Source organism: Virgisporangium aliadipatigenens (genome assembly GCF_016863615.1).
GTDB classification, from domain to species: domain Bacteria; phylum Actinomycetota; class Actinomycetes; order Mycobacteriales; family Micromonosporaceae; genus Virgisporangium; species Virgisporangium aliadipatigenens.
The window spans coordinates 1-114487 of the sequence record NZ_BOPF01000008.1 but is presented as its reverse complement, the minus strand read 5'-3'; the positions used below and the strand labels follow the sequence as shown (position 1 = coordinate 114487).

Annotated in this window: 102 protein-coding genes, 2 tRNA genes, 1 pseudogene and 1 riboswitch (1 of these 106 cut by a window edge); of the genes and pseudogenes, 41 read left to right on the top strand and 64 right to left on the bottom strand. The window is 72.0% G+C overall.

Features of this window, described 5'->3' with window-relative positions; all coding sequences use genetic code 11:
• Both Val02_RS13105 and Val02_RS13100 read left to right on the top strand, forming a co-directional pair.
• Positions 1-462, top strand: the 3' end of a protein-coding gene (locus Val02_RS13105) for a tetratricopeptide repeat protein (protein WP_203899290.1). It extends 606 nt beyond the left edge of the window; the window shows 462 of its 1068 coding nt (coding positions 607-1068); its start codon lies beyond the left edge, outside the window; the stop codon is at positions 460-462.
• Positions 459-1616, top strand: a complete 1158-nt coding sequence (locus Val02_RS13100) for a tetratricopeptide repeat protein (RefSeq protein ID WP_203899289.1) — start codon at positions 459-461, stop codon at positions 1614-1616. Before Val02_RS13105 ends, Val02_RS13100 begins: the two co-directional genes overlap by 4 nt.
• Here Val02_RS13100 and Val02_RS13095 read toward each other — a convergent pair.
• The 3 genes from Val02_RS13095 to Val02_RS13085 form a co-directional block, all read right to left on the bottom strand.
• The gene (locus Val02_RS13095) at positions 1525-2523 is read right to left on the bottom strand and encodes an NAD(P)H-dependent glycerol-3-phosphate dehydrogenase (protein WP_203899288.1); all 999 of its coding nucleotides are present in this window, start codon (positions 2521-2523) and stop codon (positions 1525-1527) included. The two genes, Val02_RS13100 and Val02_RS13095, sit on opposite strands and share 92 nt — an antisense overlap.
• Positions 2520-3245 (bottom strand): lysophospholipid acyltransferase family protein, encoded by a 726-nt coding sequence (locus Val02_RS13090; protein WP_203899287.1) that lies wholly within the window; start codon positions 3243-3245, stop codon positions 2520-2522. The genes Val02_RS13095 and Val02_RS13090 overlap by 4 nt, the downstream gene beginning before the upstream one ends.
• 78 nt (positions 3246-3323) lie before the next feature.
• Complete coding sequence (locus tag Val02_RS13085) at positions 3324-3638, bottom strand: hypothetical protein (protein WP_203899286.1); 315 nt, start codon at positions 3636-3638, stop codon at positions 3324-3326.
• Here Val02_RS13085 and cofC point away from each other — a divergent pair.
• Together cofC and Val02_RS13075 are read left to right on the top strand one after the other, a co-directional pair.
• Positions 3637-4368 (top strand): 2-phospho-L-lactate guanylyltransferase, encoded by a 732-nt coding sequence (gene cofC, locus Val02_RS13080; RefSeq protein ID WP_203899285.1) that lies wholly within the window; start codon positions 3637-3639, stop codon positions 4366-4368. The genes Val02_RS13085 and cofC overlap by 2 nt on opposite strands.
• A gap of 125 nt (positions 4369-4493) precedes the next feature.
• Positions 4494-4679 carry a cold-shock protein gene (locus Val02_RS13075; protein ID WP_373317889.1) on the top strand — a complete coding sequence of 62 codons (186 nt, stop codon included), beginning with the start codon at positions 4494-4496 and terminating at the stop codon, positions 4677-4679.
• A 130-nt stretch (positions 4680-4809) separates the two neighbouring features.
• Here Val02_RS13075 and Val02_RS47305 read toward each other — a convergent pair whose 3' ends face one another.
• Positions 4810-5856 carry a hypothetical protein gene (locus Val02_RS47305; protein ID WP_239152818.1) on the bottom strand — a complete coding sequence of 349 codons (1047 nt, stop codon included), beginning with the start codon at positions 5854-5856 and terminating at the stop codon, positions 4810-4812.
• Here Val02_RS47305 and Val02_RS47300 point away from each other — a divergent pair.
• Genes Val02_RS47300 through Val02_RS13060 form a run of 3 tightly spaced genes read left to right on the top strand, consistent with a single transcriptional unit; the run spans position 5840 to position 10496 of the window.
• Complete coding sequence (locus Val02_RS47300) at positions 5840-8137, top strand: RNA degradosome polyphosphate kinase (protein ID WP_373317888.1); 2298 nt, start codon at positions 5840-5842, stop codon at positions 8135-8137. The two genes, Val02_RS47305 and Val02_RS47300, sit on opposite strands and share 17 nt — an antisense overlap.
• Positions 8137-9639 (top strand): CYTH and CHAD domain-containing protein, encoded by a 1503-nt coding sequence (locus Val02_RS13065; RefSeq protein ID WP_203899283.1) that lies wholly within the window; start codon positions 8137-8139, stop codon positions 9637-9639. Before Val02_RS47300 ends, Val02_RS13065 begins: the two co-directional genes overlap by 1 nt.
• A complete protein-coding gene (locus Val02_RS13060; RefSeq protein WP_203899282.1) occupies positions 9636-10496 on the top strand; it encodes an NUDIX domain-containing protein in 861 nt (286 codons plus the stop codon). Before Val02_RS13065 ends, Val02_RS13060 begins: the two co-directional genes overlap by 4 nt.
• Positions 10497-10563: 67 nt before the next feature.
• On the opposite strand, the gene Val02_RS13055 is transcribed toward Val02_RS13060, so the two are convergent.
• The 3 genes from Val02_RS13055 to leuC all read right to left on the bottom strand — a co-directional run bounded on the left by Val02_RS13055 (position 10564) and on the right by leuC (position 13392).
• Positions 10564-11205: an HU family DNA-binding protein gene (locus tag Val02_RS13055; RefSeq protein ID WP_203899281.1), complete on the bottom strand. Its 642-nt coding sequence runs from the start codon at positions 11203-11205 to the stop codon at positions 10564-10566.
• A 143-nt stretch (positions 11206-11348) separates the two neighbouring features.
• Positions 11349-11936, bottom strand: coding sequence for a 3-isopropylmalate dehydratase small subunit (gene leuD, locus Val02_RS13050; protein WP_203899280.1), 588 nt, complete (start codon positions 11934-11936; stop codon positions 11349-11351).
• 43 nt (positions 11937-11979) lie between these two features.
• On the bottom strand, positions 11980-13392 hold the full coding sequence (gene leuC, locus Val02_RS13045) for a 3-isopropylmalate dehydratase large subunit (protein ID WP_203899279.1): 1413 nt from the start codon (positions 13390-13392) through the stop codon (positions 11980-11982).
• A gap of 49 nt (positions 13393-13441) precedes the next feature.
• On the opposite strand from leuC, the gene Val02_RS13040 reads away from it, so the two are divergent.
• Entirely contained in the window at positions 13442-14128 is a 687-nt protein-coding gene (locus tag Val02_RS13040) for an IclR family transcriptional regulator (RefSeq protein WP_203899501.1), read from the top strand.
• 33 nt (positions 14129-14161) lie between these two features.
• Here Val02_RS13040 and Val02_RS13035 read toward each other — a convergent pair whose 3' ends face one another.
• Complete coding sequence (locus tag Val02_RS13035) at positions 14162-15064, bottom strand: formylglycine-generating enzyme family protein (protein ID WP_203899278.1); 903 nt, start codon at positions 15062-15064, stop codon at positions 14162-14164.
• Positions 15061-15885: a bleomycin resistance protein gene (locus Val02_RS13030; RefSeq protein WP_203899277.1), complete on the bottom strand. Its 825-nt coding sequence runs from the start codon at positions 15883-15885 to the stop codon at positions 15061-15063. The genes Val02_RS13035 and Val02_RS13030 overlap by 4 nt, the downstream gene beginning before the upstream one ends.
• Positions 15886-16021: 136 nt before the next feature.
• Here Val02_RS13030 and Val02_RS13025 point away from each other — a divergent pair, with 136 nt between their 5' ends.
• The gene (locus Val02_RS13025) at positions 16022-16933 is read left to right on the top strand and encodes a ribonuclease Z (RefSeq protein ID WP_203899276.1); all 912 of its coding nucleotides are present in this window, start codon (positions 16022-16024) and stop codon (positions 16931-16933) included.
• Here Val02_RS13025 and Val02_RS13020 read toward each other — a convergent pair.
• Positions 16927-18210 (bottom strand): tetratricopeptide repeat protein, encoded by a 1284-nt coding sequence (locus Val02_RS13020; RefSeq protein ID WP_203899275.1) that lies wholly within the window; start codon positions 18208-18210, stop codon positions 16927-16929. The genes Val02_RS13025 and Val02_RS13020 overlap by 7 nt on opposite strands.
• 140 nt (positions 18211-18350) lie before the next feature.
• On the opposite strand from Val02_RS13020, the gene Val02_RS13015 reads away from it, so the two are divergent.
• From Val02_RS13015 to Val02_RS12990, 6 genes are all read left to right on the top strand, one after another.
• Positions 18351-19751 carry a DUF4331 domain-containing protein gene (locus tag Val02_RS13015; protein WP_203899274.1) on the top strand — a complete coding sequence of 467 codons (1401 nt, stop codon included), beginning with the start codon at positions 18351-18353 and terminating at the stop codon, positions 19749-19751.
• Between the two features lie 87 nt (positions 19752-19838).
• Complete coding sequence (locus Val02_RS13010) at positions 19839-20237, top strand: hypothetical protein (protein ID WP_203899273.1); 399 nt, start codon at positions 19839-19841, stop codon at positions 20235-20237.
• A 13-nt stretch (positions 20238-20250) separates the two neighbouring features.
• Positions 20251-20979 carry a DUF4184 family protein gene (locus Val02_RS13005; protein ID WP_203899272.1) on the top strand — a complete coding sequence of 243 codons (729 nt, stop codon included), beginning with the start codon at positions 20251-20253 and terminating at the stop codon, positions 20977-20979.
• 10 nt (positions 20980-20989) lie between these two features.
• Positions 20990-21949 carry a threonine ammonia-lyase gene (locus Val02_RS13000; RefSeq protein WP_203899271.1) on the top strand — a complete coding sequence of 320 codons (960 nt, stop codon included), beginning with the start codon at positions 20990-20992 and terminating at the stop codon, positions 21947-21949.
• Between the two features lie 160 nt (positions 21950-22109).
• The gene (locus Val02_RS12995) at positions 22110-23225 is read left to right on the top strand and encodes a lytic polysaccharide monooxygenase auxiliary activity family 9 protein (RefSeq protein ID WP_203899270.1); all 1116 of its coding nucleotides are present in this window, start codon (positions 22110-22112) and stop codon (positions 23223-23225) included.
• A 74-nt stretch (positions 23226-23299) separates the two neighbouring features.
• Positions 23300-24337 (top strand): peptidase associated/transthyretin-like domain-containing protein, encoded by a 1038-nt coding sequence (locus tag Val02_RS12990; protein ID WP_203899269.1) that lies wholly within the window; start codon positions 23300-23302, stop codon positions 24335-24337.
• Positions 24338-24547: 210 nt separating this feature from the next.
• On the opposite strand, the gene Val02_RS12985 is transcribed toward Val02_RS12990, so the two are convergent.
• From Val02_RS12985 to Val02_RS12970, 4 genes are all read right to left on the bottom strand, one after another.
• Entirely contained in the window at positions 24548-25249 is a 702-nt protein-coding gene (locus tag Val02_RS12985) for a hypothetical protein (RefSeq protein ID WP_203899268.1), read from the bottom strand.
• A 117-nt stretch (positions 25250-25366) separates the two neighbouring features.
• Positions 25367-25439: transfer RNA gene (locus Val02_RS12980), tRNA-Glu, on the bottom strand.
• A 61-nt stretch (positions 25440-25500) separates the two neighbouring features.
• A tRNA-Gln gene (locus Val02_RS12975) sits at positions 25501-25575 on the bottom strand.
• Positions 25576-25645: 70 nt separating this feature from the next.
• On the bottom strand, positions 25646-26413 hold the full coding sequence (locus Val02_RS12970) for a fumarylacetoacetate hydrolase family protein (protein ID WP_203899267.1): 768 nt from the start codon (positions 26411-26413) through the stop codon (positions 25646-25648).
• 120 nt (positions 26414-26533) lie between these two features.
• Between Val02_RS12970 and Val02_RS12965 the strand changes: the two genes are divergently transcribed.
• The 4 genes from Val02_RS12965 to Val02_RS12950 are packed head-to-tail and all read left to right on the top strand — an operon-like array spanning position 26534 to position 28518.
• A complete protein-coding gene (locus Val02_RS12965; RefSeq protein WP_239152816.1) occupies positions 26534-26908 on the top strand; it encodes an Mth938-like domain-containing protein in 375 nt (124 codons plus the stop codon).
• 42 nt (positions 26909-26950) lie between these two features.
• Positions 26951-27319, top strand: coding sequence for a type II toxin-antitoxin system RelE/ParE family toxin (locus Val02_RS12960; RefSeq protein WP_203899266.1), 369 nt, complete (start codon positions 26951-26953; stop codon positions 27317-27319).
• Positions 27316-27648 (top strand): helix-turn-helix domain-containing protein, encoded by a 333-nt coding sequence (locus tag Val02_RS12955; protein ID WP_203899265.1) that lies wholly within the window; start codon positions 27316-27318, stop codon positions 27646-27648. The genes Val02_RS12960 and Val02_RS12955 overlap by 4 nt, the downstream gene beginning before the upstream one ends.
• A 45-nt stretch (positions 27649-27693) precedes the next feature.
• A complete protein-coding gene (locus Val02_RS12950) occupies positions 27694-28518 on the top strand; it encodes a 3-methyladenine DNA glycosylase (RefSeq protein WP_239152872.1) in 825 nt (274 codons plus the stop codon).
• A 13-nt stretch (positions 28519-28531) separates the two neighbouring features.
• Here Val02_RS12950 and Val02_RS12945 read toward each other — a convergent pair whose 3' ends face one another.
• Positions 28532-28903: a hypothetical protein gene (locus Val02_RS12945; RefSeq protein WP_203899264.1), complete on the bottom strand. Its 372-nt coding sequence runs from the start codon at positions 28901-28903 to the stop codon at positions 28532-28534.
• A gap of 135 nt (positions 28904-29038) precedes the next feature.
• On the opposite strand from Val02_RS12945, the gene Val02_RS12940 reads away from it, so the two are divergent.
• The gene (locus Val02_RS12940; RefSeq protein ID WP_203899263.1) at positions 29039-29965 is read left to right on the top strand and encodes an endonuclease/exonuclease/phosphatase family protein; all 927 of its coding nucleotides are present in this window, start codon (positions 29039-29041) and stop codon (positions 29963-29965) included.
• On the opposite strand, the gene Val02_RS12935 is transcribed toward Val02_RS12940, so the two are convergent.
• Positions 29952-31565 (bottom strand): methyl-accepting chemotaxis protein, encoded by a 1614-nt coding sequence (locus Val02_RS12935; RefSeq protein ID WP_203899262.1) that lies wholly within the window; start codon positions 31563-31565, stop codon positions 29952-29954. The two genes, Val02_RS12940 and Val02_RS12935, sit on opposite strands and share 14 nt — an antisense overlap.
• Before the next feature lie 116 nt (positions 31566-31681).
• On the opposite strand from Val02_RS12935, the gene Val02_RS12930 reads away from it, so the two are divergent.
• The 3 genes from Val02_RS12930 to Val02_RS12920 are packed head-to-tail and all read left to right on the top strand — an operon-like array spanning position 31682 to position 33602.
• Positions 31682-32305: a hypothetical protein gene (locus Val02_RS12930; protein ID WP_203899261.1), complete on the top strand. Its 624-nt coding sequence runs from the start codon at positions 31682-31684 to the stop codon at positions 32303-32305.
• Positions 32302-32988, top strand: a complete 687-nt coding sequence (locus Val02_RS12925; protein ID WP_239152815.1) for a DUF4166 domain-containing protein — start codon at positions 32302-32304, stop codon at positions 32986-32988. Before Val02_RS12930 ends, Val02_RS12925 begins: the two co-directional genes overlap by 4 nt.
• The gene (locus Val02_RS12920) at positions 32985-33602 is read left to right on the top strand and encodes a TetR/AcrR family transcriptional regulator (RefSeq protein ID WP_239152813.1); all 618 of its coding nucleotides are present in this window, start codon (positions 32985-32987) and stop codon (positions 33600-33602) included. The genes Val02_RS12925 and Val02_RS12920 overlap by 4 nt, the downstream gene beginning before the upstream one ends.
• Positions 33603-33613: 11 nt before the next feature.
• Here the strand turns inward: Val02_RS12920 and Val02_RS12915 are convergent, their stop codons facing one another.
• From Val02_RS12915 to Val02_RS12900, 4 genes are all read right to left on the bottom strand, one after another.
• Complete coding sequence (locus tag Val02_RS12915; protein WP_203899259.1) at positions 33614-34258, bottom strand: hypothetical protein; 645 nt, start codon at positions 34256-34258, stop codon at positions 33614-33616.
• 1 nt (position 34259) lies between these two features.
• Positions 34260-35825, bottom strand: coding sequence for a citramalate synthase (gene cimA / locus Val02_RS12910; RefSeq protein ID WP_203899258.1), 1566 nt, complete (start codon positions 35823-35825; stop codon positions 34260-34262).
• A gap of 191 nt (positions 35826-36016) precedes the next feature.
• Positions 36017-37114 carry a branched-chain amino acid aminotransferase gene (locus tag Val02_RS12905; protein ID WP_203899257.1) on the bottom strand — a complete coding sequence of 366 codons (1098 nt, stop codon included), beginning with the start codon at positions 37112-37114 and terminating at the stop codon, positions 36017-36019.
• An 85-nt stretch (positions 37115-37199) separates the two neighbouring features.
• Entirely contained in the window at positions 37200-38225 is a 1026-nt protein-coding gene (locus Val02_RS12900) for a 3-isopropylmalate dehydrogenase (RefSeq protein ID WP_203899256.1), read from the bottom strand.
• Between the two features lie 120 nt (positions 38226-38345).
• Here Val02_RS12900 and Val02_RS12895 point away from each other — a divergent pair, with 120 nt between their 5' ends.
• Positions 38346-38570, top strand: a complete 225-nt coding sequence (locus Val02_RS12895; RefSeq protein WP_203899255.1) for a hypothetical protein — start codon at positions 38346-38348, stop codon at positions 38568-38570.
• A gap of 60 nt (positions 38571-38630) precedes the next feature.
• On the opposite strand, the gene serA is transcribed toward Val02_RS12895, so the two are convergent.
• Together serA and Val02_RS12885 are read right to left on the bottom strand one after the other, a co-directional pair.
• The gene (gene serA / locus Val02_RS12890; RefSeq protein ID WP_203899254.1) at positions 38631-40241 is read right to left on the bottom strand and encodes a phosphoglycerate dehydrogenase; all 1611 of its coding nucleotides are present in this window, start codon (positions 40239-40241) and stop codon (positions 38631-38633) included.
• Between the two features lie 225 nt (positions 40242-40466).
• Positions 40467-41084 (bottom strand): DUF6891 domain-containing protein, encoded by a 618-nt coding sequence (locus tag Val02_RS12885; protein ID WP_203899253.1) that lies wholly within the window; start codon positions 41082-41084, stop codon positions 40467-40469.
• Between the two features lie 158 nt (positions 41085-41242).
• Here Val02_RS12885 and Val02_RS12880 point away from each other — a divergent pair, with 158 nt between their 5' ends.
• A complete protein-coding gene (locus Val02_RS12880; protein WP_203899252.1) occupies positions 41243-41653 on the top strand; it encodes a hypothetical protein in 411 nt (136 codons plus the stop codon).
• A gap of 85 nt (positions 41654-41738) precedes the next feature.
• Here the strand turns inward: Val02_RS12880 and ilvC are convergent, their stop codons facing one another.
• The 4 genes from ilvC to Val02_RS12860 form a co-directional block, all read right to left on the bottom strand.
• Positions 41739-42749 carry a ketol-acid reductoisomerase gene (gene ilvC, locus Val02_RS12875; RefSeq protein WP_203899251.1) on the bottom strand — a complete coding sequence of 337 codons (1011 nt, stop codon included), beginning with the start codon at positions 42747-42749 and terminating at the stop codon, positions 41739-41741.
• 29 nt (positions 42750-42778) lie between these two features.
• Complete coding sequence (ilvN, locus tag Val02_RS12870; RefSeq protein WP_203899250.1) at positions 42779-43297, bottom strand: acetolactate synthase small subunit; 519 nt, start codon at positions 43295-43297, stop codon at positions 42779-42781.
• A gap of 11 nt (positions 43298-43308) precedes the next feature.
• A complete protein-coding gene (locus Val02_RS12865) occupies positions 43309-45168 on the bottom strand; it encodes an acetolactate synthase large subunit (RefSeq protein ID WP_203899249.1) in 1860 nt (619 codons plus the stop codon).
• A gap of 166 nt (positions 45169-45334) precedes the next feature.
• Positions 45335-47608 (bottom strand): putative bifunctional diguanylate cyclase/phosphodiesterase, encoded by a 2274-nt coding sequence (locus Val02_RS12860; protein ID WP_203899248.1) that lies wholly within the window; start codon positions 47606-47608, stop codon positions 45335-45337.
• 92 nt (positions 47609-47700) lie between these two features.
• Here Val02_RS12860 and ilvD point away from each other — a divergent pair, with 92 nt between their 5' ends.
• Complete coding sequence (gene ilvD / locus Val02_RS12855; protein WP_203899247.1) at positions 47701-49548, top strand: dihydroxy-acid dehydratase; 1848 nt, start codon at positions 47701-47703, stop codon at positions 49546-49548.
• Between the two features lie 129 nt (positions 49549-49677).
• Positions 49678-49769, top strand: a riboswitch (ZMP/ZTP riboswitch).
• Positions 49770-49797: 28 nt separating this feature from the next.
• Positions 49798-51066: a serine hydroxymethyltransferase gene (glyA, locus tag Val02_RS12850; RefSeq protein ID WP_203899246.1), complete on the top strand. Its 1269-nt coding sequence runs from the start codon at positions 49798-49800 to the stop codon at positions 51064-51066.
• Positions 51067-51072: 6 nt separating this feature from the next.
• Here glyA and Val02_RS12845 read toward each other — a convergent pair whose 3' ends face one another.
• From Val02_RS12845 to Val02_RS12835, 3 genes are all read right to left on the bottom strand, one after another.
• The gene (locus Val02_RS12845) at positions 51073-52845 is read right to left on the bottom strand and encodes a hypothetical protein (protein ID WP_203899245.1); all 1773 of its coding nucleotides are present in this window, start codon (positions 52843-52845) and stop codon (positions 51073-51075) included.
• Positions 52846-52855: 10 nt separating this feature from the next.
• Positions 52856-53134: a ubiquitin-like small modifier protein 1 gene (locus Val02_RS12840; RefSeq protein ID WP_203899244.1), complete on the bottom strand. Its 279-nt coding sequence runs from the start codon at positions 53132-53134 to the stop codon at positions 52856-52858.
• A gap of 91 nt (positions 53135-53225) precedes the next feature.
• Positions 53226-54302: a WD40/YVTN/BNR-like repeat-containing protein gene (locus Val02_RS12835; RefSeq protein WP_203899243.1), complete on the bottom strand. Its 1077-nt coding sequence runs from the start codon at positions 54300-54302 to the stop codon at positions 53226-53228.
• A gap of 83 nt (positions 54303-54385) precedes the next feature.
• Here Val02_RS12835 and Val02_RS12830 point away from each other — a divergent pair, with 83 nt between their 5' ends.
• Positions 54386-54745, top strand: a complete 360-nt coding sequence (locus tag Val02_RS12830) for a PH domain-containing protein (protein WP_239152811.1) — start codon at positions 54386-54388, stop codon at positions 54743-54745.
• Here the strand turns inward: Val02_RS12830 and Val02_RS12825 are convergent.
• Together Val02_RS12825 and Val02_RS12820 are read right to left on the bottom strand one after the other, a co-directional pair.
• Positions 54739-55653 (bottom strand): 2-hydroxyacid dehydrogenase, encoded by a 915-nt coding sequence (locus tag Val02_RS12825; protein WP_203899242.1) that lies wholly within the window; start codon positions 55651-55653, stop codon positions 54739-54741. The two genes, Val02_RS12830 and Val02_RS12825, sit on opposite strands and share 7 nt — an antisense overlap.
• 129 nt (positions 55654-55782) lie before the next feature.
• Positions 55783-56685 carry a hypothetical protein gene (locus Val02_RS12820; protein ID WP_203899241.1) on the bottom strand — a complete coding sequence of 301 codons (903 nt, stop codon included), beginning with the start codon at positions 56683-56685 and terminating at the stop codon, positions 55783-55785.
• A 156-nt stretch (positions 56686-56841) separates the two neighbouring features.
• Between Val02_RS12820 and Val02_RS12815 the strand changes: the two genes are divergently transcribed.
• Together Val02_RS12815 and Val02_RS12810 are read left to right on the top strand one after the other, a co-directional pair.
• Positions 56842-57990 (top strand): PQQ-dependent sugar dehydrogenase, encoded by a 1149-nt coding sequence (locus tag Val02_RS12815; protein WP_203899240.1) that lies wholly within the window; start codon positions 56842-56844, stop codon positions 57988-57990.
• A complete protein-coding gene (locus Val02_RS12810; RefSeq protein ID WP_203899239.1) occupies positions 57990-59564 on the top strand; it encodes a metallophosphoesterase family protein in 1575 nt (524 codons plus the stop codon). The genes Val02_RS12815 and Val02_RS12810 overlap by 1 nt, the downstream gene beginning before the upstream one ends.
• A 91-nt stretch (positions 59565-59655) precedes the next feature.
• Here the strand turns inward: Val02_RS12810 and gatB are convergent, their stop codons facing one another.
• Positions 59656-61146: an Asp-tRNA(Asn)/Glu-tRNA(Gln) amidotransferase subunit GatB gene (gatB, locus tag Val02_RS12805; protein ID WP_203899238.1), complete on the bottom strand. Its 1491-nt coding sequence runs from the start codon at positions 61144-61146 to the stop codon at positions 59656-59658.
• 76 nt (positions 61147-61222) lie between these two features.
• Between gatB and Val02_RS12800 the strand changes: the two genes are divergently transcribed.
• Positions 61223-63202: an SPFH domain-containing protein gene (locus Val02_RS12800; protein ID WP_203899237.1), complete on the top strand. Its 1980-nt coding sequence runs from the start codon at positions 61223-61225 to the stop codon at positions 63200-63202.
• Positions 63203-63241: 39 nt separating this feature from the next.
• Positions 63242-63403: a DUF4236 domain-containing protein gene (locus Val02_RS12795; RefSeq protein WP_308439999.1), complete on the top strand. Its 162-nt coding sequence runs from the start codon at positions 63242-63244 to the stop codon at positions 63401-63403.
• 47 nt (positions 63404-63450) lie between these two features.
• On the opposite strand, the gene Val02_RS12790 is transcribed toward Val02_RS12795, so the two are convergent.
• The 10 genes from Val02_RS12790 to Val02_RS12745 all read right to left on the bottom strand — a co-directional run bounded on the left by Val02_RS12790 (position 63451) and on the right by Val02_RS12745 (position 74076).
• Positions 63451-63813, bottom strand: a complete 363-nt coding sequence (locus Val02_RS12790; protein WP_203899235.1) for a PH domain-containing protein — start codon at positions 63811-63813, stop codon at positions 63451-63453.
• 432 nt (positions 63814-64245) lie between these two features.
• Positions 64246-65721, bottom strand: coding sequence for an Asp-tRNA(Asn)/Glu-tRNA(Gln) amidotransferase subunit GatA (gene gatA, locus Val02_RS12785; protein WP_203899234.1), 1476 nt, complete (start codon positions 65719-65721; stop codon positions 64246-64248).
• A 4-nt stretch (positions 65722-65725) separates the two neighbouring features.
• Complete coding sequence (gatC, locus tag Val02_RS12780; protein ID WP_203899233.1) at positions 65726-66025, bottom strand: Asp-tRNA(Asn)/Glu-tRNA(Gln) amidotransferase subunit GatC; 300 nt, start codon at positions 66023-66025, stop codon at positions 65726-65728.
• A gap of 44 nt (positions 66026-66069) precedes the next feature.
• Positions 66070-67380, bottom strand: coding sequence for a putative bifunctional diguanylate cyclase/phosphodiesterase (locus tag Val02_RS12775; RefSeq protein ID WP_275415572.1), 1311 nt, complete (start codon positions 67378-67380; stop codon positions 66070-66072).
• A 171-nt stretch (positions 67381-67551) separates the two neighbouring features.
• Positions 67552-69612, bottom strand: a complete 2061-nt coding sequence (gene ligA / locus Val02_RS12770; RefSeq protein ID WP_239152809.1) for an NAD-dependent DNA ligase LigA — start codon at positions 69610-69612, stop codon at positions 67552-67554.
• A gap of 60 nt (positions 69613-69672) precedes the next feature.
• Positions 69673-70512 carry a slipin family protein gene (locus Val02_RS12765; protein ID WP_203899231.1) on the bottom strand — a complete coding sequence of 280 codons (840 nt, stop codon included), beginning with the start codon at positions 70510-70512 and terminating at the stop codon, positions 69673-69675.
• A 185-nt stretch (positions 70513-70697) separates the two neighbouring features.
• On the bottom strand, positions 70698-71444 hold the full coding sequence (locus tag Val02_RS12760) for an ATP-binding protein (RefSeq protein ID WP_203899230.1): 747 nt from the start codon (positions 71442-71444) through the stop codon (positions 70698-70700).
• A gap of 38 nt (positions 71445-71482) precedes the next feature.
• Positions 71483-72478, bottom strand: coding sequence for a methionine synthase (locus Val02_RS12755; protein WP_203899229.1), 996 nt, complete (start codon positions 72476-72478; stop codon positions 71483-71485).
• A gap of 302 nt (positions 72479-72780) precedes the next feature.
• A complete protein-coding gene (gene mnmA / locus Val02_RS12750) occupies positions 72781-73869 on the bottom strand; it encodes a tRNA 2-thiouridine(34) synthase MnmA (protein ID WP_203899228.1) in 1089 nt (362 codons plus the stop codon).
• 9 nt (positions 73870-73878) lie between these two features.
• Complete coding sequence (locus Val02_RS12745) at positions 73879-74076, bottom strand: hypothetical protein (RefSeq protein ID WP_203899227.1); 198 nt, start codon at positions 74074-74076, stop codon at positions 73879-73881.
• Between the two features lie 122 nt (positions 74077-74198).
• Between Val02_RS12745 and Val02_RS12740 the strand changes: the two genes are divergently transcribed.
• Positions 74199-76457 carry a septum formation family protein gene (locus Val02_RS12740; RefSeq protein WP_203899226.1) on the top strand — a complete coding sequence of 753 codons (2259 nt, stop codon included), beginning with the start codon at positions 74199-74201 and terminating at the stop codon, positions 76455-76457.
• A gap of 10 nt (positions 76458-76467) precedes the next feature.
• Here the strand turns inward: Val02_RS12740 and Val02_RS12735 are convergent, their stop codons facing one another.
• From Val02_RS12735 to Val02_RS12725, 3 genes are all read right to left on the bottom strand, one after another.
• Positions 76468-77634: a cysteine desulfurase family protein gene (locus Val02_RS12735; protein WP_203899225.1), complete on the bottom strand. Its 1167-nt coding sequence runs from the start codon at positions 77632-77634 to the stop codon at positions 76468-76470.
• A gap of 32 nt (positions 77635-77666) precedes the next feature.
• Positions 77667-78320, bottom strand: coding sequence for a class F sortase (locus tag Val02_RS12730; protein WP_239152808.1), 654 nt, complete (start codon positions 78318-78320; stop codon positions 77667-77669).
• Positions 78321-78481: 161 nt separating this feature from the next.
• On the bottom strand, positions 78482-79282 hold the full coding sequence (locus Val02_RS12725) for a DUF4397 domain-containing protein (protein WP_203899223.1): 801 nt from the start codon (positions 79280-79282) through the stop codon (positions 78482-78484).
• 151 nt (positions 79283-79433) lie between these two features.
• Here Val02_RS12725 and Val02_RS12720 point away from each other — a divergent pair, with 151 nt between their 5' ends.
• Both Val02_RS12720 and Val02_RS12715 read left to right on the top strand, forming a co-directional pair.
• Complete coding sequence (locus tag Val02_RS12720; protein WP_373317887.1) at positions 79434-80018, top strand: RNA polymerase sigma factor; 585 nt, start codon at positions 79434-79436, stop codon at positions 80016-80018.
• On the top strand, positions 79999-80688 hold the full coding sequence (locus tag Val02_RS12715; RefSeq protein WP_203899222.1) for an anti-sigma factor domain-containing protein: 690 nt from the start codon (positions 79999-80001) through the stop codon (positions 80686-80688). The genes Val02_RS12720 and Val02_RS12715 overlap by 20 nt, the downstream gene beginning before the upstream one ends.
• A gap of 41 nt (positions 80689-80729) precedes the next feature.
• On the opposite strand, the gene Val02_RS12710 is transcribed toward Val02_RS12715, so the two are convergent.
• Complete coding sequence (locus Val02_RS12710) at positions 80730-81677, bottom strand: electron transfer flavoprotein subunit alpha/FixB family protein (RefSeq protein ID WP_203899221.1); 948 nt, start codon at positions 81675-81677, stop codon at positions 80730-80732.
• Positions 81678-81687: 10 nt separating this feature from the next.
• Entirely contained in the window at positions 81688-82467 is a 780-nt protein-coding gene (locus tag Val02_RS12705; RefSeq protein WP_203899220.1) for an electron transfer flavoprotein subunit beta/FixA family protein, read from the bottom strand.
• Positions 82468-82590: 123 nt separating this feature from the next.
• On the opposite strand from Val02_RS12705, the gene Val02_RS12700 reads away from it, so the two are divergent.
• Positions 82591-82911 (top strand): PLD nuclease N-terminal domain-containing protein, encoded by a 321-nt coding sequence (locus tag Val02_RS12700; protein WP_203899219.1) that lies wholly within the window; start codon positions 82591-82593, stop codon positions 82909-82911.
• Positions 82912-83048: 137 nt separating this feature from the next.
• Here the strand turns inward: Val02_RS12700 and Val02_RS12695 are convergent, their stop codons facing one another.
• From Val02_RS12695 to Val02_RS12670, 6 genes are all read right to left on the bottom strand, one after another.
• On the bottom strand, positions 83049-83426 hold the full coding sequence (locus Val02_RS12695; RefSeq protein WP_203899218.1) for a PIN domain-containing protein: 378 nt from the start codon (positions 83424-83426) through the stop codon (positions 83049-83051).
• A 144-nt stretch (positions 83427-83570) separates the two neighbouring features.
• The gene (locus tag Val02_RS12690) at positions 83571-83837 is read right to left on the bottom strand and encodes a hypothetical protein (protein ID WP_203899217.1); all 267 of its coding nucleotides are present in this window, start codon (positions 83835-83837) and stop codon (positions 83571-83573) included.
• Between the two features lie 19 nt (positions 83838-83856).
• Positions 83857-84564 (bottom strand): phosphonatase-like hydrolase, encoded by a 708-nt coding sequence (locus Val02_RS12685; RefSeq protein ID WP_203899216.1) that lies wholly within the window; start codon positions 84562-84564, stop codon positions 83857-83859.
• 54 nt (positions 84565-84618) lie between these two features.
• Positions 84619-86229, bottom strand: a complete 1611-nt coding sequence (locus Val02_RS12680) for an acetolactate synthase (protein WP_203899215.1) — start codon at positions 86227-86229, stop codon at positions 84619-84621.
• Positions 86230-86281: 52 nt separating this feature from the next.
• Entirely contained in the window at positions 86282-88348 is a 2067-nt protein-coding gene (locus Val02_RS47295; protein WP_239152805.1) for an Hsp70 family protein, read from the bottom strand.
• 49 nt (positions 88349-88397) lie between these two features.
• Positions 88398-89171, bottom strand: a complete 774-nt coding sequence (locus tag Val02_RS12670; RefSeq protein ID WP_203899214.1) for an enoyl-CoA hydratase/isomerase family protein — start codon at positions 89169-89171, stop codon at positions 88398-88400.
• Between the two features lie 92 nt (positions 89172-89263).
• On the opposite strand from Val02_RS12670, the gene Val02_RS12665 reads away from it, so the two are divergent.
• Positions 89264-89740 (top strand): DUF6232 family protein, encoded by a 477-nt coding sequence (locus tag Val02_RS12665; RefSeq protein WP_203899213.1) that lies wholly within the window; start codon positions 89264-89266, stop codon positions 89738-89740.
• Between the two features lie 3 nt (positions 89741-89743).
• Here the strand turns inward: Val02_RS12665 and Val02_RS12660 are convergent, their stop codons facing one another.
• Positions 89744-90589, bottom strand: a complete 846-nt coding sequence (locus Val02_RS12660) for an ABC transporter ATP-binding protein (RefSeq protein ID WP_239152870.1) — start codon at positions 90587-90589, stop codon at positions 89744-89746.
• Between the two features lie 10 nt (positions 90590-90599).
• Here Val02_RS12660 and Val02_RS12655 point away from each other — a divergent pair, with 10 nt between their 5' ends.
• Positions 90600-91574, top strand: coding sequence for an ATP-binding cassette domain-containing protein (locus Val02_RS12655; RefSeq protein ID WP_203899211.1), 975 nt, complete (start codon positions 90600-90602; stop codon positions 91572-91574).
• Positions 91574-92659 (top strand): ABC transporter permease subunit, encoded by a 1086-nt coding sequence (locus Val02_RS12650; RefSeq protein ID WP_203899210.1) that lies wholly within the window; start codon positions 91574-91576, stop codon positions 92657-92659. Before Val02_RS12655 ends, Val02_RS12650 begins: the two co-directional genes overlap by 1 nt.
• Before the next feature lie 7 nt (positions 92660-92666).
• On the opposite strand, the gene Val02_RS12645 is transcribed toward Val02_RS12650, so the two are convergent.
• From Val02_RS12645 to Val02_RS12625, 5 genes are all read right to left on the bottom strand, one after another.
• Entirely contained in the window at positions 92667-93044 is a 378-nt protein-coding gene (locus tag Val02_RS12645; protein WP_203899209.1) for a response regulator, read from the bottom strand.
• Positions 93041-95590, bottom strand: a complete 2550-nt coding sequence (locus tag Val02_RS12640) for a response regulator (protein ID WP_203899208.1) — start codon at positions 95588-95590, stop codon at positions 93041-93043. The genes Val02_RS12645 and Val02_RS12640 overlap by 4 nt, the downstream gene beginning before the upstream one ends.
• A gap of 35 nt (positions 95591-95625) precedes the next feature.
• A complete protein-coding gene (locus Val02_RS12635) occupies positions 95626-98364 on the bottom strand; it encodes an ATP-binding protein (RefSeq protein ID WP_239152804.1) in 2739 nt (912 codons plus the stop codon).
• 103 nt (positions 98365-98467) lie between these two features.
• The gene (locus tag Val02_RS12630; protein ID WP_203899207.1) at positions 98468-98620 is read right to left on the bottom strand and encodes a hypothetical protein; all 153 of its coding nucleotides are present in this window, start codon (positions 98618-98620) and stop codon (positions 98468-98470) included.
• Positions 98621-98749: 129 nt separating this feature from the next.
• Positions 98750-103630: an NAD-glutamate dehydrogenase gene (locus Val02_RS12625; RefSeq protein WP_203899206.1), complete on the bottom strand. Its 4881-nt coding sequence runs from the start codon at positions 103628-103630 to the stop codon at positions 98750-98752.
• A 154-nt stretch (positions 103631-103784) separates the two neighbouring features.
• Here Val02_RS12625 and Val02_RS12620 point away from each other — a divergent pair, with 154 nt between their 5' ends.
• A complete protein-coding gene (locus tag Val02_RS12620) occupies positions 103785-105680 on the top strand; it encodes a penicillin-binding transpeptidase domain-containing protein (protein ID WP_203899205.1) in 1896 nt (631 codons plus the stop codon).
• Between the two features lie 294 nt (positions 105681-105974).
• Entirely contained in the window at positions 105975-107066 is a 1092-nt protein-coding gene (locus tag Val02_RS12615) for a hypothetical protein (protein WP_203899204.1), read from the top strand.
• Positions 107067-108885: 1819 nt separating this feature from the next.
• Here the strand turns inward: Val02_RS12615 and Val02_RS47290 are convergent.
• The 5 genes and pseudogenes from Val02_RS47290 to meaB form a co-directional block, all read right to left on the bottom strand.
• A pseudogene (locus tag Val02_RS47290) lies at positions 108886-109822 on the bottom strand (arginase family protein); the annotation flags it as partial.
• A gap of 184 nt (positions 109823-110006) precedes the next feature.
• On the bottom strand, positions 110007-110912 hold the full coding sequence (locus tag Val02_RS12605; protein WP_203899202.1) for a tetratricopeptide repeat protein: 906 nt from the start codon (positions 110910-110912) through the stop codon (positions 110007-110009).
• Between the two features lie 59 nt (positions 110913-110971).
• Complete coding sequence (icmA, locus tag Val02_RS12600) at positions 110972-112645, bottom strand: coenzyme B12-dependent isobutyryl-CoA mutase large subunit (RefSeq protein ID WP_203899201.1); 1674 nt, start codon at positions 112643-112645, stop codon at positions 110972-110974.
• A 53-nt stretch (positions 112646-112698) separates the two neighbouring features.
• Positions 112699-113367: an Asp23/Gls24 family envelope stress response protein gene (locus Val02_RS12595; protein WP_203899200.1), complete on the bottom strand. Its 669-nt coding sequence runs from the start codon at positions 113365-113367 to the stop codon at positions 112699-112701.
• Between the two features lie 71 nt (positions 113368-113438).
• Positions 113439-114359 (bottom strand): methylmalonyl Co-A mutase-associated GTPase MeaB, encoded by a 921-nt coding sequence (gene meaB / locus Val02_RS12590; protein ID WP_239152802.1) that lies wholly within the window; start codon positions 114357-114359, stop codon positions 113439-113441.
• Positions 114360-114487 lie beyond the last annotated feature (128 nt).

The following is a 114487-nucleotide window of genomic DNA, read 5'->3' as shown; positions in this document are numbered from 1 at the left end:
CCGGCCGTCGACTGGTACCGGCTGCGCTGCCGGCAGGCGATCGTCGCGGCGCAGCGCCGGTGGGGACTGGTCGGGCTGCTGGTCGCGCTGCCGTTCGTGCTGTCGTGGCAGCCGGGGCCGGGCTCGGTGGCGCGGGCGTTCCTCGCGCTCGCGGTGGTGACCGGCTGGGTGGCGCTGGTGCTGCGCGCGCATCGGGGGCTGGGCCGGGTGTGGCGGGCCGAGGCGCGGCGGGCCGGGCCGGCGTTCGGGCTGGTGCTGCCGGTGCTGATGCTCGCGGCGGCCGGGCCGTTCGCGGCGTTCGTGGGCTTCGGGGTGCTGGTCGCGCTGTGCCTGCTGGCCCTGCCCGCGTATGCGCCGGCCGCCGTTCTGGTCGGCCACGACCTGCGCGAACTGGCGTTCCGCAGCAGGCGCCGGGCCGCGTTCCGCACCGCCATCGGTGGCCCTCCGCCGGAGCCGCGTTGAGCAGCGCACAGCGGCTGCGCCTGGCGCGGGACCTGATCGACGTCGGGCAGCTGGACCGGGCACACGCCGTCGTCGCGCGCGAACTCGCCGAGGCACCCGGTTCCGCCGACGCCCTGTGCACGCTGGCGTACGAGCATCTGGCGCGCGGGGAGTTCGACCGGATGCTGGCCGCCGCCGAGGCCGCCGTGGCCGCCAACCCGCGGCTGCCGTGGGCACACCAACTGCGCGGCGCCGCCCTGCTCAATCTCGGTCGCGCCGGCGAGGCCGTCTCCGCCGTTCAAGCCTCGGTCGAACTGGCACCGCAGGCCGCTCAGGTGCATCGTCTGCTGGCGCAGACGCGGTTGCGCGCCGGTGACCGGGTGGCCGCGTACCAGGCCGCCCGCACCGCGGTCGAACTGGAGCCGCACAGCCCCGAGTCGCACGCCGTACTCGCCACCGTCTACCACGCCAGCGGCGAACGGGCGCTCGGCCGCGCCGCCGACACGGCCGCGCTGCGCCTGGCACCGGACGCCGAGTGGCCGCTGCGTTCACTGGCCCAGTCGGATCTGCACCGGTGGCGGCTGCCGGCCGCGGCGCGGGCGTACCACGCGCTGCTGCGGACCCATCCGACGAGCCGTGAACTGCCGGAGGCGTTCGCGCTGACGCTGGACTGGCTGCAGGCGGCCTGGTGCGGGCTGGCGGCCGTCCCGGCGCTCTCCGCCGTGGCGCTGTACTTCTCCGGCGCCCGCCACAGCACACGGCTCACCGCCGTGGGCGTGATGCTCGTCGCCTGGCTGGCCGGCTACGCGTACGCGCACCGCGGCCTGGGCGCCGTGTGGTGGCGGCACATCCGCAGTTCCGAGACCGAGCGGCGGGAACCCCGCGCGACCGTGCTCTCCCTGGTGACCCTGCTCGGGGTCGCCGTCGTGTTCGGGGCGACCCCGGTGCGCCTGCACGTCATGGTGTTGATCGTGGCGCTGGTGTTCGGCGCCGTGGCGCTCGTGCTGCCGGTCGGCTTCGCCGGCATCCAGGTGGCGCTGCTGGTGCGCGACGCCGCGCTGCGCCGGGCGTTCCGGCGGGACCTTACTCGGGCTTCGTCTCGCGGCTCATCAGCGCCACCAGCGCCGCCTGCGGATCCACACCCTCGTGGCAGACCCGCTCCACCTGTTCGGTGATGGGCATCTCGACCTCGTGCTTGCGGGCCAGGTCCCGGATCGACAGGCAGCTCTTGACGCCTTCGGCGGTCTGGCGGGTGGCCGCCTGCGCCTGTTCGAGGGTTTCGCCGCGGCCGAGCCGTTCGCCGAACGAGCGGTTGCGCGACAGCGGCGAGGCGCAGGTGGCGACGAGGTCCCCGAGCCCCGCCAACCCGGCGAAAGTCAGCGGGTCGGCGCCCAGGGCCACCCCGAGCCGGGCCGTCTCGGCGAGGCCGCGGGTCACCAGGGTGGCGCGCGTGTTGTCGCCGAACCCGAGCGCCGCCGCCATCCCGTAGGCGAGCGCGATGACGTTCTTGACGGCGCCGCCGAGTTCGCAGCCGATCACGTCGTCGTTGGTGTAGGGCCGCAGGTAGCGGGTCGTCATCGACTTCTGCACCAGCGTCGCGCGGCCCGGGTCCGAGCACGCCACGACCGTGGCCGCCGGCTGCTCCTGCGCGATCTCCGGCGCCAGGTTGGGGCCGCTGACCACGACGACGCGGTCCTGCTCGACGCCGGCCACCTCGCAGATGACCTCACTCATCCGCCGGGTCGTGCCGAGTTCGATCCCCTTCATGAGGCTGATCAGCGTGGCCGCGGGACCGATCAGGTCGCGCCACTCGGCCAGGTTCGACCGCAAAGTCTGTGACGGGACGGCCAGGACGACGAGATCGGCGCCGCGGATCGCGGACGCCGCGTCGGAAGTTGCGTCGACCTGATCGGGCAGCCGGGTCTGCGGCAGGTAGTCGGGGTTGACGTGGCGCTCGTTGATCGCGTCCGCCACCTCGGGTCGGCGGGACCAGATGGTGACCTGGTTGCCGGCGTCGCCGAGCACCTTCGCGAACGCCGTGCCCCACGAACCCGCCCCCAGCACGACCGCGCGCTCGGTCATCTCGTCTCCTTCTTGCTCTCGGCCCGCGTGGGCGACCACAGCGGCGGGGCGGCCTCCCCGCGGATCTCCGCGAGCATGTCGCGCAGGCGCAGCATGATCTCGTCGGTCAACTCGTTGAGCGTCGCGGCGGTCGGCGGCACGCCGGTCCAGCGCGACAGGTCCATCGGCGGTCCCGCCACGACCGTAACCGGCCGGCGCGGCCGCACGCTGAACTTGTGGGTTCGGGGATCGAAGATGTGCTGCGGACCCCACATCACCATCGGCACGACGGGCGCACCGGTCGCGAGGGCGAGCCGGGCGACGCCGGTGCGGCCGCGCATCGGCCACAGGTCCGGCTCGCGGGTCGTCGTCCCCTCCGGGTAGATGATCACGAGGTCGCCGGACTTCACGGCCGTGACCGCCGCTTCGAGCGCCTTCGCCGCGTCGGTGCTGTTGCGGTACACCGGGATCTGGCGCACCCGCTTGAGCAGCGGCCCGATCACCGGCGCCGAGAAGAGGCTGGCCTTCGCCAGGAACTGCGGCCAGCGCTCGGCCGCGCTGTATATGAAGTGCGACGCCACCAGCGGATCCGCGTGCGACAGGTGGTTGGCCACGATGATCACCGGGCCGGTGGCCGGGATGTGCTCCGCGCCCCGCCAGGTGCGCCGGGTCCACATGATCATCACCGGCCGGACGATCACCGCGGCGAACCGTTGCCAGAACCCCATCCTGCCCCTGGCCACTGCCGCCTCCCCACCCGCGCCCCTGTGGCCCGACGGACGCATCATGCCTGCCCGACACTGCCCCCGGCCAGTCAGGCACTATCGGTTGGTGAATCCTTCCGGCCCGGCTGTGTCTCTTCCGGCGGTGCCCCAGTCGGCCGGATCCTTGCCGGCGCCGCCCCTGCCGGTCCGCTCCACGGCAGCCCGGGACGCCGACACGGCGGCGGCGCCCTTGCCGACCTTGCCGATCCTGCCCCTGCCGGGCGGGTCCACGGCGGGCCGGGAGCAGGCCGGGCGCTCGACGGCACCACCCATGCCCACCTTGCCGGTCCTGCCGCCGGCAGCCGGATCCCGCGCGGCTCCGGACGCCGACGGCGCCGGCGAGCGGGCCGGGCGCTCGACGGCGCCACCCATGCCCCCCTTGCCGGCCCCACCCCTGCCGGGCAGGTCCACGGCGGGCCGGGACGCCGACGGCGCCGGGGAGCGGGCCGGTGCCGGTGCGGGCGCGACGGGCTGGACGGTGCTGGTGCCGATCAAGCCGCTGGCCGACGCGAAGACCCGGCTGCGCGGCGCGGTCGACGCCGACCTGCACGCCGACCTGGTGCTGGCGATGGCGCGCGACACCGTCGCCGCCGCGCTCGCCTGCCCGGACGTGGCGACCGTCGCCGTCGTCACCGGCGAGCCGGCCGTCGCGGCCGCCGTCGGCGCGCAGGGCGCGGTCGTGGTTCCCGAGCCCGCCGCGCCGGATGCGGCGCGCACCGCCGGCGGCCTGAACGCGGCGCTGGCCCACGGCGCCGCGGCGGTCGGCGACGGTTGGGTGGCGGCGATGCCGGCCGACCTCCCCGCGTTGCGCCCGGCCGAACTCGCTGCCGCGCTGCGGACCGCCCGCGCCGCAGGCCGTCCCGGATACGTCGCCGACGCGGACGGCACCGGCACGGTGCTCCTGACCGCCGTCCCCGGAACGTCGTTACGCCCCCGCTTCGGACCCGGATCCGCGGAGGCGCACGCACGCGGCGGGGCCGCCACGTTCGGCGGGGACTGGCCGTCGCTGCGCCGCGACGTCGACACCCCGGACGATCTGGGTGCGGCCGCCGCACTCGGTCTGGGCGAGCACACGGCTTTCCTCATGAACGCCGTCCGCTAGCCGAACGACCGGCAATACGTGATCGGCCCGGGAATGGCCTGCGTCAGCACTCGCCAAGATCGGTGCTTGTCGGAAGAATGGCCGCAACGGGCACGGGGACGGGAGGTCGCGGGATGCAGGGCACAGTGAGCGAGTTCGATCCGGCGACCGGGGCGGGTGCGGTGCTGCTCGACGACGGGAGCCGGCTTCCGTTCGCGCCGCCGGCATTCGCGGCATCGGGGCTGCGACTGCTGCGGGTCGGGCAACGTGTGCGACTCCTGCGCGACGCCGAGAGTCAGATCACCCGTGTCACGCTGGTCACTATGTCCTGACATTGTGAGACCAGTTCGTGTTCGGCCGGTCGCTAGTGGGACATGATGGCGGGGTGACGATGAGCCAGCCACCTTCCGAGCAGACAACGGTGGTCCGGGACCACCAGAGCGACGGCGGGCTGATGGCGGCTCAGCGCAACGGTTCCGGCTCGCCGTCGGGCAGCCGCGCGGACGTTCGACGGGACCGCGGTTCGGAGCCGAACGGCGCTTCCGGTCGCGACGGCGCGGCACAGGTGGAACGCCGCCCGGCCGCCGCGACCACGGGTGCCGACGGCGGGGAAACGGCTTCGCGGAAGCGCACCGCCCGCAAGGCCGCGCCCGCGAAGGCGTCATCGGCGAAGGCTTCACCGGCCAAGGCTTCGCCGACCAAGTCGTCGCCGACCAAGGCTTCACCGGCCGAGTCGTCGCCGACCAAGGCCGCACGGGCAAAAGCAGCACCCGCCGCTGCCGCCGACGGATCCACCGCCAAGGCCGCACCCGCGAAGGCGCGTCGGACCGTGGCTCCGCGAAAGGCCGCCGGGGCCGGCTCCCCGACCGCAACGGAGACCGCTGCCGCCCAGAGCACCCCCGCCGCACGCAAGCGCACCGAAGCGTCCACGACCTCCGCCCGGGCCACCGGTGCCCGCTCCGCGGCCAAGTCCACCGGCCGCACCGCCGCCAAGTCCACCGGCCGCACCGCCGCCAGGTCCACGGCGGCCGAGACCACAACGGCTGGTGTCGTGGCGGCAAAGGCCACGCCGACGACGACCACGCCGACCAGGAGCACCGCCGCCAAGAGCGCGACCGCCACGACCCCGGCGACAGGCCGCCCGGCCGCAAGCGCGCCGACCCCGAGCAAGACCACCACGAGCAGTCCGGCAACCGACGAGCCGACGGCAAGCACGCGACCGACAGCCGGCCCCACCCGTCCGGCCGGCTCCGCCACAGCTCCGTCGGAAAAAGCCGACCGGACCGCCAAGCCGCGGACACCGACGAACGCCGAGCCCGCCAATCCGCGGACACCAGCGAAGGCGGAGCCCGCCAAGGGGGCGAAGGCCGAAAAGGCGGAGCCCGCCAAGGCGGCTAGAGCCGAAAAGGCGGAGCCCGCCAAGGCGACCGCCCCCACGACCAGCGTCCCCGCGCGCAGTTCCCGGGCGACGACCGCCTCGACGGCCGCGCCGGTGCGTTCGACGCGCAAGGGCGCGCAGACCACCCCGCCCCGCAGCACCCGGGTCCGCAACGCCCGCGCCCGTACCGCGACGGCCCGCCGCGCCACGACGGAGGCGACCCGCGCGCCGACCCCGGCGCCGCCGGCGATCGCGCAGCAGCGGACCACCCCGCAGCACCAGCCGCCGGTGCCGACCCCGCAGCCCGCGGTCGGCCTTCCCCCGGACCGCTATCTCAATCGCGAACTCTCCTGGCTCGACTTCAACGCCCGGGTGCTGACCCTCGCCGAGGACCCGGAGACTCCCCTGCTCGAACGCGCCAAGTTCCTCGCGATCTTCGCGTCGAACCTCGACGAGTTCTACATGGTGCGGGTGGCCGGCCTGAAGCGGCGCATGCAGATGGGCATCCCGGTGCGCGGCACCGACGGTCTGCTCCCGCGCGAGCAACTGGAGAACATCGCCAGCCGCGCCTCGGAGATGATGGACCGGCACGCCCGCTGTTTCATCGACGAGGTGCGCCCCGCGATGGAACGGGAGAACATCTGCTTCGTCCAGTGGAGCGACCTCGACACGGCCGAGCGCACCCGCCTGCGGGTCTACTTCCAGGAGTCCGTCTTCCCGGTGCTGACGCCGCTGGCGGTCGACCCGGCACACCCGTTCCCCTATATCTCGGGTCTGTCGTTGAACCTGGCGGTGGTGGTCCGCACGCCGGACGGCGGCCCGGAGTTGTTCGCGCGCGTCAAGGTGCCCAACAACGTGCCGCGGTTCGTGGCGGTGGACCGCGAGGCGGGCAAGGCGTGGCGTTTCCTGCCCGTGGAGGAACTGATCGCCGCACACCTGTCGCTGCTCTTCTCCGGCATGGAGGTCGTCGAGCACCACGTTTTCCGGGTGACCCGCAACGCCGAGGTGGAGCTGGACGAGGACCGCGACGAGGACCTGTTGCAGGCGCTGGAGCGCGAACTGGCGCGGCGCCGGTTCGGCCCGCCGGTGCGGTTGGAGGTCGCGGCGTCCATCTCCGCGCACGTGCTGCAGGTGCTGGTCGACGAGCTCGACATGGACGAGCACGACATCATCCGGGTGCCGGGCCTGCTGGCGCTGTCGTCGCTGTGGCAGGTGTTCGAGGAGGTGGATCGGCCGGATCTGAAGGATCGCCCTTTCGTCCCGGCGACCCACCCGTCCTTCGCGGAGGGCGAGGTCCCGCGCTCGGTCTTCTCACGCCTGCGTGAGGCCGACATCCTGGTGCACCACCCGTACCACTCGTTCAACACGAGCGTGCAGCGCTTCATCGAGCAGGCGGCCGCCGACCCGTTGGTGCTGGCCATCAAGCAGACGCTGTACCGCACCAGCGGTGACTCGCCGATCGTGGACGCGTTGAGCGCGGCCGCTCAGGCGGGCAAGCAGGTGGTGGTGCTCGTGGAGCTGAAGGCCCGCTTCGACGAGCAGGCGAACATCGGCTGGGCGCGGGCGTTGGAACGCGCCGGCTGTCACGTGGTGTACGGCCTGGTGGGGCTGAAGACGCACTGCAAGACCGCGCTGGTGGTGCGCCAGGAGGGCAACCACATCCGCCGTTACTGCCACATCGGCACCGGCAACTACCACCCGAAGACGGCCCGCATGTACGAGGATTTCGGCCTCCTGACGGCGGATCCGGACGTCGGTGTGGACCTGACGGACCTGTTCAACGTGCTCACCGGGTACAGCCGGCAGACGGAGTTCCGGCGGCTGCTGGTGGCGCCGCACGGCGTCCGGCACGGCATCATCGAGCGGATCCACGGGCAGATCGCGCGGGCGGAGGCCGGTGAGCCGGCGCTGGTGCAGATCAAGGTGAACTCGCTCGTCGACGAGGACATCACCGACGCGCTGTATCTGGCCAGCCGCGCCGGTGTGCGGGTCGACCTGGTGATCCGGGGCATCTGCACCCTGCGTCCGGGCGTCCCGGGGTTGTCGGACAACATCCGGGTCCGTTCGATCCTGGGCCGGTTCCTCGAGCACTCGCGGGTCTTCCGGTTCGGCGCCGGCCCGGCCGTCTCCCGTCCCGGTGATTTTGACGGAACGTCTTCCGAGTGGTGGATCGGCTCCGCCGACCTCATGCACCGCAACCTCGACCGGCGCGTCGAGGCCCTGGTGAAGGTGACCGATCCGGCGGCCCGGCAACGCCTGGAGGACATGCTGTCGTTGTCGATGAGCGACGACATCAGCTCGTTCGAGTTGGCGGGCGACGGCACCTGGGTGCGCCGCACCGGCCCGGACGGCGAGCGGCTGCGCGACTTCCAGGACGCGATGCTGCGCCGCACGATCGACCGGAACGACTGATGCTGGAGGTCGAGCGCAAGTTCGGCGTGGGGCCGGGCTTCGTGCTGCCCGACCTGACCGGCCACGTGCCCGAGGGCGGCACGCTGCTTCCGTTGCCGGCGCAGACGTTGCGCGCGACGTACTACGACACCGCCGACCTGCGGCTGACGCGGGCCGGGGTGTCGTTGCGCCAGCGCAAGGGCGAACCTGGCAAGCCGCCGTGGACGATGAAGCTGCCGACGGACGTGGTGGGCGCCCGGGCGGAGTTCAGCCGGGGGAGGCTGGACGAGTTGCTGCCGGTGCTGACGGCGTACCACCGCGGCTGGACGGTGGTGCCGGTGGTGTCGATCCGCACGCTGCGGCGGGTCTTCGAGGTGCGCGACGCCGCCGGCGAACTTCTCGTCGAGGTCTGCGACGACACCGTGAGCGTGCTGTCCGGGCGCGAGGTCGTCGACACGTTCCGCGAGATCGAGGCCGAACGCGGCTCCTGCGACGACGCGCTCTTCGACGCGATCGGGCGGACGCTGACGGAGGCGGGTGCGGTCGAGGACGCGTTCGTGCCGAAGCATGTGCGGGCGCTGGGCGAGCGCATCCCTGCGCCGGACGCACCGGCCGGGGAGACCGCCGGGGATGCCGTGACGGCGGCGTTCCGGGCGCACGTGGCGCGCATCGTCGGCGCCGACCCGTATCTGCGCCTGGGCACCCCGCAGCCGAACGGCGACAGCCCGGTGCACCAGCTGCGGGTGGGCTGCCGGCGGCTGCGCAGCGACCTGCGGACGTTCCGGCCGTTGCTGGATCCCGAGTGGGCGCGGGCGCTCGCCGACGAGTGCCGGTGGCTCGCCGGTTCGCTCGGGGCGGCGCGGGACTCGGAGGTGCTGCGCGTGCGGTTGCGGCGCACGGCTGCCGCGGATCCGGTGGCACCGTTGGACCCCGACGCCGTGGAACGCATCGACGCCGCGCTCGCCGCACGGCTGAGCGAGGCGCTCGGCGATCCGGCCGAGGCGGTCGACTCACCCCGTTACCTCGCGCTGCTGGAGCAGTTGAACGTGGCGGCGACCGCGCCGCCGTTGCTGCGTAAGGCGAAGCGGCCGGCGGTGGACGTTCTCCCGAAACTGGTGGCGAAACCGTGGCGGCGACTGGCCGACGGACGCGAGGGCGAGGTGGCGCCGGCCGAACTGGATCCGCTCGGTCCGGACGACGAGTGGCACGAGGTCCGGATCCGCGGCAAGAAGGCGCGGTACGCCGCGCAGTCCGTCGTGCCCGCGATCGGCGAGCCGGCGCGGGCGCTGATCGCCGGGTTGAAGAAGGTGCAGAAGCTGCTGGGCGAACACCAGGACGCCGCGATGGCCGCCGACGCGTGGCGCGCGGTGGCCGACGCGGTGCCGGCGGATCACGGCGTCGCGCTGACGGCCGGCCGCCTCATCGAACGCGAACGGGCGGCCGTGCGCGCTGCCCGGGCCGCTTTCCCCGAGGCGTGGGCGATCGCGACGGAACCGGAGCGGATTGCTTGGTTGAGCACATGATTGTTCAGGCTGCCGGTGGGATCGTGTGGCGGGACGGGCCGGAGATCCTCGTGGTGCACCGCCCGCGCTACGACGACTGGAGTTTGCCGAAGGGCAAATTAGAACCGGGTGAGCATCCGCTCGCCGCGGCCGTCCGCGAGGTCGAGGAGGAGACCGGGGTGCGCGGCGTGCCGCAGGTGCGCATGCCCTCGATCCGTTACCTCACCGGCGAACCGGGCGTCGAGAAGGTCGTCGACTTCTGGACGATGCGGGTGCTGCGCGAGACGCCGCGCGAGGCGGACGACGAGATCACCGACGTCGTATGGCTTCCCGCGCAGGAGGCCCGCGAACGCCTTACCTACACGCATGATCGCGGGCTGGTGACGGCGTTCACAACCCTGCCGGTGGTGGCGTCGGTGGTGGTGCTGGTGCGGCACGCGTACGCCGGCAAACGCAAGGAGTGGCGCGGCCCCGACGACGAACGCCCGCTCCAGGGCCGGGGAATCAAGGACGCCGAACGCGTGTGGCGGCTGCTTCCGTTGTTCGCCCCCGATTCGGTGCTCAGCGCGCCGGCGAAACGCTGCCGGGACACGGTTGCCGGGATCGGACTGCCGGTGCGCGTCGACGGCCGGTTCGCCGAGGACGGCAATGTCGAGGAGGCGGCGGCGGCCCTGCGCGAGTACGCCGCCGCGAACGCCTCGACGGTGGTGTGCAGCCAGGGCGGGCTGATGCGGCCGCTGCTGCCGCGCCTGCGGGCGGAGACGGGCGTCGCACCGGGCACCCGGGTCTCCTCGCCCAAGGGTTCGGCGTGGGTGCTGAGCTACGACGCCGACCAGAAGCTCGTGGCGGCCGACCCCCTGGATCCGAGACAGCCCTAAAACCCGCTGAGAACGCCGTAGGGCGCCCCCGGAGCTCTCGGGGGCGCCCTTGTAGCTACAGGCGACTCTAGGCCTTCTTGGCGGCCCGCGTCGTCTTCGTGGCGGCGGCCCGCGAACGGGTCGTCGTCGCCTTGGCCGGAGCGGCCGCGGCGGTGGTGGCGCGCGCCGTGGTGGCGCGCTTCGCCGGAGCGGACGAAGCCGCGCGGGTCGTCTTGGCGGCGGTCTTGCGCGCCGGTGCCGTCTTGGTGGCGGCCTTGGTGGCCGTCTTGGTAGCGGCCTTCGTGGCGGTCGCCTTGGTGGCGGTCGCCTTCGTCGCGGTGCTCTTCGCCGCCGTGGACTTGGCGGCCGTGCTGCGCGCCGTGGTCTTCGCCGGTGCGGCCGCGGCGGTCTTCTTGGCGGCGGCCGTCTTCTTGGCGGCGGCGGCCTTCGGCACCTTGCCCGCGGCGACCAGCTCACGGAACCCGGCACCCGGCCGGAACGCCGGCACCGAGGTCTTCTTCACCTTGACGGCCTCACCCGTCCGCGGGTTGCGAGCGGTTCTGGCCGCACGGACACGCTTCTCGAAGACGCCGAACCCGGTGATGGCGACCCGGTCGCCCTTCGTCACCGCGTTCTGGATCTCCTGGAGAACCGCGTCGAGTGCCGCCGTGGCGGCCTTCTTGTCACCGAGGCGAGCAGTGAGCGCTTCGACGAGCTCTGCTTTGTTCACGTCTGTTCCTCCCGAACACATTGGCTGGACTCGCGCGAGTCAACCTTCGCGCAACGTATGGCCCTTGTACGCAGGATACAAACATAAAGCCGAAAACAAATCCTTGTGGCGCAAAGGATTTGCCGCCGACCCCCGCGAGAGTGCTATGCAACGGCCGGAAACCAGCCTTCGCGACGGCTCTCGTAGGCGTCAATTTCGGCCTCGTGGCGCAGTGTCAGACCGATGTCGTCGAGCCCTTCGAGCAGCCGCCAGCGGCTGAAATCGTCGAGCGGGAAACTCCAGATGTGTTGTGCCGCAACGATTTCCCGCTTTTCCACATCGATGGTCACCGGCAGCTTCGGATCGGCCTCCAAGGCGTCCCACAGGATCGTGACGGCCTCGACCGGCAGCTCCACCGGGAGCAGGCCCTCCTTCAGGGCGTTCCCCCGAAAAATATCTCCGAAGCGGGGGCTCACGACGGCCCGGAACCCCCAGTCGCGCAGCGCCCAGACGGCGTGCTGGCGCGAGGAGCCGGTCCCGAACTCCGGCCCGGCGACCAGGATCGAGGCTCCCGCGTACGCGTCGTCGTTGAGTACGAACTCCGGGTCACCACGCCAGGCGCTGAACAACCCGTCCTCGAAACCGGTGCGGGTGACCCGCTTCAGGTACTCCGCCGGGATGATCTGGTCGGTGTCCACGTTGGAACGCCGCAACGGAACAGCGGTTCCGGTGTGGACGGTGAACTTGTCCATCAGTGTGAAAACCTTTCAGTGCGACAGCGCTGAGGAAGACGACCTAGGAGAGGTCGGCCGGTGCGGCAAGGTGTCCGAGCACCGCGGTGGCGGCGGCTACGGGCGGGGAAACGAGATGCGTGCGACCGCCGCGCCCCTGGCGCCCCTCGAAGTTGCGGTTGGAGGTGGAAGCCGAACGCTGGCCCGGCTTGAGCGTGTCGGGATTCATACCGAGACACATGGAGCAGCCGGCGAACCGCCATTCCGCACCGGCGGCGGTGAACACCTCGTGCAGTCCCTCTTCTTCCGCGGCGGCGCGCACCGCGGCGGAACCGGGGACCACCATCATGCGTACCCCTTGCGCCACAGTGCGTCCGCGCAACACCTCGGCCGCGGCACGCAGATCCTCGATGCGCCCGTTGGTGCACGAGCCGAGGAAGACGACGTCCACCTCGACGTCGCGAAGCGGTGTGCCCGCGCGCAGATCCATGTACTGCAACGCCTTCTCCGCGGCCGTCCGCTCCACCGGGTCGGCGAACGAGGAGGGGTCCGGCACCGCGGCGTCCAACGGCGCACCCTGTCCCGGGTTGGTGCCCCATGTGACGAACGGGCTGACGGTAGAAGCGTCCAGGAACACCTCCGTGTCGAAGACCGCGTCGTCGTCCGTGCGCAGGCTGCGCCAGTAGGCGATCGCGGCGTCCCAGTGCTCTCCCTTCGGCGCGTGCTCGCGTCCCTTGAGATATTCGAACGTCGTCTCGTCCGGCGCGATGAGCCCGGCCTTGGCGCCCCACTCGATGCTCATGTTGGAGATGGTCATCCGGCCCTCCATGGAGAGCTTCTCGATGGCCGGCCCGCGGTACTCCACGACGTGCCCGCGACCGCCGCCGGTGCCGACCTGGGCGATGAGCGCCAGCACCAGATCCTTTGCGGTGACGCCCTCGCGCAGTTCGCCGGTGACGGTGACGGCCATCTGCTTGGGCAGCCCCTGCGGCAGCGTCTGCGTGGCGAGCACGTGCTCGACCTCACTGGTCCCGATGCCGAACGCCAGCGCCCCGAACGCGCCGTGCGTCGCGGTGTGCGAGTCGCCGCAGACGATCGTCATGCCGGGCTGGGTCAGGCCCAGCTGCGGGCCGATCACGTGCACGATGCCCTGCTGCGCATGGCCGAGCGGGTGCAGGCGGATGCCGAAGTCGGCGCAGTTCTTGCGCAGGGTCTCGATCTGCGTGCGCGAGATCGGATCGGCGATCGTCAACAGATTGTCGGTCGGGGTGTTGTGGTCCTCGGTCGCGATCGTGAGGTCCGGCCGGCGCACCGGACGGCCCGCGAGACGCAGTCCGTCGAACGCCTGCGGGCTTGTGACCTCGTGCAGTAGATGAAGGTCGATGTAAAGCAGATCGGGCTCGCTGTCGGCCCGGTGTACGACGTGGGCGTCCCACACCTTCTGTGCGAGGGTGCGCCCGGAGTGTTCTCCCGCCATCTGGACATCCTAAAGTTTGGGAGGTAAGTTTCGGCTTGTGGGACACAGTATGAGCGGCGTGGGCGTGCTCGACAAGGCGGTCACCATCCTCGCCGCCTGCGTCGACGGCGCCAGCCTCGCCGAACTGGTCGAGCGGACCAAGCTTCCCCGGGCAACGGCGCACCGGTTGGCACAGGCCCTCGAGATTCACCGGATGCTCGTTCGGGACGCGCAGGGGCGTTGGCGTCCCGGCCCGCGGCTGGGCGAGTTGGCCAACGCCGCACCGGACGTGCTGCTGACCGCCGCCGAGCCGATCCTGTCCGCGTTGCGCGACGCCACCGGCGAGAGCGCACAGCTCTATCTGCGCCGTGCCGACGAGCGGATCTGCGTGGCCGCCGCCGAGCGCGCGAGCGGGCTGCGGGACACCGTTCCGGTCGGGTCGGTGCTGCCGATGACGGCCGGGTCGGCCGCGCAGGTGCTCCTCGCGTGGGAGCCGCCGGAGGCCGTCATGCCTTTGTTGCCGCGGTGCAAGTTCACCGGGCGCACGCTCGCGGAGGTGCGCCGGCGCGGCTGGGCGCAGAGCGTCGCCGAGCGCGAGCCCGGCGTGGCAAGCGTTTCCGCGCCGATCCGCGACCGCACCGGGCGGGTGATCGCCTCGATCAGCGTGTCCGGGCCCATAGAGCGTCTCGGCCGCCGCCCCGGAGACCGCCACGCCATGGCCGTCGTCCGCGCCGGACAACGGCTTTCCGGACTCTGAGCCTCCATCTACGCACGTTCCAGGTGCTGGCCGTCAGCCCACGGCCAGCACCGGGCGGTACGCCTTCCGCCAGCCCTCTCCGGCCCGGTGCCGCGCCACCTGTGCGGCGTCCCGGAAGGCCGACGCCTCCGGAAGCAGGTGGTAGAAGAGCGGCATCCCGCCGCAGCCGGCCACGCCGCCCTCGGAGCCACGCACCTCGTCCGGATCGGCGGTCAGCTCGTCGGCCTCGGAGCCGAGATACCGCAGCCCCAGCGCCTCGCCGTCGGTGCGATCCACCACACCCCCGCCGGGCAACCGGAACACCGGGCCGCGCGATCCGGGTGCCGGGAAGCGTTCACCCCACGGGAAGAGGGTGCGGGCGCCGGCAGCACGGGCGTGCTCCCACTCGTCCGGCGTCGGCAGCCGCATGCCCCGGGCCGCGAGGGTCCGTACGACGCCCGCGTGCGTCCATCCGGGCGGGCACCGGACGGGCTCCACCGCCACCAGCAGGGTCGGCAGCACCACCCGCCGGGGCGGCGTCAGGGCGCCTTTGAGGTACGCCCACAGGTCCCGCGGCGGCCCGGGGCTCGGCGGAGCGGCTCCGGGAAAGAGCGCCAGTTGCCCGGGCAGCACCGGATCCGGCGGGTCATCGGTCGGCGACTCCAGGGACCACCCGGCGAGCGGATCCGGCGCGGAGGGATCGTCGGCGCACCGGAAGGAACCCAGTTCGGCACGCGTGGGCGTGAAAGTCGCCGGGTCGTGGCCGAGGCCCACCTCCCCGCCGGGCACCAGCGCGAACACCGCGTCACCCAGCGCGAAGGTGGCGTTCCACAGCAGGCGGGTGCCGTAGCGCCGCCGGTGCACCCGCAGCGGCGCGGCACCCGTGCGTTCGGCCACCGCGGCCACGTGCGCCCGGACGGCCGCCCCGTCGGCCGACTCCCACCCGGCGAGGTTCACCGACGCGGCGTCAGGTAGTCCCGCAGTTCCTCCACCCGCTGCACGTCGTCGGCGAGCACGACCAGGTCGTCCTCGGTGAGCGGGATCTGGTCCAGGTCGTCGATCACGCGGATCGCCAGCTCCTCGTCGCCGATCCGCACGGCCAGGTCGGCGCGGAGCGTCAACGCCCGGAAGAGCAGCCCGTCCGGCACCGGCTCGTTGCTGGTCAGCGCGCGGTCGAGCAGGGTCGCCGCCCCGGGGTGGTCGCCCTTGCCCTCGCTGAGGCGCACGGCCGTCTCGACCGCCCGTTCGAGCCGGGACATCGGCGGCGGGCGGTCCCGGCCGCCGCGGACCACCTCGAGCTTGCGGCCCCCGCGCGGCACGACGGCGGCGGATCTTCCCCGCGGAACGGCCATGTCGTTGGGCCTGCCGCGCGGAACGTCGTCGTCGTCCGACACCCCCGGCGGCTGCCCGATGCGGATGAAGTTGCCGCCCGGGTCCACCACGATGAACTGGCGCACACCGTCGGAGGTCTCCTTGATCGGGTTCATCCGCGGCACCCCGCGCAACGGCACCCGCCCGTAGGCCTCCCGCAGCCCCGCCGTGAACGCCTCGTACAGCGACTCGACGTCGGTCGTCTCCACGTAACAGGTGCTGAACGACGACTCCGGGTCGAGCCCCTTCATCACGAACAGGTGCAGCACCATCCCGCCGCGCTGCACGACCGCGTACGTGTTGGGCCGCTCCTGCCGGTAGGTGGTGTCGAAGCCCAGCGCACCGTAGAACTCCAACGTCTCGTCGATGGACGTGCACGGAAGGATCGGGATCATCGTTTCCGCCATGTGGGCGATTCTCCGTCAGAGCCCCCGCCGGTGGGAGACCACCCCCGTTAACTGACGATGCCGAATCTCACGTGCACCAGGAGTTACCAGCCAATAACTGAAAATAGGCCTGGCGGGTCTGGCATACCGTGGGGCAGTGCGTGAACTGGTCGTTCTGGGTACCTCCAGTCAGGTGCCCACCCGTGTGCGTAATCACAACGGTTACCTGCTGCGCTGGGACACCGAGGGCATCCTCTTCGACCCGGGTGAGGGCACGCAGCGGCAGATGGCGTTCGCGGGGGTGGCCGCCACCGACCTGACCCGCCTGTGCGTCACGCACTTCCACGGCGACCACTGCCTCGGCCTGCCCGGTGTGATCCAGCGGCTCTCCCTCGACCGGGTGCCCCATCCGGTGCACGCGCACTATCCGGCCTCCGGCGCGGAGTACTTCGCGCGGCTGCGGCACGCGTCGTCGTTCTACGAAGCGGCGTCCATTGTGGAGGGACCGGTGCACGACGACGGGGTCGTCGCGACGGGTGCCTTCGGCACGCTGAGCGCACGGCGGCTGGACCATCCCGTGGAGACGTTCGGGTACCGGCTGGTCGAGCCGGACGGCCGGCGCATGCTCCCCGAACGCCTTGCCGCACTGGGCATCCGCGGCCCGGAGGTCGGCCGGCTGCAGCGGGAAGGCCTGCTGCACAAGGACGATCGCACCGTGACGCTCGACGAGGTGAGCGAACCCCGTGCGGGACAACGATTCGCGTTCGTCATGGACACGCGGCTGTGCGACAACGTGTACGCGCTCGCCGACGGGGCGGACATGCTCGTCATCGAGTCGACGTACCTCGACGCGGAGGCCGCCCTGGCCGCCGCGCACAGCCACATGACCGCTACGCAGGCGGGTCGGGTGGCGGCGGAGTGCGGCGTGCGGACGCTGGTGCTGACGCACTTCTCGCAGCGGTACGAGGACCTCGCCCCGTTCGCGGAGGAGGCGGCGCGGCACTTCGACGGCGAGGTCGTGGTCGCCACCGACCTGGCGCGGGTCAAGGTGCCCAGCCGCCGTCACTGACCCAGGGACGCCAGCGCGGCGCGCGCGAGCGGCACGTGGCGGAACGAGAAGTGCGGGTTGATCCGCAGCGCCTCGGTCAGGTCGGCCGCGGCGCCCGCCTTGTCGCCCAACGCCAGCCGGATCATCCCCCGGTGGTAGAACATCGTCGCGTTCTTCGTGCCGATGCTCAACGCCTTGTCCGCCAACGGAAGCGCCTCCGCGTCCCGCCCGGCGCTGTGCAACGCCCACGCCCGCGCGTCCGCGCCGAAGACGGACGGCCGCTTCGGGTAACCGGTCTCGGTGGCCTTCACCGCCTCGTCGGGCGCGCCGTTGTCGGCGTAGAAGAGCGCGAGGTCGATGTCGAGATCCACGCCCTGCGCGGTGAAGAGCGTCGCCGTCGCGCGCACCAGGTCGTACTGTTCCTGGGCGGCGGCCCGGTCGCCGCTGGCCGCGAGGAGGTCGCCGAGTTCGGCCACGTAGCCCGGGATCGGTAGCCGGCGCACCACCGCACGGTAGTCGGCGACGGCCGCCGCCACGTCGCCGCGGGCGGCCGCGATCCGGGCCCGCGCGACCAGCAGCGGCGGGTGTTGCGGCAGCCGGTTCAGGCCATCGTCCACAAGGGACTTCGCCCGGTCCAGATCCCCGGCGTCGAACGCGAACGTCGCCAGATGTTCGAGCGCGAAAGCGGCATCCGCCGGGCCGGGTGCGGCCTCCAGCGCGGCGTCCATCAGTTCGCGGGCCGCGCCGAGGTCGCCGCGCAGTTCGTACGTGTAGGAGGCGCGCGCGTAGGAGCCCGAGTCGGGCCGCAGATCCACCATGCGCTGGATCGCTTGGTACGCCTCGTCGTAGCGGCCCAGTTCGATCAGCGCGTCGCCGACGACCCCGTACGCCGCCGCCTTGAACGGATCGATCGAGACCGCGGTCTGTCCACTGTGGAGCGCGCCGGCGAAGTCGTGCCGCGCGGCGGCGAGCGCGCCGAGTCCCGTGTGCGCGAGGGCGTTGCCGTCGGGGTGCACCGCGAGCGAACGTTCCAGCGCCTGCTGTGCCCGTGGATACCCCGTCGGGTCGCCGGTGATGCGCGCCTGCTCGATGTAGGCCGCGCCCAGCTCCGCCCAGGCGGTCCAGTTGCCCGGCAGGCGCTCCACCCGTTCGACCAGAGTCTTGATGGCGGCCGCGACCTGATCGCGCGGGGCCACGGCGACCGGCGCGGACGCCGGCCCCGGATCGGTACCCCGGGGAAGAAGAGCGACCCCGCCCACGGCCAGCAGCGCCACGGCCAGGGCAACGACAACGAGCAACCTCCGCATGGTCAGGCATTCGGCACGGCGGCACATCCGGATGGGCCTGACACCGAATGTGGCCGCCGGCAATCCGCACTCCCCCGCGAACACGAACGGCGATCGAGCGCGCACCGCCGCGCGCCGCAGAGGGAGGATCAATGTCCAGACGAATTCGGCGGGTGGGAACGGCAGCGACGGTGCTCGCCGTCGGCCTGGCGTTACTGGGCCCGGGCGCCGGCAACGCCTCGTCCCACCGGGAGGCACCCATCGTCTCCGGCGAACCGCTGCTCGACAACACCGACGTCTACGCGTTCGTCAGCCCGGACAAGCCCAACCACGTGAACCTGATCGCCAACTGGATCCCGTTCGAGGAGCCCAACGGCGGTCCGAACTTCTACGGCTGGGGCACCAACGTCCAGTACGACATCAACATCGACAACGACGGTGACGCGGAGGCCGACGTCACCTACCGCTGGGTGTTCGAGGACAGGTGGCGCAACCGCAACACGTTCCTCGCCAACACCGGCCCGGTCACCTCGCTCGACGACAAGGACCTGAACTTCCGCCAGTTCTACAAGCTGGAGAAGATCGTCAAGGGCCGCACCGTGGCGTCCTACGACAACATCCAGGCCGCGCCGTCGTACACCGGCCGCGCCTCGTTCCCCAACTACGGTGCCGTCGCCGACTCGGCGATCAAGAAGCTGCCGAACGACTCGCAGACCTTCGCCGGCCAGGCCGACGACCCGTTCTTCCTGGACCTGCGCGTCTTCGACCTGCTCTACGGCGGCGACCTGAAGTCCGTCGGCCAGGACACCGTCAAGGGCTACAACGTCAACACCCTGGCCATCCAGGTCCCGAAGGCGGAGCTGGCGCTCAGGGGCGACGCCGGCCGCAACCCGGTCGTCGGCATCTGGAGCACCACCTCGCGCCAGCGCAAGGAGGTCGTGGAGGAGAACAACCGCCGCGACTTCGACGGCGGCTTCCGCCAGGTGTCCCGGCTCGGCATGCCGCTGGTCAACGAGGTCGTCATCCCCGTGGGGAAGAAGGACGAGTTCAACGCCACGCAGCCGAAGGACGACGGCAAGTTCCTGAAGTTCGTGACCGAGCCGGAGGTGCCGAAGCTGGTGCAGCAGCTGTACTGGATCCCGGCGCCGGCGACGCCCCGCAAGGACCTGGTGCAGGTGTTCCTGACCGGGGTCGCCAAGGGTGACGACGGCCCGGTGCAGGCGGACCTCAACTCGCACAAGCTCAACAAGGACGCCGACCCGAAGAAGATCCGGCCCAGCGAGCAGCTGCGCCTCAACATGGCCGTTCCGCCGTCGAAGAACCCGAACCGGCTCGGCGTCGTCGGCGGCGACCTGGCCGGGTTCCCGAACGGGCGCCGGCTCGCCGACGACGCGCTCGACGTGACGCTGCAGGCCGCCGAGGGTGTGCTCCTGCCGGGTCACCCGAAGGCCGTCGACGGGCTCGGCGACGGCGTGGACCAGAACAACGTGCCGTTCCGGCAGGCGTTCCCGTACGTGGCGCTGCCCAACACCGAAGCCGTCAACACGTACTGACCGTTGCGGCGGGCCGTGCTCCGGCGCGGCCCGCCCCCACCCCGCGCCGTCGCACCCCGCGGCGGTCCACCCGCGAAGGAGACCCCGATGCGTGCTCTTCCCTTTGTCGCCGCCCTGGCCGTGGCCGCCGCCGCGCTCGCCGCCTGCTCCGACGACCGCCCGCCGCTGAAGCAGCCCGCCGCCGAGAAGTTCAAGGAGGGTCCCTGCCGGGAGGCCGCCGACCCGATCCTCGCGCTCGGCCGGTTCACCTACGACCGGGAGGGTGCGAAGCGGCTCAAGGACGCCGACTACCCGTTCCTCGTGGCGAACGGCGAGAAGCTCATCGTCGTCAAGGAGAAGGCCCAGCCGGAGGTCGGCGACCGGATCGGCAACGTGCTGACCAACATCGGCTACCTGCGCATCCGCCCCGGCAAGCTGTACGACCCGGCGCTGCTGAAGGGCCTGGAGAGCGCCCGCGCCGACCTCCAGAACGCTTGCGTCGGGTAGTACCGTCGCGGCGGTGCCGGCGACCGTTCCCTCACACCAGGCGGCTGTCCTCCCGTTGAAGGTGCGCTTTCCGGAGCGGTTCGACGGGGTGGCGCTCGTGCTCGGAGCGGCGGCGCCCGACCTCGGCTACGTGTCGGCCGGGATCGCGGAGCCGCCGTCGCACGCGTGGCATTCGCTGCTCTGGTTCCACCTGCCGGTGGTCGTGCTGGCGACGGTGCTCGTGCGGCGGGCGGCGCCGGCCGTCGCCGCGCACCTGCCGTGGGCGTTGCGCGACTACGGGGTGCTCGCCTCGGTGCGCCATCCGTGGCGGGTGACCGCGTGGTCGGCGGTGCTCGGTGCGCTGAGCCATCAGGTGTGGGACGCGGTCACCCATCCGTACATGCTGTTCCTCTCCCCGTCGGCGTTCCTGCCGGCGTTGCACGCGACGGCGTTCGCGGGGCTGCCGTGGTGGCGGGTGGTGCATCTGGTGTCCGAGGTGGTCGGCACCGTCGTCACCGTCGCGGCGATCGTCCACATCGGACGGACCCGTCGACTCGTCGCGTGGCACGGCCCCGCGCCGTCCGTGGTCGCCCGACCCCTGGTGTTCTGGCCGGTTCTGGCCGTCGCGTTCCTCACCCTCTCCGCCGCCCTTCTCCTCTTGCCGGGGAACGACATCGGCATCTGGATCCCGCTCGCGCGCACCGGATTCGCGTTCGCGGTGGCCGTGCTGGCCGCGGCGGAAAGCGTCCGACGCGGCGGGTAGGTTTCGGATCATGTCTGTTGAGTTGGTGACGTTCGACCGGATCACCGAGGCCGCCGACGCGATCGCGGGTCAGGTGGTGCGCACGCCGTCGGTGCACAGCCCGGGACTCACCCGACTGCTGGGGGTCGAGACCTACGCGAAGTTGGAGATCCTGCAGCACTCCGGCTGTTTCAAGCCGCGCGGCATCAGCAACCTCATCCGCCTGCTGACCGCCGAGGAGCGCGCCGCCGGCCTGGTGACCGTCACCGGCGGCAACCACGGCATCGCGCTGTCCGGCATCGCCGGCGCCCTGGGCATCGACGCGACGATCGTGATGCCGGCGAACGCGCCGGAGCGTTCCAAGGAGACGGTGCGGGCCAACGGCGCGACGCTCGTCGAGGCGCCGGACGTGACGACGGCGTTCACGATCGCGGAGGCGGAACAGGCGAAGGGGCGCACCTACGTGCACGGCTACGACGATCCGCGGATCATCGCGGGGCACGGGACGGCGGGGCTGGAGTTCCTGACCGACGTTCCGCAGCTGACCGACGTGCTCGTGAGCATCGGCGGCGGCGCGCTCATCTCCGGGGTGGCGACGGCGGTCAAGGCGCTCGACCCGGCGGTGCGGGTGTGGGGCGTGGAGACCGTCGGCGCCGACGCGATGTCGCAGGCGCTCGCTGCCGGTGAGCCGGTGCCGATCAGGGTCACCTCCATCTCCACGACCCTGGGCGCGCCGACCGTCACCGCACGCACGCTCGCCCACGTGCGTTCCCTGGTCGAGGAGGTGTTCGTGATCTCCGACGCCGAGGCCGTCGACGGGATGGTGCGCGTCGCCGAGGAGGCCAAGCTCTGGGTCGAACCGGCAGCCGGCTGCCTCGTGCCGGCGGCCCGCCGGGTGGTGGAGAAGGTGGGCCGCGACGCCGTGCTGGGGCTGGTGCTGTGCGGCGGCAACGCGACTGTCGAAAACCTTCGAAAGTGGACGTCTGCCTGAAAGAACGCATCGCTCACCAAGCCACCGCAAGTGCCGTGAGCTGCGAAAGTTTCGTCCGCCGGTGCCATAGCAATCTATGGCCCGCGGCGGCGCGTTGACGACGGACGACGAGCGCCCCGAGCATCGAGCCCCGTCATTCCAACCCGCCCTTGGGGACGAGATGTCTAGATTTGTTGTCCACTCACGGCGCACCCTCGTCGTCGCCGTGAGCGCGCTGGCCATGCTGGCCACTGCCTTCGTCGCGCCGGCCGCCGCGCACGGCTCGACGATCGACCCGATGTCCCGCAACTACGGCTGCTGGAAGCGCTGGGGCAGCGACTTCCAGAATCCCGCCATGGCGACCCAGGACCCCATGTGTTACCAGGCCTGGCAGGCCGACCCCAACGCCATGTGGAACTGGAACGGCCTCTACCGCGAGGGCGTCGCCGGCAACCACCAGGGCGCCATCCCCGACGGCCAGCTCTGCAGCGGCGGCCGCACCGGCGGCACCCGCTACGCGGCGATGGACACCATCGGCAACTGGACGGCCACGAACATCGCCAGCAGCAGCAACTTCACGGTGGTCTCCCACGACCAGGCCCGCCACGGCGGCGACTACTACCGCGTCTACGTCACCAGGCAGGGCTTCAACCCGCTCACCACGGCGCTCAAGTGGAGCGACCTGGAGCTGGTGAAGGACACCGGGAAGATCCTCCCGGGCGTCGGCGAGACGACCACCGACCCGGTGCTCAACGGCGTCTCCGTCAAGATCCCGGTGAGCGCGCCGGGGCGCACCGGCCGGCACATCGTGTACACGATCTGGCAGGCCAGCCACTCCGACCAGTCGTACTACTTCTGCGCGGACGTCAACTTCGGCGGCACCGGCGGCAGCCCGAGCCCGTCGCCGTCCGTATCGCCGTCGCGCACCGCCTCGCCGTCCCCCTCGGCGAGCCGTTCCCCGTCGGCCCCGGCTTCCCCCTCCGGGCCTTCGACGCCGGGCTCCTGCTCCGCGACCTACACGCTGACCGGCTCGTGGAACGGCGGCTTCCAGGCCGAGGTCCGCGTGGCGGCCGGTTCCACGGCGATCACCGGCTGGACGGTGACGCTGGCGTATCCCAGCGGTCAAACGGTCAACCAGGCGTGGAACGCCACGGTCACGTCGAGCGGCAGCACGGCCACCGCCAAGAACGTCAGCTACAACGGCGCGCTGGCGGCCGGGGCGAGCACGACGTTCGGCCTGCTCGGCACGTCGACCGGCACCAACACCGCACCGGTGCCCACCTGCGTCGCCTCCTAGTTCCGGCGCGGACGGGCCGGGGCACTTCGGTGTTCCGGCCCGCCCGCATGTCCGGCTTGTCCAAGATGAACCTCATGGACCATGAGGGACAGCGGGTCAGCCGGCGCTCACTCTTCGCCGGCGTCACCTCGCTCGGGTTCGGCGGCGTGCTGGCGGCCTGCGGCGACGACGACGGCAAGGCGCGGCCCCGCACCGACCTGGTCGGCCTCTTCTCCGACGCGAACGTCTGCACGCTGACGCCGACCGTCACCCAGGGCCCGTACTACTTCGACGCCGACAAGGTGCGCGGCGACATCCGCGAGGACCGGCCCGGAAAGAAGCTGCGGCTCGTCATCCGCCTGCAGGACAGCGAGGGCTGCGCGCCGATCGGCGACGCGATCGTGGAACTCTGGCACTGCGACGCGGCCGGCGTCTACTCCGGCGCCGAGGCGCAGTCGACGGGCGGCGGCGGCGAGGGCATGCCCAGCGGCGCCCCCGGGGGTGCTCCGCCCGGCTCGGGCGCCCCCGGTCCACCCCCCGCCCCGCAGAACTCCCCCGGCGACCCCGCCGCCGGCCCACCCTCCGGGCTACCCGGCCCGAACGACGTTCTCCCGCCCGGTGCCGGTGCCCCGTCGGACGTGCCGGCGCCCCCGAACCCGGCCCCCGGCGTCTCGCCGCCCGGCGGCGTCCCGGGAGGCGCACCCGGCAGCCCACCGGCCGGCCGGCCGGGCGTCCCGGGCGCGTCGGGTGCCACCCGCGCCGGCGACGGCATGGGCGACCTGACGCCCACGGACGACAAGCGCTACCTGCGCGGCGCCCAGGTCACCGACCGGAACGGCATCGTCGAGTTCACCACCGTCTGGCCGGGCTGGTACCGCGGCCGGACCGTGCACATCCACGCGATGGTGCACATCGACAGCAAGCGCGTGCTGACCACGCAGATGATGTTCGACGAGACGCTGAACGCGAAGGTCTTCACCGAGGCGCCGTACGCGTCGCGCACGGGTCGGGACACGTTCAACGAGAACGACCCGATCTTCCAGGAGGTCATGCTGCTGAAGCTGACCGAGGACGGCGACGGCTACCTGGGCGTGATCGCCTTCGCCGCCGACGCCGACTCCGACGGCCGGTAGCGCGCCTTCGTCATGGCCGTGTTCATCGGGCTCTCCGCCGCGGGCGCACTCTGGTGTGCCGGCGTGGTGATCGGCACGCTCGTCGGATTCACGCCGCCGCCGGCCGTGGCGGTCGTGCCGGCCGCCGTCTACCGCGCTCGGCGTGCTGGGCGGGCTCGGTGTGGCCGCCGCGACGATCTGCGCCGCCCTCCGTGTCGGCCCGGGCGGAACCTACCGACCCGCGGGCGACTCCTCCTGAGCACCCGCCGTCACGATCAACGCGACGGCGCCGAGCACCAGCACCCCGCCGACGCCGGCGGCCAGGTCGAACGGGCTTCCGGGCGAGGTGACCCGGACGGCGACCAGATCGCCGGAGCTGGCGTCGGGCAAGGGAATCGCGGCGACCGCCAGCACCGTGGCCCGGTAGAGCCCGTACAGTCCGAGGAACGCCACTCCCACCACCGCCGGCCGGCGAGGCACCCGGGACAGCGCCTCCGCCACCGCGACGGCCAGGGCGGCGGCGGTGAACGCCGGCACCAGCACCGCCGTCACGCCCGCGACGATCGGGATGTTCATCCCGCTCGTGAGGATCAGCAGCACCGACGGTCCGAGCACGACCACCAGGGCCCCGATCACCGCGCCCGGATAATGGGCCGGCGCACGCCGCGGGAACGCCCGCAGCGCCGCGATCGTGGTCAGCGCCAGCCCGGCGAGCGCGTACAGCCGCGGCGACAGCGCCAGCACCGCCGCGCACACCAGGACGGCGAGCATCGCCACCCACGGCCCCGAACGCCCCCGCGCCAGCAGCCACCAGGCGAGCACACCGATCGCGCCGGCCGCGCCCGCGCCGGAGACGACGTCGAGATGGTAGGAGCGTCCCGCCGCGTGAACGGCCACGCCGACGCCGAACGCCGCGGCAGGTATCCGTTCCATGCGACGAGCATCACGCCGACCGGCACACAGCGTTACGGAATCGTCAACATGACGCGGGGATGTGGGTAAGAATGGGAAAAGCAAAAGCCCGCGCTCACGAAGAACGCGGGCCAGCTGTAGTCCCGATGGGATTCGAACCCACGCTACCGCCTTGAGAGGGCGGCGTCCTAGGCCGCTAGACGACGGGACCCTGGACTTCCTGCACCGCAGATGCTGTAGATCCACCTTAGTAGATCCACGAGCAGCCACAGTGGCTGGGGTACCAGGACTCGAACCTAGACTAACTGAACCAGAATCAGTTGGGCTGCCAATTACCCCATACCCCATTGGTGCTCGCCGCACCGGAGAGAAACTTTACCCTGCGGCCCACGGCAAACCAAATCGGTATCCCCGAACTCAAACCACCTTGTTGGTGAGGGTCCCGATCCCATCGATGCTCACCGAGACGGTGTCGCCGGAGTTCAGCTGCGAGACACCGGCGGGCGTGCCGGTCAGCACCACGTCGCCGGGCAGCAGGGTCATGATGTGCGAGACGTAGGAGACCAGCGTCGCCGCGTCGAACACCATGTCCTTGGTGCGGCCCAGCTGGCGCACCTCGTCGTTGACCTCGCAGCGCACCTCGCGGTCGGAGACGTCGAGGTCGGTGGTGATCCACGGCCCGATCGGGCAGAACGAGTCGAAGCCCTTGCCCCGCGTGAACTGCACGTCGGCGCGCTGCAGGTCACGCGCCGTCACGTCGTTGGCGCAGGTGTAGCCGAAGATGGCCTTCTCGGCGGCGGCCCGGTCGGCGTTGCGCGCGCCGGTAGCGCCGATGACGACCGCCAGCTCGGCCTCGTGCTCGACCCGCTTGGACTGCACCGGCAGCCGGATCGTGTCGCCGTGGCCGATCACCGACGTGGACGGCTTGAGGAACAGCAGCGGCTCCTTCGGCACCTCGTTGCCGAGCTCGGCCGCGTGCTCCACGTAGTTGCGGCCGACGCAGACCACCTTGCTCGGCAGGATCGGCGACAGCAGCCGCACATCGGCGAGCGCCCAGCGGGGCCCCGCGAACGTGATCGGACCGAAGGGGTGCCCCTCGATCGCCGCCACGGTGAGCCCGTCGGGCTCGCCTTCCACCACACCGAATGACATTCCGCCGCCATGGGCGAATCGAGCGATACGCACCCGTGCAATCTAGCGCGGGCCAGGGCACGCATCTCGGATGCACTCCGTCGATCCGACGGGGATACTGCCGGCCGCGGTCACGATGTGCGCCGCGACGATCCGGAGGGAGTGGTGAGAGTCATGAACGACGGGCTGCGTTCGCCCCGCGTCGAGGAGATCTCCTGGGGGCGCATGGTCGTCGCCGGTGTCGGCACCGGCAAGGACTTCAAGTTGTGGCCCGGCGGCGGCCGCGCCTGGGACTGGCGCGAGACCGGCACCGAGCACAGCCCCGGCATCCAACCGGCCGACGTCGAGGAACTGCTCGAGCACGGCGCCACGACGGTCGTCCTGTCGCGCGGCATGGAGGAACGCCTCGAGGTCCAGCCGGCGACCCTGAAGTACCTGGCGGAACGCGGCGTCACGGTCGAGGTCGCCGAGACGACGGAGGCGGTGGAGTTGTACAACGAGCTGGCCGAGCACACCCCGGTCGCCGCCCTCATCCACAGCACCTGCTGACCATTGGACCGCCGACAATATAAGCCTGACTTATAATCGGAGGTGTGGCAGATCAAGATCCATCCCGAGGTCGAGACGTGGTTCCTGGACCTGTGCCGCATCGACCCACGCACCGCCGATCTCGTATCCGAGGCCATCGACCTGTTGGCAGACCAGGGGCCGGCACTCGGCCGGCCACTGGTGGATCGACTCAAGGGCAGCCGCTACCACCACATGAAGGAGCTGCGGCCTGGATCAACGGGCTCCAGTGAGGTCAGAATGATCTTTGCCTTCGATCCGCTCCGCGAAGCGATCTTCCTGGTGGCCGGTGACAAATCCGGGCAGTGGTCGGCGTGGTATCGGACAGCCATTCCGCTGGCCGACGCAAGGTTCGAAGAGCTCATCAACGAGTTGGAGGGCGGGCGGCCATGAGCGAGACGTCGAATTGGCGTGACGTGAAGGCCAAGGTACGGGAGCTCGACCCCGGCTGGGACAGCCCGGACCGCACCGAGCGACGCGCCGCGATGCGGCAGGAGATGCTGGCCGCCGTGAGCGGCGCCCAGCTCGCCGAGATTCGCAAACAGCTGGGCCTGACCCAGGCCCAGCTCGCCGAGGCCGCCGGCCTTTCCCAGGCGAGAATCAGCCAGATCGAGAGCGGTACGGCGACCAGCCTGGAGTCCCTGCGCGCCTACGTCGCCGGCCTGGGCGGCCACCTCGACATCGTGGCGCGCATCGGCAACATCCAGCTCAACGTTGCTTAGCAGGCGTCGGTGAACGTGTTGGCGGCGCAGGAGTGGGCGGGGCGGATGGCGGAGCACGCCGCCCGGGCCGACGCGTTGACCGCCGCGCACCGCGCGCGCAGGGCCCGCCGCGAACGCCACGCCATCGAGGACTTCCTCTTCGACTACTACGGCACGCGGCCGGCCGCACTGCGCCGCTGGCATCCCGGTCCCGGGGTGGCGTTGGCGCCCGGCGGGGACGGGCCGGCGCCGCACGCGGGCTGGAAGTACTACGCCACGGACACCGACGGCGTGGTGCGGCTGGACCTGGAGCGGTACCGGGCCGAACGCGGCACCACGGTCGGGTTCATCGCGGGCCTGCTCGGTGCGACGGCGTCCCGGCCCGCACACCTGGGCTGCTTCGGGCTGCACGAGTGGGCGATGGTGTACGGGGCCGACGAGCACCGGCACCCGTTGCCGCTGCGGCTCGGGCGGGCGGGCACCGACGCGGTCGTCGAGGCGCACCAGATCCGCTGCTCGCACTTTGACGCCTTCCGGTTCTTCACGCCGCAGGCGCGGGGGTTCAACCGGTTGCGGCCGACCCGGGAGAGCCAGGTCGAGCTGGAGCAGCCGGGCTGCCTGCACGCCGCGATGGACTGCTTCAAGTGGGCGACGAAGCTGGGACCGGGCGCACCGGGCGGGTTGACGCTTGACTGCTTCGCGCTGGCCGGGGAGATCCGGCTGCTGGACATGCGGGCGTCGCCGTACGACCTGTCCTCCTACGGACAGGCGCCGGTCCGGATCGAGACACCGGAGGGCAAGGCCGAGTACATGGCGCGCCAGCGCGAACTCACCGGTCGGGCGGCCGTTCTGCGGAGCCGCCTGCTCGAGGCCTGCGCCGCCCTGGTTTAAGGCGTGTCCTGCCTTAGCCGCCCATCGCGCTGAGGCCGAACATCAGCGCCATTATCCCGAGCACCACCACGACCGGGATGCCGCTCCCCCAGCCGACCAGCAGGCCCAGGCCCAGTTCGCGGCTCTCCGGCCGGCCGTGCAGCACGGTCCCGCCGGCCACCGCCGCAAGGAACAGCAGCACCTGCAGCACGGCACCGATCACCAGCCACAGGCCTTCGCCGCCGCCGGTGGCGTTCCCCATGAAGAAGAGCGGGACCACGGCGGCGAGGACGTGACCGGTGAGGGCGAGTGCGACGCCGGCCGCGATCCGTCCGGCGCGCACCGGCGGCCTCGTCCGCGGGGTGCGGGCGACCGGCGGGGCTGCGGGAACCGTCCACTGTGACATCGCGGTTCACGCTACCGGGTGAGCGCGATGGCCACGGTTGACTACCGTGCCGACGGTGACGATCGATCCCGACCCGGCGCTCAACCCGCCCGACAACACCCGTCGGCCCGCGCGGTGAGGGTCTATCCCTACGCCGTGAGCGGTCTGATCGCCGCGCCGTTCGTGGTGTGGGCGGCGGTGCGCCTGACCGGCCTGGAGCCGGGGTGGCCCTGGGTGCAGCTCGTGGCGTTCACGCCGTACGTGGCGCTCTGCGGGCTGCTCGTGGCGATCGCGCTGCTCGGCCTGCGGCGGTGGGTCGCCGGCGGGGTGGCGGCGGTCGCCGCCGTCGCGCTCGTGGCGGTCGTGGTCCCGCGCGCGGTCGCGGACGGCGGCAGCCCGCAGGGGACTGCGCTGCGCGTGCTGACCGCCAACCTGCTGGCCGGCGAGGCCGACGAACGCGCCGTGCTCGACCTGGCGAAGCGGCTGAACGTCGACCTGGTGGCGTTCCAGGAGTTCACGCCCGGGGCGGAGCGGGAACTCGACGCGGCCGGCATCGCCGACGTGCTGCCGCACCGGGCGTCGTTTCCGGTCGAGGGCGTGGAGGGGTCGGCGGTGTTCAGCCGGCACCCGTTGCGCGATCCGGCGGTGCGCACGCAGAAGGGCGGGTTCCGGCAGGCGCGGGCGACGGTAGAGCTGCCGGGCGGGACGCGGGTCGAGTTCGAGTCGGTGCATCCGATGGCGCCGCACGCGCGCGCCACGACACCGCTGTGGCGCCAGAACCTCGACGCTCAGCAGCGCGCCACCCCGGATGGCCCGATCCGGGTGCTGGCCGGCGACTTCAACGCGACCCTGGATCACGCGGCGCTGCGCCGGCTGATCGACTCCGGCTACCGCGACGCGGCGAGCGTGACCGGCGACGGGTGGAGCCACACGTGGCCGTACGACGAACGCTGGTACGTGCCGACGGTGGCGCTGGACCGCGTGCTCGTCGACCGCCGCGTCGGCGTGCGGCGGGTCGAGACGCACCGCACGCCGCGCAGCGACCACAAGGCGCTCTACGCCGAACTGGTCATCGCGTCGTGAACTCGCCGACCAGTTCCTGCAGCTCGGAGGCCATGCGGGCGAGGTCCGTGGCGGCCCGTCGGGAGTCGTTCACGCGGGCGTCGGTGGTGCGGGCGGCGTCGGCCACACCGTCGATGTTCGACGCGATGTCGCCGGCCGCCGTGAACGCCGACTCCACGTGGCGCCCCATCTCGCCGGTGGTGGCGGTCTGCTGTTCGACCGCGCTGGCGATGGTGGCGGAGTAGCCGCTGACCCGTTCGATGACGGCGGAGATCTCGCCGATTGCGGCAACGGCCGCCTCGCTGTCGGACTGGATGGCGCCGATCCGTCGCGAGATGTCGTCCGTGGCGCGCGCGGTGGCCTGCGCCAGGTCCTTGACCTCGTTGGCCACCACGGCGAACCCCTTCCCGGCCTCGCCGGCGCGGGCGGCCTCGATGGTGGCGTTCAGGGCGAGCAGGTTGGTCTGCTCGGCGATCGAGGTGATCAGCTTCACGACGCTGCCGATCTCGCCGCTGGAGCGGCCGAGCTGCCCCACGGTCTCGTTCGCGGTCTCGACGAGGCCCACGGCGCTGTGGGCGACCCGGGCCGCGTCGGTGGCGCTGCCGGCGATCTCCCGGATGGAGGCCGTCATCTCCTCCGTGCCGGCCGAGACGGTTTCGACGTTGCGGGCGACCTCGGCGGCGGCCGTCGTGACGCGTTCGGCGCGGCCGCTGGTCTGCGCGGCGCTGTCGGCGATGTGCGAACTCACCGCGCTCAGCTCGTCGGCCGCCCGGGCCAGGGTGGCGCTGCTGCCGCCGATGCGGTTGACGATGGCGCCGAGCCGGTCGTTGGCGGCGTCGAGTTCGCCGGCCATGCGGCCGATCTCGTCCCGGGAGTCGATGTCGGCGTGCCGGGCGAGGTCTCCGGCCGCGAGCCCGGCCACCACCCAGGAGACCCTTTTGACGGAACGCACGATGCCCCGCGCCACGAAAAGCCCGAAGCCCACCGAGATCAGCAGCCCGGCGGCGAGGCTGGCGATGATGATCACGCGGGAGGAGCTGTACGAGGCGGCCGCCGCGTCGGCCCGCTGCTTGCCGTCGGCGCTCTCGCGGGCGATCAGCTCCTTCACAATGGCGACGGCCTTCTCGTAGGCGGGGTCGGCCTGCTCGTCGCGGAGCCGTTCGACCAGGGCCCGGTCGCCGGCGCGGCCGGCCGGGATGACCTCGTCGCGGCAGATCCGCACGTAGGCGGACCAGGCGGAGCGCAGCGGGTCGATGAGTTCGGGGGCGGCGGTCTCCCGCACGTAGGCGTCGAGCTTGTTGTTGAACGTCGCGTGCGCCTCGTTGACGTCGCCCTCGTACTTCTGCTGCGTGACGGGATCGCTCGACAGCGCGTGGTTGAGCATCGCGACGCGGGTCGCCGCCATCACCTCGTACACCTGGGAGATGCGCTGCACCGGCACGAGGCCGCTGCGGTACAGCTCGTCGGCCTCGGCGTTCAGGGCGGCCATCCGGGTGATGGAGAGGCCGCCGATGAAGCACGAGAAGACCGCGAGGACGCCGACCACCGACAGGATCTTGACGTTCAGTGACCGGTCCCGGGTGAGCCGGGTCAGCAGTCGTCGCGGGGGTGTCGATGCCATGCCAGGCCGTCGGCGGCACCAGCGTGTGCTTGAGCACATTGAGCCTTTGCTCATCTTGAGCGGTCGCTCAAACGGCGCTACCTTCTTGAGCAGTCGCTCAAAACTCGGGAGCACCCATGATCCACGTGGAAACGACGATCCGCGCCGACCTCGACGCCCTCTGGCGGCACACCCAGGACCCCGCCGCGCACCGGCGCTGGGACCTGCGGTTCGGCCGCATCGACCCGCTCGCGGACGGCCGGTTCCGCTACGCCACCCGCGTCCTGCCGGGGGTCACCGTCGCCGGCGACGGCATCGCGTCCGGGACCCGGCACCGGGCCGACGGCACCGCCGTCTCCGCGCTGCGCTTCTCCTCCGACGACCGGCGCTCGATCATCCGTTCCGGGGCGGGGTACTGGCGGTACGAGCCGACGCCGGACGGCATCCGCTTCCACACCGGGTACGACTACCGGGTGCGCTGGGCGCGCCTCGGCCGGCTCGCCGATCGCGCGTTCCGGCCGGTGTTCGGGTGGGCGACGGCGTGGTCGTTCGACCGGTTGCGGCTGTGGCTGGAGGAGGGCGTGCCACCCGAGCGGGCGCTGCGGCACGCGCTGATCGACCTCGGCGGGCGGATCGGGATCGTGGCGGTCGTGGCCCTCGTCTCCGGGCCGGCCGAGACCCTGGTGGCCGCCGGACTCGTCGCCGTGGTGCCGCCGTGCCGCCGCACACCGGCCGCGCGCCGCTGCGAGTGGTCCGCGTGAGCGTGGTGCGCGTGTCGGACTCGATCTTCGCGCGGGCGCTCGGCGCCGATTTCGACAGACTGCATCCGCGGCTGCGTCGCCGGTTCGGGTTCGCGGCCGCCGACGGGATCGCGTGCATCGGTTCCGGCTCGATGGAACGGATCTGGCGCGGCCGGGCGTTCACCCTCCCGTTCCTCCACGTGGGGTCGGCGCGGCACATCCTCTTCCCGGAGACCGGGCACGACGTGCCGTTCACCATCGAGAACTGGGCCTACCGCGACCGCTACGGGCGCGACACCATGACCTTCGTGCGCACTTTCGAACTGGCGCGGCGGCGCCGCCGGTTCGACGCGACAATGATCTACAGCCCGCTACGCCGCGGGATCGTCGACTACCTCGGCACGCACCAACATCTGGCAGTGGATCTGAACGTCTCCGTCGACGCGCGCGGCGGCCTGCGGATCCGCAGCGGCGCCCAGCGCTTCCTGCGCACCCGGTGGCCCGAATACCTCACCGGCGTCGCCGACCTGCGGGAGTGGTACGACGACGCGAGCGAACGCTTCCGTATCCAGGTCGCCGTCACGCACCCGCGGTTCGGGCCGCTCTTCGGCTACTCCGGCAGCTTCGTGACCAGCTACGTCGACACCGGAACGACCCCCGTGCCGGCATGCGCCAAGCCGGTCCGCGAGAATCCCCGGGAGTGAGCACCAAGGAACGCCTGATCGAGGGCGCACTCGTCACGCTCCGCAAGGAGGGGATCGCCGGCGTGTCGGCGCGCACCATCGCCGCCACCGCGGGCGTCAACCAGGCGCTGGTCTTCTACCACTTCGGCAGCGTCGACGAACTCCTCGCCGAGGCCTGCGTCGCCGCCACCACCGCCCGGCTGGCCGCCTACCGCGAGAGGTTCGCGGCGGTGCGCAGCATGCGCGAACTGCTCGACGTCGGCCGCGCCCTGCACGAGGAGGAACGCGAACTCGGCAACGTGACGATCCTGGCGCAACTGCTCGCCGGTTCGCAGACGGACCCGAAGCTCGCCCCCGCCACGGCCCGCGCCCTGAACATGTGGACCGCGGAGATCGAGACGGTGCTCACCCGGCTGCTCGCCGACTCCCCTGTCGCGGAGGTGCTCGACCCGCCGGGGCTCGCGCGCGCGGTAGCGGCCGGCTTCGTCGGCATCGAACTCTACGAGGGCGTGGACCGCGCGGGCGCGGAGGCGGCACTGGCCGCCCTGGAGCGGCTGGCGGTGCTGGTCGAGGTGGCCGACTCGCTGGGCCCGGTCGCCCGCCGCGCGCTCCGCTCGAAGCTCCGCCGCGCATAGCCCCGGCGGGGTCAGGAGGCGCGGTCCTCCATCTCCCACGCGTGGTCCAGCACGTGCCACGCGATCCGCCGCGCCGCGTACCGCACCGGCCAGCCGCGCGGCACCACCCCGGCCCCGTCCGGCGACGGCTTCGCGAGCACCGCCACGATGTCGGCCCGCAGCGCCTCGATCGCCTCGCTGTCCCCCAGCGCCGGCTGCTTGTGCCGCACGCCCAGCTTCCGCGCGTAGGACGCCTCGGCGCCCAGCACGTGGTCGATCATCTTGTCCCGGTCGCGTCCGCCGCCGCGCGGCCCCTTGCGCAGCGACTCCGGCGACTCGGCCGCGATCCGGTCGAACACCTCCCAGGAGGCCCGCACCAGCCCGGACGCCCGTTTCGCCTCGGCCGCCGAGACGGCGGTCAGGTCGGCGTCGGGCACCCGGTCGGGCGCGCCGAAGTCGGTCGTGGCGTTGCCGGCGACCCGCTCGACGACGACGTACTCACGGTCGGCCGGGAAGCGCACCCCGGCCACGGAGCACACGTCGGCGTACCGGTCGGCGTAGTCGTCGAGCGCGGTCAGCGCCAGCTCCTCGGTGCGCCCGGAACGCGCCCATCCGGGCCATTCGAGCGCACACGCGAAGACCTTCTTCTTGCCGACTTCGAGATACACCCGGGCCATCTCAGGACGGTACAGGTGATCTCGCCAAACCGTAGGTGAGCGCATCGACCAATGCGTGCCAACTGGCCTCGACGACGTTCTCGTGGACGCCGACCGTGGTCCAGGAGCGGTCGCCGTCGCTGGTCTCCACGAGCACTCGCGTGACCGCGTCCGTGCCGTGGCTGCCCTCCAGGATCCGCACCTTGTAGTCGTTCAGCTCGAACCCCTTGAGCTCCGGGTAGTGCTTGGTGAGCGCCACGCGCAGCGCCTCGTCCAGGGCGTTCACCGGCCCGTTGCCCTCGGCCGTGGCGATGACCCGTTCGCCGCGAACGCGCACCTTCACCGTGGCCTCCGAGACGACGGCCCCGTCCTCCCTGTGCTCGACGAGCACGCGGTAGCTCTCCAGCCCGAACGGCCGCGCCGTCGCCTGGTCGAGTTCGGCGCGCACCATCAGTTCGAACGACGCGTCGGCCGCCTCGAACGACCACCCGCGGGTCTCCAGGTGCTTGACCCGGTCGGTGACCCTGCTCAACGCCTCGGGATGGCCGGCCAGGTCTAGCCCAAGTTCGCGACTCTTGAGCTCGATGCTGGCCCGGCCGGCCATCTCCGTGACGAGGATCCGCATGTCGTTGCCGACAACCGACGGGTCGACGTGGTTGTACAGCAACGGGTCTACCTTGATCGCGCTCGCGTGCAGGCCCGCCTTGTGAGCGAACGCTGACGACCCGGCATATGCCTGGTGGGTGTCCGGGGCGATGTTTGCGATTTCGGCGATGGCGTGCGAGACCCGCACCATCTGTTCCAGGCAGCCCTCCGGTAGGACGGGCATGCCGAGCTTCAACTGAAGATTGGCGACGACGGCGAAGAGGTCGGCGTTGCCGGGCCGTTCGCCGTAGCCGTTCGCGGTGCATTGGAAGTGCGGAACGCCGGCCTCGACGGCGGCGATCGTGTTGGCCACGGCGCAGGAGGTGTCGTTCTGGCAGTGGATGCCGAGGCTGTCCACGTCGATGCCCAGCTCACCGATGGCGCGGGTGATCATCGACGGGAGCATGCCGCCGTTGGTGTCGCACATGACGACCTTCTCGGCGCCGGCCTCCAGCGCGGCGCGCACCACCGAGCGCGTGAACTCGGGGTCGAACCGGAACCCGTCGAAGAAGTGCTCGCAGTCGACGAAGACCCGGCGTCCCTCGGCCACCAGCAGCGACACCGTGTCGTGCACCATCGCGAGGTTCTCCGCGGCGGTGGTGCGCAGCGCCTTCTCGACGTGGCGCAGGTCGGACTTGGCGACCAGGGTGACGACCGGCGTCTCGGCGTCGAGCAGCGCCTTGACCTGGGGATCGGCGTCGGCGCGCAGGGAGGCCTTGCGGGTCGACCCGAACGCCGCCAGCACGGCGTGCTTGAGCGTCAGCTCGTTGCGGGCGCGGCGGAAGAACTCGGTGTCGGTGGGGAGCGCACCCGGCCACCCGCCCTCGATGAAGCCGACGCCGAACTCGTCGAGCAGCTTCGCGACGGCGAGCTTGTCCACCGCCGAGTACGTGATGCCCTCGCGCTGCCCGCCGTCGCGCAGCGTCGTGTCGTACACCTGCATGTTGGGGGCCTCCTTCGGCCAAGAAAAAGACCCCCCGCCGAAGGCGAGAGGTCTAGCGCGTCCGCGTGGGTCTGATGCGGCGCGCTAAGTGGCAATAATGAGCCGGGTCACGACGAAGACCATACGCGCTATCTCAGCAAATGAGGGCCCGATCCCACGGACCGGACCCTCATCGTGAAATTTCCTGGACATCAGGCCAGGCGGCGGACCCAGCCGTGCGGGTCGGGCGCGTCGCCGCGCTGGATGGCCACCAGCGTGTCGCGCAGGCCCTGGGTCACCGCACCGGTGCTGCCGTCGGCCACGACGATCTCCCCGGCGGGCGAGCGCACCACGCCGATGGGCGTGATCACGGCGGCCGTCCCGCAGGCGAACGCCTCCCGCAGCCGGCCGCTGGCGGCGTCCTCCCGCCACTGCGCGAGCGCGTACTGCTCCTCGCGCACCTCGTGCCCCTTCTCCCGGGCGAGCGTGATCAGCGCGTCGCGGGTGATGCCGGGCAGGATCGAGCCGGTCAGCGGCGGCGTCACGATCGAACCGTCGTCGAAGACGAAGAAGACGTTCATGCCGCCCAGCTCGTCGATGTACTTGCGCTCGACCGCGTCGAGGAAGATCACCTGGTCGCAGCCGTGCTCGATGGCCTCCGCCTGCGAGGCGAGGCTGGCCGCGTAGTTGCCGCCGCACTTCGCCGCGCCGGTCCCGCCCGGGGCCGCCCGCGTGTAGTGCTCCGACGCCCACAGCGTCAGCGGCTTCACGCCACCGGCGAAGTAGGCGCCGGCCGGCGAGGCGATCGCGCAGTACAGGTACTCCATGGCCGGCCGCACGCCGAGGAAGACCTCGCTGGCGAACATGAACGGCCGCAGGTACAGGCTCGTCTCGGCGCCCTGCGGGATCCATTCGCGGTCGACGCGCACGAGCTCCTCCAGCGAACGGAGGAACAGCTCGTCGGGCAGCTCCGGCATGGCCATGCGGCGCGCGGACTCCCGGAACCGGCGCGCGTTGGCGTCCGGCCGGAACATCGTCACGGAGCCGTCCGAGCCCTGGTACGCCTTGAGCCCCTCGAAGATCTCCTGCGCGTAGTGCAGCACGGCGGCGGCCGGGTCCAGCGGGATCGGCGCCCGGGCCTCCACACGCGCGTCGTACCACCCCTTGCTCTCGGCCCAGCGGATCGTGACCATGTGGTCGGTGAAGATCCGGCCGAACCCGGGGCTGCTCAGCAGCGCGCTCCGCTCGGCGGCGGGCACCGGGTTGGCGTTGGGATGGAGCTCGAAGTCGAGGCGGTCACCGCCGGTCATGATGTCCTCCGGGTAAGGGTGTGGTGCCTGAATCTACCCCGGAACGAACGTTAAGCCATTGCGGCGACGGAAAGGCTGGGCAGCTTCAGACGGTACTGGCCAGCCGGTCGCCGACGTCGGCGGTGCGCAGCGGTGCCCCCGGGGTGCGGGCGGATAGCTCTGCCGCGACCGCCCCGAGTACTCGCTCCGCCTCCTCGCGCCTGCCGAGATGTTCGAGCAGCAGCGCCCCGGAGAGCACGGCCGCGACGGGGTCGGCGACCCCCTTGCCGGCGATGTCGGGCGCCGAGCCGTGCACCGGCTCGAACATGGACGGCTTCGCCCCGGTCGGGTTGATGCACCCGCTGGCGGCGAGGCCGATGCCACCCGTCACGGCGGCGGCGATGTCGGTGAGGATGTCGCCGAACAGGTTGTCCGTGACGATGACGTCGTAGCGCTGCGGCTGCGTCACCAGGAACATGGCGGCCGCGTCGACGTGCTGGTACTCGGTCTCGACGTCCGGGTGCTCGGCGGCGACGGCGGCGAACGCCCGCGCCCACAGCCCACCGGCGTGGGTCAGCACGTTGGTCTTGTGCACCAGCGTCACCTTGCGTCGCGGCCGGGCCGCCGCGCGGGCGAACGCGTCGCGGATGACCCGCTCGACGCCGTGCCGCGTGTTGAGGCTCTCCTCGGTGGCGACCTCGGCGGGCGTGTCCCTGTGCAGCGTGCCGCCGGCGCCCGCGTACAGCCCCTCGGTGCCCTCGCGCACGCAGATGAGGTCGATCTCGCCGGGCTTGACGCCGCCGAGCGGGCTGGCGGTGCCGGGCCAGAGCCGGGACGGCCGCAGGTTGACGTACTGGTCGAAGACGAAGCGCAGCTTGAGCAGCAGCCCGCGCTCGAGCACTCCCGGCGGCACGCTCGGGTCGCCGACGGCGCCGAGCAGGATGGCGTCGTGGCCGGCGAGCTCGTCGAGCACGCTGTCGGGGAGGATCTCGCCGGTGCGGTGGTACCGCGCCGCGCCGAGGTCGTACTCGGTGTAGGAGAAGCCGGGTGCGACGGTGTCGATCACCTTGCGCGCCTGGGCGACCACTTCGGGGCCGATGCCGTCGCCGGCCACCACCGCGATCCGCGCCACCGCGCTACCTCCTCTGTCCCGCTGACCGCCCGACGCTACAGCGCTGTCCCGCCCTACGGTCTTCCAATCCCATCTTATGGAACGCCGTTTGCACATCGGCACGGCGGGAAAACAGCACGCATGGCAACCGTGACCGCTGACGACATCCGCGTGCTGGCCCAGAGCGACCTGCCCGACGCGGCACTGATCCTGGACGGCGACGACGTGCGCGTGGCACCCGGGATCGAGGTGCGCGAGGGGCAGGTGCTCCTCACCAAGATCTCGCTCGTCTCCGAGGTCGGCGAGGACGTGACCGACGTGGACGCCGAACTGATGGCCGCCGGCCTCACCGCGAAGCTGCCGTAGCGGCGGACACGACGAAGGGCGCCCCGCACCGGCGGAGCGCCCTTCGTGGAGTGCGTGGGATCAGTGCTGGGTGAGGTCCACCGCGCTGGCGGTCGTCGCGCCGATCGACTCGGCGGCCTTCGCCAGCAGGTCCGGGGCGACCGTCCCGTCCACGGTCAGCGTCATGAGCGCCTCGCCGCCGGCTTCCCGCCGGGCGACCTGCATCGCCGCGATGTTGACGCCCGCGTCGCCCAGGATCGAGCCGACCGTGCCGACCACACCCGGGCGGTCGACGTAACGGAAGAAGAGCAGGATGCCCTCGGCGGTCAGTTCGAGCGCGAACCCGTCCAGCTCGGTGAGCTTCTCGGCCTCACGCGGCCCGGCGATGTACGTGCCGGAGACCGACACGACCTGGCCGTCCGGCAGCGCACCCCGGACGGTCACCAGGTTGGCGTGCTCCACGCTCTCGGCGTTCGTCACGAGCTGCAGTTCGACGCCCCGCTCGCCGGCCAGCAGCGGCGCGTTGACGTAGGTGACCTGGTCCTCGACGACCGCGCTGAACAGGCCCTTCGTGGCGGCCAGCTTCAGCACCGACACGTCGTTCGCCACAATCTCGCCACTGACCTCGACCGTGACGGCCGCGGCCACCCCGCCCGCGACGGCGGTGAAGACCTGGCCGAGCTTCTCGGCGAGCGGGAGCAGCGGGCGGACGTCCTCGGCGACGACGCCGCCGGCCTGCACGTTGACCGCGTCCGGCACGAACTCGCCCTGCAGCGCGAGCTTCACGCTCTTGGCGACGGCGAGGCCCGCCTTGTCCTGCGCCTCGTTGGTGGAGGCGCCGAGGTGCGGGGTCGCCACGACGTTGTCGAACTTGAACAGCGGCGAGGACGTGCACGGCTCCTTGGCGTACACGTCGATGCCGGCGCCGCCGACCCGCCCCTCCTCGATCGCGTCCGCGAGGGCCTGCTCGTCGATGAGGCCGCCGCGCGCCGCGTTGACGATCCGCACGCCGGGCTTGACCTGGGCCAGCTCCTTGGCGCCGATGAGGCCCACGGTCTCCGGGGTCTTCGGCAGGTGGATCGAGATGAAGTCGCTCTCCCGCAGCAGCTCGTCGAGGCCGACGAGGCGCACGCCGAGCGCGGCCGCACGGGCCGGCTGGATGTACGGGTCGTACGCGATGAGGCGGGTGCCGAACGCCGCCATCCGCTGCGCGAACAGCACGCCGATGCGGCCGAGGCCGACGACGCCGACGGTCTTGCCGACGATCTCCACACCGGTGTACTTCGAACGCTTCCACTCGCCGTTCTTCAGCGCCGTGGAGGCACTGGCGGTGTGCCGCGCGACGGCGAGCAGCAGCGCGACGGCCTGCTCGGCGGCGGAGACGATGTTGGAGGTGGGCGCGTTGACCACCATGACGCCCCGGGCGGTAGCGGCGGGGACCTCGACGTTGTCGAGCCCGACGCCCGCGCGGGCGACCACCTTGAGGCGAGGGCCGGCGGCGATGGCCTCGGCGTCGACCTTCGTGGCGCTGCGCACGATGATCGCGTGTGCGTCGGCCAGTGCGGCGAGCAGCTTCGGACGGTCGGTGCCGTCGACGTGACGGACGTCGAAGTCGTCGGCCAGCACCTCGAGCGCGGCGGGGGCCAGCTCCTCGGCGATAAGTACCACCGGGCGGTCTGCAGAGAGCGTCATGAAGTCCTCTAGATGCGAGTCTGGAATGGACTGTGATCGATACCGCGTTTCGGGCGGGTTACGCCCCGGTGTCCGGTTGAGAACACGTCCGCAGCTACTCGCGATCGTAGGCGGGAGCACCCGGCGAGGGCGTACCGACTCTACGTGAGTGCGCTCACAGAATGCGAAAAGCGCACTATTGGCGGTGATATATCCGCTTCGTCGTTACCGGAACGGGTGAGGCCGTCACGGCCTGCGGCGCTGCCAGTTCACGGCCACCATGATCCGCTTGGAGAGCTTGCCGCTCCACGTGGTGTCCAGGTCGTGCCGCCGCAGAACGGCCACCACCTCGTGCCCGACCGCCACCCAGTCGGCCTCGTCGTTGCTGTCCGCCCCGTAGTTGAGGTACAGCCCGCCGCTCTCGACGGCGGACTCGGTGTCCTGCTGGTGGAAGAAGGTGTACCCGCGGGCCGAACCGTGGCGTTCCATCTCCTCGCCGATCTCGGCCGCGCCGCAGTTGCCGCAGCAGGAGAAGTTCTCCCGGGCGACGATGCCGTCGCGCTCCAGTTCCTCGAACGCCGCGTGCAGCCGGTCGTAATCGGTCACCTCGGGGAAGCCCGCCTGCCGCTCGGCCTGCTCGCGCAGCGCCCGTTCGAGCTCGGCGTCGACGAACGCCTCGACCTCGGCCTCGGTCATCTCCTCCGGCGGCTCGTCGAGCGCGTACTCGAGGGCCTCCTCGCGGATCTGCTCGCGTTCGGCATAGCCGGCGGCCACCTGCGTGCGGATCAGATCACGGGCGCCTTCGAGGTCACCCGGAAGGTCGTCGTCGCCGCGAAGCTCGTCCGGTGCGGGAGTCTGGCTCACGAAACGTGAGCATGTCACCGTCGCGCAAGCCGCCCGACATCGACCCGTCAGCGTCGGCTTTCCGATATTCGATGATCTCCGCCCGGATGAACCGACACGTGCGCCCGGCCCGTACTTTGGGGCGCATCTTCCAACCCCGACTGACGGAGGACCACCACATGAGCGACGACTACAGCGGCTACGAGGACGACCCGACCGCGCACGACGGTTACGACGCCGGCACCCCCGACACCTCGCACGCGTTCGGCGGCGCCGACGTCATCGGGCAGCCGTTCGGCGAGATCGGCGGCTACGGTCAGGAGGGTCATGACGACACCACGACCTACCCGGCCGAGGGCACGGACGAGCAGCCCGACCCGTACGCCAACGAGAGCGAGGCGCAGGCCGACCCGTACGCCAGCGAGGGCCAGCAGGCCCCGTTCGGCGGCGGCTACGAGTTCGGCCAGCAGCAGGACGCCGGCTACGCCGACCAGCAGCCGGCGAGCGAGGCCGACCCGTACGCCACCGACCAGGCCGCCGCGCCGGCCGAGGGCCGCGATTCGTTCCACACCGGCCAGCCCGCTTCCTGAGTCCCACCCCACGCAAACGGCCCGCCCCGAACACATCGGGGCGGGCCGTTTCGGGAAATCCCTAGGAAATCAGGAATCCTGAAGATCAGGCGGTGTCGGTGAGCGGCCGGTCCACCCAGCTCATCAGCCCGCGCAGCTTGCGCCCGGTCTCCTCGATCGGGTGCTGCGCGCCCTGCTCCTGCCACTTCTTGAAGTTGGGGCGGCCGGCGTCGTCCTCGGCGACCCACTCGCGGGCGAACTCGCCGGACTGGATCTCGCTCAGGATCTTGCGCATCTCGCCCTTGACCCGCTCGTCGACGACCCGCGGGCCGCGCGAGTAGTCGCCGTACTCGGCGGTGTCCGAGATGGAGTAGCGCATCCGCGCGATGCCGCCCTCGTACATGAGGTCGACGATCAGCTTCAGCTCGTGCAGGCACTCGAAGTAGGCCACCTCGGGGGCGTACCCGGCCTCGGTCAGCACCTCGAACCCGGTCTGCACCAGCGCGGTCGCGCCGCCGCAGAGCACCGCCTGCTCGCCGAAGAGATCCGTCTCGGTCTCCTCCTTGAACGTCGTCTTGATGACGCCGGCGCGCGTGCCGCCGATGGCCTTCGCGTAGGACAGCGCCAGCGCCTGCGCGTTGCCGCTCGCGTCCTGCTCGACGGCGACGAGGGCCGGCACGCCCTTGCCGTCCACGTACTGGCGGCGCACCAGGTGCCCCGGCCCCTTCGGCGCCACCATGGCGACGTCGACGTCGGCCGGCGGCTCGATGAGCCCGTAGCGGATGTTCAGGCCGTGGCCGAAGAAGAGCGCCTTGCCGGCGGTCAGGGACGGCGCCACGTCGTCGGCGTACACCTTCCGCTGGGCGGTGTCCGGCACCAGGATCATGATGACGTCGGCCTCCGCGGCGGCCTCGGCGGGCGTCACCACCCGCAGGCCCTGCTCCTCCGCCTTGGCCCGGCTCTTCGAGCCCTCGGGCAGACCGACCCGCACGTCGACGCCGGAGTCGCGCAGCGACAGCGCGTGCGCGTGGCCCTGGCTGCCGTAGCCCAGGATCGCCACCTTGCGGCCCTGGATCACCGACAGGTCGGCGTCGTCGTCGTAGAAAACCTCGACCATTACTGTCCCTTCAGCTTTTGCCGCGCCGTTTACGAAGCGGCCCGCAGGGCCGGCCCGGCGGTGATCGCGCGGGAGCCACGCCCGATCGCCACCATGCCCGACTGCACCATTTCCTTGATTCCGAACGGTTCGAGGTCACGCAGGAGGGCGTCCAGTTTCTCGCCCGTTCCCGTCGCCTCGATGGTCAACGTCTCGGCGGCCACGTCGACGACGCGCGCCCGGAACAGTTGCACCGTCTCCAGCACCTGACTCCGGACCGCACGATCGGCGCGGACCTTCACCAGCAGGAGTTCCCGTTGAACGCTGGCGTTGGCGTCCAACTCCACGATCTTGAGAACATTCACCAGCTTGTTGAGCTGCTTCGTGACCTGTTCGAGCGGGCTCGCGTCGGCGTTCACCACGATGGTGATGCGGGAGACCTCGGGGTTCTCGGTCTCCCCGACGGCGAGTGAGTCGATGTTGAACCCGCGCCGGGAGAACAGCCCCGACACCCGGGCCAGGACACCCGGCTTGTTCTCCACGAGCACGGACAGCGTGTGTGTCGTCATCGCTCAATCCCTCACACGTCGTCTTCGTCGAAGATCGGCCGCACGCCGCGGGCGAACAGGATCTCGTCGTTGCTGGTGCCGGCGGGCACCATCGGCCACACCATCGCGTCCTTGCCCACCACGAAGTCGATCACGACGGGCTGGTCGTTGATCCGCATGGCGGTCTCGATCGTGGCGTCCACGTCGGCGGCGTTCTCGCAGCGCAGGCCGATGCAGCCCAACGCCTCGGCCAGCTTGACGAAGTCCGGGATGCGGTGCTTGTGCGTGCCCAGGTCGGTGTTGGAGTACCGCTCCTCGTAGAACAGGGTCTGCCACTGGCGCACCATGCCCAGGTTGCCATTGTTGATCACGGCGACCTTGATCGGGATGCCCTCCAGGGCGCAGGTGGCCAGTTCCTGGTTGGTCATCTGGAAGCAGCCGTCGCCGTCGATCGCCCACACCACCGCCTCCGGGCAGCCCTGCTTGGCGCCCATCGCGGCCGGAACGGCGTAGCCCATCGTGCCGGCGCCGCCGGAGTTGAGCCACGTGCCGGGCTTCTCGTAGGAGATGAACTGCGCCGCCCACATCTGGTGCTGGCCGACCCCGGCCGCGTAGATGGCGTCCGGGCCGACGATCTCGCCCAGCCGCTTGATCACGTACTGCGGCGACAGCGTGCCGTCCGGCGGCTCCTCGTACCCGAGCGGGTAGCGCTCGCGCAGCTCGTTGAGCTGGGTCCACCACTCCGTGATGTTGCCCCGGCGGCCGGCCGTGTGCTCGTGGCCCACCGCCGTGATCAGTTCCTGGATGACGTGCTTCGCGTCGCCGACGATCGGCACGTCGGCGGTGCGGTTCTTGCCGATCTCGGCCGGGTCGATGTCGGCGTGCACGATCGTGGCGTTCGGCGCGAACGTCGACAGCTTGCCCGTCACCCGGTCGTCGAAGCGGGCCCCGAGCGCCACGATCAGGTCGGCGCGCTGCAGGGCGTACACCGCCGAGACGGTGCCGTGCATGCCCGGCATCCCCACGTGCTGCTCGTGCGAGTCGGGGAACGCCCCGCGCGCCATCAGCGTCGTCACGACCGGCACCCCGGTCAGCTCGGCGAGGGTGCGCAGCTCCTCCGACGCCTTCGCCTTGAGCACACCGCCGCCGACGTACAGCACCGGCCGCTTGGCGTTGGTGATCAGGCGCGCGGCCTCGCGGATCTGCTTGCCGTGCGGGTGCAGCGTCGGGTGGTAGCCCGGCAGTTCGAGCGTCGGCGGCCAGTTGAACGTCGTCTCGGCGACCAGCACGTCCTTCGGGATGTCGACCAGCACCGGCCCGGGCCGCCCGGTAGCCGCCAGGTGGAACGCCTCGGCGAGGATGCGCGGGATCTCCTCGCCGGTCTGCACCAGGTAGTTGTGCTTGGTGATCGGCAGGGTGATGCCCTGGATGTCGGCCTCTTGGAAGGCGTCCGTGCCGATGTACGGCCGGGCGACCTGGCCGGTGATGGCGACGATCGGCACCGAGTCCATGTACGCGTCGGCGATCGGCGTCACCAGGTTGGTCGCGCCCGGGCCGGACGTCGCCATGCACACGCCGACCCGGCCGGTGGCCTGGGCGTAACCGGTCGCCGCATGGCCGGCGCCCTGCTCGTGCCGCACCAGGATGTGCCGCACCTTCGAGTCGAACAGCGGGTCGTACGCCGGGAGGATCGCGCCACCGGGAATGCCGAAGATCGTGTCGACCCCGAGCGCCTCCAACGAGGCGACGAGGGCCTGGGAGCCGGTCATCTTTACGTCGACCACCCGCTCTCCCGCGCCGCCGACGGCGGCCGGCGCGGCGGAGCCGGCGCTCGTGGCGCCCGGGCTCGGATGTGATCGGTGGGCCAGGATCTCGGGTGTCGGCTTGCTCATGGCTCTCGTCGCACCTATCCGCATGGGTCGGGGCAGAAGCGCTGTCGGACAACGTTTGAGGGCAACAAAAAACCCCACGTGCGGGGCACGGGGGTCAGCGCGTCGGGCACAGGGCGCGACGCGCTAGGTGAGAAGTACTCGCCGGGCCCTCTTCGACAGCATGGGCCTAACTCTGACGGATCTCACGCGCTGAGTCAACCGATCCCACACTCTGGGCGGGGATCCGTGGCGAGCCGCCGATCTGCTCCCCGAACAGGGCTTCCACGCGCTCCGCCGGCAGCGGCCAGCCGAACAGTTCGCCCTGTGCGTAGCGGCATCCGCAGCCGTGCAGCAGGTCGCGCTGGCCGGGCGTGACGACCCCCTCGGCGATCACGTCGAGCTGCAGCCGCTTCCCCAGTTCGACGACGATGTCGGCGAGCGGGTCCGTCGAGCGGGTGTCCTCCGCGTCGAGCAGCGCGTGGTCGATCTTCAGGATGTCGACCGGCAGCGTACGGAGGAGGTTCAACGAGGAATAGCCGGAACCGAAGTCGTCGAGGGCGACCTTGACGCCCGCCTCGCGCAGCGCGGACAGCCGGTCCTTGAGCTGGTCCACGTCGAGCGCCATCGCGTGCTCGGTCACCTCGATCACGAGCTTTTCCGCGGGAACGCGATGCGTGCGCAGCACCTCGACGACCCGGTGCGCGTACTCCGGGGTGTGCAGCTCGCGCACTGACGCGTTGATCGACAGCCAGAGGTCGTGGCCGTCGGCGATCCAGCGGGACAGCTGATGGCACGCCTCGTGCACCACGAACGTCCCCAGCTCGTGGATCAGCCCCGCCTCCTCCGCCACCGGGATGAACTCCGCGGGCGACACCGAACCCAGGCGCGGGTGGTGCCAGCGCAGCAGCGCCTCCACGCCGGCGACGTATCCCTCGGCGACCGTCGCGATCGGCTGGTACACCAGCATCAGTTCGCCGCGTTCGACCGCGCCGCGCAGCTCCTGCTCGAGATCGCTGCGCCGGGAGACCAGTTCGTCGTAGGTGGCGTCGTAGGACTCGTACCGGTTCTTGCCGCGCACCTTCGCCGAACGCAGCGCCAGGTCGGCGTTGCGCAGCAGCGAGTCGATGCTGTCGGCGGTGGCGCAGCCGGCCATCCCGATGCTCGCCGACACGAACACCGAACCCGACGCCAGCTCGTACGGCTTGCTGAGCACACCGAGGATGCGTTCGGCGACGGTGGTGGCCTCGGACGGCTTGGCCCACATGAGCACCGCGAACTCGTCCCCGCCGAGCCGCGCCGCGCAGTCGCCCGGCCGCACGTTGGAGCGCAGCCGCCGGGCCACCTCCACGAGCACGTCGTCGCCGACGTCGTGGCCGCGCACGTCGTTGATGTACTTGAAGCCGTCGAGGTCGATCGCGAGCAGCACGCACGCCGGCCCGCCGACCGCCTCGGTGTCCAGGATGCGGATCAGCTCCCGCCGGTTGGCCAGCCCGGTGAGCGCGTCGGTGTGCGCCATCTCCCGGAAGTGCGCCTCGCTGTCGGCGAGCCTGGCCAGGTAACGGCGGATGTCGCGGCGGGAGAGCCCCTGCTGCGCGGCGAGCAGCCCGCCGATGATCGTGGCCACGAAGACGCTGCCGCGATCCAGCGGCGCACCGGTGGACAGCCGCCACAGGCAGGCCGCCAGCGCCGCCGCCACCGGCACCGTGGAGATCGCGACCCCCGCCGCGGCCGGTGCCGGCACCTGCGCCCGCCGCGCGCGCTGGGCCCGCAGGCCGCCGAGCGCCATCGAGACGAAGCCGGCCCCGAGCAGGCAGCCGCCGACCGGCGCGAGCACCTTCGGCGAGTAGCCGGCCGTGGCGAGCACGACCGTGCCGGCGCCGAGGCAGATCTGCGCCGCGCCGGCCAGCCCGGCCAGCGCCGTCGTCGGGGTGCGCCACAGGTGGACGGCGCTGATCAGCACGCCGCCGAGGACCGCGGCGATCACCAGCATCGGCACGGTCACCGCGAGACAGTCGGCGTCGAGGTCCATCGCCAGGAGCGCGCCGCCGCGCCCGGCACGGTGCGCCGGCTCCAGGATCAGGGACCAGGCGACGTAGAACGCGCACGCGGTCAGCAGCAGCCCGTCGAGCACCCGCGAGGCACGGGCCGTCGGGGGAACGATCGTCGGCAGCATGAGCAGCCCACCGAAGATCACCACGCAGGCGAGGGCGAAGCCGATCCCGCTCACCAGCACCAGCGCCGTGTCCCCGACCCCGCCCGCCCGCAGCCCCGCGACCAGCGCGAACACCACGCTGGCGAGCGTCACGCCGGCCGCGACCGGCAGGTAGGTGGCCCGCGGGGCGCGCGGACCGGTGCGCACCGCGCGCAAAAGGACGGCGACACAGAACCCGGCCGGGACCGCACAGGCCACGGCGACCACGGCGAAGAGGGCAACCACGTCGGAACCCACCGTTGGAGGCACGAAAACACTGTGCCTCAGATCAACGTCACACGGGAGCCCATCTTTTGGACGCGAGTTACAGCCGGTCCGGTCGGAGGGTGCACACTTCCCCTATGCCTGAACTGCGGTCGAAGACCTCCACCCACGGCCGGAACATGGCGGGCGCGCGTGCCCTCTGGCGTGCTACCGGCATGACCGACAGCGACTTCGGGAAGCCGATCGTCGCCATCGCCAACAGCTTCACCCAGTTCGTACCGGGGCACGTGCACCTCAAGGACCTCGGCGCGATCGTGGCCGACTCGGTGGCCGAGGCCGGTGGGGTGGCGAAGGAGTTCAACACGATCGCCGTGGACGACGGCATCGCCATGGGCCACGGCGGGATGCTCTACTCGCTGCCCAGTCGCGAGCTGATCGCCGACGCGGTCGAGTACATGGTCAACGCGCACTGCGCCGACGCGCTGGTGTGCATCTCCAACTGCGACAAGATCACGCCGGGCATGCTGATGGCGGCGCTGCGCCTGAACATCCCGACCGTGTTCGTCTCGGGCGGGCCGATGGAGGCGGGTAAGACGATCGCCGTCGAGGGTGTCGTGAGCCCCAAGCTCGACCTGATCGACGCGATGATCGCCTCCGCCGACGAGAAGGTCAGCGACGAGCAGCTCGGGGTGATCGAGCGTTCGGCGTGCCCGACGTGCGGCTCCTGCTCCGGGATGTTCACGGCCAACTCGATGAACTGCCTCACCGAGGCCATCGGGCTGGCCCTGCCCGGCAACGGCTCGACGCTCGCCACGTCCGCGCTGCGCCGGGACCTGTTCGTGCAGGCCGGCCGCGTCGTCATCGACCTGGCCACGCGCTACTACTCCGGCGACGACGCCTCGGTGCTGCCGCGCGCGATCGCCTCGCGGGCCGCGTTCGAGAACGCCGTCGCGCTGGACGTGGCGATGGGCGGCTCCACCAACACGGTGCTGCACCTGCTCGCCGCGGCGCGGGAGGCCGAGCTGGAGTTCCACGTCGGCGACATCGACGCGATCTCCCGCCGGGTGCCGTGCCTGGCCAAGGTCGCGCCGAACTCGCAGCAGTACCACATGGAGGACGTGCACCGCGCCGGCGGCATCCCGGCGATCCTCGGCGAACTGAACCGCGGCGGACTGCTGCACCGCGACGTCCACTCGGTGCACTCGTCCACATTGGACGAGTGGCTGTCCACTTGGGACATCCGCGGCGGATCCCCTTCCCCGGAAGCGGTCGAACTCTTCCACGCGGCGCCGGGCGGGGTGCGCACGACGCAGCCGTTCGAGTCGACGAATCGATGGTCCACATTGGACACCGACGGGGCGGCCGGCTGCATCCGTTCCGTCGAGAACGCCTATACCGCCGACGGCGGCCTGGCGATCCTCTTCGGCAACCTCGCGCCCGACGGCGCCGTGGTGAAGACGGCCGGGGTGCCGGCCGAGTGCCTCACCTTCAGCGGGCCGGCGCGGGTCTTCGAGTCGCAGGACTCGTGCGTCGACGCGATCCTGCGCGGCGAGATCAAGCCCGGCGACGTCGTGGTGATCCGCTACGAGGGGCCGCGCGGCGGGCCGGGGATGCAGGAGATGCTGTACCCGACGTCGTTCCTGAAGGGGCGCGGGCTCGGCCGGGCCTGCGCGCTCATCACCGACGGGCGCTTCTCCGGCGGCACCTCGGGGCTCTCCATCGGCCACATGTCGCCGGAGGCGGCCAGCGGCGGGCTGATCGCGCTCGTCGAGGAGGGCGACACCATCGAGATCGACATCCCGACCCGCCGCCTGGAGCTGGCGGTGGCGCCGGAGGTGCTCGACGCCCGCCGGATCGCGCAGGAGAAGCGGCCGCGCCCGTACACCCCGGTCGACCGGGAACGCCCGGTCAGCGCCGCGCTGCGGGCGTACGCCAGCATGGCGACGAGCGCCTCGGACGGCGCGTACCGGCGCGTGCCGGAGTAGCGGCGTATTCGCCGATCTTGCAGTTGTGGCGCCCGGGTTGTCCATCGCGCTGCTGATATGTCCCAGCCACAACTGCAAGATCGGCCGCGAACGTCACCCTCGCGGGAGCCGCGGGCTCCGGTAGCATCGCCCGGGTATCGCGACTGGCGCAGCATCTGAAGGTGGAATCGACCACCGGGGAGCGACCTCGACCGACCGCACCGCGCGCCTGGGTGCACGGTCACCTGGCAGCCGCCTAGGAGGACGCTCATGCACGTGCCCCCGCTGACCGCGCTCACCGCCGCCGACCCCGACGTCGCGCGCCTCATCGAAGCCGAGTCGACCCGCCAGCACGACAAGCTCCGGATGATCGCCTCGGAGAACTACGTCTCGAACGCCGTTCTCGAGGCGACCGGCTCGGTCCTCACCAACAAGTACTCCGAGGGCTACTCCGGCAAGCGCTACTACGAGGGCCAGCAGTTCATCGACCCGATCGAGGAACTGGCGATCGCCCGCGCGAAGTCGCTCTTCGGCGTGGATCACGCCAACGTGCAGCCGTACTCCGGCTCGCCGGCGAACCTGGCCGTGTACATGGCGTTCGCCAAGCCCGGCGACACGATTCTCGGCCTCGGGCTGCCGCACGGCGGGCACCTCACGCACGGCTGGTCGGTGTCGGCGACCGGCGCGTGGTTCAACGCCGTGCGCTACTCCGTGCGCCGCACGGACGGGATGATCGACTTCGACGAGGTGCGCGACCTGGCGCTCGCCGAACGCCCGAAGATCATCTGGTGCGGCGGTACCGCCATCCCGCGCACGATCGACTACCCGAAGTTCGCGGAGATCGCGCGGGAGGTCGGGGCCGTGCTGGCCGCCGACATCGCGCACATCGCCGGCCTCATCGCCGGTGGCGCGCACCCCTCCCCGGTCGGGTACGCCGACGTGATCACCACGACGACGCACAAGACGCTCCGGGGCCCGCGCGGCGCGATGATCCTCTCCACCGAGGAACACGCGAAGGCGATCGACAAGGCGGTCTTCCCCGGTCTGCAGGGCGGGCCGCACGACCACACCACCGCCGCCATCGCGGTCGCGCTGGGCGAGGCTGCGCAGCCGTCGTTCCGCGACTACGCGCACGCCGTCGTGGCCAACGCGAAGGCGCTCGCGGCGGCGCTCGTCGAGCAGGGGTTCGACCTGGTGACGGGCGGTACGGACAACCACCTGATCCTGATCGACCTGACCCGGCGCGACGTCGGTGGCAAGCCCGCCGCGCGTGCGCTGGACCGGGCCGGCATCGAGCTGAACTACAACTCGGTGCCGTACGACACGCGTAAGCCGTTCGACCCGTCGGGCATCCGGCTCGGCACCGCCGGCATCACCACCCGCGGGCTGACCCCGGAACACATGCCGCAGGTGGCGCGCTGGTTCGCCGACGCGGTCGACGCGGGCGTCAAGGAGGACGACGCCGCCCTGGACCGGATCGCCGGCGAGGTGCGGGACCTGCTCGACGGCTTCCCGATGCCGGGCTGGACCAGGGTCTGATCCTCGCTACCGGGGCCCGGCGTCGTCGGCGTCGGGCTCCGGCGGGGCCAGCAGCGGAAGAAGTGCCTCCAGCACCGGCACGCTGAGCAGGTTGGGCTCCGCCGCCAGGAACTCCCCCGCCTCCTCCACGAACCGCTCCGTCGCCACCACCCGCACCCCCTCGACCTCGGGGATGTCGAGGTGCACCGCGTCGCCGGGGCGTTCACTCGCCGGATGCACCGTCAGGAACGCCCGCAGCGTCGCCCCCACCGGCGTCAGCCGCTCCGCCCAGGTGCGCAGGTCGTCGACGACCGCGTCCACGTCGTCCGTCCCCGGGGCGAACGGCCGGCCGTCGCGCCGCACCTCGTTGCCGCCGATGTCGTACTCGCCGCGCGGCCACACCGTCGCGCCGACCAGCGCCACCCGCCGCCCGGCGACCACCAGATGCCCGCAGCGCCCGTCCGGCAGCGCGAAGAACCGGGCCGCCGGGATCTTCTCCAGCGCCGGCAGCTGCGGCTCCGACTCCCGCCGGTTGAGCCCGAACCACCGTCGCTCCGCGACGACCCGGACCGAGTCGCGTGCCGACCTGCGCGCATCCGTCCAGGTCCCCGCGACGATTCCACATATCGTGGGAACGGCATAAGCGAGATTGCCCAGCACCAACCGCACGATGCCGGCGAGATCCCAGGCCTCCGGCACCATCGAACGGGCGACGAAACTCCAGCACACCACCCCGACCAGCAACCCGGCGAACGCCACCAGCGGCCAGCCGCGCGCCGCCGTGACCAGCGCGGCGATCCCCGCGAGTGCGGCCAGGAGGCTCCACGCGAGATCCCACCGGGCCACCCCGTAGCCGGTGATCGCCAGGACGGCCAGCCCGGCCACGCCCAGCAGCCCCACCGGCACGAACGCCCCCGGCCGCGCCGTCACCGTCTCCCGCCGGATGCGGGGCAGCCAGGACGGCGGTGCGCCGGAGGCCGGGGCGAGCGTCGCATAAGCCCCGGTGTCGAACCCGTGCGCCGCACTGACCCCTTGCGGGCGCCGCCCGGCACGCGCCTCCCGATCGCCCGGATCTTCGCGCCCCCGCGCACCGCCACCGCTCACCGGATCGATGACATCGCCCCGACCGCCACGGCCACGCCCGGCGCCGCTGACCGGCACACCACTCACCGGCACACCACTCACCGGCACACCACTCACGGGGCCACCGCTGACGGGCACCCCACGCCCGCCCGCCCGACGCCCCGACCCCACACCACCGCTCACCGGCCCGCCGCTGGTCGGCACACCACGCCGCCCGCCGTCGGTCGGCGCACCGCCGACCGGAGCACCATGCCGGCCACCGCCGACCGCCCCGCCACTGACCGGCGCATCACGCCGGCCGCCGCCGACCGCCCCGCCACTGACCGGCGCATCACGCCCGCCACCGCCGACCGGCCCGCCGCTCGTCGGCACACCGCGCCGCGCGCCTCCGGCCGAAGCGCCCCGCCCGGCGCCGCTCACCGGCGCGTCGGGACCGAAGCCGTCGTCCGCTGCCGCACGCCGACGCCCACCGCTCTCGCGCGAGGCGCCGTCCGGCCGCGGCTCGTCGTCCGGCCGCAGCGCCTCGAACCAGGTGGTGGCGTCGCTGACGAAGGCCTCGTCCCGCTCGGCGGCGCGCCGCCGTCCCGACCTGCGCCCCCACCCGGAGCCGCTCCCCGCCGACCCGCTTTCACCCCGGGCGTCATCGGCACCCGGGACGCCCACGGTGTGCCGCTGATGCGGCGGTGCCGCCGGCCCGTCCGGATCTCTCCCGTCCACGGGTAGGAAGTCAACCACCCGCGACCGAGGGAAGCACCTGTATCTCCGTGCCATCGGGCACCGGTGTGGCCAGCCCGGACAGCCGCCGGCACTCCTCGCCGTCGACGAAGACGTTGACGTATCGGCGCAGTTGTCCCTGCTCGTCCCGGATCCGCCGGTCGAACCGGGGCCACCGCGCCGCCACCTCGTCGAGCACCTCGCCGAGCGTCCCGCCGACGTCCACGCGCACCTTGGCCTGGTCCTCGATGTCGCCGCGCAGCACTCCCGGCACCAGGATGGTCACGCTCATCGCGGAAAGCCCCGCAAGATCAATGTGCACTCCGTTGCGCGACACGCCGAGGGAGGCGCAACGGGCTTCACATCGATCTTGAACGCGCGCATCACGCCACCACCGCGCGCACGCACAGGACGTCCGGCAGGTGGGCCGCGACCTGGCGCCACGTGTCGCCGTCGTCGGCGCTGGCGTACACCTCGCCGGAACGCGTGCCGAAGTAGATCCCCGCCGGATCGGCCGTGTCGGTGCACATCGCGTCGCGCAGGACGGCCGGGTAGTACGGCGTGTCGGGGAGCCCGTCGGCGAGCGCGGTCCAGGTCGCACCCGCGTCGTCGGAACGGTAGACGCGGCACTTCCCGTCGGCCGGGAACCGCATCGCGTCGGCCTTGAGCGGGAAGACGTACACGGTGTCGGGCCGGTGCGGGTGCACCACGATCGGGAAGCCGAAGTCGCTCGGCAGCCCGTCGGCGATCGAGGTCCACGCCGCGCCGCCGTCGTCGGAGCGGTACACGCCGTGGTGATTCTGCAGGTAGAGCCGCTCGGGGCTGCCGGCGACCTTGTGCACACACTGCCCGAACTCGGGCCACGGGTCGGGCAGGAAGTACGCCTTGACGCCGCTGTTGCTCGCGGCCCACGTGGTGCCGCCGTCGGTGGTGCGGTAGACGCCGCCGGTGGACATGGCGACGAGCACCCGATCCGGGTCGGCCGGGTCCGGGAGGATCGTGTGGATGGCCTGGCCGCCGAAGCCCGCACCCCAGTCCTTGCGGTGCGGGTGCTCCCACAGGCCCCGCACCAGCTCGAACGTGCTACCGCCGTCGTCGGAGACGAACAGCGCCGACGGCTGCACCCCGGCGTAGACGCGGCCGGGCCGGTCGGCGGGGCCGGGCGTGAGCTGCCAGACGCGTTCGAGGGAGGTGTCGGTGTCGGCCGGGAACGCCAGCGCCGGCCCGTCCGGCTCCTGCCAGGTGACGCCGAGGTCGTCACTGGTCGCGACGCTCGGCCCGAAGTGGGAACTGCTCACGCCGGCCAGGAGCCGGGGCCGCTCACCACGCGGATCGACGCCCACCGCGTAGACGCCGGTCATCGGGAACAGCGCCTCGGAGACGTCCCAGGTCTTACGGCTGTCGTCGCTACGCGCCACGAACAGTCCCTTGCCGGTGCCGATCAGCAGCACAACGCTCATCGGTGCGCTCCTATCATGCGAGTGACGTGCGAGATCCGGGCCAGTATGAGCCCCCGCTACGACACTTTGGCAGGATTGACCTCGTGGTCCGCTTCCGGTTGAACGCCGCCCTGGCCGTCGCGGCGTTCGTCACGACCCTCGGCTCCCTGCCGCTCGCGACGTACAGCTGGTACCTGGCGCCGATCCTGCTCGTGCCGGCGGCCGTCGCCGTGTGGGGCTGGCGCGCCGGTACCGACGTCGACACCGAGGGGCTGCGGGTGCGGGCGCTGTTCGGGTCGCGGTTCCTGCCGTGGACCGGGGTGGCGTCGCTGCGGATCGGCGATCGCGAACGCGTCTACGCCGAGACGCTCAGCGGCGGCGAGGTGCGCCTGACCGGGGTCACCGCCGCCGACGTCCCGCGCGTGGTGGAGGCGAGCGGGCAGGGGCTGAAGACCGCTCAGTAGCCGTCGGCCACCACGTTGTCGAGCGGTTCGCCCGCGGCGAAGCGGCGCAGCTGCGCCCCGACCAGCCGGTAGGCCCGCCACAGCGCGCCCGGCACGGAGCCGCCGACGTGCGGGGTGATGAAGACGTTCGGCATGCTCCACAGTGGATGTTCGGCGGGGAGCGGCTCGGGGTCGGTCACGTCGAGCGCCGCGTGCAGCCGGCCCGACGCGCACTCCGCGGTCAGCGCCGCGGTGTCGAGTACGGGGCCCCGCGCGGCGTTGACCACCAGCGCCCCGTCCGGCAGCCCGGCCAGGAACGCCGCGTCGACCAGCCCGCGCGTCTGCGACGTCAACGGGATGAGCAGCACCACGATGTCCGCGTTCGGCAGCAGGGCGGGCAGCTCCTCGACGGCGTGCACCCCGTCGCGGGCGCGGCGCGCCACCAGCGTGATCTCCACGTCGAACGGCGCCAGCCGGGCCGCGAGCGTGGTGCCGATCGAGCCGGCGCCGACGATGAGGACCCGCCGGCCGGACAATTCTCCGGTGCGGCGGTAAGCCCAACGACGTTCCACCTGGGAACGGGCGAACGACGGGAACTCCCGGACGGAGGCCAGGATGGCGGCGGCCGCCCACTCGGAGGTGGAGGAGTCGTGGACGCCGCGCCCGTCGCAGAGGGTGACCCGGTCCGGGATCTTGCCGTACCACGCGTCGACGCCGGCGGTCATGAGCTGCACCACCCGCAGGTCGGGCATGCGGGCGACCAGCTCGACGGCGCCCGGCCCGGACAGGAACGGCGGCGACCAGAACTCCACACCCGCCGGATCGGAGGGCATCGGCCCGTCGACCGCCGGGAAGATCTCGACCGTGACCCCGTCCGGCACGTCCCCGAGCTGCCCGCGACCCTCGTCATGCGAGATCCACACCTTCACAGCGTTACCCGCTCAGCGCACGGCTCCGCCCCACGACGGCTTCCCTCCGCTGCGCTCCGGTCCAGGCGCCGTGCCATGCGCGCGCTCAGGTCCAGGCGTCGTGGTCTGCACTCGCTCATGGTCCGAACGCTAGACCCCCGGGCCGGGCTCGGGCGGGAGCGGGGCGCCGATCGGATCGCGGCGGGCGCGCGGCGCGACGTTGAAGTGGTTGAGGACGGCGCCGGCGAGTGCGGCCAGCGCGCCGATGAGCATCAGCACCCCGCCCCACGCGTACGACAGGTCGGCGTCGACGAGCGCCTCGGCCTGTTCGTTGATCTCGTCGATCCCGAACGTCATGTCCTTGTTGGACAGCGCGTAGCCGAGCAGGACGAAGAAGACGAACAGCGCCAGCCCGAACTGCAGGCCGGTCAACGTCGCCCCGGGCAGGCGCACCTCGCCGCGCCGGTAGCGCAGCACCGACAGCGCCACGAGCACGATCCCGGCCAGGACGACCCACCAGGTGAGCGGCGCCATGAACGTCTCGGCGGCCCACGCCGAGTAGGAACCGTCGATGTCCTTGCCGTTGCCGCTGTTGACGGAGGCGATCAGCTCGTCGTTGTAGCTGACGAACGGCGCGAACGACCACAGGAACACGAACGCGCCGCCACCCATGATCAGCATGTCGCCGATCGCCGGCGGACGCGCCCGCAGGGCCGCGAACTGCGCCTTCGCGATGGTCTGCGCCCGGCCACCCACGCCGGAAAGACGCCCGCCGGCACCGGAGAAACGGCCACCGCCGAAGCGGCCACCGGCACCACCCCCCGGCGGCGGGGCGCCCTGCGGCGCATAGGGGTCGTGCGCCGGTGGGCCGTCGAAGACGTGCGTGGGCTGGTCCGCGTCGGACGGGTGCGCGGACGGCGTGCCGCCGTAGGTGCGGCTCGGGTCTCCGTAGGCCGGCGCCGGATCGCCGTATCCGGGGTCGGGACGCGGCGCCGGACCCGCGCTGTAGCCGCCGTACCCCTGCTCCTCGGGCTGGTTCTGACCTGGCTGCATGGCACCCTCCGCAACGCCGATCCGTTCCCCGTGGGCGTGCCACAAGCTAACCCAGATTCACCGATATCGCAGTACCTGTCACGGGTGCGCTACGGACCGGCGATCAAGACCCTGAGCACAGGAACTTGCCAGATATGCCGGTTAGGCTAGGTCCCCGTGAGAGGTCTCCGCCGCGCCGCTGCTCTCGGGTTAACTGCTGCGCTGGCGCTGGCCGGATGTTCGTTCGGGCCGCCGCCGCCGGACGAGAGCGGGTCGCCGCCGAAGCTGCCGACGCCGAGCGTGCCGCCGAGCAGTCCCGGCGCGGGCGATCTCAGTGTCGTGACGACGGTGCTGGCGAAGAACCTCGCGGTGCCGTGGGGGATCACGTTCCTGCCGGACGGTAGCGCGCTGGTCACCGAGCGGGACACGCGCCGCGTTCTGAAGGTCGGTCCGGAGCAGGATCAGGACGGCCTCAAGGTGACGCAGGTGCAGGTCATCGAGGAGGCGTACGCGGCCGGCGAGGGCGGATTGATGGGCATCGCCGTTTCGCCGTCGTACGACACGGATAAGACCGTGTTCGTGTACTACACGACCCGCGAGGACAACCGCATCGCGAAGTTCACGCTCGGGCAGAAGCCGCAGCCGATCGTCACCGGCATCCCCGCCGCCGGCATCCACAACGGCGGGCGGATCGGGTTCGGGCCGGACGGCTTCCTGTACGCGGGGACGGGCGACGGCTCCGACAAGACCCGTTCGCAGGACACCAACAATCTCGGCGGCAAGATCCTGCGCATGACGCCGGACGGGCAGCCGGCGCCGGGCAACCCGTTCGGCAATCTGGTGTACAGCTACGGGCACCGCAACGTGCAGGGCTTCGCGTGGGACCAGGCCAAGCGGATGTACGCGACGGAGTTCGGGCAGAACGCCTGGGACGAGGTCAACGTCATCGAGTCGGGGAAGAACTACGGCTGGCCGGACGTGGAGGGCGACGGCAACGACCCGCGGTTCGTCGACCCGATCGTGACGTGGAAGACGGACGAGGCCTCGTGCTCCGGCGCGGCGATGATCGCCAACGTGTTCGTGACGGCGTGCCTGCGGGGTGAGCGCCTGTACATGGTGCAGACGACGGCGACCGGCGGCACGCTCGGCGCGCCGAAGGGTGTGCTGGTCAAGGCGCACGGGCGGCTGCGCACCGTCGTGGCGGCGCCGGACGGTTCGCTCTGGGTCGGCACCTCCAACAAGGACGGCCGGGGCACGCCCAAGGCCGACGACGACAAACTCCTGAAGATCGTGGTCGGCGGCGCGGGCGAGGCCGGGAAGAGCTGATGGGCTTACGGTCCGTCCTGCGCGCGGTCCGTAAGCCGTTCACGAGGGAACGGCTTCGTCGCTTCGCCTCCGCCTGCGGGCTGGTGGCGGTCTCGATCGTCGGCATCGTCATCGGCATCCTGGTCGCCGGGCACACCGACGAGGACCTGGGGCCGTTCCGCGCCGAGTACTCGATCACCCCGTCGCTGTACGGCGGGTCGGAGGTGGTGATCCCGCCGCTGGGTTCGCTGCATCTGGACAGCCATCACGGGCCGGCGCATCTGCGGGTGCGGCTGGAGACGCTGGACCAGAAGCGGACGCAGGCCCTGGTCAAGGATCCCGCGGCGATCGAACAGGCGAGCGACCGGGCCACGGAGGACGTGGCGCGCGGGGTGCGCCGGCTGATCTGGAAGACCGCCGGTGCCTCCGTCCTGGGCGCCATGATTCTCAGCGCCCTGATCTACCGCAACACCAGGCGCGTGGCCGGGGCCGGTTCGGTCGCGGTGCTGCTGCTGTTGAGTTCGGGCGTCGCGGCGGCGGGGACGTTCCGCCCGGACTCGATCCAGGAGCCGCGCTTCGAGGGCCTGCTGGCCAACGCCCCGGCCGTGGTCGGTGACGCGCGCCGGATCGCCGACCGGTACGAGGAGTACCAGAAGCAGCTGCAACGCATGGTGGCGAACGTCGGCCGCATCTACAGCACCGTCTCGGGCCTGCCGGTCTACGAGCCGGACGCGACGACCACGCGCGTGCTGCACGTGTCGGACCTGCATCTCAACCCGGCCGCCTGGTCGGTGATGAAGCAGGTCGTCGCCCAGTTCAATATCAACTTCATCATCGACACCGGCGACATCAACGACTGGGGCAGCCAGCCGGAGGCCTCCTACGTCGGCTCGATCTCGGACATGGGCGTCCCGTACGTCTACGTGCGCGGCAACCACGACTCCGAACTCACGGCGCAGGCGGTCGCCCGCAACGCCAACGCGAAGGTGCTCGACAACCAGGTGATCGAGGTGAACGGCCTGGTCATCGCAGGGATCGGCGACCCGCGGTTCACCCCGGACAAGACCGCTTCCAGCGAGGAAGGCGCGGTCGAGGGCACCGGCCAGTCCCTCGCGGTGACGATGGCCAACGCGGGCCGCCCGGTCGACATCGCCCTGGTGCACGACCCGCTCGCCGCCGCGCCGCTCGCCGGCGCCTGCCCGGTGGTGCTCGCCGGGCACCGCCACAAGCGCAACGTCGAGCGGATCGGGCCGGAGAGCGGCCCCATCCCGAAGGACGGCCGCACCATCCTGATGACGCAGGGGTCGACGGGTGGGGCCGGGCTGCGCGGGCTGGAGAAGGAGGAGCCCACCCCGCTGGCCCTGTCGGTGCTCTACTTCGACCAGGAGCACAAGCTGCAGGCCTACGACGACATCACGCTCGGCGGCACGGGCCAGTCGGAGGTGAGCCTCCAGCGGAACATCGTCCGCCCCGACGAGGCGATCAAGGGCACCCCGACCCCGAGCCCGTCGACCTCAGAGTCGGGCTCCCCCGCGCCGTCCGGCTCGGCACCGCCGCCGTCGGGCTCCCCGACCCCGACGCCGTTCCCGAGCTAGGCAACGAAGATCGTCGCTCCTCCCGTGACACGACACGCCGATGAGGCCGTCACGGGAGGGGCAACGATCTTGCACGAGCGCCCGAGCCGGCTCAGCTCAGCCGCGACACGATCAGGTCGCGCACCGTCTTGGCGTCCGCCTGCCCGCGGGTCGCCTTCATGACCGCCCCGACGAGCACCCCCGCCGCGGCGACCTTGCCCTCGCGGATCTTCGCGGCCACGTCCGGGTTGGCCGCGATCGCCTCGTCGACGGCGGCCGTCAACGCGCCCGTGTCGGAGACGACCTCGACGCCGCGCGCCGCCATGACGGCCGACGGCGAGCCCTCGCCCGCGAGCGTGCCCTCGAGCACCTGCCGGGCGAGCTTGTCGGTCAGCTTGCCGGCGTCCACGAGCTGCTGCAGCTCGGCGACGTCCGCCGGGGTCACGGCGAGCGCGGACAGCTCGACGCCGTCGTTGTTGGCACGCCGGGCCAGCTCACCGAGCCACCACTTGCGGGCCGCGTCCGGGGTCGCACCGGCCGCGACGGTCGCCTCGATGAGCTCGACCGCTCCCGCGTTCACGATGGACTGCAGATCATGGTCGGAGACCCGCCACTCCTGCTGCAACCGCGCCCGGCGCGCCCGCGGGGTCTCCGGAAGCGCGGCCTTCAGCGTCTCGACCCACGCCGGGTCCGGCGCGAGGGGCACCAGGTCGGGCTCCGGGAAGTAGCGGTAGTCGGTCGCGGTCTCCTTGGAACGCCCCGACGTCGTGTCGCCGGTGTCCTCGTGGAAGTGCCGCGTCTCCTGCGTGATCGAGCCGCCGGCATCGAGGACGGAGGCCTGCCGCAGCATCTCCGACCGGACGGCCCGCTCGACCGAGCGCAGCGAGTTGACGTTCTTGGTCTCGGTGCGGGTGCCCCACTCCTCGCCCGGCTTGTTGAGCGAGGTGTTGACGTCGCAGCGCATCGAGCCCTGCTCCATCCGCACGTCGGAGACGTCGAGGGTGCGCAGCAGGTCGCGCAGCTCGGTTACGTAGGCGCGGGCGACGGCCGGGGCGAGCTGGCCGGTGCCGGCGACCGGCTTCGTGACGATCTCCACCAGCGGGATGCCGGCCCGGTTGTAGTCCACGAGGGACTCGGTCGCGCCGTGGATCCGGCCGGTGGCGCCGCCGATGTGCAGCGTCTTGCCGGTGTCCTCCTCCAGGTGCACCCGCTCGATGCCGACCCGGATCGTCTGGCCGTCGACGTCCACGTCGAGGTAGCCGTCGACGCACAGCGGCTCGTCGTACTGGCTGATCTGGAAGTTCTTCGGCATGTCCGGGTAGAAGTAGTTCTTCCGGGCGAAGCGGCACCAGGTCGCGATCGAGCAGTTGAGCGCCAGGCCGATCCGGATCGTCGCCTCGATGGCGGCCTTGTTTGCCACCGGGAGACTGCCGGGCAGGCCGAGGCAGACCGGGCACACCTGCGTGTTGGGCTCCGCGCCGAAGACGGTCGGGCAGCCGCAGAACATCTTGGTGTTGGTGCCCAGCTCGACGTGCGTCTCCAGGCCGATCACCGGCTCATACGTCGCCACAACGTCCTCGTAGCTCTTAGTCGCGCTCGTCACCGGATCAGATTAGACGAACCATTAAGATCATTTTTTCGCGCGTCCGTCGCTTGGCGGCCGTCGATACTCTCCGGCCATGGCGCAGTTGCCGTTACTGGTCGTCGCCGCCGTGTTCGCGGCCTACGTGTTACTCGTGATTTTCAAGTCGCTGCATCGCATCGGGCCAACGCAGGTGGGGCTCGTCGTGAAGCGGTACGGGCTACGGTCCCTCAAAGCCGATACGCCGGTGGCCATGCGTGGTGAAGCCGGGTACCAGGCCGATCTTCTTATGCCGGGGATGCGGTTCCGGTTGTGGCCGCGGTTCGCGGTGTACAAGCATCCGTGGGTGCAGGTGCCGGCCGGCGAGATCGGGGTGGTCATCGCACAGGTCGGCAAGCCGCTGCCGATCGGCGCGAAGAGCGCGCGGTACCGCACGGAGTTCGGCGACTTCAGCGACCTGCACGCGTTCCTCAAGGGTGGCGGGGAGAAGGGCGTCCAGCGGCCCGTCCTGCCACCGGGCACGCTGGCGCCGATCCACCCGATCGCGTTCATCGTGATCACCGCGCGGGAGGTCTTCGGCACCCCGGTCGCCCCCGAACTCGCCGCGCTCGCCCGCCACGGCCATCTCGCGCCGGAGTCGTTCGGGCTGGACGAGGAGCAGCTGCACGTGAAGGTCATCGCACCCGGCAAGGGCGGCGACGTGGTGGGGCTGGTGACGGCCCTGGAGGGCGAGCCGCTGCCGCAGGGCGACATCGCCAGCCGGCTCGGCGGCTACGCGGACATCGCCGAGATGGAGTCCGACGACGACGTCAGCGACGCGGAGCTGATCGACGCGCTGCTCGGCTCCAAGAACCACGAGCACGACAACTACCAGGACTTCCAGAAGTTCCTCGACGCCGGCGGGCGGATCGGCCTGCAGCACGACCCGCTGCTGTACGGCGCGTTCCTGCTCAACCCGTTCCTGCTCAAGGTCGAACTGGTCCCGATGCTCGTGGTCAACCAGGGGCAGGTGGCCGTCATCAAGGGCTTCGTCGGACTGCCCACGTTGGACACGTCGGGGGCGGAGTTCAAGTTCGGCAGCATCGTGCGGCCGGGGCACCGGGGCATCTGGCAGGAGCCGCTGCGCACCGGCAAGTACGCGATCAACCCGCGCATCTACGCCGCCGAGCTGGTGCCGACCTCGATCCTCACGCTCAACTGGGCGAACGCCACCTCGCACGCGCACGACCTGGACTCCCGCCTGGAGTCGATCATCGGCAAGACGCGGGAGGGATTCGTGTTCACGATCGACCTCCAGGTGCAGATCCACATCTCGGACGCCCGCGCACCCGCCGTCATCTCGATGGTCGGCACGATCCGCAATCTGGTGAACGAGGTGCTGCAGGCCGCCGTCGGCAACCACTTCCGCAACACGTTGCAGGGGCTGGCCGCGATCCGGTTCATCGAGACGCGGCAGGAGGTGCAGCGGGCGGCTTTCGACGAGATCACCCGGTACCTGGCCGGCTACCAGGTGGAGACGCGCGGCGTGTACATCCAGGACGTCGTCTTCCCCGAGGCGCTGGTCGGCGTGCTGACCCGGCGCGAGATCGCCAACCAGGAACGGGCGACGTTCGAGGAGCAGCGCCGCACCCAGCTCACGCGCGTCGAGATGGAGAAGGCCAAGGGCACCGCCGACATGCAGGCGCAGCTCGCCTCGGCCCAGGTCTCCGTGGAGATCAGCACCAACCAGTCACTGGCCCGCGAGGCGACGGCGCGCGGCGACGCGGCCTACGTGCGGGTGACCGGTGAGGCCGAGGCGGATCGGACCCGCGCGGTCGGCCTGGCCGAGGCGGAGGCCACCAAGGCCCTCGAACTGGCGAAGGCCGCCGGCTTCGAGGCGCAGCGCGAGGCGATCGGTGATCTGCCCACGGCACTCGTGGCGGTCGCCGGTGCGATCGCCGCCGGCGAGATCAAGATCGCGCCCGATGTGCTGGTGACCGGCGGCTCGTCGCTGGACGGCCTCGCGGCGGCCCTCATCCAGACCCTTCGCGCGCGGGAATCCAACGGCGCGCGAATAGTCGAGACCGCCGATGGGTAATTGAAACGGCACGTACCTGAGGAGGAACCTACGATGCCGATGCATTTTCGAGCCCGTCGCAAGTTCGGCCCGCTGGTCTTCAACTTCGGCAAGTCCGGGATGACCTCGTGGGGCCTGCAGATCGGCCGCTGGTCGTGGAACTCGCGCACCCGTCGCCAGAGCGTGGACCTGCCGGGTCCGGTCTCGTGGCGCAGCCGCTGACAGCACGTCACTGAAGCCCCGGCGAACGGCCGGGGCTTCATCGCGTCTCAGCGGGCGTAGTGCAGGATCACGTTGTGGATGTGCTGGGTCTTCTCGACCCCGCGCACCTCGATCTCCCACATGTGCGCGCCGACGTGGATGGCGATCTTGCCGGTACTGAAGAAGTTGCCCGCCCAGGACTTGTCGCTCACCAGCGACACCGCCGTCACCTTGGAGTACGGCACCGACGTGATGGCCAGCCGCTTCCCCACGAACGACTTGTCCTGCAGGATCACCCGCTTGTCGGTGAGCCCGATGAACCCCGTGCCCACCCCGACGGCGTCGTAGACGGCGATGATGGACTCCCCCGGCAGCAGCCCCGACTGGATCTGCTGCAGCTGCTCCCGCCGGTCGTACCGCACATCACTCATGTCCCGAGCGTAACCCGGTGGATCACCCCGTCGATCTTGCACTTGTGGCGCCCGGATCGACCGCTTTTACCCCGCCGTGTCGCCACCACAACTGCAAAATCGACGCGCGGGTGGGTCAGCCGGTGACGTAGATCGGCGCCTACGCCCCGCCGACCGGCGTGGCGCGCGGTCCCTGTCGCCGATCGTGCGAGCCCGGCACGCGCGGACACCATGGGTTCATGGCGGGCGACCCTCCGTTACATACCCCGGGCCTGGGCTGCTACCTGTGGATCGCGGTCGCCCTCTTCGCGGTCGCCCTGCTGGCTTACGTCTGCTTCGGCGGCCCACCGCGGTAGCCCTTGGGGACGCGGAGGTGGAGCGAAGCGACCCGGCGGGAGCAGCGGTAGTGCACCCGACGGGCCGTCGCAATAACGCTCTTGAAGCTCTTGATCTTTAGAGGGAAGGCGGCGTGAGCACTCCGGCGGCGGATTCCAGGGCCGCCGCGACCCGGTACATGCGGTCGTCCGCGAGCGTCGGCGCCATGATCTGGAAACCCACCGGGAGCCCGTCGGAGAGCCCGACCGGGACGGAGATCGCCGGCCCGCCGTAGAGGTTGGAGGGGATCGTGTACAGGTCCGCCAGGTACATCTGGTACGGATCCGACGTCCGCGACCCGAACTCGAACGCCACGAACGGCGTCGTCGGCGACACCAGCACGTCCACCTTCTCGAACGCGGCGGCGAAGTCCCGGCTGATCAGCGTGCGCACCTTCTGCGCCTGCCCGTAGTAGGCGTCGTAGTAGCCGCTGGACAGCGCGTACGTGCCGATCATGATGCGCCGCTTGACCTCCGGCCCGAAGCCCTGGTCGCGGGTGAGCGACATGACCTCCTCGAGCGAGCGGTTGCCGTCGTCCCCGGCACGCAGCCCGTAGCGCACCCCGTCGAAGCGGGCCAGGTTGGACGAGCACTCGCTCGGCGCGATCAGGTAGTAGGCCGGCAGCGCGAACTCGAAGTGCGGGCACGACACCTCGACCACCTCGGCGCCCAGCTTGACCAGCGCCTCGATGCCCTCGCGGACGGCGGCCGACACACCCGGCTCGGCACCCTCCCCGCTGAACTCCTTGACGACCCCGAGCCGCACTCCGCTCAGGTCGCCGGTGGCCCCCCGACGGGCCGCCGCGACGACGTCCGGCACGGCGGCCGGGATCGACGTCGAGTCGCGCGGATCGTGGCCGGCGATGACGGCGTGCAGCAGCGCGGCGTCCTCGACGGTGCGCGCGCACGGCCCCGGAGTGTCCAAAGAGGACGAGAACGCGATCAGCCCGTACCGCGACGTGCCGCCGTAGGTGGGCTTGGCGCCGACGGTGCCCGTGACGGCGCCCGGCTGCCGGATCGAGCCGCCGGTGTCGGTGCCGATGGCCAGCGGCGCCTCGTAGGCCGCGATCGCCGCCGCCGAACCGCCGCCGGAACCGCCGGGGATCCGGCCGAGGTCCCACGGGTTGTGCGTCGGCCCGTAGGCCGAGTACTCGGTGGAGGAGCCCATGGCGAACTCGTCCATGTTGGTCTTGCCGAGGATCACCAGCCCCGCCTCGCGCATCCGCGTGACGATGGTGGCGTCGTAGGGCGGCTGCCAGCCCTCAAGAATCTTGGAACCGGCGGTCGTCGGGACGCCGCGGGTCGTCAGCACGTCCTTGACGGCGATCGGCACCCCGGCCAGCGGCCCCTGCGCCCTGCCGGCGGCGCGGTCCGCGTCGACCCGCTCGGCGGCGGCCAGCGCGCCCTCGGCGTCCACGTGCAGGAAGGCGTTGACCCGCTCGTCGACCGCCGCGATCCGGTCGAGGTGCGCCCGGGTCACCTCCACGGCGGACGTCTCGCCGCCCGCGATCGCCGCCCCGAGCTGCGCCGCGGTCATCCTGGTCAGGTCCGACATGGCTCTACGCCTCCTCTTCCAGGATCCGGGGAACGCGGAACCGGTCCTCGGCGCTGTCCGGCGCCATGGCGAGCGCGTCCTCGCGCGAGATGCCCGGCACCACGACGTCCTCGCGCAGCACGTTGGTCAGCGGGACCGAGTGCGACGTCGGCGGGATGTCCGCCGCGGCCACATCGCCGATCCGGGCCACCGACTGGAGGATCACGTCGAGCTGGCCGGCGAACATGTCCAGCTCATCCTCGGTGACGGCCAGGCGCGACAGGCGCGCGAGATGCGCTACCTCGTCGCGGGAGATGGCGGCCATGACGGCTCCTCTACGTGTGACTACGGAAGACCTGGAGAGTCTATTCACTCGGCTCCGGGTACACGGGTCCGACCCGTGTAGTCGGCGAGCCAGCCGAGCAACTGCTCCGGCGGCATCGGGCGCGCGCCGTACCAGCCCTGCGCCACATGGCATCCGGCCGTCACCAGCGCCCGCCACGTCGTCTCGTCCTCGACGCCCTCGGCCACGACGCGCAGCCCCAACGCGTCGGCGAGCCCCACGATCGCGCGTACCACCGCCGTGTCCGCCACCGTCGCCGAACCGGCACCGTGCACGAACGACCGGTCGATCTTCACCTCGGTCAGCGGAAGCCTGCGCAGATGCGCCAGCGACGAGTACCCCGTGCCGAAGTCGTCGAGCGACACGCCCACGCCCAGCCGCTGCAGGCGTGCCAGCGAACTCAGCACCGCCCGCGGGTCGGTCATCAGCGCGCTCTCGGTGATCTCCAACTGCACCCGGGAGGCCGGCACGGCGCGTTCGGTCAGGCGATCCACGAGGCGGTCGATGAGTTCGCCGCCGAGCAGGTCCCGCATCGACACGTTGATCGACAGGCGCAGGTCGGCCACCTTGTCGCCCCAGCGGCCGAACTGGTTGACCGCGTCGTCGACCACGCGCATCGACAGCAGGCGCATCACCGGGCTGTGCTCGGCGGCGCGGATCACCTCGTTCGGGTCCACCGGCCCGCGCTGCGGGTGGTGCCAGCGCAGCAGTGCCTCGACCCCCACCACGGCGCCGGTGCGCAGGTCGATCTGCGGCTGGTAGTAGAGGCCGACGCTGGTGTCGGTGGGGTCGGTGACGGTTCTTCGCAGGTCCGCCAGGAGGCGCAGCCGGCCCTCCGCGCGCAGATCGGCACCGGGCAGGTAGCCGGCGACCGCCTCGCCCCTGCGCTTCGCGTCGTACATGGCCCGTTCGGCGTTGCGCAGCACCGTCTCGCTGTCCGCGCCATCGCCGGGCGCCACGGCCACCCCGACCGCCGCCGACACCTCGACGGGCAGCCCGTCGACGGTGACGGGTTCGTGCAGGGCAGCCGCGAACCGCTGCGCGCCGGCCCGCGCGCCCTCGGCGTCGGCGACCTCCGGCAGCACGATGACGTACCGGTCGGCACCGAGCCGCGCCACGACCCGCATCGGCCCCGGAACGGCCACCAGCCGCTGCGCCACCTCACCGAGCAGCCGGTCCCCGGCGGAGAAGCCGAGCGCGTCGTTGACGAGCCGGAAGTCGTTGAGGTCCAACACGAGCAACGCGAACGGCCGGTAACCCCGCCGGTCCACCATGCGCGCCAGTGCCGCCCAGGTCGTCAGACCGGTCAACGGATCATTCGTCGTACGCGCCAGCACGGCCCGCCGACGCGCGTCTGACAACCACCCAAACCGCTTCACCGGCTGAACAACGCCCGGTCCCCCGCCTGGTGACGGATGATCAGGTCTCCGTGGTGATCCGGTCAGCCGGAGTGCGGCGTCACCCGACCGCCGGATGCGCCCGCACGTCGCCGACGACGCGGTCGGCGTTCACTCCTCGACGCGGGCCACCGCGCGGGCGGCCTCGGGTCCCTCGGTCAGCAGCACCCGCAACCCGTCCTCGTCGAGGATCGGCACCTTCAGCTGCACCGCCTTGTCGAACTTGGAGCCCGGCGACTCACCCGCCACGACGAACGCCGTCTTCTTCGACACCGAGCCGCTCACCTTGCCGCCCCGGGCAGCGATCTCCTGGGTGGCCTGGTCGCGCGAGTACGTCTCCAGGCTGCCGGTCACCACGACCGTGATGCCGTCGAGCGGGCGCGGCCCCTCCTCGGCGTGTTCCTCGGCCATCCGCACGCCGGCGGCCCGCCACTTCTCGATCAGCCGCTTGCTGTGCTCCTGCTGGAACCACGCGTGCACCGCGTTGGCGATCGTCGGCCCCACGCCCTCGGCCTCGACCAGTTGCTCCACTGTGGACGATGCGATCCGGTCGACCGACCGGAACTGGCGCGCCAGCGCCTGCGCCGCCTCGGGACCCGTGTGCCGGATGGAGAGCGCGACCAGAACCCTCCACAGTGGACGTTCCTTGGCGGCCTGCACACCGGCGAGCAGCTTGTGGCCGTTGGTGGAGATGGCGCCGTCGTCGTTGACGAACAGCGGGCAGTCCTTGAGCTTCTCCTCGGTCAGGTCGAACAGCTCGGCCGGCCCGTCCACCACACCCGAGTCCGCGAGCGCGAACGCCGACTTCTCGCCCAGCCCGTCGATGTCGAGCACCTTGCGACTGCCGATGTACTCCAGCCGGCGCCACTTCTGCGCCGGGCACTCGACGTTGAGGCAACGCAGGTCGACGTCGCCCTCCTTCTGCTGGGTCAGCGGGCTCTTGCACGCCGGGCAGTGCTCCGGCATCACGAACTCCCGCGCGTCCGCCGGCCGCAGCTCCACCACCGGCCCCAGCACCTCGGGGATCACGTCGCCGGCCTTGCGGACGACGACCGTGTCGCCGATCAGCACACCCTTGCGCTTGACCTCGCTGGCGTTGTGCAGGGTGGCGAGCGAGACGGTCGACCCGGCCACCTTCACCGGCTCCAGCACCGCGAACGGCGTCACCCGCCCGGTGCGCCCGACGTTGACCTGGATGTCGAGCAGCTTGGTGTTGACCTCCTCCGGCGGGTACTTGAACGCGATCGCCCACCGGGGCGCGCGGCTGGTCGACCCGAGCCGGCGCTGGATCGACACGTCGTCGACCTTGACCACCACGCCGTCGATCTCGTGGTCGAGCGCATGCCGCTTGGCGGCGAACTCCGCGATGTACTGCTGCACGCCGTCGAGCCCGTCGACGACGGTCCAGCGCTGCGAGGTCGGCAGCCCCCAACTCCGGAGGGTCTCGTACGCCTCGGACTGCGCGCGCGGCGCGAATCCCTGCCGCGCGCCGATGCCGTGCACCAGCAGCCGCAGCTTGCGGCCCGCGGTGATGCGGGGATCCTTCTGGCGCAGGCTGCCGGCGGCGGCGTTGCGCGGATTGGCGAACGGCGCGTGCCCCTGCTCGACCAGCGACGCGTTGAGCTCCGCGAACGCCTCCACCGGGAAGTAGATCTCGCCCCGGATCTCCACCAGGTCCGGCACGTCGTCGCCGTGCAGCCGCTCCGGCACGTCCCGGAGGGTGCGCACGTTGAGCGTCACGTCCTCACCGGTGCGCCCGTCCCCGCGGGTGGCCGCCCGGGTGAGCCGCCCCTTCTCGTAGGTGAGGTTGATCGCGAGACCGTCGATCTTCAACTCGCACAGGTAGCGCACCGGCCCACCGGCGTCCCGCTCGGTACGCTCCGCCCAGGCGGCCAACTGCTCGTCGGTGAACGCGTTGTCCAGGCTCATCATCCGCTCGGCGTGCTCCACCGGCGTGAACAGCGTCGAGAACGTGTAGCCGACCCGCTGCGTCGGCGAGTCGGGGCTGCGCAGCTCCGGGAACCGCTCCTCGAGGTCCTGCAGCTCCCGGATCAGCGCGTCGTACTGGCCGTCGCTGACGGTCGGCGCGTCGAGCACGTGATAGCGGTACTGATGCTCGTCGATCTCCTTCGACAGCTCGGAAACCCGCGCCTGCGCCCCGACAACATCCACTGCCAACCCCCTGGGAACCCGCCTCAACAGCACAGACGTTATCCCAGGGGTACGACGGTTTCAGTCCGCGACGTGCTTGTCGAAACCGATGTACAGCCGCGCCATCGCGTTGGCGCCCAGGGCGCCGAGCGTGTCCAGCTCCCGCACCCGCAGCAGCGCCGGGTGCTCCGCGTACGCCGTCGCCGCCTCGGCCAGCCGGTTGAGCGCGTCGACCTCGGCCTCCGCCCGGATCCGCGCCGCGTCGGCGTCGGCCTGCGCCGCGAGCCGCGTCGACTCACCCCGCGCGGCGGCCGCGACCCGCTCGGCGTCCGCCCGCGACGTCGCCTCCAGCGCCTCCCGCTCGGCCTTCGTGCGCGCCTCCACCAGCTGCGCCTCGGCCAGCCGCTGCGCCGTCAGCACGCGGTTCATGATGTCCTGCAGGTTGCCCGGGAAGACGATGTCCTTCACGTCGGAACGCAGGATCTCGACTCCGTAGCCGCTCGCGATCGCGCTCACGTCGCGCAGGATGTCCTCGCTCAGCTCGTTGCGCGTGGTGAGGATGCCCTCGAGGGTCATCGACGCCAGCGAACGCCGCGCCGCCAGCTGAATGTCGCTGTAGAGCCGGTCCTCGTAGCCCGCCACCTTCTCCACGGCCGCCACCGGATCCGTCACCCGGAACTGCGTGATGATGCTGACCCGCACCGCCACCTTGTCCGCGGTCAGGATCTCCTGGCCCCGGATCGTCAGCTCCCGCTCACGGACGTCGACCTGCACGATCTCGACCTTCGGCTGCCGCTTGCCCCAGCGCGCGGCGGCGGGCAGCTCGTAGCGCCCGGGCTCCAGCACGGAGTCGAACCGGCCGTCGACGTAACGCAGCCCGCGGTGCGAACTGCGGATGATGATTTCTGGACGTGTGGACACGGTTCACCTCCTAGTGAAAAGGGTGGGCCCCGCAACGTTTCCGATGTGAAAGATCGGTCGCCTGCAGGCGGCGGGACGAGCGCGGGGTGATCCGCCCGCTTGGTCCACCGTGAACGGCGCTTTTTTTCTGAAAGCGTCGGGGCCCGCAACCAAGGTCGCAGTCTTTCCCGTGCGCCACAACGCATTTAGCGTTCGAGCACGACCCAGACGAACTTGCCGTCGTTCAGTGCGATCGTGCCCCACCGGCTCGCGCAGCGGTCGACGAGATGCAGACCGGTGCCGGTCGTTCCCAACGGCGCGGCCGGATCGCCGAGCCGCGGATCCTGCAGCACCGGCGGCGTGAACCCGCCGTCGCGCACGCACAACCGCAGATGCCGCTGGGTCAGCACCGCCGTCACGGCCACGGTCGTGCCGGCGTGCGTGACGGCGTTCTGGACCAGCTCCGACACGACCAGGCGGGCGGGGTGCGCCAACTGCGGCACGTCCCAGGCGAAGCAGGCGTCGCCGACGAGCGTGCGCGCCGCCGAGGCCGCCAGCACGTCCGGCTGGAACTCGCCGTACAGCCGCCGCGGGGTCGGCGGCAGGTGCGCCAGACACGACGCGGCCCGATCCAGCGACTCCGCCACCCGCAGGAGATCCCGCCACGGACGGCGGGACAGCCGCAGGCCCAGCTCGCCGCGCGAACCGCACCAGTACACCGGCACCGGCGGCTCGCGTTCGGCCCGCTGCTGCAGCGACAGGAACATGGCCGGTGCCTGCCCCGCCGGGTCCACGAACTCCGTCAGGTCCACCAGCACCGCCCGCGGGCACTCGATCAGGGCCTTGCGCACCGCGCTGCGGACGACGTGCCGGGTGCCCGCGGTCAGCTCGCCGACGGGCGTGACGATGACGTTCTCCTGGTCGAGGTCGTGAGCGACACGGGCCGTTAGCACGGGAGAGACGCTAGCTGTGCGTAGTTTGTTGTGCCACCCTACGCAAGGGCATCGTCAGCCAATCGGCGTCCGGCGTCGCGGCAGGCCGCCAGGAGAGCCCGTGCCGAGGCCGGCGACGCTCCGGCCAGACCGCACGACGCGGACACGGCCACCCGTTCGACCAGAAGGGTGGAAGAAAAACCGAGCTTGTGCCAGACGGTCCGGACCCGGTCGGCGATCGCGGCCGACGACGGCGCCGGCCGGCGGGGGTCCGCCGCGCCCGCGACGAGCACCGTCCCCGCGTCGATCGCCTCGCCAAGGGCGTCCAGGTCCGCGACGAGCGCCAGGTCGATCGCGACCCCCCGGGCTCCCGCCTCCCTGATCATTTCCAGGGGAACGTCTTCAGCACAGCAATGCACGATCACCGGCACCCCGGCGGCCTCGACGACGGCGCCGAGCGCACTGCGCGCGGTCGACACGTCGACCGACCGGTACGTGTGCAGCCCGCTGTCGGTCGGCACCCGTCCACTGAGGACACTCGGCAACGACGGCTCGTCGAGCTGCAGCAGCAGCGTCGCGTGCGGGATGCGCGCCTTGACCTGGGCCAGATGCCGCCGGACCCCGTCGGCCAGCGACTCGGCGATCTCCCGCGCGGCACCGTGGTCCCGGAGCGCCCGGCCGCCGAGGGGCAGTTCCACCGAGGCGGCCAGCGTCCACGGCCCCGTAACCTGCACCTTGAACGTCCCGGTGAAGTCGCCGGCCTGCTCGTAGAGCGCGTCGAGATCGCGTTCGAGGAGGTCCCACGCGCGCCGCAGGTCCCGCCCCGGCCGATTGGCGAACTTCCACCGCCCGGCGTACACCTCGACGGGCAGCTCGGTGAGCAGGGCGGCGCCGCGGCCGATCATGTCCGCCCCCGGCCCCCGGGCGGGCAGTTCGGGCAGGTGCGGCAGGTCCGGCAGCTCCCCGAGAACGACCCGGAGGCTCTCGGCGATGTCGGTCCCCGGCAGGGAACCGATCCCGGTCGCGGCGCCGGCCGGCCAGAGTGCGTCGCTCATCGTGCTCCTCGGGGTCGGTGCTGTTCGCTGGGTCCGGCGGCGCTCCGCCGGTGTGCGGTGCCGCTCGGCCGGCGATGTGAAGCCGGCGGCCTGGCGGTACACCAGCGACGTTATCGGGCCGGGATGACGTCGCTCACGTAGCACCCGGACGCCGGCCCGCCCGCCACCGCACGGGTCCTGACCGGCGACCGGGCGAGCACCGGGGACATCCGCAGGTTATTGCCCGCTGATAACCTGCGGATGGCCCCAGTACTTGAGGACAGCCGCCCCGGCCCCGGCTGGCGACCGAGCGCGGCCGGCGGTCAGGCGGCGGCGACCGCGCGGTCGGTGGCCGTGATGGTCGCGGAGCCCAGCACGATGTCGCCGGCCTCGTCGGCCCGGTAGGCGACGATCGCCTGGCCGGCCGCGATGCCCCGCGCCGGCCGGTGCAGCTCCGCGGTCAGCCCGTCGTCGGTGCGGCGCACCGTCGCCGGGAAGGTCTCGCCGTGGGCCCGGAGCTGCACCGCGCACTCCACCGGCGTCGGCTCGCCGTGCCAGATCGGCCGCGCGCCGTGCACCCGGCCGACGTCCAGCGCCTCGGCGGGCCCGACCGTGACCGTGTTGGTGACCGGCGTGATGGACAGCACATAGCGCGGTCGCCCGTCGGCGGCCGGCCGGCGCAGGTCCAGCCCGCGGCGCTGCCCGACGGTGAACCCGTGCGCCCCGCCGTGCTCACCGAGCACCTCACCGGTGGCGGCATCCACGATCGGCCCCGGCCGCGCGCCCAACTGCCGGTCGAGGAACCCTCGGGTGTCCCCGTCGGCGATGAAGCAGATGTCGTGGCTGTCGGGCTTGTCCGCGACGGCCAGCCCACGCACCGCCGCCTCCGCCCGGACCTGCTCCTTCGTGGAGTCGCCCAGCGGGAACACGGCGTGGCGGAGCTGATCCTCGCGCAGCACGGCCAGCACGTACGACTGGTCCTTGGCCAGGTCGACGCTGCGGCGCAGCAGCCCGTCGGCGCCGAGCCGGGCGTGGTGCCCGGTCACCACCGCGTCGAACCCGAGCGCCATGGCGCGATCCAGCACCGCCGCGAACTTGATCTTCTCGTTGCAGCGCAGGCACGGATTGGGCGTGCGGCCGGCGGCGTACTCGGCGACGAAGTCGTCCACGACGTCCTCGTGGAACTCGTCGGCCATGTCCCACACGTAGAACGGGATCCCGATCACGTCGGCGGCGCGACGGGCGTCCCGCGAGTCCTCCAGCGTGCAGCAACCGCGCGCACCCGTGCGGTACGTCTGCGGGTTGCGCGCGAGGGCGAGATGCACCCCGGTGACATCGTGGCCGGCTTCGGCCGCCCGGGCAGCCGCGACAGCCGAGTCGACCCCGCCGGACATGGCGGCCAGAACCTTCACGCATCGAGCCTAACCGGCCCGGCGACCGGCTTTCCGCACGAGGACCGCCCCCGCGGCGAGCAGCACCCAGATCACCAGCGGCACCGCCGGCCAGAACCACATCACATCGCCCTTGCGCCAGGACTCGACGCCCCACATCACCACCAGGGCTGCCGCCGCGGCGAGGAACACCCGCCAGTCGGCGTACCAGGACCGCTCGTCGGCCATCGCACCTCCCGTCGCTCCGGGCACTCTAAGGTGCGGGCGCACCGCGCTGTCACGCGACCGGCCGACACAGCGGAACCCACCGCCGGACACTACATAGAGTTACCGAACACTACCGTTCTTGTGTGACAGAGCCTGACCCCACGCCCGGCTTCGCACCCATTCCTCCCGGTGCGACCCTCTCCGCGGGACTACGCCGGCCCGCCCCCGCTCTCGTCGACGACGAAGGAACGGGGCCGGCACCGAGCGGCCAGTCCATCCAGCCCGGTCAGCCACGGGACGGCCACCCGGCCGCACCGGCGCTGTTCGGTGGCCGGGGACCCGTGCCCGCCGCCGCCGGTCCGGCCGGTCAGGCCATCGAACCGGGCGTCCCGCGCGACGGCCGACCCGCCGCACCCACCCTCTTCGGGGGGAACGGCCCCGCTCCCGACCCGGCCGCCCCGTCCGGCACGCCGATCGAACCGGGCGTCCCACGCGACGGCCGACCCGCCGAGCCCACGCTCTTCGGCGGGAACCGTCCCGCGCCGACCGGCGATCAGCCGCCGCCGGCCGGCCACACCATCGAGCCCGGGGTGCCCCGTGACGGCCGACCGCTCGCGCCCACCCTCTTCGGCGGGAACGCCCCCACCACGCAGTCCCCCGGCGCCGGTGCACCGCTTTCCGGCGGGCAGTCCTCAGGCGCACCGCTCTCCGGTGCACAACCCTCCGGTGCACCGCTTTCCGGCGGCCAGCCCTCCGGCGGGCCGAGCCAAGACGGGACGACGTCGGGCGGCGTCGCGCACGCCTATCCCTCCACGCACGGCTCTCCGTCGGCGCACGCCGCTCCCCCCTCGCACACAGCTCCGTCGGCGCACGCCGCTGCCCCTTCGCACGCAGCACCCTCCGCGCACGCCCTCGGAGCGGCACACGCCGCACTGGCGCCGGGCCTGTTCCCGCCCGCTTCGTCCCCGGCGCACGCCCCGGTCCCGGCGGCTGCGCCGGCGTCGTACGACCCGGCTTCGGAGCAGGGGTCAGCCACGCCGCCGTCGACGCCTGCACCGGGCGACGGACGGCTTGCGGGGTCGGCCCCCGCGACGGCTCTCCTCGCGCCGCCCGCGCCGGTCGAGACCTACACCGGCCCGGCGACGACCGCGATGCTGCCCGGCTTCATCCGGCCCGTGGCCGACCACGAGGAGGTGCTCACCGCTTCCCTGGACGACGCCGACCTCGCGCCGCGCGCCGGTCTCTTCGCCCCGCCGGCCGCCCGGACGGCACCGCACAGCGAACTGCTCGGATCGCCGAGTGCCGGGTCGTTCCCCACCACGGCCGCGGCCACGCCGACGCCACACGCCGCCGCACCGGCGCCCATCGCCGGCGTCTTCCACCGGCCCGCCACGCCGGTACCCGTCGCCCCCCAGGGCGGGTCGCCCTCCTCCGCCACCGGCCTGTCCGCCGACCCGCAGGCTCCGGCGGCGCCCGCCATGCCGGGCGCCGGGCCCCTCGCCGCGCCGGAAACACCCGCCCCGGTGCTGCCCGTTGCGGGTGTCGGCAGCGGAGCCGACGTCCCGAGCGCCGGCGCGCGGTCGGGCCTGTTTCCCGGGCAGGCACCCCGGCACGCCGCCGCGTCGGGCATGCCTCCGGACACGGTGCCGCACCCGGCGGAGCCGACGACGTTCCCGACGAGTGGGCGCGTTGTCACCCAGACCTATGTGCCCCCGGAACGGGACCTCTCCTACCTGCGAAGCCTCGAGAAGCTGCCGCTCAACCGCTACGCGGTCGTCGCACTGGTGCTGAGCCTCCTCGGCGGCAGCCTGCTCGCGGTCATCGCCGCGATCGTCGCGCTCGTGCAGATCGGCCGGGACCCGTGGCAGCGCGGCAAGAAGCACGCCATCGCCGCGCTGGTCATCACCGTGCTGTGGTTCGTGGGTGCGTTCGCCTACGTGTTCGTGGTCGGGGTGTCCGAGGTGCGGGCCGAACTGGAACGGCAGAATGCCGCCGCGGCGGCCGGTGCGAGTGCGGCCCCGGCGCAGCCCTCGGGCAAGGCGGATCCGGCGGCCGGCAACGGCGGGTTCGACCTGAAGCAGTACGACTGCGTCGCGGCGATCTCCGAGGGGATGGTCTTCTCCGTAGAGACGGTCCCGTGCAGCCAACCGCACCGGGCGCAGGTCTATGCGACGTTCACCCTGCCGGACGGTGCGTACCCGGGTGACGTGCCGGTGGCGCGTTCGGTGGAGAGCCGCTGCGCCGAACTCGCGCAGAAGCTCACCCTGGCCCCCGGCGTCGACGAGGAGACGGCCGAGGTCGCCTACCTGCACCCGACGCAGGGTTCCTGGAGGGCCGGCGACCGCACGGGCATCTGCCTGGTCGGCACGCCCGACACGAAGACCGGTCCGCTGATCGGCTGACCCGCACGGGTCAGGTGCCGGTGCGGGCCGCCTTGACGGCGCCGGCGCGGCGCGCCCGTTCGACCGCACCCGGAAGGGCGGCGACGAGCGCGTCGACGTCGGCGCGGGTCGAGGTGTGTCCGAGGGTGAACCGCAGCGACGAGCGCGCCCGGTCCGGATCGGCCCCCATGGCGAGCAGCACGTGCGACGGCTGCGCCACACCGGCCGAGCACGCCGAACCGGTGGAGCACGCGATCCCCTGCGCGTCGAGCAGCAGCAGGAGCGCGTCCCCCTCGCAGCCCGGGAACGAGAAGTGCGCGTTGCCCGGGAGGCGGTCGCCGGGCGGCCCGTTGAGGATGGCGTCGGGCACGACCTCGCACACCCGGCGGATGAGTTCGTCGCGCAGGGTGCCGACCCGCACGGCGTACTCCTGCTGGTGCTTGAACGCGTGCTCGACCGCCGTCGCGAACGCCACGATGCCGGGCACGTCCAGGGTGCCGGAGCGCACGTCGCGTTCCTGGCCGCCGCCGTGCAGCAGCGGCGTGCTGGCGACGTCGCGGCCGAGCAGCAGCGCGCCGACGCCGACCGGCCCACCGAGCTTGTGCCCGGAAAGGGTCAGCGCCGCGACGCCGGCCGCCGCGAAGTTGACCGGCACCTGACCGGCCGCCTGCACCGCGTCGGTGTGCATCGGAATGCCTCGCCCGGCGGCATAAGCGGCCAGCTCGCCGATGCGTTGCAGCGCGCCGACCTCGTTGTTGGCCCACATGACGCTGAGCACGGCCACGTCGTCGTCGAGGTCGATCTCGTCGGGAACGACCCGGCCGGCCCCGTCGACGGGCAGCCAGGTGACGTCGGCACCCTCGTGGTCGGCGAGCCACTGCACCGCGTCGAGCACGGCGTGGTGCTCCACCGAACTGGCCACGACGCGGGTGCGCCCGCCGGCCGCGCGCCGGGCCCAGAAGATGCCCTTGACGGCCAGGTTGTCGCTTTCCGTGCCGCCGCTCGTGAAAATCACTTCGGAGGGGCGGGCCCCGACGGCGGCGGCGACCCGTTCGCGGGACTCCTCCACGAGCCGTCGGGCATCGCGGCCGGCCGCGTGCAACGACGACGCGTTGCCCACCACCCGCGCGGTCGTGACGTACGCGTCCAGCGCCTCGGGAAGCATCGAGGTGGTGGCGGCGTGATCGAGGTAGGCCATCACCGTTCAGCGTATCCACCCGCGTTAGACGGTCAGCGCACGAGTTCTGCCGTGATCACCACATTGTCGCGATAGCTGCGGGTCCTGGCGTCGAACGGACCGCCACAGGTGATCAGTGTCATCCGCACCGCCCCGTCGCGGGCGAAGTACCGGTCCAGCGGGAGCGTGCGCTTCTCATAGGTCTCGCGCGCCACCACCCGGAACCGGGCCGCCGTCCCGTCCGCCGCGGCGGCCTCCACCGTCGCGCCGACCGCCAGGGTGCGCAGCGCGAAGAAGGCGCCCTTGCCGCGTTCGGCGCTGTCGACGTGGCCCGCGATCACGATCGACCCGGCGGTCGCCTCCAGCCCGGGCCCGAACCGGTACCAGCCGACGGTATCGATGCTGGCCGGCACCTCGAACTGGCCACTCGACGCCACTCCGACGGCGGCCACGGCGGCGTCGATCCCGAGGTCGGCGATCCGCAGCCGCACCGGTGGCACGGGAGCCGCCTCCGGGGCGGCCGCCGCCGAATCCGATCCGGCCGAGGGCGGCACGGCGGTGGCCGAGGCCAGTGCGCTGACCGCACCGGCCCCGGTGTCGGGCGGATCGTCCGGCCCGCCGCACCCGACGACGGCCGCCGCAACCAGCAGCAGCCCGCCCGCCGCACAGGCCGCGAGCGCGGCGCGCCGATCCGACGCGCCACGCAAACGCCGGACCACCGCGCCGCGCGAGCGCCGGACAGAAACGCCGTCCAACCGCCGATCCGACGCGCCGCGCAAACGCCGGACCGCCACGCCACGCCGGCACCGAACCACCGCGCCGCGCGAGCGCCGGACCAACGCGCCACGCAGACGCCGGATCGACCGAATCATCGCGCCGACCGCGCCAACCGCACGCCGCCACCGGCGATCAGGAGCACACCGGCGACCACGAGCACGTACAACCACGCCCCCGGCCGGGTGTCGGCGAGCCCGCCGCTGCCGCTGGGCACCCCGCCGGGAGCCGAGTGCAGCCCGGTGATCCGCTGCGTCACCAGCTTCAGCGTCTGCTGCTGGGCGGAGCCGACCGCGTACGCGATCGTCGAGGTGCCCTCCTGGAGGTTCAGGTTGGCCGGGCCGAGCGCCACGGTGGTCGTTCCGGCGAGGACCACGTCCGCGCTGACCGAGCCGGCGTCCACGTCGGCCTTGGCCTCGTTGGGGTTGGTGAGATTGCGGAACACGGGCTGTCCGCCGGCCCGCACGTCGACGGCGGGAGCGGCGGCCGTGTGCCGCACGACGAGGCGGGCCTTGCCGGCCGGCAGTTTGCTCACGTCGTTCGCGAAAGGAGTGATGGCGGGCTGGCCGTCGGCCTTGAGGTGCGCGACCAGGGTGAGATTCGCGCCGTCGGGCACATTGGCGTCGTCCACCTTGAGGATGGCGCTGCCGATCGCCTCGCCGGGCTTCGTGAGGGCGATGTCGTAGGCGCCGGGCGGGAGGTCGAGCGGGCCGGCGACCTGCTCGGGCTGGAAGTTGGTGAGGGTCTTGTTGCCGTTGACGTAGACGTCGACGGGTGTGCCGGGGATTCCGTGGACCACCGAGACCTTGGCGTTCGTGGCGGCCTGCGCGGGGGTGGCGAACGCGAGCCCGGTGCCCGCGAGTCCTACCGCCAGCGCGATCCGGAACAGCTTCATCACTGCCTCCAACGATCGAGGATCTGTCGGCCGGGACTACGCCGCCCACGGGTCGTTCCGGATGCGGCGGCGGTAATTGCTCACAGGTCGCATCCGAACGCGGCACCGCCGTCGTAGGCGCGGGTATGCGGCTATGGTCAGGTGTGCCCCGATGGCTACACGACGGATGAGCGCCGCCGAGTCGGCGCATCCCGACGTCGAGCTGGCCGAGGCGTTCCGATGCGGCGGGCCGGACTCCCTGCGGCGGGTGTACGACCGGTACGGCCCGGCGGTTCTGCATCTCGCCGCGCGGGGCCTCGCGACCCGCGCTGACGCGGAGGACGTCACGCAGGCGACGTTCGTGGCGGCATGGCAGGGGCGGGAGACGTTCGATCCGGAGCGCGGCTCGCTCCTCGGCTGGCTGCTCGCCATCGCGCGGCGCAAGGTGATCGACCGGATCCGCGTGGCGTCCCGCGAGCACCGGGTCGCCGACCGGCTGCGTTCGCTGCCCGAGCCGACACCGGTGGAGCCCGGCCCGGAACGGGTCCTCGACCGCCTCGTCGTCGCCGACGAACTGGGTCGCCTGCCGGCGGAACAGCGGCGGGTGCTGGAGTTGGCGTTCTACGACGACCTGACGCACCAGCAGGTGGCGGCGGTGACCGGCCTGCCGCTCGGCACGGTCAAGAGCCATCTGCGCCGGGGAATGCTGCGGCTGCGCAAGCGATTGGAGGTGGACGGTGTCGCATCCGGATCCTGAACGGCTCGTGCTGCTCGCGCTCGGCGAGCCCGACGACGCGGCGGCCGGCCATCTCGCGTCCTGCGCGCACTGTGCCGCCGAGGTCGCTTCGCTTCGCGCGGTGGCGGACATCGGCGCGGAGTCGCAGGAGGTGCGTGACCTTCCGGCTCCGCCGGCGTCGGTGTGGGCGCGCATCGAAGCCGCCGTCGAACGACCCTCCACAGTGGACGTTCCGATCCTGCGGCCCCGGAGGAGGGAGTGGCTGCGCCTCGCCGTCACCGCCGTCGCCGCGACCGCGCTCGGTGTGGCGGGGACGCTCGGTGTCGGTGCGCTCCGGAAGGAAGCCGCCCCGACCGTGGTGGCGCGGGCGACGTTGGAGGCGTTCCCGAACGCGCCGGTCGGGGCCGGCGGGGAGGCGCGGGTGCTCGGCTCCGGTGACGGCGCCCGGTTGCACCTGCACGTGACCGGCCTGCCGCTGAGCACCGGCTACTACGAGGTGTGGCTGATCGATCCGGTGACGATGCGGATGTTCTCGATCGGGCACCTGACGGACAGCGGCGACGTGCTGCTGCCGCTGAACTCCACTGTGGACCTTCGGCAGTACCGCGTCGTGGACGTCTCCGCCGAGGAGTACGACAACGTGCAGACCCACTCGGGCCGCAGCCTGCTGCGCGGGACGCTGACAAACTGAAGGGGGCGCCCGGAAAGGGCGCCCCCGCACAGGTGATCGAACTACTTACGCTTGCGGATCTCGTCCAACGCCTGCGGAACGACCTTGAACAGGTCCCCGACGACCCCGAAGTCGGCCAGTTCGAAGATCGGCGCCTCGTTGTCCTTGTTGACGGCGACGATCGTCTTGGAGGTCTGCATGCCGGCCCGGTGCTGGATGGCGCCGGAGATGCCCAGGGCCACGTACAGCTGCGGCGACACCGTCTTGCCGGTCTGCCCCACCTGGAACTGATGCGGGTAGAACCCGGCGTCCACGGCCGCCCGGGAGGCACCGACGGCACCGCCCACCAGGTCGGCGAACTCCTCGACCAGCTTGAAGTTGTCGGCGTTGCCGACGCCGCGGCCGCCGGAGACGACGATCGACGCCTCGGTCAGCTCGGGGCGGGAGCCCTTCTTCTCGGCCACCCGCTCGACGACCTTCGCGAGCTTGTCCTTCTCCTCGATCGCCACCGTGACGGCCTCGACGCTCGGGTTGGCCGGCGCGGGCGCGGGCGTGACCGAGTTGGGCCGAACGGCCACCAGCGGGATCCCCTTGGTGACCTTGGACTTGACGATGGTGCCGCCGGCGAACGCGACCTGCGTGGCGGTGCCGTCGGCGGCGACGTCGACCGCCTCGACGAGCAGCCCGTTGTCGAGCTTCACGGCGAGCCGACCGGCGATCTCCTTGCCCTCCTGGGTGGAGGCGATCAGCACCGCGGCCGGCTGCACCTGGCCGACCAGCGAGGCGAGCACGGTCGCCTTGGGCGCCACCAGGAAGTCCGTCACGTCGGCGCTGTCGGCGACGTACACCTTCTCCGCGCCGTATTCGCCGAGCTTCGCGACGAGCGAGTCGGCGGGGCCGAAGACCACCGCGGACGGCGATCCGAGATTGCGCGCCAGGGTGAGCAGTTCCAGGCTCACCTTCTTGGGCTCGCCGCCGGTGGAGTCGACGACTACCAGAACCTCAGCCATCTCAGCCCTCTCAGACGAACTTCTCGGTGGCCAGGAACTCGACCAGCTTCACGCCGCCGTCACCGGAGTCCTCGACGGTGTTGCCGCCGGTGCGCGGCGGGCGCTTGCCGTGTTCGAGCACGGCGCTCGTGGCGCCGTCGAGGCCCACCTCGGACGCGGCGACGCCCAGGTCGGCGAGCGAGAGCGTCTGCACCGGCTTCTTCTTCGCCGCCATGATCCCCTTGAACGACGGGTACCGCGGGTCGTTGATCGTGTCCCACACGCTGACAACGGCCGGGGTGCTGGCGGTGACCACCTCGTAGCCCTCGTCGGTCTGCCGCTCGACGGTCAGGGTGGAGCCGTCCACGGTGAGTTTGCGCGCGCCGGTGAGCGCGGCGATGCCGAGCCGCTCGGCCAGCATGTGCGGCAGGACCTGGACGCGCCCGTCGGTCGACTCGGCGCCGGCGATGATCAGGTCGGCGTTCTGCTGGGCGAGCGCGGCGGCGAGCACCTTGGACGTGGCGATCGCGCACGAGCCGTGCAGCGCGTCGTCGACGACGTGAACGGCCGCGTCGGGGCCCATCGACAGGGCTTTGCGGATGGAGTCGGTGGCCTTGTCCGGCCCCATGGTCAGAATGACGACCTCGCCGCCGTGCGCCTCTTTGAGGCGGAGCGCCTCTTCGATGGCGTACTCGTCCATCTCGTTGATGACGTTGTTGGCGGTGGCGCGGTCGACGGTGTTGTCGTCAGCACGCAGGCTACGCTCCGCACCTGAGTCAGGCACCTGCTTGACGAGTACGACGATCTTCATGCCTGTGCGAAGCCCTCCCAGCTGGATGGTTTGCGTTCACGTTACGGGACGCGTCCCGATGTTACCGACTAGTAGCATGAGCCGCTGGTGACACCCGTCACGCACAGGGGCATCATGGGGCCCATGCTGCGCCTACTGCCCGTGCTGATCGTCATCGGTCTCGCCCTCCTGGCGTTGATCGACTGCCTGGCACGCGACGAGGACGAGATCCGTGGGCTGCCCAAGGTGCTCTGGGTGTTCGTGATCCTGCTCTTCCCCCTGCTCGGCTCGCTCGCGTGGTTCCTGTTGGGTCGACCGCGCGGGGCCACGGGCTTCGGATACGGCGGCGGATCCGGGCAGCAGCCGCGCCCCACGCCACCGAAGCCGCTCGCCCCCGACGACGACCCCGAATTCCTCCGCAGCCTCAACACGCGCCCCCGCGACGACGAAGAAGATCGCAAGTAAGGATTTTCATATACGCGCGTCCGTCGTGCGCGCGACCGTACGCTCCCGCGCGCACCGCTCCGGGTCGCTCCGCCTTCGGCGTGATCGACCACTCCGCTGCCGGGTCCGGGGGCGATCGAAGATCCTTGCCGCGCGGGTCAGAGGTCGAGGACCGGCCAGCCGTCGGGGAGTTCGGGGCGCATCGTGTCGCTGTCCGTCGTGAGGAGCACCGCGCGCCGGCGCATCGCCTCGACGATGGCGTGCGCGCGGTCGAGGTCGCCGACCGCGGCGCCGATCCCGCCCAGGGCCAGCGCGTCGTCGGCCTGGGCGCCCACCACGACCACGGCGGGCTGGCCGCACAGGGCGTCGAGCAGTGCGAGGGCCTCGTCGTCGGCCGCCTGGCGGTAGGCCTCGGCGAGGCTGATCAGCGGGAGCACCACCCGCGTGGACACGTCGACCGCACCGCCGAGCAGCCGTCCCAGCTCCACGCTCTCGCCGTAGCGGAGCATGGCCCCCGCGTCCAGCACGTAGGTCATATCGGCTTCCCGCTCAGCGCCCGGCGCCGCCCTGAGGCGTCGCCCTCCCTCCGCTCCGCAAGCTCCGCTCCCCCCGGACGACGCCGCGGCACCGATCGCACGCTCATCTCGGCTTCCCGCTCAGCGCCCGGCGTCGCGCGGCGCTCATCGGCGCTTCCAGCGGGAGAGGCGTTCGTCGGCGCGGGCGGCCAGCTCCGGCGAGACCGAGCCGAGGTGCTCGGTGATCAACTGCTGGCCGGCCTCGATGTCGGTCTCGTCGAAGACGTAACCCGCCTGGGCCAACAGATCCATGCTGCGCTCGCGCCGGATCTGCTGGCGCACGGCCTCCGCGACGAAGCGCGAGACGTTGGGCTCGCGGGCGAGCCGTTCGGCCACGTCGTCGGGCAGACTCACGGCGATCCGGACTGTCATACCCAAGAGGGTAGTCCAGTCATACCGCCTGCGGGTAGACAGCGGCCGGCCGGCCCACGCCCATCAGCGCCGGCAGTCCCGCCACCGAGTCGATCACAGTGGTGGCGCCGGCCGCACGCAGTTCGGTGGCGTCGGCCGCGCCGGTGAGCACGCCGGCCACCAGTCCGGCCCCCGCGCGCCGGCCCGCGATCACGTCGAGCGGCGTGTCCCCGGCGACCGCGATCCGCGCGACGTCCTCCACGCCGAGCCGCAGCGCCGCGACCAGCACCAGATCGGGGTAGGGCCGCCCGCGTCCGGCGTCGGCCGGCGAGAGCGCCAGGTCGATCAGTCCGTGCCAGCCGAGCGCGTCCAGGACGGCGTTCTGGGTCGAACGCGCGAAGCCGGTCGTCAGCGCCACCTTCACCCCGGACTCGCGCAGCGTGCTGATGGCCTCGACCACGCCCGGCACGGGCTCGATCGCCCCGTCGTCCACCAGCAGCCCGTACGCCTGCTCGAACTCGGCGTTGGCCGCCCGGGCCCGCCGTTCGTCGCCGTCGAGCAGCAGCCGGAAGACCTCGATGTTGCTGCGGCCCATCGTCTTGCGCACCACGGCGAGCATGCGTTCGTGTTCGGCGGTGCCGGGCACCACCCCCTGCCCGGCCACCGCCACCGTGACGGCCTGTTCCACCAGACCGCCGTCGCGGATCGTCGTTCCGGCCATGCCCAGACAGGCGAGTTGCCAACGCATGGCGGAAGGTAAGCACGCAAAAGGGTGCTTTGGGTTAACGGAACGCAACCGCCGTCAGGCGAGGTTGGACGAACGGGGGTACATGTCCTCCGGATCGGTCAACACGTTCACCAGATACGGCACACCCGCGGCGAACGCCCGCTGCAGCGCCGGCTCCAGATCGGCCGACTTGGCGACGGTCTCCCCCGCGCCGCCAAGCGCCGACACCACGTCGTCGTAGCGCAGCCCCGGTTGGAGGTCGGCCGCGACGTCGTAGCCGTACATGGCGCGCATCGGGTGCTTCTCCAGCCCCCAGATGCCGTTGTTGCCGACGACGATCACCACCGGCAGCTCCTGGCGCACCAGCGACTCGACGTCCATCAGCGAGAACCCCGCCGCGCCGTCGCCCATCAGCACGCACACCTGCCGGTCGGGGTACGTCACGCGGGCGCCCATCGCGTAGCCCATGCCGGTGCCGAGGCACCCGTACGGTCCCGGGTCGAGCCAGGCGCCCGGCACGGCCGGTTCGAGGAAGCGCCCCGCGTAGGAGACGAAGTCGCCGCCGTCGCCGATGGTGACCGCGTCCCGGTCCAGAACGCTCCTGAGCGCCCCGTACACCCGGGACGGCTTGATCGGATCGGTGTCGGCGGAAAGAAGATCGGCGTCCTTGGCGCGCGCGGCGTCCTCGACCTGCCGCAGCTGCGCGATCCAGTCGTCGTGCCGGGCGCCCTTCTCCGCGAACGCGCACAGCGCCAGCCGCAGGTCCCCCGCCGGCGAGGCGGCGACCTCCACGTGCGTGGCCCGCTGCGCGGGCGCGTCGACGACGTGGATCACCTGCGCCTCGCCGAAGTGGCCGAACCCGAGCCGGAAGTCCAGCGGGGTGCCGATCACGCAGACCACGTCGGCGCCGCTCAGCGCCGCCCGGCGGGCGCGGGAGAACGCCAACGGGTGCTCGGGCGGCAGCGCGCCCCGGCCCATCCCGTTGGTGAACACCGGCACCTGCAACGCCTCCGCCGCCTCGCGCAGTGCGGCGACCGCATCCCCGGCGTACACGTCCGACCCGGCGATGATCACCGGCCGAACGGCACCGGCGAGCAGCGCGGCGGCTCGGCTCAGTTCCTCCGGATCGGGCTCGACGGCGGCGACGGACGGCGACTCCGCGAGATCGACCGCGCCCCCGTTGAACACCACGTCCAGCGGAAGGTCGAGGAAGACCGGGCCGCGGTGCGGCGTCAACGCGGCGGTGACCGCGCGCTGCACGTCGGCCGGGATGTCGGCGGTGGCCGTGACGGTCGACGCGTGGCGGGTCACCGGCGCGACCAGCGGCACGTGGTCCAGCTCCTGGAGGCTGCCGGAGCCCCAGCGCACCTGCGGCGCCCGCCCACCGACGACGACCACCGGCGAACCGTTGAAGTGGGCGCTGGTGATCGCCGAGATGCCGTTGGTGACACCCGGCCCGGCCGTGAGGACGGCGAGCGACGGCCGGCGCTGGAGCTTCGCCACGGCCTCGGCCGCGAACACCGCGGACTGCTCGTGCCGCACATCCAGGATGCGCACGCCGCCGCGGTGCGCCGCGTCGTAGACCGGGAAGACGTGCCCGCCGGAGAGGGTGAACAGTTCGGTCACGCCGTACGGGCGCAGCGCCGCCAGGAGGAGGTCGCCTCCGTGCCCCTCGATGTTCGCCATGGCAGGAGGTTACCCGCAAGTTTCGAACCGCAGGGTCACTGAAATGCGGGGGTCACTGCATGAACGGTGGCGGCCAGACGGGTTGTTCGCTCGCGATCTGGTACGCCACATAGCCGGCCACGACCGGCACCAGGATCAGCAGGACCGTCACCAGCACCGTGCGCACGACCCGCGCCACGCCGCCGAAGAAGCCGCCGCCGGAGCGCCGGACGGCCGCCGCGGGACGGCGCACCGCCGGGCGTTCGTACTCGGGCTCGGGCTCGTAGCGGCGTTCGGGGCGGCGGGCCGGAGCCGGCTGCGGGGCGGGCTCCTCGCGCGGCGGCGACGGGATGGACGCGCGACCGCTCTGGTAGACGGCGCCGGTGCGCGGCGACGACGCCGGCGGGGCCGACACCGGCGGCGACTGGGTCGTCGGCGGGAAGCTCGTCGAGGGCGGCTGCGGCTGGTAGGCGGGCGGCGGGTAGGTCACCGGCTGCTGCTGGGTGACCGGGCGCTGCAGCTGTACGGGCTGCTGCTGGGCCACCGGCTGCTGCTGCACCACCGGCTGGGCCTGCGGCGCGCCCGGGTACGGCTGGTTGCCCTGCGGCCCACCCGGGAGAGGCTGCCCACCCGGACCCTGCTGGCCGCCCGGAAAGGGCTGGCCGCCCGGGTAGGGCTGCGGCGGGTACGGCTGGTTGCCGGGCGGCGGCCCGTACGGGTCGGGCTGGTTCCCGGGGTAGCCGGCGGGCGGCTGGTACCCCGGCGGCGGATACCCACCGGGCGGCGGATATCCGGGGCCCGACACCGGTGGGGCGGACGAGGGCCCCGCGGCCGGCGGGCCGGACGACGGGTACGGGTACGGGTTGGCCGACACGGGCGGGGCCGAGACCGGCGGCCCGCTGCTCGGGAACGGCGCACCCGAGACCGGCCCGCCCACCTGTGCCGGCGGCGCGCCGGAGGTCGGCCCGGGACTGATCGGCCCGAGTGTGCCGTCCGCGCGGTAGCCGAGCGCCGGCATGATCCCGGTCGCCGGCCCTGGTGCGGGCGCCGCGCTCTGCGGAATCGCGACCGAACCGGCGTGCAGGCTCCCCTCGGCCACGACCAGTTCGGGTGAGTCGATCACCACGGGCGGCTCGCCGATGGCGCGGTGCAGCATCGTGGCGACCAGCGGCATCCGGCTCGAACCGCCGACCAGGAACACCCCGGCGATCTGCCCCTGCGGCAGGTTGGCCCAGCGCATCACGCCCTGGGTGACCCGCACGGTCTGTTCGAGCACGGGCCGCGCCAGCTCTTCGAGCTCCTCGCGGGTGATATGGATGTCGATGTTCAGCAGCGGCACCGTGAGGTCGGCGGTGGGCTGCCGGGAGAGCCGTTCCTTGGCGATGCGCACGTCGTCCCAGAGCATCCGCCGGGCCCGGCGTTCGTCCACTGTGGACGGGGTCTGCAGGCGCGCCCACCCGGCGGCGTCGCGCTCCGAACAGATCGCCCGCACGTGGCCGATCAGTGCCTCGTCGACGTCGAGCCCGCCGATGTCGTCCCGCCCGTCGACGGCCAGCACCTCGAAGCCGGTCGAGGTGCGCGCCACCACGCTGGCGTCGAACGTCCCCGCGCCGAAGTCGTGCACCACGACCACCGAGCCGACCGGCACCTGCTTGCCGAGCACCTGCGTGAAGTAGGTGGCGGCGGCCACCGGCTCGGGCACGAGGCGCACCTGGCCGAGCCCGGCGGCCTGCGCCGCGTCGGAGAGCACCAGCCGCCGGGTGGCCCCCCAGGCGGCCGGGCACGTGATGGTCACATGCGGGACGGAGTCCCCGACCGTGCGCTTGAACTCGTCGGCCACTCGGGCGAGCACCGACGCGACGAGCTGCTGGACGCCGATCTCCCGGTCGCCCAGCAGCACCGAACTGTCGTCGATCCGACGCTTCGGGTTGGGCTCGAAGCGCGCGGGCTCCAGGCGGGCGCTGTGGATCGCGTCGCGGCCCACCACGACCGCGCCGGTGGGCTCGGCGTAGACGGCCGACGGCAGCAGCGGCGAGCCGTCGAAGAGCAACGACCGGGACCGGCCGTCCGGCAGTCGCACGACGGCCACCGTGTTGGAGGTGCCGAAGTCGACGCCAAGCTGGGTCCCGGGCGCAGGCATGAAGCCGAGTGTAGGCGTCGTGCCAACAGGCGCATCCGAGCCCTGTCGATCACTTCCCGGTGAAGTCGGGTTTCCGCTTGGCGACGAAGGCGTTCATGCCCTCGGTGCGGTCGGCCGTCCCGAACAGGGCCGCGAACAGCTGCGCCTCCCATTGCAGGCCGGATGCGAGGTCCATCTCCAGGCCGCCGTCGATCGCGAGCTTGGCGGCGCGCAGCGCCTGCGCGGGGCCGTTCACGAACGGGCGCACCATCGCCAGCGCCGCCTCGTACACCTCGGCCGCCGGCACGACCCGGTCGACCAGCCCGATCGCGAGGGCCTCCTGGGCGTCGACGTGCCGTCCCGTGAAGACCAGGTCCTTCGCCTTCGCCGGGCCGACCAGGCGGGCCAGCCGCTGCGTGCCGCCGGCCCCGGGGATGACGCCGAGCATGATCTCCGGCTGGCCGAGCTTCGCGTCGTCGGCGGCGACCCGCCAGTCGGCGGTGAGCGCCAGTTCGCAGCCGCCGCCGAGGGCGTAGCCGGTGATCGCCGCGACGACCGGCTTGGGGACGCGCGCGAGGTCGTCCAGCGCGTTCGTCAGCGCGGCGGCCCGGTTGGCCATTGTCGCGTAGTCCATGGCGGCCATCTCCTTGATGTCCGCGCCGGCCGCGAAGACCTTCTCGCCGCCGTACAGCACGACGGCCCGGATCGAGTCGTCGTACGTGACGGCGTGCGCGACTGCACGCAGTTCCCCCTGAACGGCGATGTTGAGCGCGTTCATCGGCGGCCGGTCCAACCGGATCGTCCCGATACCCTCAGCCACCTCAAGCCGGACGAACTCGCCCACGGGCCCTCCTTGCTAGACATCGCTACACATCGGTCCTGAGCCACAGCGCGGGCGCGCCGCAACCCTTAATCTCTTAGCGGGAGTGGGGGGCGATGACCACCTTTTACCGCGACAACGCGGTCTACGTAGGGTCCGCCGAACTGCACGTGGAGGACCGGGCGTATCGACTGGACGACCTGGAACTGGTGTGGCACCGCCACGGTAAACGCGGTGTGCAGCACATGGGGATCATCGCGGCGCGCATAGCGCTCGTTGCGGTGGTCCTCGGAGCGATCGCGATCGCCGCGGTAGTGGTGCAGGCGGTCGACTTCACCAAGTACGACACCGTCGTCGTGCTGGGCGGTGCGGTGCTGGCCGTGGTCTTCTGCGCCGGCGCGGGCATGTTCATCGTCGAGGGGGTGATCACGATGATCGAGCGCTCGTACGAGACGGGCGGGGTGGAGCACCAGATCTGGGCGCGCCATCTCGACGAGGATCTGATGCTCTTCGCGACCCGGGACAAGCTGCGCTTCGGCAAGGTGTACCGGGCCCTGCAGCGCGCCATCGAACACCGCGACGTCTACCGCTGAGCGTCAGGAGGCCCGGGCTGCGAAGCGGCCGTCCACCTGGGACAGCGTGAGCGGCAGGTCGAACGTCTTCGACAGGTTCTCCGAGGTGAGCGTCTCCTCGATGAGCCCCTGGGCGACGACGCCGCCGTCACGCAGCAGCAGCACGTGGCCGAACCCGGGCGGGATCTCCTCGACGTGGTGCGTCACGAGCACGAGCGCCGGCGAGTCCGGGTCCTCGGCGAGGTCGGCGAGGCGGCGCACCAGGTCCTCGCGCGCACCGAGGTCGAGGCCGGCCGCCGGCTCGTCGAGCAGCAGCAGCTCCGGGTCGGTCATCAGCGCGCGGGCGATCTGCACGCGCTTGCGTTCCCCCTCGGAAAGCGTCCCGAAGGTACGGTCCGCGAGGGACGCGACCCCGAACTGGTCGAGCAGGCCCTTGGCGCGCAATACGTCCATCTCGTCGTACCGCTCGTTGAACCGTCCGACCACCGACCACGACGCGGTGACCACCACGTCGAGCACCTTCTCGTCGGCCGGCACGGTCCCGGCCAGCGCCGCGCTGGCGAACCCGATCCGGGTGCGCAGCTCGGAGATGTCGACGCGGCCTAGGCGTTCCCCCAGAACATGGACCGTCCCGCGGGTCGGGTGGACGCGGGCGGCGGCCAGGTTGAGCAGGGAGGTCTTGCCCGCGCCGTTGGGTCCCAGGACGACCCACCGCTCGTCGAGCTCGACCTGCCAGGAAATCTGACGGATCAGATGGGTGCCGCCCCGCGTGATGGTGGCCTTGTCGACGGAGATGACCGCGTCCGGATTCACGGCCCCATCCAACCACCGTCCCCGCGTGCGCACCCACGGGTACCTACATCCCCGTATGGTGTCGCGGGTGGACGCCGTTCTGGAGATCAACGGGCTGCGGAAGACGTACCGCTCCGCGTTCAAGGGGCCGCACCGCGCGGTCGACGGCCTCGACATGCGCGTCGAGCAGGGACAGATCCACGGCTTTCTCGGTCCCAACGGCTCCGGCAAGACGACGACGCTGCGGACCCTGCTCGGACTCGTGCGGCCCAACAGCGGCCGGATGACGTTGCTGGGTCGAGAGGTACCGTCCGCGCTGCCCGAGGTCGCGGGCCACATCGGCGCCATCGTCGAGGCACCCCGGTTCTTCGGGAACTTCTCCGGCCGGCGCACCCTGCGCATCCTGGCCCGGGCCGGTGGGGTCCGCCGGGCACGGGTCGAGGAGGTGCTCGAACTCGTCGGGCTGCGCGACCGCGCCGGCGACCGGGTCAAGACCTACTCGCTCGGCATGAAGCAGCGGCTGGCCGTGGCGTCGGCGCTGCTGAAGGCGCCCCGGCTGCTGATCCTCGACGAGCCGGCGAACGGCCTCGACCCGGCCGGCATCCGCGAGATGCGCGACCTGATGCGCGGCCTCGTCGAGCACGGCACGACGGTGGTGCTCTCCAGCCACATCCTCGGCGAGGTGCAACAGATCTGCGACTCGGTGACGATCATCTCGCGCGGCCGACGGGTGGCGCACGGCGCGGTCGACAGCGTGCTGCGGGCGCAGGACAAGGGCGAGTTCCTGATCCGGGTCGCCGATCACGAACGCGCCGCCCAGACCCTGCGGCACGCCGGCTTCCAGATCACCACCGAACGGGACCATCTGATGGCGCGCGGCGTCGCCGACCCGGCGATCATCACGGAGACGCTGGCGGCACACAAGATGTGGATCAGTGAACTGACCCCGCAGCGGCCCGACCTGGAGAGCGTCTTCCTCCAGCTCACCGGCACCGTCCCCGAACCTGGCGTGACCCGGCAGGTCGGCGAGTCCGCCGCCGCGTTCGGCCACGGGGCGAAGTGATGCGCCTCTTCGCGGCCGAGTGGAGCCGGCTCTTCGCGCGGCGGTTCACGCGGATGATGTTCCTGATCGTGATCCTGCTGTTGGCGCTGATCGGCGGCGGGATCGCGTACTCGTCGCACGTTCCCACCGATGCCGCGCGGGCGAAGGCGAAGGTGGAGGCGGACCGGCAGCGGGCGTTCCTCACGCAGCAGCGTGCGCGGTGCGAGGAGGCGGTGCGCAACCCGCGGCCGACCCCGTCGCCGGGCAGTACGGCGGGCACCGAGCCGGGCACACCGGGCACCGAGCCGGGTGGACCGCCCGGTGGCGAACTGGGCCCGGTCTCCACGCCGCCGCCCGGCGTGACCTGCGCCGAGTACTTCAACCCGGCCGAGATCGACGACGCGTCGTTCCTGCCGTCGACGTTCGGCTTCGCCCGGGAGGCGCACGACCTGGTGCTGGTCTTCGGCGGGATCTTCGCGATGCTGGCGTTCGCCGTCGGGGCGTCGTTCGTGGGCGCCGAGTGGTCCTCCGGCTCGATGATGAACCTGCTGATCTGGCGGCCGCGCCGGATCCTGGTGCTGCTGACGAAGCTGTTCACGCTGCTGTTCGGGCTGGCCGTCACGGGTGCGCTGCTGGCGGCGGCGTGGGTGGCGGCGGCCTATGGCATCGCGCGCTACCGGGGCGAGGTCGGCAGGGTCACGCAGGGTTCGCTGACGTCGTTGGGGCTCGACACGGCCCGGGCGCTCGGGTTGGCGCTGGCCGCGGCGGCGATCGGGTTCGCGCTCGCCTCGCTCGGCCGGCACACGGCGATGGCGATGGGCGTGGCCGTCGGCTACCTGCTGGTCATCGAGGTGGGCCTGAACATCGTGCTGCGCCTGACCGAGGTGCCGAAGGTGGAGCGCTGGTTCCTGTCCTCGTACGTGCAGGCCTGGCTGGACAAGAAGGCGCAGTTCGTCGACTTCACCCCGTGCCGCTACGCGGAGGGCGACTGCGCGCCGGTGGAGTGGAGCATCTCGATGGACGACTCGGCCGTGATCCTCGGCGTCGCGACGCTGGCGCTGGTGGCGGTGTCGGTCATCGCGATGCGCCGCCGCGACGTGGCGTAGTCCCCGCTCAGTTGAGCAGGCCGCCGATCGCCTCGATGAGCTGGCCGCTGGTGTAGGGCTTCGCGAGGAACGCGTCGCAGCCCGCGTTGAGCGTCGCGGCCTGCTCGGCCGGCAGCACGGCGGCCGTCAGCGCGACGATCGCCGGACGTTCGGCGCCGGTGCTCTGCAGCTCCTGCGCCAGGGCCAGCCCGCTCCCGTCCGGCAGGTGCATGTCCAGCAGCACCAGGTCGAACGCCGCACCGGCCAGCAGCGCCCGCGCCTCGGCCAGCGAGCCGGCCTCCGACAGGGCGGCGCCCGCCAGCACCGGTTCGCGGGTGCGGCTGAGGATGGCGCGCACGAGCGAGCGGTTCAGCTCGTTGTCCTCGACCAGCAGGATCCGCGTCACTGTTTCACTCCCGAGAGCATGCTGCGGTCCAGCCAGGCGCGCAGGTCGGTCGGGGCGAGGCCGGCGCGCGGCAGCACGCCGAGGATGCGGTCCCCGAGCCGGGCCTTGTCCTCCGCGCTCAGTTCGTCGGCGAGGATCACCACCGGCACGTCGCGGGTGCGCTTGTCCTCGTTCAGTGCGGCGATGAGGCTGAAGCCGTCCAGGTCCGGCCCGATCAGTTCGCTCAGGATCAGGTCGAAGCGGGTGTCACGGGCCAGCCGCAGCGCCTCCGCGCCGCTGGTGGCGGTGAAGACGATCAGCCCCTGGTCGGCCAGCGCGCCCTCGACCGCCGTGCGGCCGGTCGGATCGGAGTCCACGACGAGCACGCGCGTCCGGGCGCCGGGCGGCAGCGGGATGAGCCCGCGCCGGTCGAGCCAGCCGAGCAGCGCCTGCCGGTCGACCGGCTTGACGAAGAAGTCGACGGCGCCGAGGGAGAGACCCAGTTCGCGTTCCTCGACGACGGAGACCATCACGACGGGGATGTGCCGCAGCACCGGGTCCTCCTTGAGCTGGCGCAGCACGCCCCAGCCGTCGAGGCCGGGCAGCAGCACGTCGAGCAGGATGACGTCGGGTGCGGTGTTTCGCGCGGCGGTGAGGCCGTCGCCGCCGTTCGCCGTGATGATCGTCTGATAGCCGGCGGCCTGGAGGTAGGTGCGCAGCAGGCTCGCGGCGGCGGGGTCGTCCTCGATGATCAGGATGCCGCCGTGGGTGGCCGGCCCGGTCGGGTCCGGCACCGGCGCCGTCGGCAGGTTCAGGGTGAACGTCGAACCGGCCCCGAGCGTCGACTCGACCTCGACGCCGCCGCCGTGCGCCTGGGCGAGCCGGGACGTCAGCGCGAGGCCGAGCCCGGTGCCGGATGCGCGCGAGCCGGCATCCCCCACCTGCTGGAACTCCTCGAAGATGCGCCGCTGGTCCGCCTCGGCGATGCCCGGGCCGGTGTCGGCGACGCTCAGGTGGACGGCGCCGTCGCCGTCGTGCGCGGAGATCGTGATGGTGCCGCCCTCCGGGGTGAACTTGATCGCGTTCGACAGGAGGTTGGTGATCATCTGACGGAGGCGCAGCCGGTCGGCCCGCACGGTCAGCTCCGGCACCCCGACGCTGAGCGTGAGCCCTTTGGCGTCGACGAGCGGGCGCAGCGGTGCGGCCGCCTCGTGCACGGCCGCGTCGACCGTGAGCGGCTCCGGCCGCAGGTCGATCCGGCCGGCCTCGACCTTCGCCAGGTCCAGCACGTCGTTGATGAGTCCGAGCAGGTGGCGGCCGCTGGAGTAGACGTTCTCGATCCACTCCGTGGGCACCTGGCGGCGGTCGTCGTCGGTCGGCTCCTCGTCGCGCATCAGCTCGCTGAACCCGATGATGGCGTTGAGCGGGGTGCGCAGTTCGTGGCTCATCGCGGCGACGAAGTCGCTCTTGGCGTGGTTGGCCGCGCGCAGCTGCTCCACGACGCCACGCAGTTCGGTGGTGAGCTGGCTGCGCTCGGCGATGACGGCCGCCTGCCGGCCCAGGTCGCCGAGGAGCGTGATGTCGTCGACGGTGAACAGGCTGGGCCGCACGGCGAGCAGCACCAGCACGCCGGCCTGCCCGCTGTGCAGCGTCAGGGGCACGCGGGTCACGAAGTGGCCGTGGCGCCGTTCGCCGACGCGGGTCGGGCCGGGGCTGTCGGCGTACTCCAGCACCATGGCCAGTTCGGCGGGCTCCAGTTCGTCGCGCGTGGTGCCCGCGACGACCAGCGCCTCGGGACGGCCGGCCGCCGGGAGCGACACGACGACGGCCAGGTCGGCGTCCACGGCCTCGGTACCGAGCCGCGCGAACCGCGCCCAGGTCTCCTCGGGGGTGCCGGTGGACTGCTCGAGCAGGCGGGTCATGAGCAGGTACGCCGTTCGGGCGGACCACTGCTGGCGCAGGAAGCGCGGCGGCACGAACGCCACCAGGTACCCCACGGCCGACCCGAGCGCCACGAGCCGCGACGCGACCGCGAACGACTGCGCCGCGTCCCCCGCGTACCGCCCGGCCCCGGCGAGGAACATCCCGAGCGCGAACAGCCCGGTCGCGATGGCCGCGGCCGACAGCCGCACGCGCGGCGCACCGGCCCGCCGCCGGACCTCCCCGGCCAGGAACGCCGCCGCGACCGCCTCGCCGAGCACGAAGTACCCGACGAAGACGACCGCCATGGCGTCGGTCAGCGGGTAGGTGAGCACGACGGCGCCGCCGACGGCGATCCAGGCGGCGATCCAGCTGCCGGTGACGTACGGCGAGAGCGGCCGCACGAGTGCCACGAGCCGCAGCGTGAACACCGGCTGCCCGAGCAGCAGCACCAGCGCCGCCACGGAGATCCACTCGGGCAGGACCACGAAGACCCGTGCCACCTGCAGGAAGTAGAGCGTCCCCACGGAGAGGAAGACCAGGATCGTGGCCGCGTGCAGCCGGTCGCCGGTGCGCACGTAGCCGGTGACCGCCCGCACGAAAACGAGCAGGAACAGCCCCGCCACGACGAAGATCACCGGTAACACAAATGAAGCGTACTGGTTTAAACGCGAAGAGTTATCTAATTGTCGGATGAGCCGGGGCGCAGCAGCCGCGCCACCTCGGTCCGCGACGAGATCTCCAGCTTGCTCAGGATGTTGCTCACGTGCACCGCGGCCGTGCGCGGCGAGATGAACAGCCGCCGCGCCAGCTCGGCATTGGTCAACCCGGCCGCCACCAGCCGCGCCACCTCCAGCTCGCGCGGCGTCAACGCGTCGAGCACCGGCGCGGCACCACCGGCGCGCAGCTCGTCCAGCGCCGCCACCCGCCACCCGCCCCACCGCGCCAGCAGCTCCGCCGCCCGCGCCACGTGCTGCCGCGCCTCCGCCGCCCGCCCCGCCGCGAGCAGAACGCGCGCCGCACCGACGTGCGCCGTCCCGAGCACGGGCTTGGGCAGCTCGGCCGCCTCGGTGACCCGAACGTAGTCGGCCAGCGCCCGGTCGGGACTCCCGTCCGCCTCGTCGAGCTGGGCGTCGAGCAGCCAGCGCCAGCTCTCCGGCCGCGCCACCAGCCGCCCGATCAGCGGCCGCAGCGCCGGCGCGGGCAGCTTGGCCGCGAGCCCCGCCGAGATCAGATCGTGCGCCAGATCGCCCCACACCCGCGACTGCGAGGCGATGTCGACCATCTCCGCCAGGTACTCCTCGGCGGCCACCAGGTCCCCCGAACGGCACGCCACGTGGAAGAAGAGGCCCGGCGTCGACAGCGACCGCTTCTTGCGCTTGCGGTAGGGGAACGCCTCCTCGTACCGCGTCACGATCGCCCGCGCCACGTCCAGCTCGCCGGCCTCCAGCGCCAGCCCGGCGCGGAGCATCCCGTGGTAGTCCGTGCCCCGGCTGGTGCGCAGCGTCCCCTGGTCGCGGCGGCGCCCCTCCTCGACGGCGGCGATCGCGGCCGGCAGGTCACCGTCGATCAACGCCTGCTGCGCGCTGTGCTCGAAGTAGGAGGCCACGGCCAGCGCCTCGAACCCGGCCCGCTGCGCGGCGGTGCGCATCCGCTCCAGCACCCGCCGCTGGTCCTCCACCCGGGCCGGCGGCGCGTTGCTGAGCAGGTTGTTGAGCGCGCGGGCGGCCGACAGCCACTCGCCGATCCGCTCGGCCTCGTCGGCCGTGCGGTACAGCAGCTGGCGCCCCTCCTCCTGGTTGACCGACCCGGAGCTCTGCGCCGAACCCTTCTCGACCTGCGCCGCCAGGCGCACCCCCGGCTCGCCCAGCAGGTCGGCGGCGGCGATCGCGCGGTCGGCCCAGTCGACGGTCTCCGTGCAGTAGTCGCGCAGCATGTAGGACTGGGCGACGGCCGCCATCGCCCGCGCCTTCTCGCAGCCGTCGGGCAGCTCGTCGACGGTCGCCACGAGGCGTTCGGTCAGCTCGGCCATGTGCTCGACCATGCCGGTCTCCCACTTGATGCGGACCAGCAGGCGCAGCGCCGCCGAGCCCTCCTCGGCCGTCTCCGCCGCCCGCAGCCGCCGTTTGCCGTAGCGGTTGGCGTCGTCCAGGAGCCCCGCGAGCCACGCCGCCCGGGCCGCGCCGGCGATCAGTTCGCCATCCTCGGGAACCTCCGAGAGGCCCAGCTCGGCCAGCTGCAGCGCCTGGTAGGCGGAGCCCTTGGCGAGATACTCCTTCACGCCGCGCCGCGCCGCCGCCACCATGTCGTCGTAGCGGCCCGCGCCGCAGGCGTGGTGCGCCACCAGCGCCAGATCGGGGCTGCCACCCGCGACGAGACACTCGTAGGCCAGCTCGTGCAGGCGACGCCGCTGCCGGCCGAGCAGCTGGTCGGCGATGGCCTCCCGGGCGAGCGCGTGCCGGAAGCCGAACTCGTCGTCGCCGATCTCCACGAGCATGCCGCGCCGCACCAGCTCGCGCAGCACCGAGATCAGCTCGTCCTCGTCCAGCGTGGTCACGGCCGCCAGCAGGTCGAACGGCACCTTGCGGCCCAGCACCGCCGCTGCCTCGATCACCCGCTCCTGCCCCGGGTCCAGCTCGTCGAGCTGCCGGCGCAGCGCGTCCGCCAGATTCCACGGCAGCGGCTCGCCGCTCAGCTTGTCCAGGTCCACGTCCTCCAGCGGCCCGGCCGCCTTGAGCAGCTCCTCCAGGAAGAACGGGTTGCCGCCGGTGCGGTGGTGCAGCGTCACGGCGGACCGGTAGGTCGGCGGGCGGCCCGTCATCGCGGTGAGCAGCGCGGACGTGTCGTCCAGCGAGAGCCGCTCCAACCGCAGGTAGGTCACCGGATAGCGGCGCTCCAGCCGCCCGAACAGGTCGGCGAGCGGATTGCGCCGGTCCACCTCGCCCGGCCGGTACGTGCCGACCAGGAGCCGACCGCCGGGCAGGTCGCCCAGCCGCTCGAACAGGGCCACGCTCTCCGCGTCCGCCCAGTGCAGGTCCTCGAAGATCACCACCGCCGGGTCAGCCTGCTCCACCGCGGCGAGCGCCAGCCGCAGCCGCTCCGGGGCGCCCAGCGCCGGATCGCTGATCTCGCGCAGCAGCTCGGCACCGGCCCCGTCCTCGGGCCGGCAACTGTCGAGCGCGTCCAGCAGCAGCTCGAACGGCCGCCCCAGGGTGCCCGGGTCCGCCTGCCCCACCAGCGCCCGGCCCCCGGCGGGCAGATCGGCGAGCAGCTCCTGCACCAGGCGGCTCTTGCCGACGCCCGGCTCGCCCGCGATCATGGCGACCTGCGCGTCGACGGAACCGACGAGCCCGCGCAACCGCCGCAGCTCACCGGCGCGCCCCACCATCACGGGGCTGACCCCCAGTCGCCCTCCGCGCACGCGGCAAGCGTACCGACGCGGTGTGACACTTCCCCATGGTCAAATGACCAGTCCACAAACGCGAGCGGCGCCCGGTGGGACCCCCGGGCGCCGCTTCTCACTTTCATTCGGCCGTGCTGTTGACGGGGCGACCGGCGTGCCGGCCGCGGAGCGCCGTGCGCATCCGGCGGGCGAGCCGGTGGTAGGACGCCTCGCGGCGTAGGTCTGCCTGGTGGTAGCGGACGAGTTCGAACAGGACGTCAGGGTGTGCGTTCATGCTGTCTACGATGCGCTGCGCGGCCACCCCGCCACATCGGCACCGGCGACGTATTTCCCCAGCTCAGGGCATACGTATACGCCGGTGCCGACATACGTAGACGCCGCCTTCGCCGCGCTACGTACCCGCCTACGCGCCGGCCGAGGAGGTACGTACCAGCGTGCGGATCTGGCGCAGCAGCACGCTCAGCGCCGCCAGGTCCGCCGACGAGTCGTCGAACTCGCTGATCGCGTTGCGGGTGCGGGTGATCGCGACGGCGTTCGTCTGCTCCCACTCGGTGACCCGCGCCTCGGCGTCGCCCGCGGCCGTCCCGGCGAGCACCTCACCGGTCAGCGCCGCCAGCGCCGCGTACAGGTCGTAGCGCAGCGCCATCCGGGCCAGCGTCTGCCACCGGTCCGCGCGCGGCAGGCCGGAGATGCGCGAGAGCAGGTAATCGACGCGGAACCGTTCGGACAGCGCGAAGTACACCCCGGCGACGTCCTCCAGCGGGCGACCCGTCGTATTGGCCACCTCCACCACGTCCAGCAGGCCGAACCCGTACATGCCCCGCGTGGCGTCGGTCGCCACCTGCTCGGGCAGGCCCAGGTCGACCAGCTCCCGCTCGTGGCGGCGCAGCGACTCCCGCTCGTTCCCCCGGAAAAGCTCACCGAGGCGCGGCAACAGCGCGGTGACCCCGGGCCGCAACCGCGCGATCTCGCCCTCGACATCGATCGGCGAACGCCGGTTGGAGACCAGCCAGCGCACCGAACGGTCCAGCAGCCGGCGCCCCTCCAGGTACACCGCCGTCTGCGCCTGCGTGGAGACCCGGTTGTCCAGCGCCTGCGTGGCGGCCCACAGCTCGCGCAGCCCGTAGACCTCCCGGATCACGACGTACGCGCGCAGCACGTCGGCGACGCTCGCACCCGTCTCGTCCGCCGCCCGGAAGAAGAACGACACGCCGCCCCGGTTGACCGCCTCGTTGACGACCGCCGTCGTGACGATCTCGCGGCGCAGCGGGTGCTCGTCCATCTCCGCGGCGAACCGTTCCCGCAGCGGCGTCGGGAAGTAGTCGCGCAGCACGTCGCGCGTCCACGGGTCGTCCGGCAGGTCGGAGTCCAGGATCTCGTGCTCCAGCACGATCTTGACGTACGCCATGAGCACCGCGAACTCCGGCTTGGTCAGCCCGGTGCCGGACTGCCCGCGCTGCGCCAGATCCTCGTCGTCCGGCAGGAACTCCAGCGCGCGGTCCAGCGCGCCGCGGCGTTCCAGATCGGTGATCAACCGCTGGTGGACCGGGAGCAGCGACGCGGCCTGGGACTGCGCGTTGCCCAGCGCCGTCGCCTGGAAGTAGTTGTCCCGCAGCACCAGGTCGGCGACCTCGTCCGTCATCGCGGCCAGCAACGCGTTGCGCTCGGCCTCGGGCAGGTCCACCCGCGACAGCAGGATCTTGATGTTGACCTCGTGGTCGGAGCAGTCCACGCCGGCCGAGTTGTCGATGAAGTCCGTCGCGACGTACCCGCCGGTGTGCTCCGGCCCGCCGTAGCGCGCGAACTCGATCCGCCCGCACTGCGTGAGCCCCAGGTTGCCGCCCTCGCCGACCACCCGGCAGCGCAGGTCGCGGCCGTTGACCCGGATCGCGTCGTTGGCCTTGTCGCCCACGTCGCCGTGCGACTCGGTGCTGGCCTTGACGTAGGTGCCGATGCCGCCGTTCCAGAAGAGGTCCACCGGCGCCTTGACGATCGCGCGCATCAGCTCCGGCGGGGTCAGCGTCGTCACCGTCTCCGGCAGCCCGAGGACCGCGCGGACCTGCGGCGCCACCGGGATCGACTTCGCCGTCCGGGGCCAGACGCCGCCACCCTCGGAGATCAGCGAGGTGTCGTAGTCCGCCCACGACGAGCGCGGCAGGTCGAACATCCGCTTCCGCTCCCGGAACGACACCGACGCGTCCGGGTCCGGGTCCAGGAAGACGTGCCGGTGATCGAACGCCGCCACCAGCCGGATGTGCTCGGACAGCAGCATCCCGTTGCCGAACACGTCGCCGGACATGTCACCGACGCCGACGACCGTGAAGTCCTGCGTCTGCGTGTCGTGGCCCAGTGCGCGGAAGTGGTGCTTGACCACCTCCCACGCGCCCCGCGCGGTGATGCCCATCTTCTTGTGGTCGTAGCCGGCCGACCCGCCCGACGCGAACGCGTCCCCGAGCCAGTGCCCGTACCTCAGGGAGATCTCGTTGGCGATGTCCGAGAACGTCGCCGTGCCCTTGTCGGCCGCCACCACCAGATACGTGTCGTCGGCGTCGTGGCGCACCACGTCGCGCGGCGGCACGACCTCGCCGCCGATCAGGTTGTCCGTCACGTCCAGCAGCGCCGAGATGAACAGCCGGTAGCAGGCCACGCCCTCGGCCATCAGCGCCTCGCGGTCCCCAGCCGGGGTCGAACGCTTCAGCACGAAGCCGCCCTTGGCGCCGGTCGGCACGATGACGGCGTTCTTCACCATCTGCGCCTTGACCAGGCCCAGGATCTCCGTGCGGAAGTCCTCCCGCCGGTCCGACCAGCGCAGCCCGCCCCGCGCCACCGAGCCGAACCGCAGGTGCACACCCTCGAAGCGCGGCGAGTACACGAAGATCTCGTACTTCGGCCGCGGCGCCGGCAGGTCCGGGATCGACATCGGGTCCAGCTTGAACGCCGTGTACGACTTCGGCCGCCCGTCGGCCCGCTGGAAGAAGCTCGTGCGCAGCGTCGACGTGATCAACGTCAGGTACGAGCGCACGATCCGGTCCTGGTCCAGGCTCGTCACCGCGTCGAGCTGCCGGTGCAGCGCCTCGACCAGTTCCTTGGCCTGCAGCGCGCGGTCCGACTCGTCCAGCCGCAGGCTCGGGTCGAACCGCGTCTCGAAGAGCGCCACCAGCAGCGCGGCGATCCCCGGGTACGCCAGCAGCGTCTGCTCCATGTAGTCCTGCGAGAACACCGTTCCGGCCTGGCGCAGGTACTTCGCGTACGCGCGCAGCACCACCACCTGCCGCCAGGTGAGGCCGGCCGTCAGCACCAGCGCGTTGAACCCGTCGACCTCCGCCTCACCCCGCCACGAGGCCGAGAAGGCGTTCTCCACCTGGGAACGCACGTCGACGATGTCCCGCGAGCCGGCCGGCAGCTGGAGGCCGAAGTCGTACAGGTACACCGTCGAGTCGCTGCGGCGCACCTCGTACGGCCGTTCGTCGGTGACCTTGACGCCCAGCGAGTGCAGCACCGGCAGCACCGCCGACAGCAGCATCGGCCGGTCCTGACGGAACACCTTGAAGCGCACGTCGGCGTCGTTCTTGCGCCGGCGGAACAGGTGCATGACGAGGTCGCCCGGCTCGTCGAGCAGCTCGATCTTGGCGATGTCCTTGACGGCCTCCTCCGGGGAGTAGCCGTCCTTGTACGGGTCGGGCAGCGCGGTCGCGTAGCGGTTGTACAGCTCGCGCACCCCGGCGCCGCCGACCTGGCGTTCGAGCACCAGGCGGAAGTCGTCCTCCCAGAGCCGGCTCGCCGCCGACATCAGCGCCGTCAACGCCTCGACGTCGATCTCCCCCGGCGGGTTGGTCGGGTCGGTGCGCACGATGAAGTGGATCCGGGCCAGCATCGACTCGGTGACCCGGGTCGTGTAGTCCACGCCGACGCCGTTGAGCTCGCGCAGCAGGATGTCCTGCATCTTCAGCCGGCTCGCCGTCGTGAACCGGTCCCGCGGCAGGTACACCAGGCAGGAGATGAACCGCCCGTACGCGTCCCGCCGCACGAACAGGCGCACCTGCCGCCGGCCGGCCAGCCGCAGCACGCCCATCACGGAACGGTGCAACTGGTCCGTCGCGATCTGGAACAGTTCGTCGCGCGGGTAGGTCTCCAGGATCTCCATGAGGTCCTTGCCGGAGTGGCTGCGCGGGGAGACCCCGGCGCGCTCCACCACCTCGGCGACCTTGCGCCGCACCACCGGCAGTTCGCGCACGCTCGTGCGGTACGCCGCCGTCGAGAAGAGGCCGAGGAAGCGGCGTTCGCCGATCACCTCGCCGGCCTCGTCGAAGATCTTGAAGCCGATGTAGTCCAGGTACGCGGAGCGGTGGACCGTCGCCCGCGAGTTGGCCTTCGTGATGATCAACAGGCGCTTCTCCAGCGCCTTCGCGTACGACTCCGGGCTCATCGTCTTGAGCGCGCGCGGCTTCGGCCGGTCCCCGCGCAGGATGCCCAGGCCGGTGCCGAGCTGCGCGGCGAGGACCAGTTCGCCCTCGTCGCCCTTGTCCAGCCGGTACTCCCGGTACCCGAGGAACGTGAAGTGGTCGTCCACCAGCCAGCGCAGCAGCTCGATCGAGTCGGTGATGTCCTTCGCCGGCACCGGCAGGCTCGCCTTGGACAGCTCGTCGGCGAGCTCCAGCGCCCGGGCCCGCATCTTCTGCCAGTCCTCGACGACCTCGCGCACGTCGGTCAGCACCCGCACGAGATCGTTGTGCAGCTCCTCCCGCTCGGACGCCTCGCGCACCACGTCCGTCTGGATCCGCATCCAGGACTCGACCAGCTGGTCCGGCTCGGCGTCCTCGGGCTCCACGCCGACCTGGATCTCGCGCAGGGCGCCCAGCGGCTCCCGGCTCACCACGAACAGCGGATGCACCACCAGGTGCGTGTCCAGCCCGCGGGCGGCGAGCGCGGCGGCGACCGAGTCGACCAGGAACGGCATGTCGTCGGTGACGATCTCGATCGCCGTGTGGGCGCCGTCCTCCGGGGTCGAGACCCGCAGCTTCAGCTCCCCCTGCACCCGCTGCGCGGCCAGGTCGCGGTGGGAGACGGTCGCGTCGAGCATCTGCGCCGCCGTGAGCCCGGTCAGTTCCTCATCGGGAACGAGCCGCCAGAACTGCCCGACCAGTGCGCCGAGCTGAGGGTCGTCGGCCGCCCGGGCAGCCGCGAGGAGCACACACTCGGCGACCATCCGATCGGCATTGGGTAACGGGGTGTCGGAGTCCACCGTGTCGTCGTAGCTGTCCGACCCGGCAGTCCGCAGGTCCATGGACACACTTTCTCCCCTCGTCCCACAACGCTGTGGGAAGCCGTCTGCGTTAAGAGCCTAGGTGGTCGTTCACTACGGATACCACGGGTCCGACTGGACCTGTCATTGCCCCGTGTGACGACAATGGCCACCGGACTCGGGGAGGAAGCGACGGATGCAACTACGGAAATGGCTCCGCACCGCGGGAATCGCCCTGCTCGCGGGCGGGGTCGCCGCCGGTGGGCTGACGGCGTGCAGCAGTGCGCCGAAACCTGACGCAGCGCTACGGGCGTTCCTCGACGCCTGGCAGGCGAACAAGATCGGCAGCGTCAAGCTCCTCGATCGGGCCGGTAAGGACCTGGCGGGCGATGCGGCCCAGACCGAACTGACCACCATCGAAGGTCCGCTCAGCGCGCGCCGCCCGAAGATCGACATCAAGGGCAAACCGAACGTCAAGGACAACGACGCCAACGCCCTGGTCGAGGTCAAGTGGCCCGTCTCCGACGCCGTCACCTGGACATACACCACGACGGTGCGGCTGAAGCTGCGGGACGACAAGTGGCTGCCGATGTTCTCGCCGGACACCGTGCACCCCGATTTCGCCACCGGCGCCAAGCTGACGCTCAAGACGGCCAAGCCGGAGCGCGGCGGCATCCTCGACGGCGCCGGCCAGCCGATCGTCAAGAACGGGCCCGTGGTCACCGTCGGCCTCGTGCCGCAGCGCATCGTCGACATCAACGTCGTCGTCGGCGCACTGACGTCGATCTTCCAGCAGGCCGGCGTGACCGTGGACCTGTCCCAGATCCCGGCCCGGGTCAAGGCCGCCAAGCCCGACGCCTACGTCGAGGTCGTCACGATGCGGCGCGAGCAGTACGACCCCGTCCGCAACGCCCTGCGCGACCTCAAGGGCACCGAGATGCGCGAAGGGGTCCAGCCCCTGGCCCCGACGCGCACGTTCGCCCGCGCACTCCTCGGCCAGGTCGGTGAGGTCACCAAGGAACTCATGGACAAGAATCCGGGCAAGTACCAGGTCGGCGACAAGCTCGGGCTCACCGGGCTGCAGGCCAAGTACGAGGACCGGCTGCGCGGCACCTTCGGGGTGACCGTGCTCAACGGCGAGAAGGTCATGTTCGAGCAGGCCCCCGCCACCGGAGCGGCCGTCAAGACCACGCTCGACGTCAAGGTCCAGAACGCCGCCGACGCCGCGCTCGTGGGCGAGAGCCGGCGTTCCGCCCTGGTCGTGGTGCGGGTCAGCGACGGCGCGGTGGTGGCCGCCGCGAACGGCCCCGACGGCGGGCAGCTCAACCTGGCGTTCACCGCGCAGGTGCCGCCCGGGTCGACGTTCAAGTCGGTGAGTGCGCTGGCTCTGCTGGACAACGGCAGCGTCACGGTCGACAGCCCGGTGAACTGCCCGAAGACCGCCACGGCCGGCGGCGCCACGTTCAAGAACTCCAACGACTCCGAGCTGGGCACCGTGCCGTTCCGCACGGCGTTCGCGAAGTCGTGCAACACCGCGTTCGTGGGCCTGGCACCGAAGCTCGGCGCCGACGGACTCGCGAACGCCGGCAAGTCCGTGGGTGTCGGCGTCCCGTGGGACCTCGGTGCCGAGGTGTACACCGGCAAGGTCTCGCAGGGCGGCAACGAGACCGAACTGGCGGCCTCGTCGTTCGGGCAGGGCACCACGCAGGTGTCGCCCGTGGTGATGGCCGGCGCCGCGGCGGCCATCGCGCGCGGCCAGTGGAAGCAGCCGCAGCTCGTGCTCGACCCCGCACCGGCCAACAAGGCTCCGGACGGGCCCGCGCTCAAGGAGTCCTCGGCCACCGCGCTGCGCACGATGATGCGCGAGGTCGTCACCGACGGGACGGCCACCTCCCTCAAGGGCCTGCCCGGCGCCGAACTGTTCGGCAAGACCGGCACGGCGGAGTTCGACAACAACCCGGCCAACACCCATTCGTGGTTCATGGGGTGGAAGGGCGACTACGCATTCGCCGTCTTCGTCGAGAAGGGTGGAGGATCGGGGGAGTCGGCGGTGCCGATCGCCGGCAAGTTCTTCCTCAACCTGGGGGCGTAGATGGAACCGGCGCTCGCCGACGCGATGACGGTGGACGACGTACCCGGGGTGAAACTCCTCGGGCTGGTGATCGGCGCGATCATTCTCTGGGCCGCGGTCAAGCGGATGTTGCGCCGCTGAGGCAAGACCCGAGCGCGCCGGGCCGGTCCAGGACGGGCCCGGCGCGTCTCATATGCGTCACCGCCCGGCCAGGTGACCGAGCCCCGGAACGGGTCCTCCTGCGGTACGGCTCGCGCATACTTCGAGCGCCTTCGCCTGCCCAGGATGCCGGCGACCTCACCGTGGACCCGACACATGTCCGAACATGACGCCCCGCCGAACACCGTGCCACCGCCCGCCCCGGCCGACGTCCGGGCGAGCCCGCGCCTGGCGTTCGAGACGCGGCTGGCCGACTCCGCCGACGACCTGATCGCGGAACTCGACATCGAGAGCTTCGAGCGGCGCCGCTTCGCGCCCGGCAACGAGGCACAGGGGATCTGGGAGTGGCTGGCGGTCCGCCACCGCCTGGCCGAACTACCCGCGCGACTGCGCAACATCGGCCGCGGCGACCTGGCCGACCTGCTCGAATTCGCACACGCGTCCCGCGTCCCGGAACCCGGCCCGCCCGCAGTCCCGGAACCGGCCGCGGTCCCCGCACCGCCCGCCGTCCCGGTGCGCGCCGCGGTCCCGTCCCGGCCCGCTCGCCGGCGGTTCACGGCGCGGGCGATCACGGCCGTCGTGGCGTCCACCCTGCTGTTGGCGCTCGGGACAGTCGCCACGGTGATCGTCCTCGACCGCGATGATCGGCCCGCCGAGGTGGCCGGCACGGGACCCGACCCGTCCTCCACACCGGCCGCCTCCGGTCCCCAGAGCGGGCCGTCCGGATCGCCCGCGCCGACCGTGGGCTTCGACCCGGACGGGCCCGGCCCGCTGCCGCCCGTGACCGGTTCACCGCCGCCCGGGAGCACACCGTCGGCCACCCCACCGCGCACGTCGTCACCGGCGCCGGTGCCACCGGAACCGCCCCGGCCGAACGCCGTCGATCCGCCGTACGACGAGGTCGGCCCGAAGGACATGCTGATGAACAGCGTGGAGGGGATCGACCTGGCGTGGTTGCGGCACGTCGCCGATCCGGAGAACAACTTCAAGGCCCGCACCGGCGAGGTCTACACGTTGAACGGCACGCGGCTGAAGAAGATGGGCCGCACGGCACCCGACTATCAAACCTGCCGGGGTGCCGTGGGCATCGACACCGGCGTCACGACGGTTCCGTTCACGAACCTGGCCGTGGACGACTACCTGTGTGCCTACAGCAAGGGCATCTGGGTCCGGATCCAGGTGACGGCGATCCCGGGCGGCGCCGAACAGCGCTTCCGTTTCAACGGCTGGACCTGGAAGAACCCGTGACGTCAGGCCGGCTCCGGCTCGTTCGGCTCCTCCCCCGGCTCCGGCTCGGGGCGTGGCGCGCGGCGTAGCCCGGTCAGCCCGAAGCCCTCGGCCGGGTCCCGTCGCCCGCCGGCCAGCAGTTCGCCCACGGGGTCGGCGGGTGGCACCGGCGCGGTGCCGTCCGGCGGCCCGGCGGCCGGATTGCGCCGCAGCCTTCCGGGGCCGTCCGCGGCGTCGGCGGCCGGGTTGCGCCGCAGCCGGCCGGGGCCGTCCGCGTCCTGTTCGTCGTCGCGCCGCCGCAGCCGGCCGGGGCCGATCGCCGCGTCCCGGGCCGCCAACGCCTCCAACGGGTCCGGCCGTCGACGCAGCCGCCCCGGCCCGAGGTCCAACGGGGGAACGCGCCGGGGGCCGTCCGCACGGGGTGCTCCGCCCCGCAGTCCTTCGAGCGGCGGAATCTCGCGCGGCAGCCCGGCCTGCGGTGTTCGTCCGGCGGGTTCGGCGTCGGGTTGATCGGATGCGGGCGAGTTTCCGGGCGGCGCCTGCACCGACTCGAACCGGCTGTCCGCCGCGCGGCGCGCCTGCCGGCGGAGGCGGGCCCGGCGCTCCTGCGGGTCCTCCGGGGCGTCATCGGCCGGCCGGCCCACCACACCCAACTGGCGCGGCACACCCGCCGCCCGGATCGCGAACGACAGCTCGGTCACCGAGGCCGGGCCCGTGAGCGTGGGGCCGTCCTCCTCGGGCTCCCGCGCGGCGGGGATCGCTCCGAGCGGCGCCCGCCGCCCCGCCTTGCCCACCGCCCGCCCGGCGCCGTCGGCCCGACCCGGGCCGTCCGTCCGATCGGATCCATCGAGCCGATCCGACCCTCCCGCCACGCTGTCCGACCCGTCCACAGCACGCTCGGCCGCGCCCGTCGCGCCGTCCCGCTCCGGCCCGTGCACGCGACCCGACGAAGACCCATCCGCTGCGGCCCCGCCCGACGAGACACCGCCCGCGGAGACGCGGCCTGTCGACACGCCGCCCGTGGAGGCGCGCTCCGTCGAGACGCCGTCCGCGGAGACGCTGGCAGCGGAGACACCGTCCGACGGGGCGCCCTCCGCGGAAGAGCCGCGACGCGCCGCATCGGCGGAATCAGCGATGTCCGACTCGACCTCGGCGTCATCCCACGGCTGCAGCCACACCGAACTCAGCGGCGACCCCTCGCCCACCGGCGCGCCGACCTCGTCCACCGACACACCGGCTTCGTCATCCGCCGTCCCGGCAGCCACATCGCCCGCCGACCCCGAAAGCCCACCGACCGCAGCGCCCTCCACCACGACGCCGTCAGCGCCGGCAAAAACGCCATCGCCGCTGGCCACTGCGCCGTCAGCGCCAGCCATGGCGCCGTCGCCGCCCGCCACGGCGCCGTCGCCGCCAGCCGCAACCTCGGCTCCGGCGTCGACGCGGGCGTCGGCCCACTCCCAAGCCCCGGCCCCGGAGACGGCGCCAGCGGCGCCCTCATCCCCCACAGTCGCGGCATCGCCGCCACCCGCAGCGCCGCCTTCCACAGCCGCGCCCTCCGGCGCGGCGCCATCAACGACGGCGGCGCCCACCGCGACGTCACCGACGGCGGCGTCGTTGACAGCGGCCCGGTCCACGACGCTCAACGCGTCCGCGACATCCAGGACCTCCGGCGCATCCCCCGACGCCGACTCGTCCTCGTCGTAGGCCTCGTCCACCCCGACCGGCTCGTTCGGTCCGGCAGCGGACTGGTCCGGAGCGGAAGGGTCCGTGGAAGCGGCCCCCACCGGCACCACGGCGGGCGCGAACGCCGCGAACCCGCTCCGCGCCGCCGACCGCGCCACGGGCACCCGGGGCCGCCGGCCGACCGGATCGGCCGCCCCCGCCCGCACCGGCGACAACCCGGCCACGATCATGTCGACGATCTCGGCGGCGTACTCGCCCTCCGGGTCGTAGTCCGGGTCGAAGACGGTCAGCTCCATGCCGAGGCAGCGGGGCGTGGCCACCAGGCCGGCGATGAGCAGTTCCAGCTCCGCGTAGGCGATGCCGCCCGGGTCGGGTGCGTCGACGGCCGGCATCACGGCGGGGTCGAGCACGTCCACGTCGATGTGCACCCAGTAGCCGTCGCAGTCGGCCAGTTCGTTGCGGGCCCATTGGGCCGAGCGCGCCGCGCCGTCCGAACGCAGTTCCGGGACGGCGCGGTGCGCGATGCCGGCCGCCTGCAGCTCCATCCGGTACTCGTCCCCGGGGCGGATGCCGAGCACCACCACGTCCACGTCGCGGAAGTACGGTCGCCGGCCCTCGATGCCGGTCAGGTCGGCCTGTCCGCGCCCGGTCACCAGGGCCAGGTCCTCACCGGCGGCGGCGCCCACGTAGGAGGCGTTGCCCGGGTGGCGGAAGTCGGAGTGCCCGTCGACGAAGACGAGCCCGTGCCGGCCCTGCCGCCGCCCGAGCGCCACCCCCGCGCCGAGCAGCACCGAGCAGTCCCCGCCGAGCACGACGGGGAACTCGCCCGCGTCGAGCATCTCGTTGATGCGGTCGGCGAGGCGCACCGAGTACCGGGCGATCTCCTCCGCGTGGGCGACGCCGTCGCCGGGGCGCCAGTCGCCCGGGTCGTAGCGCGGCGGCGTCAGGCAGCCGGCGTCGCGGGCGGCGAGCCGTTCGGCCAGCCTCTGGTCGCGCAGCGCCCCCGGCGCCTTGGAACAGCCCGGTACCGACGTCGGCGTCGGCGGGCGCAGGCCGAGGTTCGTCGGCGCGTCGAGGATGGCGATCTGGCGCATGACCCGGATCGTCCCAGCCTAGGAGGCGGGTCGTCGAGGGCAGCCGGCTTGCGGCGGGCCCAGACGACGCCCGGCGGCGTTGCCGGCCGGCCTGGATACGACACCGGTATCCAGGCCGCCCGGCAACTTGCCGGATCGCCGCCTGGACTCCGCCTCAGCTCGACCGCCCACGACGACCCACCTCCTAGAACAAGGCGCTGGCCAGAGCGCGGCGGGCAGCGGCCACCGCGGGATCTTCGGGCCCGGCGAGGACGAACAGCCCGACGAGGTGCTTGCGCGCCGTTTCGCGCTCGTCGCCGCTGGTGCGCCGGACCAGTTCGACCAGACGCTTGTAGGCGACGTCGGCCAACCCGGAGATCACCTCGACATCGGCGGCCAGGGTCTGCTTGGCCACGTCGGTCGGCGCCTCGCGGGCGGCGGCGAGCACCGCGTTGGGGTCTACGCCCTGGATCCGGCGGAGCAGGCCGACCTGGGCGAGCCCGGCCTCGGCGGACTGGTCGTTGGGCGTCTCGCCGAGGATCTTCTTGTAGGCGGCCTCGGCCGCGTCGAGGTCGCCGGCCATGAGCGCGTCGTCGGCGACGTCCAGCCGCGGGTCCCCGGGCAGCTCGGCCTCGACCCCGCCGGCCTTGAGGATGCCCTGCAGCCACTGGCGCAGCTGCGGCTCCGGCATCACCCCGGTGAACGCGTCGATGCCCTGGCCGCCGACGACGGCGTAGACCATCGGGATGCCCTGGACCCGGAGCATCTGCGCGAGGCGCTGCTGCGTGCGCACGTCGACCCGGGCGAGCACCCAGGCGCCGGCCGCCTCGTCGGCGAGCTTCGCCAGCACCGGCGACAGGCCGTCACCACCGGGATAGCCCTCGGCCCAGAACTCGATGATCACCGGCACGGTCATCGACCGTTCCAGCACCTCGGTCTGGAAGGTGGCCTCCGTCACATCGATCACGACGCCGCCACCACCGGGCTGCGGCGCCCCGCTCGGGCCGGGCTCGGCCGGTCGGGACGCCGCGGGTGGTGGCGTGCTCGGACGCAGGGCCCCGAGGTCGACGGCACCCCGGGTGAAGATGGAAGGAGCAGTACGCGGATCCATGGTTTGCAGTCTTACACGCGTTTCGGACCGCCCGGTGGGCCGTGGGAGCGCGCCACACCCTAGAAGCGGGCCGGTTCGCGGTAGGTGCCCCATTCGGCCCGGAGGGCGTCGCAGATCTCACCCAGCGTGGCCTCGGCCCGCGCCGCGTCGAGCATCGCGGGGATGGTGCTGCCGTCGCCCCGGGCAGCCGCCACGAGCCGCTTCAGCGCCGCGGCCACCGCGTCCTTGTCGCGCCGTTCGCGCCTATCCGACAGAACGCGGTTCTGCTCCCGTTCCACCTCATGGGAAATGCGCAGGATCTCGAGTTCCCGGGTGAGCGAACCGGTGTGGCAGTTGACGCCCACGACGCGCTTGTCGCCCTTCTCCAGCGCCTGCTGGTAGGCGAACGCGCTGTCGGCGATCTCGGCCATGAACCAGCCCTCCTCGATCCCGCGCAGCAGTCCCGAGGTGACCGTCCCGTCGGCGCCCAGTTCGATGATGCGGGCGAAGATCTCCTCGGCCTCGGCCTCGATGCGATCCGTGAGCGCCTCGACGTACCACGAACCGCCGAGCGGGTCGGCGACGTTGACGACGCCGGTCTCCTCCATCAGCACCTGCTGGGTGCGCAACGCGATCTCGGCGGCCTCCTCGGACGGCAGCGCGAGGGTCTCGTCGAGCGCGTTGGTGTGCAGGGAGTTCGTGCCGCCCAGGACGGCGGCCAGGGCCTCGACGGCGGTGCGCACGACGTTGTTGTACGGCTGCTGCGCGGTCAGCGAGACGCCCGCCGTCTGCGTGTGGAACCGCATCCACAGCGCCTTCTCCGACGTGGCGCCGTAGCGTTCGCGCAGCCAGCGGGCCCAGATGCGGCGCGCCGCGCGGAACTTCGCGATCTCCTCGAAGAAGTCGATGTGCGCGTCGAAGAAGAAGCTCAGCCCCGGGGCGAACTCGTTCAACGGAAGTCCCCGGGAAAGCCCCAGTTCGACGTAGCCGAACCCGTCGGCGAGCGTGAACGCCAGCTCCTGCGCGGCGGTCGACCCGGCCTCGCGGATGTGGTAGCCGGAGACCGACAGCGGCTTGTAGCGCGGGATCTCCCGGTGGCAGTACTCCATGAGGTCGCCGATGAGGCGCAGGTGCGGCTCCGGCGGGAAGAGCCATTCCTTCTGGGCGATGTACTCCTTGAAGATGTCCGTCTGGAGCGTGCCGTCCAGCTTGGACAGGTCGGCGCCCTGGCGTTCGGCGGCGACGAGGTACATGCAGAAGATCGGCACGGCCGGCCCGGAGATCGTCATCGACGTGGTGACGTCGGCGAGCGGGATGCCGTCGAAGAGGATGTCCATGTCCGCCGCGGAGTCGATCGCGACGCCGCAGTGTCCGACCTCCCCGAGGGACATCGGGTCGTCCGAGTCGCGTCCCATGAGCGTCGGCATGTCGAACGCCACGGAGAGCCCACCGCCACCGGCCCCGAGGATCTGCTTGTACCGCTCGTTGGTCTGGGCGGCGTTGCCGAAGCCGGCGAACTGGCGGATGGTCCACGTCCGGCCGCGGTAGCCGGTGGGGTAGAGCCCGCGGGTGTACGGGTACTCGCCCGGCCACCCGATCCGCTCGAACCCGGGCTGCTCGGTGCCGGGCGGTGGCCCGTAGACGGGGTCGACCTGTAGGCCGGAGAGCGTGGTGAAGTCGGCGTCGCGCTTGTGGGCGGCGTCGAACCGGCGTTGCCAGCGCTCCCGGCCGGCAGCGATCTCTTCGGGGTTCATGGGCTCGATGCTAAGCCCGAAACCTGAACGATCGCTAAGGTCGCGCGGAAGTACTACTCGGAAGCCTCGGCGTCACTGATGTGAATGTCGTCGATGGCGATGTTGACGGCGGTCACGTCGAGCGCGAACAGGTTCTCCAGCGCGCCGATCACCTTGGTACGGATCTTGTCCGTCACCGAGTACACGGCGAACCCGTACTCGACCACGATCCGGATCTCCACCACGGCCTTGCTGCCGTCGAGTTCGATCGTGACGGCCCGCTCCCCCTCCTCGGAGAAGATGGCACCGGAGAACGCGTACACGCCCGGCACGTCGCGCGTGGAGGTCGTCACGATCTTCTCGATCACCGCCGGCGGGATCGTGGTCGTGCCGCGCCGCGCGTTGGTGCCCAGCCGGTCCACCACCTGGACGGCCACCCGCCCGGACGTGCTGGTGACCGACGGCGGCGCGGAGACGGGAGCCGGCGCGGCCTCGGCCTCCTCGGCGGAGGGCTTCTTCGCCAGGGAGAGTCCGCCGCTGCGCGGCTCCTCGGCGACGGCCGTCTCGTCCTGGGGCTCCTCGGCGGGCTGCTGGTACTCGACCGCCGGCGCGAACGGCGGCGACACCGGCGCGGCGGGCGTCACCGGTACCGGCGTCGCCTGCGGCGGCACCATGATCGGCGGTGGCACGGGGCCCCCGCCGCCGTACTGATACTGACCCGACGCGTTGTAGACCTCGGTCACCGACGTACCCCAATCACTGCCGCCACAGATTCTCGTCGCAGGCGAGCCTAACGACGCGCGGCAACCGATAGCTAGCGGGCGATGTGCTGGAGAAGCTCGTCCGCGGCGGCGTAGGGGTCCAGCTCACCGGCTGCTACGCGGGTGGCGAGGGCCGCTATGGACGTTCTCCCGAAAGATCGGGCGCGGAGGGTGCCGAGGGCGATCGCCTCGACCTCGGCGGCCGCTCGCCGCTCCCGTCGCGCGACCAGCTCGCCGCGCCCCGCCATCCAGTCGCGGTGCTTCTCCATTGCCGCGAGAACGTCGTCGAGCCCTTCCCCGCGCGCCGCGACCGTGCGCACGACCGGCGGCCGCCAGCCGCCCGGCACCCGCTCGCCGAGCCCGATCATGCCCTGGATGTCGCGGTAAGTCTGGTTGGCCCCGTCCCGGTCGGCTTTGTTGATCACGAACACGTCCGCGATCTCGAGGATCCCCGCCTTGACGGCCTGGATGCCGTCGCCCATGCCCGGCGCGAGCAGCACCAGGGTCGTGTCCGCGAGCGAGGCGACCTCGACCTCCGCCTGCCCGACGCCCACGGTCTCCACCAGAACGTCGTCGAACCCCGCCCCCTCCAGCACCCGCACCGCCTGCGGGGTGGCCGCCGCGAGCCCACCGAGATGCCCCCGGCTCGACATCGACCGGATGAACACCCCCGGGTCGGTGGCGTGGTCCTGCATGCGCACCCGGTCCCCGAGGATCGCCCCACCGGTGAACGGGCTGGACGGGTCGACCGCCAGCACGCCCACCCGCCGGTCCTGCTTGCGCAGGGCACGCACCAGCTCGTTGGTGGTGGTCGACTTGCCCACCCCGGGCGCACCCGTCAGCCCGAGCACCCGCGCCCGCCCGCCGAACGGCGCCAGCGCGGCGGCGATGCGCGGCAGCGCCGGCGAGCCGTTCTCGACCAGGCTGATCAGGCGCGCGACCGCACGCGGCTCCTCCCGCCGCGCGCGGTCCACGAGATCGTCGACGTCATGTCCCCGCGCAACCGCCGGGACAGCGCCTGTGGCGCCGCCTTCCCTCGTCGCTGCGGTCGCTTCGCTCCCTGCGCTCCTCAGTCCAGGCCGCGCCGCGCTGTCCCGGCGCG

Excerpts from the sequence above, each read along its gene's own strand:
- ilvC (WP_203899251.1), bottom strand. The coding sequence starts at position 42,749 with ATGGTCGAGGTTTTCTACGACGACGACGCCGACCTGTCGGTGATCCAG.
- Val02_RS12795 (WP_308439999.1), top strand. The coding sequence starts at position 63,242 with ATGCATTTTCGAGCCCGTCGCAAGTTCGGCCCGCTGGTCTTCAACTTC.
- Val02_RS12650 (WP_203899210.1), top strand. The coding sequence starts at position 91,574 with ATGCGCCTCTTCGCGGCCGAGTGGAGCCGGCTCTTCGCGCGGCGGTTC.
- serA (WP_203899254.1), bottom strand. The coding sequence starts at position 40,241 with ATGACGCTCTCTGCAGACCGCCCGGTGGTACTTATCGCCGAGGAGCTG.
- ilvN (WP_203899250.1), bottom strand. The coding sequence starts at position 43,297 with ATGACGACACACACGCTGTCCGTGCTCGTGGAGAACAAGCCGGGTGTC.
- Val02_RS12820 (WP_203899241.1), bottom strand. The coding sequence starts at position 56,685 with ATGCAGCCAGGTCAGAACCAGCCCGAGGAGCAGGGGTACGGCGGCTAC.
- Val02_RS12720 (WP_373317887.1), top strand. The coding sequence starts at position 79,434 with ATGGCTACACGACGGATGAGCGCCGCCGAGTCGGCGCATCCCGACGTC.
- Val02_RS12700 (WP_203899219.1), top strand. The coding sequence starts at position 82,591 with ATGCTGCGCCTACTGCCCGTGCTGATCGTCATCGGTCTCGCCCTCCTG.
- Val02_RS12705 (WP_203899220.1), bottom strand. The coding sequence starts at position 82,467 with ATGAAGATCGTCGTACTCGTCAAGCAGGTGCCTGACTCAGGTGCGGAG.
- Val02_RS13015 (WP_203899274.1), top strand. The coding sequence starts at position 18,351 with ATGTCCAGACGAATTCGGCGGGTGGGAACGGCAGCGACGGTGCTCGCC.
- gatA (WP_203899234.1), bottom strand. The coding sequence starts at position 65,721 with ATGTCGGACCTGACCAGGATGACCGCGGCGCAGCTCGGGGCGGCGATC.
- Val02_RS12725 (WP_203899223.1), bottom strand. The coding sequence starts at position 79,282 with ATGAAGCTGTTCCGGATCGCGCTGGCGGTAGGACTCGCGGGCACCGGG.
- ilvD (WP_203899247.1), top strand. The coding sequence starts at position 47,701 with ATGCCTGAACTGCGGTCGAAGACCTCCACCCACGGCCGGAACATGGCG.
- Val02_RS12840 (WP_203899244.1), bottom strand. The coding sequence starts at position 53,134 with ATGAGCGTGACCATCCTGGTGCCGGGAGTGCTGCGCGGCGACATCGAG.
- Val02_RS12800 (WP_203899237.1), top strand. The coding sequence starts at position 61,223 with ATGGCGCAGTTGCCGTTACTGGTCGTCGCCGCCGTGTTCGCGGCCTAC.
- Val02_RS47295 (WP_239152805.1), bottom strand. The coding sequence starts at position 88,348 with ATGCCTGCGCCCGGGACCCAGCTTGGCGTCGACTTCGGCACCTCCAAC.
- Val02_RS13065 (WP_203899283.1), top strand. The coding sequence starts at position 8,137 with ATGCTGGAGGTCGAGCGCAAGTTCGGCGTGGGGCCGGGCTTCGTGCTG.
- Val02_RS12990 (WP_203899269.1), top strand. The coding sequence starts at position 23,300 with ATGGACCATGAGGGACAGCGGGTCAGCCGGCGCTCACTCTTCGCCGGC.
- cofC (WP_203899285.1), top strand. The coding sequence starts at position 3,637 with ATGCCCCCCTTGCCGGCCCCACCCCTGCCGGGCAGGTCCACGGCGGGC.
- Val02_RS12915 (WP_203899259.1), bottom strand. The coding sequence starts at position 34,258 with ATGGCCCGGGTGTATCTCGAAGTCGGCAAGAAGAAGGTCTTCGCGTGT.
- Val02_RS12945 (WP_203899264.1), bottom strand. The coding sequence starts at position 28,903 with ATGTCACAGTGGACGGTTCCCGCAGCCCCGCCGGTCGCCCGCACCCCG.
- Val02_RS12685 (WP_203899216.1), bottom strand. The coding sequence starts at position 84,564 with ATGCGTTGGCAACTCGCCTGTCTGGGCATGGCCGGAACGACGATCCGC.
- Val02_RS12680 (WP_203899215.1), bottom strand. The coding sequence starts at position 86,229 with ATGGCGAACATCGAGGGGCACGGAGGCGACCTCCTCCTGGCGGCGCTG.
- Val02_RS12605 (WP_203899202.1), bottom strand. The coding sequence starts at position 110,912 with ATGGATCCGCGTACTGCTCCTTCCATCTTCACCCGGGGTGCCGTCGAC.
- icmA (WP_203899201.1), bottom strand. The coding sequence starts at position 112,645 with ATGAACCCCGAAGAGATCGCTGCCGGCCGGGAGCGCTGGCAACGCCGG.
- Val02_RS12930 (WP_203899261.1), top strand. The coding sequence starts at position 31,682 with ATGATCCACGTGGAAACGACGATCCGCGCCGACCTCGACGCCCTCTGG.
- Val02_RS12620 (WP_203899205.1), top strand. The coding sequence starts at position 103,785 with ATGCAACTACGGAAATGGCTCCGCACCGCGGGAATCGCCCTGCTCGCG.
- gatC (WP_203899233.1), bottom strand. The coding sequence starts at position 66,025 with ATGGCCGCCATCTCCCGCGACGAGGTAGCGCATCTCGCGCGCCTGTCG.
- Val02_RS13095 (WP_203899288.1), bottom strand. The coding sequence starts at position 2,523 with ATGACCGAGCGCGCGGTCGTGCTGGGGGCGGGTTCGTGGGGCACGGCG.
- Val02_RS12955 (WP_203899265.1), top strand. The coding sequence starts at position 27,316 with ATGAGCGAGACGTCGAATTGGCGTGACGTGAAGGCCAAGGTACGGGAG.
- Val02_RS12865 (WP_203899249.1), bottom strand. The coding sequence starts at position 45,168 with ATGAGCAAGCCGACACCCGAGATCCTGGCCCACCGATCACATCCGAGC.
- Val02_RS12790 (WP_203899235.1), bottom strand. The coding sequence starts at position 63,813 with ATGAGTGATGTGCGGTACGACCGGCGGGAGCAGCTGCAGCAGATCCAG.
- Val02_RS13030 (WP_203899277.1), bottom strand. The coding sequence starts at position 15,885 with ATGGCGGAAACGATGATCCCGATCCTTCCGTGCACGTCCATCGACGAG.
- cimA (WP_203899258.1), bottom strand. The coding sequence starts at position 35,825 with ATGCAGGTGTACGACACGACGCTGCGCGACGGCGGGCAGCGCGAGGGC.
- Val02_RS12735 (WP_203899225.1), bottom strand. The coding sequence starts at position 77,634 with ATGGCCTACCTCGATCACGCCGCCACCACCTCGATGCTTCCCGAGGCG.
- Val02_RS12880 (WP_203899252.1), top strand. The coding sequence starts at position 41,243 with ATGAGCGACGACTACAGCGGCTACGAGGACGACCCGACCGCGCACGAC.
- Val02_RS12690 (WP_203899217.1), bottom strand. The coding sequence starts at position 83,837 with ATGACAGTCCGGATCGCCGTGAGTCTGCCCGACGACGTGGCCGAACGG.
- Val02_RS12745 (WP_203899227.1), bottom strand. The coding sequence starts at position 74,076 with ATGGCCGACGAGCGGTCCTGGTACGCCGACTGGCGGGTGTTCCTCGCC.
- Val02_RS12615 (WP_203899204.1), top strand. The coding sequence starts at position 105,975 with ATGTCCGAACATGACGCCCCGCCGAACACCGTGCCACCGCCCGCCCCG.
- leuC (WP_203899279.1), bottom strand. The coding sequence starts at position 13,392 with ATGGCGGGAGAACACTCCGGGCGCACCCTCGCACAGAAGGTGTGGGAC.
- leuD (WP_203899280.1), bottom strand. The coding sequence starts at position 11,936 with ATGGACAAGTTCACCGTCCACACCGGAACCGCTGTTCCGTTGCGGCGT.
- Val02_RS12995 (WP_203899270.1), top strand. The coding sequence starts at position 22,110 with ATGTCTAGATTTGTTGTCCACTCACGGCGCACCCTCGTCGTCGCCGTG.
- Val02_RS13010 (WP_203899273.1), top strand. The coding sequence starts at position 19,839 with ATGCGTGCTCTTCCCTTTGTCGCCGCCCTGGCCGTGGCCGCCGCCGCG.
- Val02_RS12935 (WP_203899262.1), bottom strand. The coding sequence starts at position 31,565 with ATGGCATCGACACCCCCGCGACGACTGCTGACCCGGCTCACCCGGGAC.
- Val02_RS12985 (WP_203899268.1), bottom strand. The coding sequence starts at position 25,249 with ATGGAACGGATACCTGCCGCGGCGTTCGGCGTCGGCGTGGCCGTTCAC.
- Val02_RS12950 (WP_239152872.1), top strand. The coding sequence starts at position 27,694 with ATGGCGGAGCACGCCGCCCGGGCCGACGCGTTGACCGCCGCGCACCGC.
- Val02_RS12905 (WP_203899257.1), bottom strand. The coding sequence starts at position 37,114 with ATGACCGGCGGTGACCGCCTCGACTTCGAGCTCCATCCCAACGCCAAC.
- Val02_RS12630 (WP_203899207.1), bottom strand. The coding sequence starts at position 98,620 with ATGAACGCACACCCTGACGTCCTGTTCGAACTCGTCCGCTACCACCAG.
- Val02_RS12625 (WP_203899206.1), bottom strand. The coding sequence starts at position 103,630 with ATGGACCTGCGGACTGCCGGGTCGGACAGCTACGACGACACGGTGGAC.
- Val02_RS13000 (WP_203899271.1), top strand. The coding sequence starts at position 20,990 with ATGTCTGTTGAGTTGGTGACGTTCGACCGGATCACCGAGGCCGCCGAC.
- Val02_RS12710 (WP_203899221.1), bottom strand. The coding sequence starts at position 81,677 with ATGGCTGAGGTTCTGGTAGTCGTCGACTCCACCGGCGGCGAGCCCAAG.
- Val02_RS12665 (WP_203899213.1), top strand. The coding sequence starts at position 89,264 with ATGACCACCTTTTACCGCGACAACGCGGTCTACGTAGGGTCCGCCGAA.
- glyA (WP_203899246.1), top strand. The coding sequence starts at position 49,798 with ATGCACGTGCCCCCGCTGACCGCGCTCACCGCCGCCGACCCCGACGTC.
- Val02_RS12755 (WP_203899229.1), bottom strand. The coding sequence starts at position 72,478 with ATGAGCGACGCACTCTGGCCGGCCGGCGCCGCGACCGGGATCGGTTCC.
- Val02_RS12695 (WP_203899218.1), bottom strand. The coding sequence starts at position 83,426 with ATGACCTACGTGCTGGACGCGGGGGCCATGCTCCGCTACGGCGAGAGC.
- Val02_RS12810 (WP_203899239.1), top strand. The coding sequence starts at position 57,990 with ATGGGCTTACGGTCCGTCCTGCGCGCGGTCCGTAAGCCGTTCACGAGG.
- Val02_RS12895 (WP_203899255.1), top strand. The coding sequence starts at position 38,346 with ATGGCAACCGTGACCGCTGACGACATCCGCGTGCTGGCCCAGAGCGAC.
- Val02_RS12835 (WP_203899243.1), bottom strand. The coding sequence starts at position 54,302 with ATGAGCGTTGTGCTGCTGATCGGCACCGGCAAGGGACTGTTCGTGGCG.
- Val02_RS13040 (WP_203899501.1), top strand. The coding sequence starts at position 13,442 with ATGAGCGGCGTGGGCGTGCTCGACAAGGCGGTCACCATCCTCGCCGCC.
- Val02_RS12965 (WP_239152816.1), top strand. The coding sequence starts at position 26,534 with ATGAACGACGGGCTGCGTTCGCCCCGCGTCGAGGAGATCTCCTGGGGG.
- Val02_RS13060 (WP_203899282.1), top strand. The coding sequence starts at position 9,636 with ATGATTGTTCAGGCTGCCGGTGGGATCGTGTGGCGGGACGGGCCGGAG.
- Val02_RS13085 (WP_203899286.1), bottom strand. The coding sequence starts at position 3,638 with ATGGGTGGCGCCGTCGAGCGCCCGGCCCGCTCGCCGGCGCCGTCGGCG.